Here is a 115,343-nt window from a genome sequence, read left to right on the forward strand (position 1 = left end):
AGCTGATTACCAATAATCCGGATTTAACCCGACTTATTATGAATGATTCACAGGCGGCAGCGACGCGTGTCCCGTTGGAACTATTAAGAACATTCCTGGATAAGAAGCCGGAGGTAAACCCGGAACAGTTTGATCAATGTCCCGTACTGCTGGTTCACCCCGAACTGGACCCGATGACACCACTACGGTTCAGCCAATCTTTTTTTGATCGATTGAAAGTGGAAAAGGAATGCGTAGTGTTGGAAGGAGCAGGCCACTTCCCTATAGAACAGCCAGGGCTGAATCAATTGGAGGAAGCCGTGTTACGATTTTTACATAAGATTGAAGCGCAACATTCATGAAAGTTGAATTTGAATGTTCTCTATATGAACCGCGACCCCTCCCACTTGAATCTTTGTAATTTCATTGGAAATGCCCAGGGTTAATCTGGCTCGAATCTCCGAGGGGCGGTTCATGGTGTATCCTTGTCTAATCGTATAGGTTGTATCGTGGGGATCTGAAAGTTGGTTGTATTTATGTAAATAACAGAGTAAAGCACCGTTAGATGTACCAGTTGCGCTCTCTTCAGGGATATCGTAAAGGGGAGCAAAATTCCGGCATTCTGCCAGAGTGATCTCTTCATCTGGTTCAAGTGCAAACACGTGATAACCTACGACATGGTTAGCTTTGCTAATTTCTGCGATAAGCTGAAAGTCAGGAATGATTTTTGACAGAACATCAACATGGTTAACAGCTATCAAGATATCTCGTAATCCGGTAGACACGATCTGTACAGGTAATTCGGCGTGTAAATCATGTGAAGGAATACCCAGAGAATCTGCAATGTCTTGTCGGGCAACTATCTCTCCAAACTCCGGTAGCGCTTGAGACAGATAGACTTCACCATTGTTCTGGACAACCACTTCGAGTATTCCGGCCAGTGTCTCCAGTGTGTACATACCTACCTCAACGATATGCTGTGCTTTCATTAAATAAAATAAGGCAATCGTTGCATGTCCACATAGATCAACTTCATCACTAGGGGTAAAGAAACGAACTTTGAAATCAGCCTGATCCGATGGCATAACAAACGCGGTCTCTGAGAATCCGACTTGTCTGGCAACCTCCTGCATCTGGGAGTCGGACAAGTGTCCTGCTTCTAAAACAACTCCTGCGGGATTTCCGCCTAGAGACTTATCCGAAAATGCATGTAATGTACTTACTTCAATTTCCACATCGCTACCTCGCTTGTTCAGTTATTTAGGTTCAACAGTTCTACATTATACCACGGTTCCTCGTCAGGATTGTGAACCAAATCTGCTGCGAATTCGCGAATATAGGTCAAATGAACGTCCGGATGAAACGCTGGCTAAGGAAGCAGGTGTAACAGCCAACGTGTTCATGATGGAACCCAAAGGGGACCAACTCGATCAGTTGGCTGAGCTCGCTGCTGAGGGCAAACTGAGACCCATCATTGATGAGATATATCCCTTAAGTGAACAAGGACTGCGTGAAGCACACGAAAAAAGCGAAACCCATTATACACGTGGGAAACTGGTCATTCGAGTAGAATAGATGAGAATTATCTTTAAATGTTTAAGTTTAAAAAACTTTACTGACGGAAGTTGTCAGTAAAGTTTTTTTATAATAGGGGTATCGACTAGAAGGAGAGTGCACTATGCATACAAAAAAAGCATATCTTTATGTATTTGATACGATGTCAGACTGGGAGGTCGGTTATTTAATTGCTGAACTAAACTCGGGGAGGTATTTTAAAAAAGAACTGGCGCCGATAGAGGTGGTTGCCGTTAGTGTTGATAAAAGTCCGGTGACTACCATGGGAGGATTGGAAATACTACCTCGCATTTCTGTTGATGAGTGTATGTTGGAACGTACGGATGTGTTAGTTCTTCCAGGCGGAAATACTTGGATGGAATCCATTCACGAGCCTATATTGAAAAAAGCTTCGACATTTTTGGAAAAAGGTCATGTTGTTGCGGCAATATGTGGTGCAACCGTTGGACTTGCGAGGATGGGATTGCTAGACTCCAGAAGGCATACAAGCAACGATCTGGAATATTTGAAAATGATTTGTCCTCATTATATTGGAGAGAAGTACTATGAAATGGTATCGGCCGTAACGGATGATAATTTAGTTACAGCATCGGGCATAGCTCCGTTGGAATTTGCGATGCATGTATTGAAGGTGCTAGATGTATTTACACCGGAGACTTTAGATTCATGGTTCAGTCTATATCAGACTCATGAACCAAAATACTTCTTCGAGTTAATGAATTCTATCAAATAGCTGGCATTTCGATATTTTCGCATGGAGTGGAATAAGATATAATAGTAACAATTTATTCCATTCTATGTATGAGGTGATTCGGATGTCCAATGAGCTCATTCAAGCGATTCAATTATTAAAAGAAAAGAAGTGGGTGGATCTGACCCATACGTTTGGACCGGAATCTCCACATTTCTCAGCTTTTGATGCGGCGCAATTCGATACGTTGTTTAATCACGATCAAGGTTTCTTTGCCCAGAGTTTCAGGTTTCCCGGTCAATATGGTACGCATTTGGATGCGCCCATTCACTTTGTGCGGGATACCCGGTATCTTGATGAATTGGGGTTAAAGGAGCTTGTGCTACCGCTGGTGGTTATTGATCAATCTGTGGCTGTAGAGAGCAATCCGGATTTCACGCTGGATGTCGAGCATATTCTTGAGTTTGAAAAAGAGCATGGCGTTATTGAAGCTGGCAGCTTTGTAGCATTGCGTACCGATTGGAGCAAACGCTGGCCCAGTCATGAAGCATTCGACAACAAGGACGCTGAGGGCAACAGTCATGCACCCGGATGGTCAGTTAGTGCGTTAATGTTTTTATTCGAGGAAAGAAAAATACAGGCGATTGGCCATGAAACCTTCGACACCGATTCAGCCGTAGATTATCAAAAGAACGGAGCACTTCTGGCAGAATATTATGTACTAGCCCAGGATACATATCAGGTAGAGCTATTAACGAATCTGGATCAGGTACCGGCCAAAGGTGCGGTGATCTTCAATATCGTACCCAAGGCGGAGAAGGCGTCCGGCTTTCCAGTGCGCTCATTTGCCATTTTACCGTAAAACAAAGTTGAACATAGACATATTGCAATTGACTCAGACGCAGTTCTTTCCGAATGTTTCACCAATGGGACTTGTGCAAACTGATTATATAAATAATAAAGGAGGCGTAATCCGCCTCCTTTTTATGTGGTGCGTGCCCAGAGGCACGCATGATCTCGTTGGTGAAAGTCCAACCCAAGGAGGGGCCAAGCCACCTTGGTAGCTAGGATGCTTACATATGGCGAAATCTGTGTGTAAAAGCGCATCGACCAAAGTACCTGTCAGAGACAGGGCGAGCAACAGGCCAGGCCGTAACATGAAGTGAATCCTGCCGCGTCGTCAAAAAGGCCCTGCAAGGGGGAAAAGAAGGTGCCGAGTCTCGGTCATATAGACGAAGGCCAAGGAAGCTGTGCAGAACTTGGAGCAACAGTGAAGAACCTTCCGGCGTAAGGGGAGCGGCATGGCTTGAAAGATCATGCAGTGAACTGGGGAGGCCCTCCCCCACACGGTTTTTTTTTTTTTGGAGGAACCCGTAAAGAGATGCTCTATAAGTCCAAAAGACGAAGTGAGCGGTCTGTGGGAAGGGAGTCCGAGGGGCTCATAGTACCGAGGAATCCAAGGACAACATAACCTTGGGGAGGGAAGGAGCCCTGCTTTGTTTATGCTTTTGGAGGAGGTACGAGTGAGTGAATGCCAACCGGCTAACAACACCTAAGGAAAAAGTTCAACAACTCCAAGAAAAGCTAGGTCATGCGGCCAAGGAGAACAACAAGCGTAAATTCCATGCTCTGTATGATAAAGTCTACCGCTGGGATGTGCTTTGCGAAGCTTGGAGACGAGTGAAAGCGAATAAGGGAGCGGCAGGCGTAGATGCGGTGACGCTGGCAGATATCGAGAAACAAGGAGAAAAGAACTTCCTCAAGTCGTGCGAGCAAGACCTGAAAGAAGGTAACTACCATCCGCAGCCCGTACGGAGGCACTACATTCCAAAGAAAGACGGGAAGCCAAGACCACTCGGCATCCCGAGCGTGCGTGACCGAATCATACAAATGGCAACTTCTAGAGCGATTAGCCCGGTGGTATGCAAAGAAGAGACAACGCAAAAGGTGGATGAGCTCACGGGTCGAAGTAAAATATATTGCCAGACAATATGGATTAAAAACGCTATTGTAATCTGCATGCCCATGAAGGACAAACATCGGAAAGCCGTATGAGGGAAAACCTCACGTACGGTTTGATGAGGAGGGGCTGGGTTTTGCCCAGCCTTTTACTCTAGTACTTTTGATCCGAAGAGGGATCCTGATTGAATCGTTGTGAAATTTTCTTCTCTGTCTTCTTACGCCGAATCCAGCGCTTGAATATACTTTCTTCTTTTCTTCCCTGCAGTGTTTCCTTCATACCTTGAATCATAAATTCCGATCTTCGTCTGTCATCCCGACTAATCTCGCGTAGTTCCTTGATAAATTTGTCGTCCATATCTGCCTCTCGCTCATTAAGTATATCTCTATTATACCGAACGTACGTTCTTTTATCAAGTTTTACCATAATCGAATTTTTTGAGACGATTTTAGTGAGAAAGAGCACAGGATTAAGCTTTCTCCATATGTGAAAATGAAATAGAACTTTCAGTAAAATCTGTATAACATGTCTGGAGGGTGAGGGATGAGGAATAGTGATGATGGAATGAAACGTGAATGTGTGCCTGAAAGATCGTGGGTGATCATTATGATGCAGGGGTTACTGGGCATTGGTGCGATGGTTGGAGGGGGAGTACTCATTATCGATCCATCGGGCAATCTCGTCAATATGCCAGATTCATTGTTGGAGCATTCCCCGTTTGGCAGTTTTTTGATCCCGGGAATTATACTGTTGTTGGTTCTTGGCGTTATGCCGATGATCATTGCCATTTCACTCATTCGTCGCACTCACTGGGAAATAGGTGAAAAACTGAATCTCTACTCGAATCAATATTGGGGGTGGACGTTCTCCTTATATACGGGATTTGCTCTGATCATCTGGATTATGGCACAGGTATACTGGATACAGCATGTATCTGTCATCCATCTGGTCTATTTTGCTTGGGGAGTGGGTATCCAGATCGTCACTCTGCTGCCTGGCGTACAACGAAGATATCGGGCAGACTGCTCAACATAAAACATTCTCTCTATAAAATAAAACGGCTGTCATCCGGATCTTAGAGTGATCCGGGTGACAGCCGTTTATCTTTATTGTTACTTGGAAGCCTGATAGGCGCTCAACAATTCTTTCACTTTTGCCGGATCGGACTTCAATTCATTCCCGGTCTGCACGAGTGGACTTACTGTAGAGTACGCCTTAAGTTTATTGTTTTTGTAAAACTGCAGAATGTCATCCTGATTGATGGAGTACAGTACGGCTTTTCTCAGGTCACTGCTTTTGGCAACTTCCCGATTGGCTGTGTTGAACAACAGATAGGAAACCGCATTGCTCGGAATGCTCTGCAATTGCAATTTGCTGTCATTTTTGATAATGTCATACTTCGTTTCAGATACCCCGTAGTATAAGTGGATTTCACTACTGCGAAGAGCAGATAGTGCACTGTCGGCATCCGAGATGAACCGTACATTCACCTGGGAAATCTTGGGTGCATATTCAGAGCCTTTACGGTAGCCGGGATTCTGATAGAATACACCTTCATAATCATTTTTATATGCCAAGATATATGGGCCGCTGGTATACAGGGTGTTGTTGTACGCAGCACCTTCAGTCACAGTATTCTGATCGCCGTAAGGAATGTCTTTATTTACGTCAAACGAAGCTACATCATACGTATTGATGCTCTCAACCTGCTTTTTGGACACAATGCCAGCAGATTGGTGAGCCAGATAGTTCAATACTTGCGGGAAAGGTTCGGTGGTTGTGAGTTTCACAACCTGATACTTCCCGGTAGCGTTATCTGCTTTGTTTTTGTCCGTGACGAGTTCCGTAATTCTAGTGCCAAGCCCTTGTTCTAATGCTTCTTTAACCGTACCGCTGCCACTGGATTGCTGAATGGATTCCAAGGCGCCCAGATCCGTTACCAACTCGGCTTCCTTGATATGTTCGTGAAGGCTGTATGTCCGGTGATCCGGTACGGAATCTTTGTTTTTGGCGCGATCGAGAGAGAAGATGACGTCATCTGCACCGACACGTTCTCCTGTATCTACGGCTTTTTTATTGTCAATCTTGGCAAAATTGATATCGTCTCTGAGAATGAAATAATACTCCGAGTTCCCCTCAGCAATGCTGAAATTGTGAGAGAGGGAACCCTCTGCTGTAAGTTGATCGTCATCTGTCAAGTTAACGAGACGTACATACATGTTGGTGTTCAGTTGGTTGATGGAACCGTCATTTCCTTTGATCGGGTCAAGGGAAGTTAGGACGGAGGCGGTTTGTGTCAGAATTAATGGTTCTTTTGTATTTTTGGAGCTGTCTTTGAATTCAATAGGTTCCCATGCCATGGCGCGGGATTTAGACAAGCGAACGGTGTCTGCATTCAGAATGTCTTTGTTCACAGCCTGACTTTTCAGGGAAATGTACAGCGGAGCGATATACGCTTGATCGGTTACCAAGCGGTCCTCCAATTGTTTATACGTATCCTTGTATTCGTCCGGAGTCTGAGTAGCGGCCTGGTCAATAAGTTTATCGATTTCTTCATCAGCCAGAATGCTGTAGTCTCCGCCAGTTTTGAAAAGAGAACGAACCGCATAATCCGGATTTCCGGTTACTGTTGTCCAGCTGGACAGGGCAATGTCATAATTGCCTGCATCCTGCTGGGATTTGTAGCTGCCGTAATCCGGCTGCAGGTTCAGCTTAACATTGAAGCCATTCTTGGTGAGCTGATCCCGGATAATATTCACGTCATTTTCGGAAGAGCTCTGAGCCAGTAATTCGATGTCTACCGGTTTTTGGTTTTGCGTATTTTCCGTTGTATCCGATGGTACGGTTTCTGACTGGGATTCCGTCTTGGTCTTCACATTGCAACCGGAGACCACAAGGACGAGAATGAATAGTAGTGCTATCAACGTACGTTTTTTCATGAAAATACCTCCAGATAAGTTCATAATCATTGGAATTCAAATTGAGTTGAATATTGTAGAATCGGTTAAGCCTTTTCGAGCTTCGGATCAAGCGCATCGCGCAGTCCGTCACCAAGAAAGTTGAACGAGAGCACAAGCAGAATGATTGCAAGACCTGGATAGATGGCCAGATACGAATGGGTTTCCAGATACGTACTGCCCAGCTTGAGAATGTTGCCCCACTCGGGAATATGCGGCTCCACGCCGAGTCCCAGATAACTTAAACTGCTGGTGGCAATGACAGCTCCGCCGATCGTGAGTGTAGACTTGATAATCATGGGGGCGAGCGAGTTCGGAATAATATGTTTGAAAATAATGGAGCGATTGTTGTAACCCAGTGCACGTGCAGCTTCAACAAATTCAAAAGTAGATACATAGAGCACACTGGCTCTCATAGTTCGTGCATAAGTTGGGATCGAACCCAGGCTGAGTGCCAGAATAAGATTGACCGTATTAGCCCCGAACGCCGCAATGATGGCAATAGCGAGCAGAATACCCGGAATGGCATAGAGAATATCCAGCAGTCGCATGATGATATTGTCTGTGTGTCTTCCATAGAATCCCGAGAATGCTCCGAGAATACCGCCTATCAGTACCGGAATCAGAGTTGACATGAATCCTACGATCAACGATATACGGGCACCGAATACAATCCGGGAAAATAAACATCGTCCAAAGTCATCTGTTCCCAAGGGATAGGCGAGCGATGGGGACTGAAGCAAGGCCGAGTAGTTATTTTCTACAGCCATGCTGTAATCAAAAGTAAAGAAGCTGCAAATCGATATCGAGAACAGGAAAATGATAAAAAACAAACCGGACATCGCCGTGACATTCGGAGCAAGACGCTCCCACAGATCATTCCAGAAGTTGGATTTCTGTTTACCCTGTCTGCGGATTCGTCCAATGATGGAAATACCCAGTAGCAGTGCGAATACATTCCCTGTGACCGAAGTCAGAATCAGGATCATGCTCACGCCCAGCATCCAGCGTGGGATGATCGAGGCTGAGGTATACCGGGATACGATAAATAGCACCACCAAATCAATGACAAGAACAAGTACGAGCACAGCCAAGGCTGGCAAAAACGTATCCGCAACATACGGTTTAAACATATTGAGTGCCGAGACCCCAATAACGAACAGCTGGGTCAGCAGCATATACACCGCAAATGTATACTCAATGCTCTTTGTTTTCTTGATCAGATGAAAAGCGGCCGTCACGATAAAGATATTGCCTGAAATGATACCCAACAGTTGAACCCATGCTAGTCGGCGAGTCAGCACAGAGATTGTCCCCTGCCGAATCAGGTCTCTCCGAATCCGGAGCGTCAGCACACTTTGGACCAGCGTGAAAAATAGGTAAATTGCGAGTGCAGTCAGCAGAAATGGCCTGAACACCTGAAGGCTCCAGTCATAACTGTTGAACAACAGTAACACCGACAAGAGAAGGGAAGTGACCCAGGCGAAGCTCGCCTGACTATACTCCTGTGAAGACTTAAGCCGAAAACGCATTTCTTGTGTAAGTGAACCCGATTTTGTCATAGTGCACCTGCTTTAATATTGTTTCATCTTGGAACGGACCCTGGGATCGACAAAAGCGTACAACAGATCTACCACAACATTGATGATGGAGATCGTAATTGCTGTGTATATGACCCCGCCCATAATGCTCGGAATATCAGGGATAAACTGTTTATCCACAATGTAGCTGCCAAGTCCGCTGATATTAAATACTTTCTCCGTTACAGCCGCCCCGCCAAGCATGCCTCCGAATTGAAGACCTACAACGGTTACGATTGGAATTAGCGCATTGCGCACAGCATGTTTCAGCAGAACCTGTCGTTCGCTTAATCCTTTGGCACGAGCAGTCATTACGTAATCCTCATGAATAACTTCCAGTGTGGAAGACCGGGTCATACGGGCCACCGCAGCGGTTAATCCCGTTCCCAGAACAATCGTTGGCATAATAATGGACAACCAATTCTGTGGATTGAACGTAGCGGGAAGCCACTGCAACTTGATCGAAAAATTCAGGATGAAAATAAGTCCTTGCCAGAAATTCGGAATCGATAGTCCAATCAATGCAATAAACATGAATGTGTAATCAAACAGTGAATTGGGCTTGATCGCCGAGATGATGCCGATTGGCAATGCAATGATAAGGGCAAGCAGCAAGGAGATAACGGCCAGTGTTAACGTGATTGGAAACTTTCTGGCGATCGTAGCCGTGACATCTTCATTCCCTGAAAAAGACTTGCCGAGATCGAATAGCGCTATGCCCTTGATATTGTTCCAGAGTTGGACGAGATAGGGCTGATCCAGGCCATACACATGGTTAAAAGCTGCGATCTGTTCCTGTGTCGCTGTCTCTCCGAGAATGTTGGCCGCCGGATTGAATGGAGACAGGTACAAGATGGTGAATACAAGTGTTGCTACGCCCAGAATGACGAATACCGTCATCAGAATTCTTTCGAATATGTACTTTAGATAAGGATTGCCATACAGAAACATCATGGCGTACATCAGACAGCCCGGAATAACCGATATCGCAAGGAACCAAGGTTTATCAATCATCGATTGGAATGTATCAGCCATCGTCAGGCGCTGTTTCCCCTGTTCATGAAGCTTGCTGAACGTTCGTTCCTTTAACTCCTTCTGAACTGATTCCTCCAGCCATTCCTCCGTCTGACGCTTAAATTCTGCCTCACTAACTTGCTGTCGAAAGAAACGGTGTTTACGTCTCAACTGTTCTTCCACGTCCACCCGGAGCTTATCCCGGTAAGAAGTGGAGAGCATATCGCGCTCAACAGCTTGTTGAACCACGGCCCAGCCATCCCTTTTTCGTCTAGATTGCCAGATCAGAAGCACAACCAGATTAACGGGCAGTCCGAGAATAAATAGAACATATCGATAGGAGGGATGAAGCAGCATTTTGCCATAATTAAATCCCAGGGTGTAAACAAGCTGTGACATTTTGCTGCCTTTTGCAAGATTCAAACCATGCGAGCCTCCTTTCATCTTATTTTAAATTGCATTATTCCGATTGATATAGTATATATTATTTAGAGTCTATTTAATTGTCAAGGTATGGAAGAGTATACATATGAGCACATGTGAAAATATGGATGAGGGATAGTGATCAGATGCAACCTTTATTGAAAGTAAATGAGTTGTCCGTTTCTTTTCATTCCGGAGAGAGTGAATTTCAGGCGGTGAAGGAAGTCAGTTTTGAAGTGCGGAAAGGGGAAACACTTGGCATAGTAGGGGAGTCCGGCAGTGGGAAGAGTGTTACGGCACGTTCCATTATGAGGCTGCTTGCCTCTCCTCCTTCGCAGATGAAAAAGGGTGAGATCCTGTTTAAAGGGGTAGATTTGGTTCATAAAACACAAAAAGAGATGGAGAGTATCCGTGGCCGTGACATCGGCATGATCTTTCAGGATCCTATGAGCTCTCTTAATCCGACCGTTAAAATCGGGAAACAGATCACCGAAAGTCTGATTAAACATCAGAAGCTTTCCAGAGGGGAAGCGAAGAAGCAGGCGATTGCCATGCTGGAGCTCGTTGGTATCACCCGGAGTGAAATACGTTTCAATCAGTACCCACATGAATTCTCTGGAGGTATGCGTCAGCGGGTAATGATCGCTATTGCTCTAGCTTGCCGTCCTGAATTGCTGATTGCGGATGAACCTACAACTGCGCTTGATGTTACTATTCAGGCCCAAATCCTTAATTTGATGAAAGATATGCAGGCACAACTGGGCACTTCCATTATTCTGATTACCCATGATCTCGGAGTAGTGGCAGGCATGTGTGATCGGGTTGTGGTCATGAAAGACGGGCAGATTGTGGAATCCGGGACAACCACAGAGATTTTTGCAAATCCGAAGCATCCATACACGTCCAGACTGCTGAATGCATTACCTCGACTGGATGAGAAGAAAAAGCCGAAACTCGTCTCTTTGGTTCCACGTGATCTGGAGGATGATCAGCCTTTGCTGGAAGTGAAGTCCCTCAGACAACATTTTAATCTAGGTAAAGGCAACACCTTAAAAGCCGTGAACGATATCAGTTTCGAGATTCGCCAGGGGGAGACGCTTGGGGTCGTAGGCGAATCGGGCAGTGGGAAATCGACTACAGGTCGAGCCATTCTACGACTGCATGAACCTACAGGTGGGGATGTGCTGTTTAAGGGAGTACCGCTCAATCGCCTTTCTGCGTCTGAGATGAAAACGATGAGGCGGCATATGCAGATTATTTTCCAGGATCCGTATGCCTCGCTCAATCCGAAATTTAGAATTATGGATATTATTGGGGAAGCTTTGGATATTCACCATCTTGCCGGCAGCCCCGCTGAACGGGAAAAGCGTGTGGAGGAATTGCTGGAGATGGTGGGTCTCGATCCGGCTCATGCACAGCGATACCCTCATGAATTTTCGGGTGGTCAACGGCAACGGATCGGAATCGCTCGTGCGCTGGCTGTGGAACCTGAATTTATTGTATGTGACGAGCCTTTGTCTGCGTTGGATGTGTCCATTCAGGCTCAGATCGTACAGCTGCTTGAAGAATTGCAGCAGCGACTCGGTCTGACATACCTGTTCATAGCACATGACCTGTCCATGGTTAAACATATCAGTGATCGTGTGGCTGTCATGTATAACGGAAAGATTGTGGAGTTAGCAGAAAGTGAAGAGTTATATTCGAATCCTCAGCATGCATACACAAAGGCCTTGTTATCGGCCATTCCGGTTCCGGACCCGGCTGTGGAAGCGAAGAAAAAACGTCTTGCTGTGAACGAAACGCCAAGAGAGACAGTCGAAGTGGAAGACCGCTATAATCTGGAACAGTCTCGATGGGTGGAAGTAAAAGAGGGACATTGGGTGGCAATATCAGGATAAAGTGAACCATTCATTTGTACTCAAAAATAGAACCCCGGCAATGATCTGTGGAAGATCATTGCGCGGGGTTCTATTTCATGCCCAGCAGGCACAGTGAATGTATTTTTTGAACTGAACGGATTTCTTAATGGTGTCGATCTCTGCCTTCGTTGTATCATCCAGATAAGTGAAGATGAAGTTGAATGCATAACCTTCAATAATCGTACTATAGTAATCTTGCGTAATGGTTGAACCATTGCCCGCATCCATCGTAATTTGCATCAGATCCATCGTGGTTAGCGAGCGGATTGAGCGGAAAGTTGATTTTGCAAAATAGATATGTTACGCTTACATTACAAGAGAAAAACAACAGAATACCCAATAACATCTTTTGATGGATTGTAACTGTGCAGACAGGCAAAACCTAAACTGATGGTGAAATGAAGGCTCTTTTTTTGCGAGCTATTTTACCTTGAGTTTAGGTTTTTCTTGTTTTTTGGCCTGAAATACAGCCGCTGTATTCGGGAAAAACCCAAATAAAATTCGAAAAGAGGTTGTTCGTTATGACCACGGCAAAAAAAGGATTCCCCGAAAACTTCCTGTGGGGAGGCGCTACAGCTGCCAACCAATTGGAAGGTGCATTCGATAAGGACGGCAAAGGTCTCTCTACTGCGGATATGATTGCGCATGTTCCCAAAGAGAAGCGTACAGGCGGACATGCCATGGAAATCTCCTCTACACGAATTGAAGAGATCCTCTCTGGCAAAATTGAAGAACGTTTCCCTAAACGTTTTGGTATTGATTTCTATCATCACTATAAAGAAGATATCGCGTTGTTTGCTGAAATGGGCTTCAAAGTGTTCCGTTTGTCCATTCACTGGGCACGTATTTTCCCTAACGGTTACGATCAAGAGCCGAACGAAGCTGGCTTGAAATTCTATGACGATGTCTTCGACGAATTGTTGAAATACGGCATTGAACCGTTGGTAACCTTGTCTCACTACGAAACACCGCTGGGTCTGACACAGAAATACAATGGTTGGGCAGGTCGTGAAGTGATTGGGCACTATGTGAGATATGCAGAGACTGTGTTCAACCGTTATAAAAATAAAGTGAAATACTGGTTGACGTTCAATGAAATCAACGTGATGCTGTTTAGCCCATACACAGGCGGCGGTATCCTGATCGATAAAGTGGACAACCAACTGCAAACGACATATCAAGCGCTGCATCACCAATTTGTAGCAAGTGCACTGGTAACCAAGCTTGCACATGAGATTATTCCTGGTTCCCAAGTGGGCTGTATGCTCGCTCGTATGGAAACGTACCCGGCGACTTGTAATCCGGTAGATGTTCGTCTGGCGCAACATGAGAATCAGATTAACCTGTTCTTCACGGATATGCATGCTCGTGGTCAATACCCGAACTACATGGCTCGTTATTTTGAAGAAAACAACATTGTGATTCAGAAAGAAGCAGGCGATGATGAGATCTTGCTCAACAATACCGTTGATTTCATTTCCTTCAGTTACTACATGTCCGTAACCAAATCTGCATCCGCAGACAAAGAAGAAACAACAGGTAACCTGACTGGTGGCGTCAAAAACCCTTATCTCGAAGCTTCCGACTGGGGCTGGGAGATCGATCCGATCGGTCTGCGCGTAACGTTGAATAACTTCTGGGATCGCTACCAGAAACCATTGTTCATCGTAGAAAATGGTCTGGGTGCATATGATCGCGTGGAAGAGGATGGTTCCATTCATGACTCCTACCGCGTGGATTATCTGAAAAAACACATTGAACAAATGAAAGAAGCGATCAAAGACGGTGTGGACCTTATTGGATTTACAGCTTGGGGCCCGATTGACCTCGTGAGCATGTCCACGTCTGAAATGTCCAAACGTTATGGTTTCATCTACGTGGATTTGGACGACGAAGGTAATGGAACACTCAAACGTTCGAAGAAAGATTCGTTTGACTGGTACAAAAACGTAATTGCCAGCAATGGTGAGCAACTATAACTTGGTCTGTATTTTAAACCCGGATCGCTTTAAGTAATTAGGCTATTCGAGGATTGTTACCGCATAAAGCGGGCAAAACCCAACATAAAGCAGGCCATCGGTGATTATCTGATCTGAAGCCCTTTTAGTTGCGCGTTGTCCGCTTTTTGATGTGTTCACGGGCATAGGGTCAACAGTTTTAACAAAGAATGAGTACAACGTAACCAGAGAGGAATGACAGATATGACAACACCATTTCCGAAGGATTTTCTATGGGGCGGCGCAGTCGCAGCCAATCAGCTCGAAGGAGCCTACAATACAGATGGCAAAGGCCTATCTGTTCAGGATGTAATGCCGCATGGGATTACGACGCCAAGAACAGAAGGACCGACAGAGGATAACCTGAAATTGATTGGTATCGATTTCTACAATCGTTATAAAGAAGATGTTAAGTTGTTTGCTGAAATGGGCTTCAAAGTGTTTCGTACTTCCATCGCTTGGTCCCGTATTTTCCCTAAAGGCGATGAATTGGAGCCAAACGAAAAAGGTCTGCAGTTCTATGATGAATTGTTCGACGAGTGCCACAAATACGGGATTGAGCCCCTCGTAACGATTTCTCATTATGAGACACCGCTGCATTTGTCCAAAACGTATGACGGCTGGGTTAACCGTAAAATGATTGATTTCTACGAGCGTTATGTAACCGTTCTGTTTAACCGGTTCAAAGGCAAAGTAAAATACTGGCTGACGTTTAATGAAATTAACTCCATTCTTGAAGAACCATTCATGAGTGGCGGCATCTTCACGCCAAAAGCAGAACTGTCCAAGCGGGATCTGTACCAGGCAATCCACCATGAGCTGGTAGCAAGTGCGCTGGCGGTTAAACTGGGTCATGAGATCATGCCTGAAGCCAAAATTGGCTGTATGGTACTCAGTATGCCAACCTATCCACTGACACCAAATCCGGATGATGTGGTAGCTGCAATGCATGCAGAACAGCGGAATGACATCTTTGCCGATATTCATGCACGTGGCTATTATCCGAAATACATCAATCGTTACTTCAAAGCGAATAATATCAACATCAAGTTTGAAGATGGCGATGCTGAAATTCTGAAACATACGGTGGACTTCATCTCGTTCAGTTACTATGTAAGTATTTGTGAGACAGGTGACCCACAGAAGCGTGTTGAAGGCAAAGGAAATTTGTTTGCAGGTGTACAGAACCCTTACCTCAAAGCAAGTGAATGGGGCTGGCAGATTGACCCGCAAGGCCTGCGTGTAACGCTGAATAAATACTGGGATCGTTATCAAAAACCGCTGTTTATTGTCGAAAATGGTTTGGGTGCAGTAGATGAGCTGATTACAGACGAAAATGGCAATAAAACGGTGAATGATGATTACCGGATTCAATACCTGAATGATCACTTGGTACAAGTAGGCGAAGCGATTGAAGATGGCGTTGAAGTTATGGGTTATACCTCATGGGGCTGTATCGATCTGGTGAGTGCATCAACAGCAGAGATGAAAAAACGTTACGGCTTCATTTATGTGGATCGCAACAACGATGGAACGGGTACATTGGATCGTTACAAGAAAAAATCATTCCATTGGTACAAAGAAGTTATTGGTACAAACGGCGCAAGTCTAAAATCCGACAACCATTAATTTCTGGTTCCAAAGACATATGTGGTTAGCGTCTTCTTGTGTCATATTCAAGCACATTAACCGCTTTCACAAAAACATTGTCAGATGGATAATTATATGGTAAGATGGGCCTAGGCTAATGAATACTGGATTGTTACTGTTCAATCAGGCAAAACCAGAAGCGGGGCATGTTTAATGACCTGTTTTGGTTTTGCCTTTTACTACTTTGACGGTGCAAGGTGATGTGAAGAAATGAAAATTGAGAAGGTGCTGAACAACAACGTAGTTACTGTGATTGATCCGGGAGGAAACGAACTGGTCGTCATGGGACGGGGCATAGCCTTCAAAAAGCATACTGGTGAAACGATAGACGACAGTCTGGTCGAAAAAATATTCTCATTGGAAAGCAAGGAAGTATCGCAGAAACTGAAAACGCTTCTGTCTGATATTCCAGTTGAATATGTTGAATGCTCGGATGAGATTATCCGTTACGCCGAGACCGTGTTGGGTGAGAAGCTTCATGAGAGCATCTACATTTCACTTACGGATCATATTCATTTTGCCATTGACCGGCATCGTCAAGGCTTGCAGATTCGTAACGCATTGTTCTGGGAGATTAAGCGCATGTACCGTAAGGAATATGCCATTGGGCTCAAGGCGCTTCAGATTATTGAAGAAACATTGGGTGTCCTGCTTCCTGAAGACGAATGCGCATTCATCGCTATGCATCTGGTTAATGCCCAGATGAACGGTGAGATGAGGGAAACCATCAGTATTACGAATATCGTTAAAGATATACTCAACATCGTACGACGCAGCTTCGTCATTGAGCTGGATGAGGATTCGCTGAGCTATTATCGATTCCTGACACATTTGAAATTCTTTGCTCAGCGCGTATTGCAAGGTACAGCGATTGAAGATAAGGAAGCAGATAATCCGCTTCATGACCTGGTGAGCAAACAATATCCTGAGGCACATGCTTGTGCGTGTAAGATTAACGACTATACTCGCAAGATCTATAGCCGGGTCTTATCCAAGGAAGAAATTCTTTATCTGACCATTCATATTGAACGGGTTGTCAGAACGGAACAAACAATCGAATAAATTGGGATTGTTACTGCAAAAAAGGCAAAACCTAAACGTTGAATAATGATAAGCTGAAACTGCTTTGTCATTATTCAGTGTTTAGGTTTTTTTTTAACCTTCATTACACATAAAAGGAGCAAAACACAATGGATAAACAACAATTGTCCAAGGATATTCTGAAGCTTGTTGGTGGCGAAGAGAACATCGATCAAGTCACACACTGTATGACAAGACTCCGGTTCAACCTGAATGACAACAAAAAAGCGGACAAAGCGACGCTGAAAAATACACCTGGCGTTATGGGCGTTATGGAGAATGGCGGTCAGTTCCAGGTCATTATCGGGAACGATGTGCCTGTTGTGTATAATGCACTTGTAGGCAATATGTCCAAATCGCCTGATGCCAAACCAGCTGCTTCAAGTGAAACAAGTAAAAAGAAAAATCCGCTGAGTGCTGTATTTGACTTCATCTCAGGCGTGTTTACACCAATCCTACCAGCGATCACCGGTGCGGGGATGCTCAAAGGTATTGTTGCATTGCTCCTTACCTTTGGATGGATTGATGCTACAAGTTCTACGTATATCATTTTGTCGGCGATTGGTGATGGTGCATTCTACTTCCTCCCAATCATACTGGGGATCAGTACAGCACGTAAGCTGGGCAGCAACATGTACATTGGCGCGGCGATTGGTGCATCAGTTATGCACCCGACGATTACGGCTCTGTTAGCACCAGGTGAAAATGTATCGTTCATCGGTTTGCCGGTTGTAGCAGCGACCTATGCATCCTCGGTTATCCCGATTCTGATTGCGATCTGGCTGGCTTCTTATGTAGAAAAAGCCATCGACAAGGTTACACATGCTTCACTTAAATTGATTGTTGTACCAACAGTTACATTGCTTATCATTGTTCCAGTAATGATGATTGCCGTAGGACCTCTTGGCGTTATCATCGGTAACGGTTTAACAGATGGTATTAACTGGTTGTTCAATAACGCTGGTTTGTTTGCAGGATTGCTTGTTGGTGGAACATTCTCGCTCTTAATTATTACAGGTATGCACTATGCACTGGTTCCAATCATGATCGGTTCCATTGCGACACTGGGATTCGATTACTTGATTCCACTCATGATGGTTGCAAACTTTGCGCAGGCAGGCAGTGCATTGGGTGTTTCTCTGAAATCCAAAAATAAACAAATCAAATCTATGTCAGCATCAACGGGTGTTACTGCTCTTATGGGAATTACAGAACCAGCAATGTATGGGGTAAACATGCGTTTCAAAAAACCATTTGTTGCAGCCCTGATCGGTGCCGCTATTAGTGGGGCGTTTATCAGTTTCTTCCAAACCAAAGCTTATGTAATGGGTGGACTCGCGGGTCTGTCCGGTATTCCGATGATCATCGGCCCTACATTTGTATATGCACTGATTGGAATTATCATTGCTGTTGTAGTTTCAGCAGTTCTGACGTACATTCTTGGATTTGAAGATGTTCCTGAAGCAGCAGCTGCAGCCACTCCATCGGCCGAGCCAGTAACACCGATAGCAGCTGACGTGAATAGCTCGGCTTCCGCAGTAACTGCTGTTGAAGAAACGAAAGCACTGGATCAAGACGTATTCAGCCCGATTACTGGTGAAGTTAAACCATTAAGCGAAGTTCCAGACCCTGCATTCTCCGAAGAGATTATGGGTAAAGGTTTTGCCATCCAGCCGTCGGAAGGCCGCGTGGTTTCTCCGATCAACGGAACGGTATTCTCGCTGTCGAAGAGTGGACACGCCATCGGCTTGGTAAGTGACAATGGCGCTGAGATGCTCATTCACATCGGGATTGATACCGTGAAACTGAAAGGTCAATTCTTCTCCCCTAAAGTTCAAGCAGGAGCGAAGGTTGCCGTTGGTGACGTACTGATGGAATTCGACCGGGAAGAAATTGAAAAAGCCGGTTACACCACAATTACGCCGGTTATCATTACGAACATGCATCAATACAATACAATCGAATCTGCCGGACGTACAACGATTAAAGAACAAGAATTGTTGTTCACGGCTAAAGCTTAAATAAGTCAACAAGCAGCAGTCTCTCCGGAAGGAATTCCGGTAAGGCTGCTGCTTTGTTATTGGTATAGGCGATATCTTTCATGGCTGATATCTGCTATATCTTAAACCGAGCGAGAAGGCAGCAGCTCCTGAACCAATTGTACAAAGTGCTGCGCGGGCTTGGACAGATGGCGATTCCGATGCCACACAAGCGCAGAATCTACGGTGGATTGCGCATCCTGAATACGATAAACATGGAAAGGATGCTCGTGATATAGCTGCAGAACCGTATGGGGCACGATGGAGCTTGCAAAACCGAGTCGTACAAGTTCCAACAACATGTTAATATCCGAGCATTCGCCCGCAATGGAAGGATTCACGTGATGTTCACGGAATTTCTGCAATATCAGTTCGAACATCCCGAGTCCTTCGGTACTGGGAAGCAAGAGAGGGATGTTGGCCAGCTTTTGAAAATAAATCCCGCTCCTATCCGCTGAGTTCAGCGGTGTGGAGGAAATATAGAAGAGAGCTTCCTGCGGTAGATGCAGCACTTCATATTGCTCTGTTTTGACAGGCATTCGCACACAGGCGAGCTCGATTTTGCCTTCACCCAAGAGCTGGCAGAGCTGCGCAGATTCATTTTGCTGAATTTTATAGGTCACCTGGGGATGTGTTGTTCGAAACTGCTGGAGCGCTTGCGGGATCAAACGATCTGAAATGGTATTAATGCCAAGCGACAGCTTACCCCGAATGCCATAGCGGAAGCTCTGCATCTCCATGACAGCTTCCTCCATGTATTTGGTCATCGTGACCGCATAATCATAGAAGCTTCGACCGGCCTGTGTCAGCTCCATGCTGCGTCCTTTGCGTTCAAACAAAGCTACGCCGAGCTCGTCTTCCATCAGCTTGAGCTGCTGACTTAGAGGAGGCTGAGCCATGTGTAATCTGCGCGCTGCCGCCGTGATCTGTCTCTCCTCGGCAATCGCAATGAAATAGCGACATTGTTTGATATCCAAGTGTGTTCTCCTTATTTGCAACGATATGTTTTTCATATGGGAAACCAACAAAACATGTATTTTTATTATACTTCCATCCTATGTTACCATACATAAGATTTAAACACTTCAAATCACACATGTAGATTATGATATATCAAATATATGCCGTGAGGATGACGATGAATTGGAGGGTGAAGGTGCGATGCTGAAAACAATACATGCAGCTGCTGAAGCTGGACATACAGATGACGTGCTGCGGTTTATCGCACAAGGGACTGGAGTGAATGACCGGGATGCGCGAGGACGGACGCCTCTGATGGCTGCGGTACATGGCAACAAGCCAGAGACGGCAAGTACGCTTATTGAAGCGGGAGCGGATGTGAACATCCAGGATCAACGACTGGACAACATGCTGCTGTATGCCAGTGCGGAAGGTTTGCGTAAAATGGTCGAACTGGCTATAAAATCAGGTGCCAATACCCGGCTAACGAATCGGTTTGGGGGCACAGCTTTGATTCCTGCTGCAGATCGAGGTCATGTCGATATTGTGGAAATCCTCCTGAAATGTACGGATGTGGATGTGAATCATATCAACAATCTGGGCTGGACAGCTTTGCTGGAAGCGGTCATTCTGGGGGATGGCGGCACTCGCCATCAGCAGATCGTAGCATTGCTTTTGCAATATGGTGCGGATCCTTTCATTGCTGACCGGGACGGAGTTACAGCACTTGCGCATGCCCGTAGGCATCATTATAAAGAAATGGAGCGAATGTTAACCCAATCATGAACAGACATCAAGAGCAATCTTTGCAAAATAATATAAAGGGTGCGTCATCGCTTGCATTGGCAGGCATTCAGTGGTTCTTCTTCCTGTTTACCAACACTGTGGTGGTGCCGTTATCCATCGGACATAATTTTCAGCTTTCACCGGAGGCCATTGCTGCGTCGATGCAGCATGCCTTTTTGCTTACCGGGGCTGTGTGTATATTACAAGCGTTCTTTGGACATCGTTATGCCGTGATGGATGGTCCCTCGGGGTTATGGTGGGGACTGACGCTAAGCTTAACGGCCTCGGCTTCATCGGCAGGCATGAGTTTGGAGCGTATTGGGGGAGGACTGGCTGCGGGTTTTCTGTTAGCGGGTCTGACGATGATGATCCTTGGTGGGCTTGGAGCGGCGCATGTGCTTCAGAAGCTGTTCACACCAATGGTCAAGAGTGCGATGTTATTTCTGATGACGATTCAATTGACCATGAATTTCTTCAAAGGCATGATTGGATACACCGAGTTTGGAACATTCAATCTGCCTGTAGCGGCGTTGTCTGTTGCCATTGCGTTTCTTGTGGCCTTAATCCAGCTTAAGGGAAAAGGTAAGCTCGGCAACTACTCCATCCTGATTGGCATCGTGACGGGGTGGATTGCCTACAGTTTTGTGTTCCCTGGACAGCATGCTGGAGTATCCGGTCAACAGGAGTTAAACCTTTTTTCCTGGTTTCCGTGGGGGACGCCGAAGTGGGAGCCGGGCATTGTCATCACAGCTTTTTTTGTCGGGCTGGTGAATATGACGAACTCCATCACCACGTTAAGCTCCGTCGAAAAAATATATGGAGTACAAACGACCAGCCAACAATATAAACGATCATACATGCTCACGGGATTGTTCACCATGTTATCTGCGTGTGTAGGTGTGCTGCCGTTCGGTTTATTCGCTTCTTCGATTGGTTTTCTGGAGAGCACCCGTATTCTGAGACGAGCTGCGTTTGTTGTTGGAGCAGGCATGTTATGTATGTTGGGACTTACGCCTTCCGTGACCGCCTTTTTCGCACAAATCCCTCCCAGTGTAGGGAGTGCCGTGCTATTTGTAGCCTATTTGCAAATGTTCGGAACGGCCCTAAGAACACTTGAAGGCACCACTTTTAATTCCAAAACAATCTATCGTGTGGCATTGCCGGTTCTTACAGGTGTTGCTGTAATGAATATCCCTGCTGAAGCCTTTCAGGCTCTGCCCATGTACCTTATTCCAATCATTAGCAATGGACTCGTCATTGGGGTCGTGGTGTCACTGTTGCTCGAAACCACAGTGGATTGGTCCAAGATGGACAACACAACTACTGCAACCAAAGCAGCCTGAATATCTAAAATATTGAAACAGTCCGGTTCATCGGGCTGTTTTTTTGTTAGGTTGGTGCTTCCCCGGTTACTTCACCACAATTTTGCCCTGCCCCGCGAGCATTCTCATTTCTCTGGATAAACGCTCATGATTGCCTTGCTGGATCTCCAGATGTACGCCGTAGTACCATCGGTTATTCTCTTCTTTGCCCCAGCGTAGCGTTCCTTCCAAATACAAGGGGTCTTCAAAAAGCAGCAAATTCATGCCGATTCGGATGTTATTGGACTCCACATGCAGATTTAACGGAAATGAAAGCTGACAGCCGGATCGGCTGATATCGCACAATTCAGCTTGAATGGGTTTGGGTGGTGCTGAGGCGCCGTTAATGCTGAGAATAAAGATTTCAAACGTTATCGGCTCCTTTAAAGTATAGCGAAAAGGTTCTCTTCTAAGGTTAATAGCCATGGTTTCCTCCAAAAAATCAAAAAAAGTTAGTTATGATTATATCGTCCATTTTGCTAAAAAAATGAAGAGATTAACCTTGTTTGCTAACACCTTAAATCTTCACATATATAACATGAACCTAGTTAGCTCTTGAGTGCCTTTAACCTGTGTGTCGGGCTTGATATAATGGTTGGATATGGTTCTGATATCTCACCTGGATCAGAAGGGAAAGGAGCGGATCAGGTTGCGTCAATTTTCTTCAGAATTTCAGGAAAAAATCAATCGATTGGGAACCGGAACTGTTCAACAAACGGTTGAACAACTGCGTGAAGTGGGCCATTCCGGGGCCTATGCAGCAATTCCGACCATAATACAGATGATGGATGATCGTCATTCAGCCATTAGTCAAGCAGCGGAGCAGGCGGTCGCCGCTCTGCTTGCGGTGTGTCCCCTTACGGAACTGGTTTGGTTGAATGAACATGCAAGGGAATGGCGTCCTTCTCCTCTGGAATGGAAGAAGTCTGTCGAACGAGAAATGCGTACCCTGGATCAGGCGAGTGCTACCCGACTTTCTGTGTTGACGATGCATTGGAGTGGATACATCAGAGAGGCAGCTGTTCGAAAAATGATCGAGAACGATCAGCCGTATACCTTTCCTTATTTGCTGCTTCGTTTAAATGATTGGGTGCCCGAAATCCGTGATTTGGCCAAAGTGTCACTCGAGCGCAAGCGCAAGCACGAATATGCCAAGCTATGGATGGAACATATCATATTGGTGGAACGACTTCGAATCTGTGGCCGGGATTCGTTCGGGGAATGGATTGAATCTATCCATAACTTGCTGCGTCAAAAGGAATGCAGGTATGTCATTCATTCGGCAAGGGTATCACCGGAGGCCTATATCCGTCGCCTGGCGTTTCGCATATCGGTTGAAGCAGATGGAACGGATAACGGCATAGTTATAGAGCAGGCACTGCGTGACGACGATCCTTCCATCCGTAGGTGGGCGGCGCAGCGAGTGGATGGCATGTTGTCAGGACAGAAGCTGAAAGAAGCATTTCTTCGCATGCAACAGGACAGTGTACCTTCAATCCGCCGGGAAAGTCTGGCGTCTCTGGCTGCCATGTTTCCTGCAGATTCGAAAGAGATTATAGTGGGTCGGCTGTTGGACCCAGACCTCTCGGTAAGGGATACAGCTCGAAGGCACGGGAAGCAATGGATGAAGGGGAGTTATGCTGAGTGGTATCTTGATGTGATTTGGAGTGAAGAGCGACGCCACCTCGCTGCGGCCATTGCCGGTCTTGGAGAGACAGGGGACAAGGCAGACGCCGAGGTTGTATTCGATTATGCGCAGCACTCTGCGGTTGCGGTAAGGAAGGCTGTCATACGCGGACTGGCGCGGCTAAACCCTTCCTCCTACGGGCCCTATTTTGTAAATATGCTGCAAGATCCTCAACCGGGCATTTCGCGCGAAGCCTGCCGAGCATTGATGCGTCATCCTCATCTCATCCAGCCGGATGAAGCAGCAGGTCTGTTGGCGGATAAAGCTGCCAAGCCTCATGTAATTCGAAATGTGCTGCGTACTATGTCTGTTATGGACAGATGGACTCAACTAGGTCTCCTGTTTCAGCAGCTACCAGCAGCCCAACCAGAATGGGTGAAGCGCACGCTTCTTCGTCAATTACACAACTGGGTTAAATTCCCAAACCGTAGTTTTGGGAGCAGATTGCCCGTTGCAGAGCAGGAGCGTCTTCATCAACATTTGGAATGGTGTCGACCTGAACTGGACAACGACCTGATCCATCGGCTGGAGTGGCTTATGCAATGAATGTAATTAATCTTTAGGATTTTTCCTTAATAGAGTTCAAGAATTGAACGATATCATCCAAATAGTGTGCGTCCATCAGTTTTCGTGGAGAGAACAAGGCGGCTGCATAGGTTTTGAACGTGGAACGCGCCAGTGAAGAGGGTAGCATCGAATGATCATCATCCGGCAGTTTGGTTACACTGAGCAGTGATTGTGGAATCATCTGACGATAAACGCGCTCTGTCTCTTGAACATCGACATTTATATCTTGACCTCCAAGCACGAGATGAACAGGGCTATGAAACGAAGCGAGCCCATCTGTGGCATCCGATTCCACATTGTTTACGATAAACGTCCAGCGATCCTTGGAAATGAGCTGCTCCTCATTAGCCATGTGCATATATTCATCGTAGGTGGCCTTGTTTCGAATCAGCTGCAGAACCTGGTCATTATAGAGCTGCCTTGCAGTGATCTCCTCCCCGGTATATCCTTCCTGGAGCATTTCCTGCCGGGTGTTATATCTGCCCTGTGTAATCCAGTTGATGGCGGGGGAAACCAAAATGCTAAATGCAATATCTGGGTCTTGTTTCACCACGTTTGGAATAACCCATCCAGCCTGGCTGGCACCCCACAAACCAATTCGATTCTGATCAATAAAGGGTTCTTTTCTGGCCCATTCAATAGCGGTCAATATATCCTGTGCGCGATCCTCCATGGTCTGGTCAAGCCAGTTCCCAGAGGAACTGCCAATACCGGGTTTATCCAACGAGAGGGAGGCATACCCCGCCATGGCAAGCTTTTCCCACAAAGGTCGGTAGCCACCGTTATAACTGGCATTAGTCGGGCCGTCTCCATGTACAAAAACAACAAGGCCTACCTTATCCGAATGCTGTTTGGGCAGTGTGAGTATACCCGTTAATTTTCCATGGACGGTTGGAATGGAGATGCGTGTTTCTTTCATATTGAACGTGTTCTGAATGAGTACCCATGTCACAATAGCCAGACTGATGATTGTCACACCGATCATCCATTGGAAAACTGGGGTTTTAAATAGTCTTAATCTAGGGGATTGTTGTTTGAACACTGGAATGCCTCCTGTATGTCAGAGATGGGGCTAACCATGAAAATCCATTCAGGTTCACGGAATAGGAATTTTCGAAAAGGGCTGGTATGTGATGATTCCACTCTGAAGTTCATTTGATGATAAAGATGAATGGCTTGTGTGTTGCTGCTGGATACGTGCAAAGATATATATTCACAATGCAGATGTTGGTTTGCAAACTGCTGAGCTGTAATCAGTAGCTGTCTGGCAATCCCACGCTTTCGATGACTTGAAGCTACAGCCAAATGCTCAATATAACATTCGTGTGGACTTGGCTTATATTCCAGGGCAATCATTCCGGCCATAAACATGCAGACATTACGTAGTCCGTATTGTTTGCAAAGCTTATCTACTGGAATTTGCCGGATATCCTTTTTTATCTGTAGGGGGTTATTGAGGCACCATTTCAGGTATAGAACCCCGACTACCTGGTTTCCATCTAGAGCAATGATCTGTTTGCTGGAGGGAGCGTTTCCTTGATCCATCCATATAGCACCGAGCAAATCGGCAGTTTCCGTTGGAGCGAGTCGCACAAGAGCCTCAAACTTGGCTGCAAAAGAATGAACCATTAATGTTCGGACAGCCTGTTCATATTGACTCTGATCATCATGATCCACAATTTGAATAGCAGCCGTGATGTTCATGATTGGTTCCTTGTTTTTACTTTAGGGTGAGTGGGCTCAATTCTGGCCTGAATCTCATAGTGTAATTGGTCAGTGCCCAACATGGAGAGATAGGACTTTTCAATCAAAATTATTGGGTCTACCAGCACGTAAGCGGTTTGAAAGGCATATTCGTTAAGCTGATGAATTTCCTGGGCAATATTTTCTTCGGATGTCACCGTGAAGGATCTGGTCAGATATAAGCCTCCTTCGACTAAAAAATTGCTGACAGCATCAGAAGATGGTATGCAGACAGCAACTTGGTCTGAGGTATACAGGTAATGAAGATCAGATTCAAACAATGCAGGTTGATCCGTACGATGCTGATACAAGGCACGGGCATGCAAAGATTCGTTTGGTTGGATGTTGATCCAATTGGTGAAATGCCGAACGGCAATTTCCTTCATCTCATATATGGGTACACGCTGATCCTGCTGTGATAGGCTGATCCATTCCTGCTGCTCCTGCAATATGCTCTGAATAGATTGTTTCATGTGCATCAACGAATCAATCTGTGATTGTACATCTTGAAGTGAATTGGTTAACAATCTGTGATAGTCAGCTGTGGAATAGGAGAGCATGCACTCCTTGATTTGCTGAACAGATACATTCAGCTTGCGCAATAAAAGAATATGGGAGAGTTGATAGATCTCATCCATTCCATACATTCGGTAGTGGTTGGTATCAACATATGCCGGAAAAAGCACTTCTTTTTCCTCGAAGTATCGAATTTGATGGACTGAAACATGCATTAATTTGGATAATTCGCTAATCGTAATGTAATTGTTCAAGATGTTGCTCCTTTCTTGGTGGGTGGCATAGGATCACTATAAACCTTGGGGCAGACCTAAGGTCAAGTTGTTTATTTTAAATAAAGAAGGGAGAATTAGATTGAACGGGAAATTTCAGGTGTTCACGGATACGGCAGCATTGTGCCTGTATGATCTGGCGGCGTTAAAACATCGTGTTGAAGATACACCGGACTGGTGGTCTATTGCAGAGGATGAACTGACTGAGGTAAATGCAGGCAACTGTTTGTTTCTGAACCTGGGTGAAGATGGACAGTATGAGGTGAAATGGAGTCTGGATGATGCGGGGAAGGAAGTGGAGAGTGCACTGGTATAGCATCTACGAGTCCCTTCCGGTAACGTTTATCTGGGGGCGGCGGAGGATGTCACTGGTGGTGAATTGGAGCCGGATGAGTCGTGTGGAGGTATGTTTCTCCAGAAGAAACCCGGAAATTATGCATGTATGGTAACGAAGGAAGACAATCAAATATGGATTACCATCAAACCCAGTCTGCAAAGCGAAATTAGTTTGAATAACTTGATTCGAATCTGACGTTATAGGTACGCGATGGAAGGAGGCATATAGACATGGATATGTACAAGGTACAGTTGGAACGTATACAGGAAAAGTTGAACAAGCTCCAAGCTCTGGACCCGGAACGGAAGCTGTTTGGGGCAGAGAATCATCAATATGAAATGGCTCCGGTATGGACATTGGACGAGATTAAGGCTTTTGAACAGAAATGGAAGATAGAGCTGCCTGAAGAATATCAAGCATTTTTACTTGTCATTGGAAGTGGCGGGACAGGTCCTTATTATGGGCTGGAAAAGCCTGAGAACGGTATATATCTGGTGATGGATTATGATGATGAGTTGAATGCCATTTCCGATCCGTTCCCACATGTGGAATCCTGGAATTGGGATGTGGACTGGTACGATGACAGCAAGGACGAGGACGAGTGGGCAGCGCTTGAACATGAGTATTATGATCCGAAATGGTCGGCAGGGATGCTGCGAATCAGCAATTTTGGCTGCGGCGTGTCGCTTAATCTGATCGTGAAGGGATTGTCCTATGGAGAGATCTGGACCGATGATCGAGCGAATAGTAATGGATTTTATCCGGATCATTATATGGGTAACACGGAGCGACTGAGTTTTCTGAACTGGTACGAATTGTGGCTGGACCGCACGATTAATGAATCGAATGAGCAACAGTAGTAGTTTTTAGTTAACTTTTAGATTGAAGGAGGTACCATGTGGGCTGGGAATATGGCATCAGAACAACAAATCCTGTCATTTTACCTCGGATTGTGAAGCGACTGGCGGACTCCTTAACCTTCTCCGACTTGTATAAGCTGGAGCATTATGAAGATGGTTTTGCATTGATCCAAAAGGGTTCTTCCTGGCCTGAAGCTCTACAAGTCTCGATTGAAGTGGCATCGGGAATGGATGAGATTGTGGAGGGAGAGTTGTACATCTATTGTCTGTTTCATACGGGGGGTGACTTCGCAGCAAACTGGCTAAGGCAGATGGGAGCGGCTACGAATCAGGATGACACTGAGCTGGAATGGTTTGAACTTTAAATAATGATGCGGAAATCAATACAAGAGCTTCCTCCTCAGGATTAGGCGGGGCTTTTTTGTGATGGAAAATAAATAAAAACGGTTTGGCTTGTTCATCCGTCTTAAACCACAGAAAGAGAGAGAAGGAGGGGATTGCGGGGTGGAAACCAAAGCCGAGATGAAAAAGATGCTGTTTATACAGAGCGAAGATGAGACGGCATTTGTCCAGTCCATCCTGGAGCATCAGGATACACTGATCTCTATTGCCTACAGCTACCTGCGTAATCGTCACGATGCACTCGAAGCGGTGCAGGAGATGACATGTCGGGCCTGGATCAAGCGTCGTTCTCTGAAAAATGAGAAGGCGTTCAAATCGTGGATTATTCGTATTCTGATCTATGTGTGCATTGATGAACAAAGACGTCGCAAACGGGCCACACCACTGCCGAGCGAAGGGTTGGAGGAGGCGATATCCGAGTCTGCCATTGTAAGATGCAGCGACAACAGACTTGCGATGTGGTCCATGCTTGAGAAAATCAAACCTAAATACCGCCATGTATTACTGCTGAAATACTATAACGACATGACGTCGATTGAGATTGCCTCCATTCTTGGCAAACCGGAGGGCACCATCAAGACCTGGCAGCATAAAGGGTTGGAACTGTTACGGAAACAGATGAAGAACAGGGGGGATTGGCATGACAACTAGTCCGGAGGAACAGGCACTTTTCGCAGATGCTTCCCAGGTTAAGCTGGAGAGACAGCAATTAAATCCGGCGGACACGGCCTTTGCCATTCAGCGAGGTCTGGCAAAGGCAAGAACTCGGCGAATGACAGGTCATGTGCAATTAAAGTGGATTACGGCGGTGCTCGTAACCGCTCTGGCAGCCGGTTGGCTGCTGATGGGTCCACTTGGCGGTTCTACACCACAACAGGCAATGTACAGCCAGCCCGCACAGAATTGGGGAGTTCTTGAACCTTTTCGGGAGTTGGCTGAAAGCGATATTGACGGCAACACGATTGCATCCGCAATTAACAATGGTTATGTGCAGCTCGTGGATCGTTCTGTGAGATCAGGAATATATCAGTTAACCGTCAATGCAGTGATGGCGGATGAAACCAAGATGATCGTATTGTACACTGCCCAGACGGATGCTTCCCAAGAGATATATTCAGTTCCCAAAACCAATATGGTCAATGGCATGACGAACCAATCACTTGGCAATGGCGGTATAAGCAGCCTGTACACCCCAAATGGAAAGTATACACTTTACGGACGTAGCACCGTTGAAATGGATGGTAATACACCGTTTCCTGAACAAGTGAAGTTCGATTTTCGCATTTCATCTGTAGTCCCTGATCTGCTGGCTGACACGAATAAGGTTAAAAAAGATACCAAATACCAATTTTCGAAACCGATGGAAGTGAGCTTCGATCTGGATCCTAAATTTTCTTTATCCAAGACAGAAAAGATCAAACTTAATCAGTTATTTACGATTGGTGGCCATGAGGTGATGTTATCTGAAGCAGAGGTATCGCCACTTGTGACACGGGTAAGATTTATCTATGAACCTAATCAAAAGATTGATTATAAAACCAAACTCTCCGTCAGTGATGTGGTTAACCCTACCGAGATTGTATCCACCACCAAGGACGGGCAGAAGACCAAGTTGTCCAGTGTGTCAGGTAATGGGACGGAAGATGGGATGATCTATTCCTTCAGTAGTAATCTGCTGGATGACCCACAATCTCTGGTATTAAAACTTCGCGGTGAACCCGGCAAAGTTTACGATGATTTGCAGGAAGCCGAGAAACACAAGCTGGAACTGAAAATCAAATAGGATTCAGAGGAAGGGCGATACAAAGTCATGGTTTTTGCAGATGATTTTGTGTCGTCTTTTCATTTTTCTTATACGGGGACTGCTGTTGCGAAAAAATAAAAATGATGGTTAAATTGCAATTTTTGTATTGTCACATCCGATGTTACACGATATAATCTACTTGTCTTTCAGGATAAAATTATAAAGGATGGTGAAATTTTGAAGAAATTTTCGATTCTTTTACTCGTTGTAACACTGTTATTGTTGACAGTCTCCACGGTCTCTACGGTCCCCGCTACATATGGTGCGGCTAGTTATCCCAACACAGGCACGAATGGTTTAACGGGTTTTGCCGGTAACGCCAAAAATGAGAGTGGTGTATCCAAATCAGCCACGACAGGTGGTAAGAACGGTCAGATCATCTACATCAGCAATCTGAACGATTTGCGAACACATATGGCAGGCACAACGGCTAAAATACTGGTTATTGAACAAAATATTTCTTCCTCTACGTTGCAGAAAGTCGAATTTGGATCGAACAAAACGTTGGTAGGTTCCTTTGATAAACACACGCTGACAAACATTCATTTCAGATCGACGTCCAGCTCAAGCAATGTCATTTTTCAGAATCTGACTTTTGAACACGCTTCCAATATTAATGCTAATGATGATATCCAGATGTATATTACTTCAGGCTCCAACTACTGGATCGATCACGTGACGTTCTCCGGCCACAGCTACAGCTCGAGCGGCAGTGATCTGGACAAGCTCCTGTACATTGGGGATCGCGCAGATTATATTACGATCAGCAATTCCAAATTTGCCAACCACAAATACGGAATTATTCTCGGATATCCGAATGATGGCAATAGCAGCTACAATGGTGTACCTCATGTAACGATGGCTAATAACTATTTTGAAAACCTGTATGTACGTGGTCCTGGTCTCATGAGATACGGTTATTTCCATATCAAAAACAATTACGCCAACAACTTTAACCAGGCCATTACAATTGGCGAGAAAGCACGCATTTATTCTGAAAACAATTATTTCGGTGCAGGCGCTGAAAAAGGCGGCATTCTGGATGATAAAGGAAACGGGGGATTTACGGATACAGGCAGTACACCTGCGTTAAGCAGCCCATCCTCTCCCCAAACGAGTTGGAGACCAAGCTCCAACTACAGCTATGAAGTGCAGACAGCCAGTTATGCCCGCGAGTTTGTCACCAAGTATGCAGGTTCGTCTAACAACACGCTTGTGTTCGGAAAATAAAAGGTAGCTGACCCCCTTAACATGTGAAAGCCCGTATCCCTGATACGGGTTTTTACTATGGTGAGAACCCAATAAAATATCTGAAATATTAGTATATCTTATATTCCTTCATATATTAAAAATTTATAATTAAATTCCGATATACATTAAGTGTGTTTTCATGTTTATGAAGGCCTAATATACTATAAAAAAGCCCTAGGATTTTGCGATTTAACTATAAGCAAGGACCATAGACTGATAAAGCATAGTACAGCAATGTTTCACAATCGTATTTAATTTATAAAAAGGACGGGAAATTCATGAATCGTTATGATGAAATCATCTGGAAAAGGAACAAGCTGATCTGTATCATCCTGTGGGTTATTGTTGCCATCGGTTTTGGTATGGCCTTTTTGGAACCAAAGCTGCTTGTTTCGAATGGGGTAGCTGTTTTGTTCGCTATTTGGGTAACCTATGCCAATGTCAAAAAGAAGTATATTCATGTGATCCCGTGGCTTTGTACACTCCTGATTACGGTCTGTGGAGTCTATGCTGGGTGGGGGAGTGTTAACATCACTTTAAGTCTGGTTATCACCTCAGTGCTGTTGCTCTATCCTGACAAAAAACTGTTCACAACCGGATTTCTCGTGCTGCTTGCCATTAGCATTCTTCAGGTTGTTCTGGTGGAGACACAGAGCTCTGAGGAACTTATTGGCCATATTGTTGATGTAGGATTATTTGCGCTTACCGGAGCCATTCTGATGATGGTTTCCCAGTTGAATCAAAGACTGTTTTGGGATAGCGAAGCACGTTGGCAAGAGGTGGAGCATTCCAAAATGAGAGTGGAAACGATGCTTGTAAGGGTCAAAGAATCCGTAGAGGGCCTATCTCGTTATACGGATCAACTGAAGCAAAAAGTAACCGACACCGGCTCCATTACCCATGAAGTAACGCTTGGATTCAGTGAAGTGGCCAAAGGGGTTGAATTCCAGGCCACCAGTGTGGCTGAAATCTCAGAGTCCTTGTCCTTGTCGGATCAGCATATCCGCGATGTTGCTAGCTACTCGCATCAGATGAAAGAACTGTCTGCGAGCATGGCAACGAGCACGGAAACAGGCAGCGCACAGATGGATCAACTGAATGTTCAGATGCAGGAGCTGTATGAAACGATTGATACAACGGCTGATGACATGAGCAAGTTTAACGAGGAAAGTGAGTCCATGTCGCTGATGCTGAACAGTATTTCAGATATTGCAAATCAGACGAATCTGCTTGCGCTTAATGCAGCGATCGAAGCAGCACGTGCAGGAGAGCATGGACGCGGGTTTGCAGTCGTATCGGAGGAAGTTCGCAAGCTGGCGGAACACTCGGGTCAATCCGCCAATGATATTGCAGTCATTTTGTTCCGTTTGAAAGGACAGACTCAGGCGTTGACGGATCGATTCGAACGTATTCGCCTCGCTTTGCAAGCAGGGAAAGACAGTGTGCAGATGGCAGAAGAGGTTTTCCAGACGATTAACAGCAATTCGCAGCAAGTATTGAATCAGGCGGCAGATATTGAGAGCAGTTCAGTCACCATGAGGGAATCTTCTATGAAAGTGGTTAATGAGGTTTCGGAGATTTCAAGTGTGACCCAGGAATCAAGTGCCGCTACGGAAGAAATTCTTGCCAGTATGGAAGAACAACGCAATCTGACCCAGAAGATGGTGGACAGCTTCGGAGAACTGGAGCAACTGATTGTGAACCTGAACGAGTTGGTATCGGACAAGAACGAGGTACGTTCTGCAACTGATCCGCAGTAAAATAGGCTGAAGCTGGCCTGCTGCATCGGACTCACTTGATTACACCAATTTTATATTCGAAGTTCAGCCTACTGAGCCTGTCTCCAATCATGATGTGGAGGCAGGCTTGGTTGTTTTTAGATGGGGTATCTCTCCGACCGTTTTCAACGAAACAATTGTGGATGTTCATCCAAGCCCACTATAATGGGAAGAAGAATTTTCAGAAATAATTAATAGATGGAAGCTTGGGTAATTGGGGGAACAGAACGTGAAGAATGAAGTAACAGAGCAAAGACAAGCGTGCGACCAGACAGATGAAGCGACGAATGAAAATTGCGGTAGTCGCGTTCGTTTCTTTGATCGGAACACGCTTGAAGATATGGACTGGCCTAACACGGAGGAAGGCAGATATGCAAGAGCATATTTGGAACCCATGATGTTGCAAGGGACGGAGGGCTTCGTAGTAAACGTAAGCACAACCCTGCTCATAGTTCGGATCGACGATCTTGTTCTTCCGTTGACGGTAAATGAGGCGGAGTACGATAATGCTTACGTTTGTTCGCCTTATACGCATTATGTGCGGTATGCCAAGCAGGAGTTGATGCTGCTACGGAAACCGTTGCTGGAAAAAGGGCTTTCCGCGTTGCTCAGTGTAGTGGGGTGGGGAATGCAGCAATCACAAATAAACAAGGTTGTACATATCAACAATTGGCTGTTATCAACGAACCTGTATCCGGCTATGTCCGGTGAGCAGGCGGTTTGTCTGCTTGAAGCGGTAAGAGAGCGTTATCCTGAGCATGCCGTCATATTTCGCTCCTTGTGCCCAGGGCTTCACTCTGATCTGACGGGAAAGCTGAAGCAAGCAGGCTGTCAACTGATCCCGAGCCGGCAAATCTATCTGTACAGGGCGAGTGATCCGAATTTCGGCAATGCAAAGTCGCGCTGGCTGCTGAAGCGAGATTACGAATTGTTGGCCAAACACGGATATGAATTCGTTTCCGAAGCAAATCTGACGGAGGAAGATATTCCGCGAATCGCGGAGCTGTATAGGCTGCTATACCTTGAAAAATACTCTTATGATAATCCGCAATTCAGTGAACATTTCATTGCCACAGCAAAAGCTTCGGGAGCGCTGACCCTGTATGGTCTGCGGAAGGAAGGGCGTGTAGATGCAGTTATGGGATACTTCTGCCGCAATGGGGTGATGACAACGCCGTTGTTCGGTTATGATACGGCGCTACCCCAGTCCATCGGGCTGTACCGCATGTTGTCAGCTTGTCTGATTGGACAGGCCCGTGAGAACGGCCATCTGCTGCATGAGAGTGCTGGTGCTGCGCAGTTCAAGCGCAACCGTGGCGCTGTGTCGGATTTCGAGTATTCCGCTGTGTATGAGCGCCATCTGCCAATGAGCAGACGCTGGTGCTGGCTACTGCTTGAACGGCTTTTGAATCGCGTGGGTGTACCGCTGATGCGTCGGATGAAGCTGTAAACATGCATAATCAGCTCTTACATCCGCTCCCCATCATGTTTGCGCCTTAATCATGCATGTTCGGCCAACTGCACTTCGAAGCCATCTGGGTCTGCAATGTAAATAAATCGCAGATGCGGATTGGGCTGGACGGGGCCTCGTGCAATCGGGATGCCTAATGCGGCGAGCTGCTCCATGGCTTCGTCCAGTGAACTTACCTCATAGCCGATCGAAACACCGGCCTCTGGCTTGAGAGTGGTTTCGCTGCCCTCAATCAGTTCCAGCTTCGCTTCATTTTCCGGACCCAGCATGGCAATCTGCCGTCCACGGCTTTCGAATCTGCGCTGAATCGGCAGCCCGAGCATGCCGTGGTAGAAGCGGAGCGATGCTTCCAGATCGCGAACCCGCAGTGTGATCCAGTTTAGTCTGATCAACATAGGTGAATCTCTCCTTTTTTGGTCCTATTCTTCAACGTTATGCTTATTATACGACAAGCTTACCCTTGGATGTAGAAGTTACCTTTAAAAGTGAATTCGAAAAAACTGCCCAAGAATATTCCTGGGCAGTTTGGCCAAGAGTGCCGTTTAATGAGCGGGCACTTTTTTTTTATTGAATCAGATCAATTGCATCCTGTGACACAAAAGCTTCTACGCCATTGTAGACAATAACGCCATCCAGGGTTGTCTTTTTGCCATTAACGAGCGCGATATTTTTGTAGATTTGCAGTTCAAGCTTGGTGTTTCCCTTTGTTACGAGGATTTTCGGATTTTTGGCATCCGTAAGGTCCAGCTTGTACGTTGCTCCTTTGGCAGTAAAAGCCTGTTTCGCGGGTACAAACAATTGTTTGCTTACGCTATCGAGGTCAAGGTCCAGCACACGTGCCATGTATTTTGCCACATCCGTGTTGTCGATGACACCGAAAGGTCGATCATTATTTGGAGCATACGTGTACAGCACCACATCTCCGCCCGTATGACCACCAGTGGTCCAGCCGATGCCGGAACGTTTGCTGATCATCGGTCCAACCGTATAATTGAGGCTGCCCGGGCTTGCCGCTTTAATCGCTGCGATTTCCTCGGAAGTCAGGTCGGTAATGCCATAGTATTGCTTCATCACGGCTTTGATATTAGTGCGTTTGGCATTTAGCTTGGACTCCACACCTTCGCCTGTCAGCTTGGCCTTTTTCAGAGGTCCGATAAATGTGGACAACGGCTCTTTATCGTAAGTGCCTGTAGTTGAGGCATTACCGATAGTCAATCCACCGTTCTGGTGGTCGGTGACAGCGACAACGACGGTTTCTTTATCTTTTTTGGCAAAATCCATGGCAACTTTGACGGCATCATCGAATGCCAGCACATCACTGATAATGCCGATTGGATCGTTGGCATGTGCTGCCCAGTCGACCTTGCTGCCTTCAACCATCAGGAAGAAGCCATCTTCGTCTTTGGAAAGAACCTCAATCGCTTTAGCCGTCATCTGGGCAAGACTTGGCTGTTTCGCTGGGTCACGATCCATATTGTAAGCCATGCCTGCCGGGGCAAACATGCCCCACAGCTTGCCTGAAGTAGAAGCTTTCATCGCTGCCGGAGTCGTCACATAGTCGTAGCCCAGTGCTTTGATGGATGAGACCAGATTTTCGCCATCTTTGCGTCCCGCAGGCTCCAAGTAACTGCTTCCTCCACCGAGAACAACGTCCATACCGTTATAGACCTGCTGTTTGCTCAGTGCATCATAGTTTTTGCGATCCGGATAGTGGGCCGAGAAGTCAGCCGGTGTAGCGTGCATAATTTCGGATGTCGCAATAATGCCAGTTGCTTTGCCTGCCAGTCTGGATGCTTCCAGGATAGAAGCGACCGGTTTTTTGGCATCTCCCGGGGCGATGGCTTTTTGTCCAGGCATCGTTGCTTTATCCGGCAGCACTCCGACATAGCCTGTATGTGATTTGTGACCTGTAGCAAAGGCTGTTCCCGCAGGGGCCGAGTCCGCAATCGGCGCATCCGCAGAGTGTGTACGAACCATGCCACTAGCCATGGAATCCAGTGTAAGAGAGGAACCCTTGTACCAGCGAGCCAAAGCTGTTGCGTCGTTCGCCATACCGTCCGGGATCAGGATGATTACATTTTTGATCGGTGAAGCAGATGAGGTGGTATCTTCCACAGCCCATGCTGCACTACTACCTCCCAGCGTAGCTGTAACAATGGTTGTAACCGCGAGCATCATTTTGGCAGCACGGGTATTGAATCGATTTAACATGAACACATCCTCCTAATGATATGTATAGTTTGGTATCCAAAACCAGTGTATACAATCAATGATAAATGAGCGCATGTACTCGATTAACTAAATGTAAATTTTACGATTAGAGAAGGGAAGGCGTTTCAATCAGCCAGTGCTTTTCTGCTGACAGGCAGAGGGGCAGCGATATGCAGCAAGAAGCTTTCTCTCAGTATGGGCGTGAAGCACGTGTGTGGAAGTATCGCGAAACAGGATTAGCAACCTATGGTATAGAATTCGTAGTGTAAAGGTGTATGCATAATGATGAAATAGAGAGCTTGATGAGAGAGGTGAGTGACCATGATTGATATTATTGCGCTTCGACGAGACTTTCACGAACATCCCGAGCTGGGATTCACCGAATTCCGTACGGCTACCAAAGTCGTGCAGATGTTAACGGAACTGGGTTACCATGTGACCTATGGAAAAGATGCGATTGATGACACATCGCGGCGAGGTCTGCCAAAGCCAGAAGTGTTGGAAGATGCATATCAGCGTGCCATTCATGAAGGGGCAGATCCAGCGATTGTGCAGCAGATGCGAGGTGGGTTCACGGCGGTTGTCGCTGAGTTGCAAGGGGATCAGGAGGGACCTACAACGGCGTTTCGCTTTGATATGGATGCACTTCCGATCCGTGAGAGCCAGTCGGACAAGCATATACCACAAGCGGGACAATTTCGCTCCAGTCATGAAGGCATTATGCATGCTTGCGCACACGATGGACACACAGCCATTGGGCTTGCACTTGCAGAACGTTTGAGTAACCGAAAGTTCGCCGGGAAGATCCGTCTGTTGTTCCAGCCTGCTGAGGAAGGTGTACGTGGTGCGTATGCCATGGTCGAAAAAGGCATGCTGGAACAGGTAGACCGTCTGTTCTGTATACATCTGGGTACAGGTGTGCCATCCGGTCACGTCAGAGGGGCATCTGCCGGATTCCTAGCAACGACCAAGCTGGAAGCCCATTTTACAGGTGTGTCTTCTCATGCCGGAGCCACACCGGAGGAGGGACGGAACGCGTTGCTTGGAGCCTCTACGGCACTCCTTAATATTCATGCGTTGCCTCGGTTTAGCATGGCGGATACACGCATTAATGTGGGTATCCTTGAAGGCGGAACGGGGGCCAATATTATTCCCGAGCACGCACGTATGGTGATCGAGACCCGTTCAACGAGTGAAGAAACGAATCGTGAGCTGGAGCGACGGGTGCGTCAGATCATCGAGCACAGCGCGGCGATGCATGAGTTAAGTTCCTCGGTTGAAGTCATCGGCGGTGCAGTCCCTATTCGCTGTGATATGGAGCTTGCAGAGCTTGCTGTGCAGCAAACTGAAGGCATCGCAGGATTTACCCATGCGGAGGCTATTTCGGATGGTGCTTCACTCGGAAGTGAGGATGCCAGTTACATGATTCGGCGCGTACAGGAACAAGGCGGGAAAGCGACGTATATGATCATTGGCAGCGAGCTGCCTGCTCCGCATCACCATCCGGAATTCGATATTGATGAAGCAGTGTTGGTTCCTGCGGTGGAACTGCTGGAGAGATTGGCACGAACGCTCTGAAAGATATAACTACAATCAAGATGAAGCTTCCACTTACGCATCGGTTAAGGGGGTGAACATGCTTCAAGGCAAGAGCGCGAGCGATCTTACCAATCGCCAGATGGCTGAGGCGACTGCACAAGCGTTGCAGGCAAAGATCAAAAATGGCGGCGCGACCTTGGAGCAGAGCTGGATGAAACATAGACAAGTCCAAGTATTCCAACCCCAAATGCTGCAACAGACAATATATGGACCCATTGATGGCAAAACCTATGAACAATATGGTACCCTCGGTTGGCTGGGTGTTCCTTATGCAGCTCCTCCTGTAGGAGAGCTGCGCTGGAAAGCGCCGCGTGAACCTGAATCATGGACGGAAACAAGAGATGCCAAGATGTTTGCTGCAAACAGTTTGCAGATTTCTGGCAAAAATACAGCAGGCAGCGAGGATTCGCTGTACCTCAACATATGGCGTCCGAATACAACCAGCTCGAAGCTTCCGGTTATGGTGTTTCTGCACGGCGGCGGGAATATGACCGGATCAGGCAAGGATTTTCAGGGTGAACAGCTTGCGCGTAACACGAACAGCATTATCATATCGGTGAACTATCGTTTGGGAGCTCTTGGGTTCTTTCAAAATGCTGCATTGAAAACCGGAAATCCCCTTGATGATTCGGGCAACTATGGCTTGCTTGATGCATTCCGTGCACTGCAGTGGGTACAGGATAATATCGAGGGCTTTGGCGGAGATACAGGCAATGTTACGTTGGCCGGGCAGTCGGCAGGAGCACGTAATGTTCTGGCAGCACTAATCTCTCCCTTGAGCAAAGGTTTGTTCCAGAAGGCAGTTGCGTTCAGTGGCGGTCTGACCACGGCCGCACCGGAGGATGGCGAGAAAAAATCAGAGAATGTACTGGTGAAACTGCTTATGGAAGAGGGTAAAGCGACTTCTGCGGAAGAAGCGAGAATATGGATCAGTAAACAATCTCAACCAAAGCTGGAGAGCTATCTTCGAAAGTTGCCTGCGGACAAGCTGGTCACTGCTTTTGGTTCTACGGCAATCCGTATGGAGCCATTCCCACACCTGTTCCGTGACGGTACAGTCATTCCAAAAGAAGGTTTTCACGCCATTAGTAGTGGGAATTATGCTCAAGTCCCTGTATTGCTGGGCAGTCTGGAAACCGAGTTCTCCGGTTTTGCCTTTGGTGATTCAAACTTCGTGCAATCGATTAACGATGGAACCTTGTTTACAGATGAGACCAAGGCAGAACAGTATGCCGCAGCATTGAAATATGGCAGTGAGGCATATGCAGGTTTTAATGCAGAGCGGGTAGCTGAGCGTTTGACGGGTCAAAAAGGACAACCTTCCGTATATGCTTATCGGTTTGCCTGGGGTACACAGACAGGAGTCATCTCTGAGAGACTGCAAACGTTGCTGGGCGCACCACATGGAGCAGATATGGACTTCTACACAGGGCACGCGGACGGCATTGCCGCTTATTTCCCTGAAGGCTATTTTAGCGAAACCAACAAGCCTGGCCGTGAGGAGTTATCTGCTGGGATGGCAGCTTATCTGAAGCAGTTCCTGTATACAGGAAACCCAGGTAGTGGAGGTTCGAGTGAACTGGCAGCATGGACACCTTGGACAAAAGATGCCAAAGCGCCAATCATGCGTCTGGATGCGAGTAAGAACACTGCAGAAATTGGCATGTCCACACAGTATAATGAAGGCAAAGAAGCCGTGATGGCGAAGATGAAAAAAGAATTGCCTGATGAGACGTACAAACTGTTGACGGAGAAGGTATTTGCCGGACGTTTCTTCTGGGAATAAGAATGGACTGGATATGAAGGTATCTATATATAATAGCAGTATAGTAAGGATTGAGTAATGAGAAAGGACATGAGAGAAGCATCTCTCGTGTCCTTTCTTTGGTATCAGTATTGGAGAGCAGTTCCGCAGTGCAGCGTGTCATTTCGATTGGTTTGGGTGATGCGGGAGAGAAAGGCATCTGATCTGATCTGACCTCATCACCAAGCGGTTTATGGATCATTTTTAGTATGAAGTGTAGTGATCTCATCATGGGGCTGGTCTAAAAGAAGAAATTGAGGTAGAATTATTGAGAATTATTCTCAATTAAACAAATCTCTTTTTGAGATTCATGATCAAGTTATAGACGAGGTGAGAACACATGGGTTTCGATTCGTTAGCTGTCGTATACCAGCATTACTTAACGCAGGAACCATTCAGTCAGCAAGATGAAAATACGTATCTGCTCTCGGCTAAAGCGGGCAGTGGCAATATAAAAAGAGTAACCACGTATAGTGGTATCGAAATTGTGTATTCTCAGATTAATTATAGTGAGCCATGCTCTACGTTCTTTGCGTCGAATATTCCCATCATTGAGCTGCAATTTGCATTGTCAGGTGTGCGCTATGTGGACATATCCGGTCAGGAATATACGCTGGCCACTGGACAGGGAGCACTCATTATGATGCGTGATTTTGAAGCCTGGTTCCATCCGCCTGCCCAGGAGAATTATACTTCTTTTGCCATCGGAATTCCAATCTCGTTGTTCAATTATGCGGGTGCACAGTTGGCAACCAGCCAGTCCATTCGATTTCAGGACATTTTGGGACATTGTGTCTTCAAACCCATCGTATTTCAACTGGATCAGAGAATACGAACGATGATTGACAGTCTGATTGGGGAATTAAACAACCCCTATAGGTCTTCCTTAATGATGGAAGCGACCGCATTGGAGATATTGAATCGGTTTATGATTCAGCTGTTTGATCTGACGCATATTCCTGCGGGTTTCTCCAGAGAGGATATACGAAAGTTGCATACCGCCCGGGAGATTATGGAGGCATGTATGGTGGACCCTCCATCCTTGCTGGCGTTGTCCAAACAGGTGGGTCTGAATGATTTCAAATTGAAAAAAGGCTTCAAGGCACTATTCAGCACGACCGTATTTGAATATTTACGCCAGATTCGTCTGGATAACGCCATGAAATTGCTGCGAAGCCAAGAGAACAACGTCACTGAAGCAGCGATCGCAGTTGGTTACAGCAATATCAGTGCCTTTTCCCAGCAATTTTATCGCAAATTCGGCGTAAAGCCATCGGAAATGAAAAAAATATATTAATAATCCGTCTAACCGTTAATTGTTCCGTATGGAGGCAGTCGAGATTCTCTCAGCCTTGTATACTCCAGGTACAGTGGATACTGTACTGAAATATAAAGGAGTGTATGAGCGTGAACAGAATCAGAGGAAGTATCTTTTTTAGCGTATTTGCAGCCATGTTGGGTCTTATGCTTATTGCTCCCATTATGCCGCCGCTTATTCGTGAGCTGGGAATGAAAGAAAGTCATTCCGGGTTAATTATTTCACTGGGGTCCATCGCCATGGCTGTAATGGGTCCGGTATGGGGCAGATTCAGTGATCTGAAAGGCAGAAAGCCAATCATATTGATTGGATTCATAGGCATGTCCATAAGTTGTGCGTTGTTTGCTTTGGCGATGTATAGTGGATTAAATGCGTGGATCGGAGGAGGCCTTTTGTTAACTCTTCTGATTGTAACGCGGAGCTTGATCGGTATGTTTATTCCGGCAGTGCTATCCTCTTCTCAAGCGTATATGGGCGACGTGACGGAAGGGAAAGAACGGGGAAGCGGGATGGCACTTATTAGCGCCGCCAATGGGCTGGGACTTGTATTTGGCCCTGCAATTGCAGGCGCTTTTACCATTATCGGTCTGCTGTGGCCACTTTATTTTGGTATTTTTATTGCGGTCGCGGCATTTATCATTGCATTGTTGCTCATTCCTGCTGCCAAACCGGTCATTCAGGAGAAAGCGCCCAAGGTCAACCCGCTCCAACGCGGTTTGCGTATGTATCTTGCTGCCGGGTTGGTTACAATGATTGGCATTATGACGTTACAGGTTGTGGGTGGATTTTATTTTCAGGATCAACTCGCATTATCTCCAGGGGCTACAGCGAGAATGGTCTCGTTTGGACTCATGTTCTCCGGGGCTGCGATGCTGATCATGCAGGTGATCCAGATGAAATGGCTGAAATGGCAGCCGCGGCCGATGATTTTGCTCGGGTCCCTTTTTCTGCTCGCAAGCATGGTTTTGTTTCTGATCTCCAGTCAATTGATTGTCTATTACCTCTCATTTTTCCTGTTCGGCATGGGCTCGGGTCTGATGATGCCTGGTTTCATGGCTGGAGCTTCGCTGGCTGTCAGCAAAGAACAACAGGGCGGCGCAGCCGGATTGGTTGCAGCCATTCAGGGCATATCTGCCGTGATTACCCCTTTACTGACAACAACACTCTATCAGGTGGATAAACATATTCCGTTCCTGCTTGTAGCCATTCTGGTGGTTGTCATGAGTGTCATCATGCTGGGCATGAGGAAAAATCAAGCCAGTTCCGTAACCGGGTAAGGTTAACGGCCGAGCTGCACCACAACTTTGCGGCATAGAAATGTCGCCGCGAACCCGGACACTGCGTCCAATTGCACGCAAATCTGTTCGTCCTCGTATGCGAAACTCAGCTGTAAGCAAATATTGCTTTCCTCAGCGGGAGATATGCTCTTAAGCTGGATGTCTTCGAAGTGAAAGTCGACGTTTTGTTGCAGCTTATCTGTAGACGTATGGATCATCGTCAGAGACAGGTTTTCAGGGGTGTTGTCTTGTTCCGCGTTTTCCAGATGTACATTCGTTATTTCATCATAGTGAAAGGGTGGGAAATACCCCAACGTCTTAATTACGCTCTGGGCACCTTCGATGGAAGTGAGTGGTGAGAAGGTCGTTTCAAACTGCCAGGCTTCCATCAGCCGTGTCTCATAATGGGGACTTGTGTACAGCAGGATCAAACCAGGTCCGCATTCAATTGCCGTTCCGATAAATGCGGACCAGCCTGCTGTGCCAACCTCACCAACCGTAATTAAAATTTGATCATGAGCATGCAGTTTTACTTCATGATCTGAATTGAAGTGCACCCGCAAGCCCTGTGCTTGTACTTGCCAATCCGTCTGTGAATCAACATAAAACTCCTCCCGCTCCACAGACTGTATGCTAACGTTCCACGTTCGCTCCCCACTCATCCGATCCCCTCCGATATTCATAAGTAAAGAACAGGCAGGAATTCACTTGGCCTCGATTATCTCTGTGCCGCAGCTTGCATCAGTTCGTATATTTTACGGGTCGTGTTCACGTTCCGGACCGTCATATACTTGTAAACCTTGGAGCCTATGAGCTTGCTCATACCACTTTTGGTAACAAGTTCTTTACTGACGGAATATAAAATGGCTCCGGGAACATATAGCAATGTGCCGATTTCCGGTTTGATGGGCAGCTTCTCCAGAACTGAAACGTCATTCACTTCATCCCAGAGGAACATGACATCACTTTTGGCCTTGTCATCATTCGTCCAGTCCTCCGGAAGTGCCTGAATAACAGTCCGGACTTCATCCAGATTACGTACCATCACCTTGATCTGTAAGCCAAAATCGACAGCTATGGCATGTTCAAGAATCTGGGATAAATCCGTATTCGCATCCACGCGTTCCTGATGATCGGCAAAGATAATATTGCCTGAGTTGATATATGTCACCACATCCAGCAAGCCCGCTTGTTCAAACGTTTCTTTTAACTGTTTCATATTGATTTTGTTATTCCCGCCCACATTAATGCCCCGAAGCAAAGCAACATAGATCATGATTCAACCCTCCGTATCCTGTGATCCTTTAATTTTAACGAAACGACAAATACTCGAATAAATGTGCAGTATGCTCTTCTCCAAGCAAATCATTCAATATAGGTTCTACATGCTCCAGATATTCGGGCTTGGTTTCGTAGGTTTCCTCATCCTTCAATTCCCCAACATAGGCCCGTGCAGCTTCAATCAGGACAGCCAGTGCATTAAAAAAGTCTGTTAATGAATCGGCGATAAGCTGAGGTTCTTCACCTGCAAAAGCCGCATATACCGGAGAGTCCGGTGCTGCTGTATCTACGATTAATGGATCATCATTAAAATTCGCGATGACGACATGATTTTTATGCCAAGAAGCTGATTCCTCATAAGGTTCGTTCATGCCGATCCAGCGGTGACCTAGTTGCTGACGATGGAGATGTTCAGGTGCAACAAAGGAAATCAGTGCTGCATCACCGATCTCGACGGCTGCATTTTTCATTTTGAGTGTGCCTTTGGCCAGTTCATCCATCATCTCGTAGTGGCTGTACAGATATTGGAGCTCTGGAGAGAGCGGTATTCGTTCGTCCACGTCCGGCTGGCGATGTTGTCTGCGAGGACGCAGATCATGATTTTTGAAAAGTCCATAAGCTTCATTATATAAATCTTGCTGCTCCACAAAACGGATTAGGGCGGCATTCAGCTGTTCCATCGGTGTCTGATCCCTCCTAGGTGTTATCCATATTTTCAAGCAGTTACATTCACTCATAATCATAAGAATTATCATATATCAAAATGGTAAAATCGACACCCTGTGGTTATATAAATTGAACTAAACATTTACACGAGAACGGAGAGGACAGAAATAACCTGAAGAAGCGGCGGAGCGTTCGCCTTTATCCCCGGATTTTCACCTATGAAAAAGGAAATCAAAAAATCTGGGGATAACAGCGATCGGAAGGTTGTTCTGTCATCGGAGTGGCAAGTGTAAATATTCTTTAGTTCAATTTATATAGTTAATATTGAATACGTTTACATTAAACTAAGATCATGCTATACTTTTCTCAAATGAGGATTGTTACTGCTTTGGCAGGCAAAACCTGAATGTCGATATGCGTGGACTCTGTCCATCTCATATTGATGTTTGGGTTTTTTTGCATTTTATGGTCCATATTAAGTAGCAGGTCAACATCGCAGACATTCCCAAAACACATCGCGTGGAACACAGAAAGGGGAGCATCACGAACATGAGTACAGGAAAATGGTTAAACGTTTTGGCGGCTGGCTGCCTCAGTATGATTCTGATTGTCAGTGGATGCGCATCCAAAACACCGAAAACGGCCACTGAAACGCCGAACAAGACGGCAGAACAGGTACAAAATGATCCTACAGGAACGGCAGATCATTCAGCAACCAAAGCCAGAACGGTCATTACAACCGATGGTGAAGTGGATGATATGAACTCGGTCATTCGTTTTCTGTTATATTCCAATGAAATGGATCTGGCGGGCATTGTGCTGACTAGTTCAGTGTATCATTATGCGGGCGATGAGGAAGCAGGAATCAAACCTTTCCGCTGGACAGGTACACAGTGGGTGTACGATATGATTGATGCTTATGGGGAGATCTATCCCAACTTGTCCAAACATGCAGAGGGGTATCCGGAGCCGGAACAGCTTCGCAAGATGACTAAAATCGGTAATATCTCCGACAAAGGGGAGATGGAGAAAGAAACGGAAGGTTCCGAATTTCTCCAAACGCTTTTCCTCGACGATGATTCCAGAGATCTGATTGTGCAGACCTGGGGCGGTACGAATACAACAGCCAGAGCACTGAAATCGATTGAAGAACAGTACAAGGACACGGCTGAGTGGGAAACGATTCGCAAAAACGTTAGTGATAAACTGGTGCTATACATCATCCTCGATCAGGATGACAGCTATAACGACTATATTGCAAAAAATTGGCCGGACATTCGTATTCTGAACGACCAATCGAACTTCTGGCATTTTGCCTATGCGTGGAAATTCCATACAGAGGAAGTCAACAGCAAGCTGCATGGCGACTGGATGGTCAAAAACATTTTGGATGGTCATGGCAAGTTAATGGATATGTATGCATCCATGGGTGATGGCAAAATGATTGAAGGCGAGCTGAAAGAAGAGCAGCGCGGTAGTGCTGAATATCTGAAGAACAATCCGCAATATGACAAATACGATTTTATATCCGAGGGTGATTCTCCATCCTTCTTCTATCTGATTGACAATGGACTGCGTAGTATGGAAGACCCTTCCTACGGTGGTTGGGGTGGACGCTTCGGTGTGGTAAATGACAAGCTGTTCAGGAACAACGTTCTTGACTACGATCTGTATACCAAACAATATGAGGCTGAATACTCTCTGATGAGATGGTTCGACGATATCCAAAATGATTTTGCGGCTCGTGCCGATTGGGCCGTCGCAGATACCTTTGAAGGGGCCAACCATAATCCAACGCTCACTATTAAGGAAGGATTGGACCTGTCCGTCAGCCAGGGTGAGAAAGTAACCCTTCATGCAGAAGGCCAAGACCCGGATGGGGATCAACTGACCTACAAATGGTGGAGATATTTTGAAGCAGATACGTACAAAGATTCCAACGTCCAGGAGGAGAAAGTCCAGCCTGAGATGGCTGGAGATCTGCAACTTGGGTTGCATCGTGAACTGGCGAAGGGCGAGAAGCTGGATACGATTCAATTAGAGGGAAGTGACACCGATGCTGTAACGTTCACCGTGCCTGACGATGCCAAATCGGGCGATACCATTCATATCGTAGCCGAAGTACAGGATGATGGGGAGCATCAGTTGAAGCATTATCAACGTGTGATTCTCACTGTAAAATAGCTAAGAATAAAAAATAAGAACAAAGAGCCCTTTCGTGATGAGAGGGCCTTTTGGCATACGAAGTGGATTGTTCTTTATGTATCCAAAGTAATGAAAATTAATATTTCTTATCCATAACCCAACAATTTCCGATATAATAACCAGATAGGTCAAAGCAAAAGGATACTACGACGGAATCGGGTAACCCATGCGAATGAAGCAGCGAGCAGTGGTAGTAAGCCTTCATAATTGATTGATAACTGTCGATATAATATTCAGCACTATTATCTCTATTAGAGGAAGTGAATATATCATTATGAATCAGGTTGAGGCTGTTTTGGCAGCAATGCCATTTATTCGCGAAGCTACACGTCAGGATGTTTCCATATCGGTCATGGACCGAGAAAAGTTCCTCTTTTTCGAATCCGGCAAAGCCTTGAAATATGATTTTAAGGCAGGAGACCCAATTGCAGATATACACAGAGATTTTAAGATGTTAAAAAATGAATCCAAGACAAGGGAACATTATCCGGCTGAGGTTTTTGGTATCGCTGCGGATTCCTATTTCCATCCGATTAAGAATGAACAGAACGAGATAGAAGCAGTCCTGTGCATTACATATAGTATGGATACCCAGGATCAATTGAAAAAACTGATGAATCAGGCAGGCGAAGTTACAGGCAGACTGATTGAGGGTATCCAGCATGTAGCTGCTCATTCGGAAGAGTTGAGTGCAACCTCGGAAGAAATTTTGAGCAATACGAAACGTGCGGTCGAAGATTCCAGTAATGTGAATGAAGTGGTTAGCTACATAAAAGAAATCTCAGAGCAGACCAATCTGCTGGGATTGAATGCCGCCATTGAAGCGGCGCGGGTTGGTGAGGCTGGGGCAGGGTTCGGGGTTGTTGCCACGGAAATTCGTAAAATGTCCACAGGGACCAAAGAAGCCACGGGACGAATTGAGCAGTCTCTTGACGCTGTCAAAAAATCCGTGTTGAACATGGAGCAGGAGATTGCCCAAATTTCAGTTTCTTCACAAGAGCAGGCCAAACTGGTCACAGAGTTTATGAATGTGATCGATCAATTGAACGAAACCAATCATGGATTGCGGCAACTGGTCGAAAAAATAACGGACGACGCTGAATATTAAATTGCGTCGTTAAGCCTTCAGACCAAAGCCTGAAGCTCAAAAAACGCTCAACCACAATTGTGGCTGAGCGTTTTTTTCGGCTTGCTTAGAGCTTTACCGAAATGAAGCATATCAATTTTAAATCTCTGTTTGTTAGGAGTACTGTTTATTTAGCAAAGCGGTATCGTAGTATTCTTCAAACGATTTAATCTTGTTATGTTCGAATTTGAAGATTTGCACATAGATGCCGTTATACTTGATTTTTTTATCCTTACCCCATGGGCCGTTGGCGGTGATATCAATGTTGCTTCGTGTTTTGGTGATGATCGTATTCGGATTTTCACCGACCATGAACTCATCGATAGTCCAATCAAACGTACCTTTCATATCATTGAAGATCGGGTTAAAGAAGCTTTTTACTGCATCCCAGCCTTCCTGCACAGAGTCGTGCAGAACAGCTACATCTTCTGTGGTGAATGGCGTGATAACTGCCGGATTGTCTTCAACCCACAGTGAGTAAAATTGGTCTGTATCTCCCAGATATAACGAGAAAAATTCTATAATGACATCCATGTTTTTGCGGGCGTCTTCATTGGCGGTGTCCATTGAGGCATTAACGGTTACATTTTTGATTGTTTTGGAATCCATATATTCCACTCCCCTTTCACATCAAAGTATAAATTAAAGAATCTTAAATCATAATAGACTGTTTTGATAGAGTGTAAAAAAACTGGACATATGCGTCGATATGTAAAGAATATAGCCAAGCTGACCATGGCAGCGTTAGTACCTCAGGAGGAGGATACATATGCTTAGAAGAATCACACCCAAAGAACTTTTGGCAGAGTCCCTGATTGATTTGGCCAAACGGAATCCGATTCAATCCATCACCGTCACGAACATAACGGATCATTGTCAGGTAAGCAGACAGATGTTCTATTATCATTTTTCCAGTAAGTACGACCTGATTGCCTGGATCTATAGTGACAAAGCCGATAAAATCATTAATCAATACATTGAGAAGGAGCCCTGGGGACGAGTAGCCGGAAGAATCGTGGCGTTTATCCAAGAGGATTATCTCTATTTCAAAAAAGTATTTGACGATGATACACATTTATCATTTTATAATATTATTTTTCAATATACGGTAGAGTGTCACACCAAGTATATTCAGAAAAAAATGGGTCTCGCCTCGTTGCCTCTAGATATAGTTTTTGCGATCCAGTTCAATGCTTACGGAGGAGTCAATGTCACCAAAGACTGGCTTGAAAATGGCATGAGGGAAACACCCGCCGAACTGGGCGAATTAATTTTCTCCGCCATGCCTCAGCCTATTCGAACGTATTTTGACAACGAATCGTAGAATCACTTCACCGGCATATCCGGTTACTCATGGCTCATAAATCCACTTCCCTTGGCAGGTGAATTGGCTTGGAGAGTGAAGTCTTCGTTGGCCTCATCCACAAATTGAGGGTTCACATACAATGAATGTGCGTCATTTCCGGATCCCTCCATATAGGAGGTAAAGCCGGAATACTCCGTGTTTTTCCAGACCCACAGCGCATCTTCTTGTGGCGCAGAGGAGTAGTACACATTATGATCAAACACATTCCCCGAATTACTGGTGTATTCATTGTAAATGAGCACGTCAGAGCTGCCCGATACGAGAATGTTCCGCTTGAACGTATTGTTCTTCGTCCGGGCTTGCAGGAATAGCTGCCCATTGCCTGCATCCAGCAGGTCGTTATCCACTAACGTATTGTACATAATCGTACTGTCCTCGGTAGAACCGCGTTCCTCATCATAGCCGCCCATGGCGATGCCTGTAAGCCTGTTATGAAAAATCAGGTTATCCTGCAACGTAATGTGGCTGGTCGAACGCCCGGCATGCTCCGAAGCAATCTCGATCCCGATATCGTTACGGTATACCCGATTGTGGTCGATGATATGATTTTTGCCTCCATCTACGTAGATTCCCCCGGCAGAATTGCTGTCATTGGGGAGATCCGCTCCATAAGACGGATTAAGATTGGAAGAGATATTATAGACCTCGTTTCCCCGTATAATCCCGTTTCGCGCCTGATCGTAAGTGTCGTCCTCCGAAGTTCCTTCATATCCAATCAGATCAATGCCGATGTTGTCGGTATCATGGATCGTATTGTCCAGTATGGCAAACGTATCCACATTCCCGTTGACTGCGAGTGACTCACTTGAGCCTAGCACGAGATCATACAATTCATTATCCTTGATGATGATATCCCGCAATGCTTGGGGATGCTCCGTACCATAAATCGCGATTCCATGGGCATCTCTGCCCTGTAAATCCGGTCCTGAAGGTTTAGCTTCATTTTCAATGGAATGGACAGTATTGCCCAGGAGTTGAATGTGTTCTCCTGCCCCGTGAACATATATTCCAGTAGGCACTTGTCCCCGAAGTGAGGTTGTAAAGTTGCGGATTTCGAGATTTTGAATCGTAATATAGCTGGCATTTTCGACTTCAATCAAACCCTCTATGCCGCGTACCGACAGACCTTCACCATCAATGATGACCTTCTCCTGTGGATAGCTGGAAAATAGGGTCGGATTGCCGGAGGAATTACCGTTTCGAGTGATTTTGACCTTTTGATGATAGACACCTTTCCGCAAATAAACGGTGCTTCCCGGGGTAGCATGGTCGGCAGCGTGCTGCAACGTTTTCCAGGGAGATTGAATGGTTCCTTTGTTCAAATCGTTTCCTTGTGGTGATATGTAATAAATCTCCTGGGTATCCGGCACTTGCACAGCATCGGGAGAATGGACGGATGAAGCCTCATCCTTCTGACAACCCGTTGCGAACAGGATCAGGGCCAGGAGTGCAATTGCAGCTATACGATACAAGATGATTCCTCCTTAGAATTAGCTATGAAGTTCGATTATAGCAGATTTGAATGGTGAAATAGGGCGTGAGATGCCATAGAATTTCAGAATGGGGAGAGGTACTCAGAAACAACGAAACAGGTGACGAGTGTGATCTCGCCACCTGTTTGTATATGCTGATGGTTATTTTCGGTGCCAGAGCACACTGTAGCGGCAGCAGATAAAAATGATGACATTGGCTGCTGCGGCTATACCGAACACCAACGCAGGATTGGACAACTCGGAGATCCAGCCGCTCCCCCAAATAGCCAAGGGCATGCCGAGCTTGAACAGAGATCCGGTAATCCCACTGATCCGGCCAATCATGTGATGTGGTGTGGACTCCTGGCGGAATGTCCAGATACAGATCGTGCTGATGGTCAGGAAATGATTGAAGTCACGATGGATCAGGTTACTGAACTGCTGGACTTTCTGTATCACAGTCTTCAGAGAGCCCAGCATCACCCCATGCTTGAAGGCATTGCCCTAAATGCATGGGGGAAAATCGATTATAAATATATCTGGGTGAAGCTATAAACATAAAGGGAAGAGTGTGAACGTATGGAGCAACTACGGCTTTTTTGGATTTAAAGTAGATCGAAGGGAGCAATGATCATGCAAAAATTATCCGCAAACGAATTAGTGGATCGGGAACATCACGCTTGGGAGGAGCTCAAGGAACTGTTGGACCATGGACAAAATAAATACACCTATGTTCCTGCACAGCGAGAGGTCGGAGAAGATGCGCTCTATCATCTTCAGATCAGCACCAAATCCTATTTGGGAGCCGTTGCCTATGAGACAGCGGGAATCGTGTTGGATGATGGCTGGATTACGTTGCTTGGATCGGGTGGTGACCGCATCTTCGGGAGTCTGACCAGTTGGAATGGTGTGGCTGACAAGCCTAGTGTACAAGCACTGGAAGGCATGATGGTCGTCGCCTACGATGCGGCGGGTGGATTTTTCGGAATGGATATGGGCAAGTATGGCCGTACAGGACATGTATACTATTTTGCCCCTGACACGCTGGAATGGGAATCGACAGAACTGGCTTATTCGGGCTTCATCAACTGGTTGGCTAATGGTGATCTGGAGCAGTACTATCAGACCTTTCGCTGGAAGGGTTGGCAGAACGACATGGTACAGCTTCAGAGGGGACAAGTATTTGCGTATTATCCACCTCTTTGGACGGAAGAGGGCGATGGCGAGAGCAGCAGCAAAGCTCCTATAGCGGTGGAGGAAGCCTGGAAGGCAGCATTGAATGGGAAATAACCTGCTATGACAGAACTGTTTGGGAGGGAGCGCATGAGTAATATGCAAATCGAGAACATTCAGAGACATTACGGCATGGTGTATCCGCACAAATATCTGGAGTTTCAACGGGAGGCTGGCGGTAAAGCATTTGATGTGATTGAAAATGGTGAGGTCATCGATTGGGAAATTCGTTTCTCTGCTCTCGATGATCAGTTCATTGTGAATAACATCAATCTGGTAGACGATGTGAATCCCGATCCACGCCGGATTATTCCATTTGCTTGGAGTGTCAGCAGCGGCACCAATTACTTATTGGATTACCGAAAGAATTCGGAATCTCCTGCCGTACTGGTTATGGATCATGAAGAGGCGATGGTGCGCGAAGATGCCGAGAGTGAATCGGAGACGCTGGAGGAAGCCCAACAACTGCTTGAGGAAAATGTACGAGAGATCGCTGCTAATTTCAATGCCTTCATAGCCTGTTTGAAAGCCAGATCGAGTGATCCAGTAGAGTGATTCACCATTTGAACAACGGGATGAACAACAAAAGGCTCGCGCCAAGCGCGGGCCTTTTACTCAAACGAATACATAAGTGCTTTATTTGACGATGTAGCTTACATTCTAACTTGCAACCTATCTAATCCCGGTCATCGTAACCGTAGAAGTCGAGCGTGCAGTTTTGTTATGCCAGACCACAATTACAAGCGATGCCAGACAAACTAAGAGCAGACATCCGTATACATAATGATAGGCTTCCTCTACCCGAACGCCCGGAATGCCGTGCAGCAGCAGACCGCAGACAGCCACGGATACCGAACCGCCAAAAAACTGGATCAGCTGTAACAAGCCCATACCGGAACCGATCTGCGCTTTGGGCAGCACCCGAGATGCTTCGTTATTCAGCGAAGCTATCGAGGCAGAGAGTGCAGGGGAGAAAAAGAGATATCCTCCGGTGATGATCAGTGCAGACTGATTCAGTCCCAGCATAAACAGAGCAAGCACTGCGGCAAGCAAAATGTGCCCGATCATCAGAAAACGCATATTGCCATAACGGTCGATCCAGCGACCTACGAAACGGGTACAGAATGCCGAGACGATGGCTCCAGGAGCAATCAGCAAACCGATAGCCAGTGACGAGCGTCCAAACAGATCAGCGAGTACTAGCGGCATCAGGAACAGATTGCCCAGATTTACAACCAGAACACAGAAGCCGATGATCATTAGCCGGGTAAACCCAGTTGTTCGAAATACATGTGGATTCACAAAGGGAAGGCTCGCCTTGCGAATATACACGATGTGCACAACAAGTGTAATGACACCGATGGCCAGCCATAACCATGACTGCTGGGTGATGGCAACCAGAAGGGTAGTTGCATTAATCACGGTTAGTGCTGCACCGATCATATCAAAAGGATTCTCCGGCTTGGCCGTCTCGCGCGGGAGAAAATAGAGCAGTACGGGCAGTGCAAGCAGAACAAGCACCGTAATAGCGAAAAGTCCATTCCAGCCCCAGTACTCACTAATGAGTCCACCCACAATGGGGCCAAGCCCAAATGCCATGGCACTGCCTGATGAGATCAGTGCGATGGCAGCTCCGCGACGCTCCAGCGGGATGTAACGGCTCGCGATGACAAGCCCAAGCCCGGCCATGACTCCTGCACCCGCAGATTGCAAAATGCGTGTCAGCAAAAGGATCGCAAAGCTGTGCGCAAATAATCCGAGCAATGAAGATAAGCCCAGAATAAGCAATCCCACCGTCAGCAGTTTGCGTACCGGAATACGGTCAGACAACCGACTGTAAATCACAGTCGACAAGGCATAACCAATGGAGTAGCTTGAAATGACCCAGGACCCCAGGTCCGATGTAATCTGAAGATCATGAATAATAACGGGTAAAGAGACGTTAAACATGGTGGTATTCATCACAACGATGAACAGGCAGCAAGTCCAGAGAGGCATTACAATTTTATCTTTCACGTAACCATTCCTGTCTATGAATTCAATAAACCATTTTACGCTCAATCTATGTATATGGCAATAATGTCATACGGATTCGTATGGTAATCTAACAAAAACGACGTCCTGACCCAGGACGCCGTTTTTGTATATGAGCATTTTCATTTTTAGGACGCCGCAGTAGCTTGTGTGCCACGATTGCGAATCCACTTGATGACATCCATTAGAATGACCGCTGCGAGAGCGAGTCCCCCTGCGGTGAGGAATTCATTCCAGCCAAAGGCTGCCGGGATGGCGAAGATGCTGCGAACCCCTGGAATCAGCGTGATTCCATAGAGGCAGAGACACACTAGAATGGATCCGAGAACATATTTGTTGGTAGTGAAGCCGACCTGGAGAATCGTCTGTGTGTTGGAGCGAGCTGCAAAAGTTTGCAGACTCCGTGCCAGAATCAGGGTCGTGAAGGCCATCGCCACGCTCATTTCCTCCGAGATCCCAAGTCCAATATATTGGGACACGATAACAGCCACCCCGATCAGTACACCACGCGTAATGACAGCTTGTAACGTTCCGCCGGCAAAGATGCCTTCGTTAATATCCCGCGGTTTGCGTCGCATGACATCCGGCTCAGCTTTTTCGGTACCCAGTGCAATGGCAGGCAGGGAGTCATTCACCAGATTGATGAAGAGCAGCTGGAGGGCCGTAAATGGGTTCACCCAACCGACCACGAGTGCAAACAAAATGGCGATAATCGCCCCAAGGTTTCCTGCAAACAGATACGCGATGGCTTTTTTGATATTATCAAATACCATACGCCCGACACTGACTGCATTCACGATGGAGACAAAGTTATCATCCGTCAAAATCATGGCTGCCGCATCTTTCGCGACATCCGTCCCGCTGCCCATCGCTACGCCGATGTCGGCCTGTTTCAGTGCAGGTGCGTCGTTGACACCATCTCCGGTCATCGCTGCAATCTTGCCTTTGCGCTGCCACGCACGTACGATGCGGATTTTATTTTCAGGAGATACACGTGCATACACCGAGATATGTTCCAGCTGCTGATCGAGTTCTTCATCTGACAGTTTGTCCAGCTCTGCTCCGGTAAGGGCCAGGTCGTCAGGACCTGCAAGTCCGATATCAATACCGATGGCCTGGGCTGTTGTTTTGTGGTCTCCGGTGATCATGATGGTGCGAATGCCCGCCTTCTTGGACTCTTCGATGGAACCATATACCGCTTCACGCGGCGGATCAATCATAGCCGTCAGACCAACAAGCGTTAGATCATGTTCGTCCTCGATCGTGAGCTGATCTTTGTCATCAAACTTTTTGTAGGCGTAAGCCAGCACACGGAAGGCGCGTTTGGAGAACGCTTCGTTTTTCTCTTCAAACTGCGTGCGAATCTCAGGCGTCAATGGCTGAACTTCTCCGTTCATAAATACATGACTACAGCGGCTGAACAGCACATCCGGGCCGCCTTTGGTCAGCAAAGCCGTCTGCCCCTCAAACGTATGCACTGTACTCATCAGTTTCCGATCCGAGTCAAAAGGAAGCTCAGCTTCACGCGGAAACTGGTCACGAATTTCATTGTAATCCTTGTTCACCCGGTTGCTGAAGGCAATGAGCGCCACCTCGGTTGGGTCTCCGAGTTCCTTGCCTTCCTGGTTAATATTTGAATCATTGCAGAGTACTGCAATATGTAATAAGCGCCGTTCCTCTGCAGACCACTGTTTGGGATCATCGGGGAATTGGTCTTTCGTGCCGTGGGGAATGTAATAGTCCACCACAGTCATCTTGTTTTGAGTAAGCGTTCCTGTTTTGTCCGTACAGATGATGCTGGCAGAACCCAAGGCTTCCACGGCAGGAAGACGTCTGATGATAGCGTGCTGCTTGGCCATTTTATTCGTTCCCAGAGACAATACAATCGTCACAATGGAGGAAAGGGCTTCAGGGATGGCGGCGACAGCGACGGCAACTGCGAACATGAGGGCATTCACAATGGATGGCCCGATATTTTCCGTCCCTTCAGTTAACCAGACACGTCCTGCTTCGATGGCGAAAATAAGAATCGACAAGCCCAGGATAAAGAAGCCTAGCTTCTTACTAAACGATTCCAATTTGCGTTGTAACGGGGTTTCCTTCGCTTCTGCATTTTCAATTAATTCAGCAATCTTGCCAATTTCTGTTTTCAGTGCTGTACCCGTAATGACGAGCGTACCCCGACCATACACCACCAGTGATCCACTGAATGCCATGTTACGACGATCACCGATCGGAGCTTCTTCCGGGATGGCATCTGCGTGTTTCTCCGCTGCTTCGGATTCTCCGGTCAGCATGCCTTCGTTGATTCGCAAGCTGCCTGATTCCAGAATGCGGCCGTCTGCCGGGACATAATCTCCGGCATCCAGCAAGACAATATCGCCGGGAACGAGTTCCCGCGCAGGAATCGTTTTTCTCTGCCCGTCACGAATGACTTTGGCTTCGGGAGCAGACATTTGCCGGAGTGCATCCAGAGAACTTTCGGCCTTTTTGGTCTGCACTACGCTGATTACTGCATTTAACAGAATGACGAGAAAAATGATTAGCGATTCGATCAGGTGTCCAAGGACGATCTGAACAGCGGCTGCGATAAGCAGCACGATAACCATCGGATCTTTAAAATTTTCAATAAACAGTTTCCAGATGGGGGTGGCAGCTTTTCCTTTTAACTCGTTATGGCCTTCCGTCTCCAGTCTCTTCGCAGCCTCTGAGGTTGTGAGCCCATCCATGGAACTCTGAACGTCCTGAAGCGTCTCCTCTGCACTGTGTCTGTAATATTGCAAATGACCAACTCCCTGGTTCATAGATTTCAATGTGCTTCACTTGTATTACCCTTACGGCCAAAATATAGAATCGTTGCATTTCATTATTTTTATGTACACAGTATTTTTCATAAGGAGTCCAGATATGCCTGTTTTTAATTTTTTTATTTTCAGTGATGCACATACAAGACATGCATCACTGAAATGTTGAATGAAATAACGTCGGTGAATCTAAAATTAGATTAATCGGTAGCCGGGAGGAAGCTCGCCGGTTCTTCTAATTTCGCGAATCTGTGCCAGTGTTAATCGCTGATTGGAAGCAATGAGAGACTCCACATCACCTCTGCGCAAGAAGTCATCCAGTTCGCGAATGATTCGATTTCCCCGCAATACAACGAAATTGTCACGAAAACGTGAACGATCAAATAACACGAGTGTGGCGTTTGGATTGGTTGAGAAAAATTTCAGACTTCGATCCCTGTCAAAACAGCATCAAGATCGGCGATTCCGAGGTTGCCCTCCTTTGATTTTACACAAATTGTCTATGACAGAATGCGCTATGCGACAGGATATGCTGAGGATCATGTGATGGCTTGGATGATAGTTTTGGAGAGATAAATTACAAGGTTAATATAATTGTGAAACTCATATACAGGTCATCTAAAAGGGACCTGATCATAAACTGTGTGCGTCATCACACCTGATCATTTGTGGGTCTGCTACGCTATTCAATAATGAACGTCGTTTAATCCATAAGTGGAGGGATATACTATGTTTTGTTATCAGTGTGAACAGACGCCCAGCGGCGGGTGTACCGTGGTTGGCGTATGCGGCAAAGATGAAACGATCGCCAGTTTGCAGGATACGATGATTTTTGCGTTGAAAGGCATCGCTGCCTATGCAACACACGCGCGGCAGCTCGGCTATCACGATCCAGAGGTTGATCGCATTACACATGAGGCTTTGTATATGACGTTAACCAATTCCAACTTTAATGTGCAGGAACATCTGGATATGGCCATGAAGGTAGGGAACGCTGCGATTCGTATTATGGATGTATTGGATCGTGCGCATACAGACCGTTTTGGTATTCCGCAGCCGATTACGGTTAGCCAGAACCAGATTGAAGGACAGTGCATCGTGGTAACCGGACATAATCTCTATGCACTAGAGGAACTATTACGCCAAACGGAAGGAAAGGGCATCAACATCTATACGCATTCGGAAATGTTGCCCGCTCATGGATATCCAGCCCTGAAGAAATATGCTCATTTGAAGGGGAATATCGGTAAAGCCTGGTATGATCAACGCAGACTGTTTGAGCAGTTTCCAGGTGCCATTCTTGCGACGACCAATTGTGTCATGCCGATTAAGGGAACCTATGCGGACCGCTTTTTCTCGTATGAAGTGGCTGGTTTGGAGGGGGTCGCCAAGATTATGGACGATGACTTCTCTCCCCTGATTGAACGCGCGTTGTCATTGCCTGCGGCGGATGTACAATCCGAGCAAGTGTTAACGACAGGATACCATCATGAGACGGTGATTGGACTTGCTCCTGAGATTATTCAGGCGGTAAAGGATGGACATATCCGTCGCTTCTTTGTCATTGCAGGCTGCGATGCACCGGGCAAAGGTGGCAACTACTATCGTGAATTGGCTACATCGTTGCCGAACGATACGGTAATTCTGACCACATCCTGCGGCAAATTCCGCTTTAATGATGTGGATTACGGTACAGTTGGGGATACGGGCATTCCGCGTTATATCGATCTGGGGCAATGCAACAACTCTGGTTCTACGGTGAAAATTGCGATGGCCTTAGCTGATGCTTTTGGCTGTACCGTGAACGAATTGCCTGTCAGCATTGTCCTGTCCTGGTTTGAGCAAAAAGCAGTTGCCATCCTGCTCGGCCTGTTCAGTCTCGGCATTCAGGATATCCGGATTGGACCCAAACCGCCAGAGTTTATTTCGGACGGTGTGTTGGATGTACTTGTGGATATGTTCGGCCTGAAGCTGATCACAACAGCAGAGGAAGACATGAATGCCATGTTGGCGTTGTCTTAAGACGAACGGATCAATGTTAGAATGAAACCCGCCAAATGGTGGGTTTTTTACATTGTTAAGAGAAAGGTGTATATGTGATATGTCTTGCGGAGATTACGTTTAACGTGATAGGATGTATGGGTTAAAAAACCAAAATAGGAGTTGTGAAATGCAATATACTCAACTTGAAGAGATCAACACGATCATCTATCAACATATTGAAGCTATTTTGAAAAGGTTAAACCATCGGATTCATTTTCGGTTATACTCGATTGCCATAGATGAAAATAACAAAGCTGATGAAATTCGCAGAGTCAAAAAAACGATATCTACTCAAGCTAAAAACGACAAGAACTCAACGGAATGTACTACCAGATATGAGTATGTAAATGATCCTTTGCAAGAGATTAAGCAAGTATACAGTGAGCTTGAATTACTTGTGCAGCAGGAAGACACATTAACGAAGGGAAATCTACATGAACTCATCATTGCAAGCAAGCAAAGCTATGTTCAGCAATATACTGAGCAGTTTCATTCGGTACCAATCTCATCTAGGTCCATAGAATCTGCTTCAAAGGACGAATCTGCCCAGCTCACAAAGGAATACATAGAAGATCATCGGTTACTTTACGCAGGAACGTTTGAAGTTAGCCAACAGACAGAAAGTCCGTATACTGTTATCTATTTGTTGGGAATCAGAAATCTGGAGCCAAATGTGCAGCATACTTATTACAGCAAGCCAGATGTTTCGTTTATACGAATGGTGTTGGACTATTTCTTTTTGGATTTTTTTACAGAAGGTAAACTTGAGCTAAAGCTTCTATCTGAAAGTATTAGTAAGTATGAACTTATAAGGAAATATCAAGAGAACGAAGTCCAATTCTTGAGGAGAATTAACCGTTTATTTTTTGGGAAAATGCAAATGATCCTCCATCAAAGCAGTAGTAATATTGTAAGCGAGTATTCAAATACAGTAAAAAGTGAATATTATATCAACAATTTATTAGAGAACATTGACGACATTTCCACACAAACTTATGAAGGAGCTAGTCCATTTGGTTCCATGCTGTTTTTGAGGAATTCCGATATCAAAGTAAAGCAAGGACCTGTTAAATTTGCAATCGAATTCAAAACAGATGATTTAATTAGTATAGAAGATGCTAAAAGAATTCGAAAATTGCTCGAAATGACCAATGTGAAGAAACATCTATATCTGATTTCCGATGGAAACTGGGTGTATGGTGTGGGAGAAATCCAGTGGGACAAACTCAAGGAAACAACTAGTTTCCGCATTGATTTCAAAGGGATCTCAAAGTATAATCTTGTCTCGATCAATTTTGATCAATCTCCAAATGTTGTTGGGGAACTTATTCTTGAAGGTGAAAAGACGATATATCGTTCCAATACAGACTATGAACTCACTTACCAAACTCTGGTCTCGGTTATGTTTAAAAATCCTAAAATTGGAGAGGAAGGGTATACTTCTGAGCGTATGGTTGCCATTTTGAGAGAGACTTTTCAAGGTGAAGATGCTGCCTTAGCCTCTGACAAAATTTCTGATTTGGATGAGATTATACGAAAAGCACGTGAGCAACACCATGGAACAATGGTAGTAATCACTGATTCTGATACCGCGGAGGAAGAGCTTGATATTCTGAGAAAACAATCTACTCTGATTGAACCGTGTGAAGTACATCCTGATCATATCAAGTTCCTCACCGCTATTGACGGCGCAATCTATTTTGACACGGAGGCGAAGTGTCATGCGATTGGAGTCATTCTTGATGGGATTGCACAGCCGGAACTCGGAGATGCAAGTCGAGGGGCAAGATTCAATTCTGCCTATAGATATTATTCCAAATTGGAGTCAGAAGGAAAGAAATGTGTGATTGTAATTATATCGGAGGATGGCATGATAGATGTGATTCCATCGTTTGATGATGAAGAGAAGGTGCTGGATCTTGTGGAGGAGATCATTGATGTATTGGACCAACGTGAGGAACCTGAGCGTGATTTATTGCTTCAGAGAAAAGAAGGACAGTTGTTGAAACTCAAAAAAACAGACTTTCAGCCGCTTATGAGTCTGGCACAAAAATTTGGATCGAAGCAAAAATACGATAAAGCCAGATTGTATTATGATGAAGCATTTGGTATAGCCGGGAATACGTTTATTCCGGCTAAATATCATAATTGGAGGGGAGCCTGTTATTATCATTTAGGGCTATTTTTAGATTCTGCCGTTATGATTGAGACTGCGATTGAGATTGATCAAAGGAATGACTTTGTGTATATAGGTAACGCTGGAAGAGCATATCTAGAGGAAGCTAAAAAATCGAAAGGCAGTAAAGAAGAAAATCATCGTTGGTTACTTAAAAGCCTTTCCCTATTAGAAGAATCAATAGACAGAAAAATGTTTATTCAAGGTAAAGATAGTAATATGGCAGGATTATATAATAGTAAGGGTATTTGTTACTATCAACTTACGAAAAATACGACGAACGAAACAGAAGATTTGAAGTATTTTGAAGAAAGTGTGGTAGCATTTTCGATGGCTCTTGAATGGGAACCTTCAGCTAGAATTATCCTCAATAATCGCGCAGGTGTGTTGCAAGAAACGGATAAACCCTTGGATGCAGTAAAAGATTATATCGAAGGATACTTCGTTTCCAGCGAAGATGAAGAAAGGACTTATAACTTTGGGGAAATTAAAAGTTTAATGGAGTCCAATTCAGATATCACTCTCGATGTTGTTAAATTTTATCGTGAACTTGTACAGAAAGATCACAATCAAATTTACGAGGAATTGGAGAATTTGTTTAGTACTTTGGAGTCCAAGGCGCAACCTGGTTTAGATACTCAGGAAGCGGCATTCAGTAGTGAACAAAACAAGGAAGTATAACTTCTGAGAGGTAAGATGAAGAGGCCCGCAGAACGGGCTCTTTGTTGTACCATGAGGAATTTAGGTCATTATACCTTGCGCAAAAATCATGAAATAAAAGGGGAAATAGTTTTTTTATCCTATTGAAGTTTTTTCATGGAAATGTGTATATAGATAGGGGCACATCATAACCGCAGCATAAGGAGAAGGTACATATGAATGACAAGCAAATCGAAGCACTATTGAAACTCGCAGGGGGAAAGGAAAATATTCGTCATGTGCAGCGTGACATGGATACCACTACGTTGATATTGCGTGACCGTAATCGAATGGATATATCAGTATCTGATGTATTGGATCTTGGCGCCAATATTCGTATAACAAGTGACTATTGCTCCATAACACATGAGGACGAATTCTCCCAACTATACAATAGGCTACAGGGCATGGGAGTGGGGAAAGAAGAAGGTGACACACTGCAAGAAACAAGGCGTACAAGTAAAAAATCATTATTATATTTTATTTCTGATGTGTTTAAGCCTCTGATGCCCGCCATTCTGGGAGCGGCAGTGCTCAAGATTGTGCTAGCCATCATTACGTTATTTAACGTTTACAGTTCTACAGATTCCTCCTCGCTGATGGACGGTCAGACATTCCTGATATTTAAATCCATTGGAGATAGTGTGTATTATCTGTTGCCAATCCTGGTAGCCGTCAGTACAGCCTATCGGTTAAAAAGCAATGTTTATGTTGCCGCAGCGATTGGCGGACTAATGCTTTACCCGCAAATGACCGCTTTATTGTCAGGTGAAGAGGATGTTCATTTTATAGGTGTGCCTATCGTGTCGCAAGCGGTCTTTTTTTCAGCTGCAATTTGGGTGATTTTGACGATATGCGCGGCGTCCTATCTGGAAAAAGTCGTTGAGCGAATAAGTCCAAGTGTCTTTAAAGGAATTCTTGCTCCATTGTTGACGTTTCTGATTCTCGTTTCACTGGTTCTGATGGTACTTGGTCCACTTGGTACTTGGATTGATCAGCAGTTACCGGATGTTGTGGATTCACTACTGAATGATGCCCCGATTGTAGCAATTATGCTGCTGGGAGCGGTTTATACCCTAATGATGATCGCTGGATTACATTACTGGCTTGTACCTGTCATGATTAATGAATTGGTGACGAATGGGTTTTCCCTCATTATCCCTGTCATGCTAGTTGCCTTCGTTGCACAAGCAGGAGCTTCACTGGCTACTGGGCTGAGAAGCAAACAGCGGGAATTCAGGAATCTGACTTTTTGGGCAACAGGAACTGCTTTATTAGGTGTTCTAGAGCCTGCGATGTATGCGGTCAATATGAGAAAGAGGGCTTCTTTTTACTCGGCATTGCTGGGCGGTGCTGCAGGAGGACTGTATTTCGGGCTGTTGTCCGTCAAAGCATTTGCAGTGGGTGGATCCGGAAGTCTGCTGGAGATTCCGCTATTTATAGAAGAAGGGAGCCTGAATCTGTTACATGCCTGCGTTGGTTTGATTATTTCCTTCTCTGTGTCAGGTGTGTTCACCTATTGGATGATAGGAAAGGAACAGAAACACGCATAAACTAAGATAAGCCCGTACCTGATGGTGCGGGCTTTCATGCTTTCCGTTTTAATAATACAACTTAAATGTAATATACTTTTGATGTAGTAACACTTAGAATTATGGATTCTTCAGGCCACAGAAAGGATAACAAAATGCCCAATAACATAGAGTGGATGGCTCAATGGAAGTCAACCAAACCACTGACAGACCCATGGATGACTGCGGGCAAGCTGCATCACTTTTCAAGTCATGCCTTACTACTTATCCTCGACGGGAAAGCGATCTGGAATATTAATAATCATAGGGTCCAGGTATCTTATGGAGAGTTAATTGCTGTGCAAGAAAACTCTGTGATTGAAGTGATTGAGGGTGGCAATCTGGATCTGGCCGGATGGCATGTTCAGTTCGATACATACGCGATGTTCCCTGACCGAGGTGAACTGGGGAAATATGAATGGCAAGTATCGTCAGGAGACACGTATCAAAAAGTGAAATTAACCGGTGGCACATTGGCGAGTCTCAGCCAACATTGGAGTGAAGGAGGTTCTCCTGAGCCCAACGCCATCCGGGTTAGAAATCAGCATCTGGTGTATGAGCTGCTACAACATGTATACCGGGAGCTGTTGGAAGAGGAGCCAACCGTGGAACAAGGCATTCTCCGCTCTGTGGATTACATGCAGCAGCACTATGAACAGGTCATTACACGAAAGCAACTGGCTGAGGTCGCAGGCATCAGTCCCTGGCATTATTCCCGCAAATTCAGTGAGCGTTATGGTAAGCCACCTCTGGATTACCTTGCCCATTACCGGATCTTTCGTGCTCAAGAGGAGCTGTTGCTAACAACGGCCACATCTCAGGACATTGCCAAGAAGACCGGATTTGAGGATGCTCACTATTTCAGCCGTCGCTTTAAACAGTTAACAGGCGTTTCTCCGAGAAATTATGCACAAACGTTGCCCCGGCGTAAAATCGTATGTCTTTCCCCGCTTTGTTCGGAAGTGTTGATCCACTTGGGAATTATTCCACATGCCGTTGTGGTAACTCCCTTGCTTTTGCCTAAACATCAACATGAACTATTTGAAGCGCATCAGGTGCAGATGCTGGAAGTCTCGCAATATGAGATGGATGTGGAACTGATTCGGCAAGTTCAGCCCGAATGGATTATGGGAACCTTTTGGACGGAAGAGATCAAGCAGAGGCTGCGCACAATTGCACCCATCTTAACCGGTTTGAATAATGATGTGGAGGCTCTGCTCCATCAACTGAGTGGTTTGTTTCACCTAGAAGATACTGCCCATAAACTTCATATGCAGATGAAAATGGAAGTAAACGCAGCACAGCAGCAGCTGCAGCATCTTGTTCAATCCGCCTCCACCGTGATGGTACTGAGGGTAGAACCGTTTGGTTATCGATATTTGGGTGGCTATTCAAATGGGGTCTCCTATTTACTATATGAACAACTCCGATTAACTCTGCCACAACCGCTTCAAGCAGGGGAGGCGTGGTTTAATCCTTGCTCACTCGACTTATTGGCCAAAGCCAATCCCGATTACCTGTTTGTGGAGAAACGAGTTATGCAGCATTTTAGTGCTGAAGAGAATATGAAGAAGTTAGTAGAGAGCTCACAATGGAATGACTTGAAGGCTGTAAAAAACAACAGGGTATTTCTCGTGGATACCCGCCTGTGGGTGGATGGCAGCGGAATTATCGGGCACCAAATGATTTTGAATGAAATTGTGAATAGCCTGGTCACCAATGTCTAATAGAGCACAATAATCCAACTGAATACGCACCATCTCCTATGGAAGGATCTCTTCCTATTTGCTAGTATTTGATAATAATTATCATTATCAATATATTACATAAGGGGCGAGTAGATCATGTCACGAAGGTTTAAGGGTTTTGGAATAGTGCTGTTGGCGCTAAGTTTGGTGCTTTCCGCCTGTTCCGGTACTTCTGATAAAGAAGTGGAAGCTTCAGTAAAAACGGCAGAGACCAATGAAACGAAGGTTGTTCGGGATCAGTTTGGAGAGGTCACAATCCCTACCAATCCTCAAAATATGCTTGTACTGGATTCCATCTATGCCGAGTACTTGATCGAGATGGGCGTGACACCGCAGATGGTAGTATTCGTTCCGGAGATTGAACCGGACTATCGTGCGTCATATTTTGAAGAACACGGGGTTCAAATGATTGAAGCGGAACAATATCAATATAATTATGAACAATTGCTGACGTTGTCACCAGATATGATTGTTAGCGCGGGCGTAGGTATGGAGCAAGGCGTATATGATGAACTATCCAAGATTGCTCCAACGGTGGCTCTGGATTCCAACAGTGAAATGCAGATTGCCATGCCGAAGCTGGCTGTCGTCTTTGATAAGACAGAGGAATCAGCCAAAGTGCTGGCGGAATTTGATGAGAAGGCGAAGCAGGCACAGGAGAAAATCGCTCAGGCCATCGGCGACAAAACCGTGCTGGTTCTTCGAGTGGAGCACAATCGTTACCGTTTCATGGGTCCCAAAGGAGGAAGCAGCAGCGTCTTTTTCTATGAAACTTTGGGTTTGAACAGCCCTGAAGTTATCAAAGACTCTACAGACTGGTTTAGCCAGTTTTCCCTGGAATTTCTGCCGGAAATGAACCCGGATTATATTTTCCTAGAAGACAGGACATTGAAAGGTTATGACACGAAGGAGTCCATGGATAATCTGAAAGAAAGCAAAGTATGGGCAAGTCTGAATGCAGTGAAAGACAATCATGTCTTTCCGCTGAAAACGAGTGATTTTGTAACAGGTGTGGGCCCTATTGGGTCAGCGAAGTTATTGGATTATGTCGTTGGAAAGTTGGTGCCCTAAATGAATACTGGAGCGGAGCAGCAATTGGACATTTACGATATAACGATTGTTGGTGGCGGACCTGCAGGAATGTATGCTGCATTTTACAGCGGGATGAGAGCAATGCGTACCAAAATCATTGAAGCCAAAGAGGAATTGGGCGGATTTATGCGCACGTACCCGGAGAAGCTGGTCTGGGATGTAGGTGGAGTTGATCCGATTCGTTGTGAGAAATTGATCGATTCCCTGGAAAGGCAGGCAAGAACCTTCGATCCAACCATTGTGTTTGGCCAGGAGATTGCTCATATGGAACGACGTGAAGATCAAGTGTTTGTACTCACGTCAAAGACAGGGGAACGTCACTACACGCGTACGATCTTGTTATGTGCAGGCAGAGGCATGACGCAGGTTCAAAAGCTGGATATTGAAGGCGCAAATCGGTATGAGCTGACGAATCTGCACTATACCATTACGGATCTGTCCAGATTCAAGGATAAACGTGTGCTGATCTCGGGAGGCGGGGATTCCGCAATAGATTGGGCGAATGAAATGGAGGGATTGGCACGAGAGGTCATCGTAGTGCACAGACGACAGGAATTTAGGGCTCATGAGCTGCCTGTTGCCCAGATGAAAGCTTTTGCCCAAGTCTTGACTCCTTACAGCATCTCTCGCTTATATGGTACAGGACACAAAACAGGTCGTGTTGAACTTGCCCATGTAGATAATGGGGAAATCCTGCCGATTGAAGTGGATGAAGTGGTTGTAAGTCATGGATACGATCGTGATTTCGGTAACCTGGTCCATTGGGGACTGGAACGTGAAGATTACGGTATCTCGGTTGATCCGCGAATGTGCACAAGTCAGCCGGGAATATTCGGGGCAGGTGATTTCATTACCTATGGAAGCAAAGTCCGTCTCATTGCTGGAGCATTTACTGATGCTGTACTCGCAGTAAACAGTGCGAAGCTCTATCTGGAGCCGACCGCTTCCGATATGGCAGGGGTATCGTCCCATAATGCAAGGTTCTTTGAGAAAAACAAAGCCATTTCTACCTTGTAAATTAACATGTGTAGAACGTGAAGTAATAGTAAGAAGCCCGACCAGCGCCGAAATTTTCTTGTGCGCTCGTCGGGCTTTTTGGTGGCAATCTTAGCCCCTATGTTTTCTCGTAATAATAATACTAAGGTCAATATCAACCGGAATTAAATTGCTATGATAAGCGAAATTAATACGTTATTTCAGGTCATACTTTGGAAAGGAGTTAAGATACAATCGAGGCCTTTCTTTTTTTAGGAAGATTGTAAATTAAATGAGTAATAGATAGGAGATTTTGTCATAAAAACCACGTTGCTGTTGAAAAGTTAGAACCTTTGACGAATGAAAGATTTCCGTCAACTATTAAATTATAATTGTAGAAATGATGATATCTGGAGAGGAGGACTTGCATTTGAATCAGCCTCAATCCACAGAGATAACAATAGAAGAAGTCATAGATAAACATACTAAAGACGTAAAAAGAACAGCAAGAAGATGTTTCTACTCAAGAATGTTATATGACAAGTGGCTATTGGATGATCTTACACAACAAGGCTATTTAGGACTTATAGAGGCGTACTCGAAATTTGATTTTAAAAAAGGAAAAGAGTTTTTCTGGCGTTATGCTTATAAATTTGTAAAGGGAAGAATGATAGAGTTTACAATACAACATTACAATATTGTACGACCTAGCCAAAAAATAAACAGCATAATCCTTAAAATAATGAGTCGAAACCTATCAGGAATGTCACCAGATATTATTTCACAAGAACTCGGATGTTCTTACAATATGGCCGTTCAAGCTTTGCATTTTTATGTAATTAGACGTCAACTATACTTATATGAATCAATTAATTCAAACCAAGAAAACCAGGATGAAAGACAGCTGATAGATGTGATTGCGGTCGAAGAAAATCAGGATCAAATATTTCAAATCGAAAGTGTAGGAAGCTTTTCTACAATAGAACAGAAAGTTGCTGACAAGCTAATAGAAGGCTATAGCAGAGAGAATATAATAGAACATTTTACGATCTCTGCAGCTCAATTAAGAATAAATATTGATGGAATATTAAGAAAATGCGATTTCGACTGCCAAAAAATTATCAATAGAAACGAGGCGTTACTTATGCAAATTTCAGAACTCAATCTAAATGGTCAACCACAGCAGAATAGTGATGATAATCTTAAGTGGGTGCAAATTGAATATATTTTTGCTAATCCTAGTAACCCCAGAAGAGATCTGGCTATCGACACAAAGCAACTACAACAAATAATAGAAACTAAAGGCTATGAAGAGCCAGTAACATGTTATAAGAAAGGAGAGTACTACATCTTACTGTCTGGACACCGTAGATGGTATGCGGCAAAACAATTAGGCCATGACAAGATGCCTGTATTTGTAGTGGACGCGCCTTCTACATCTGCTGAGGAGAAAGATCGTTTAGGCTCATTACAAAGTGTGCAAGTGGAATGGACGCCATACGAAATAGCGAAAAATATATACGATCGTTGGATATTCAGTGGGGGTATCGCATATGAAGAATTTTCGAAAAAAATAGGCGTGCCCAAAACGAAAATAGCTGCAAAAATCCGCGTTTACAAATATTATTTACGTGTTGAAATTGAAGACAAACTGAAAAATGGTATGTATTCGATCTCTATGCTTGACTATATCATTACCTGGATTAAGCGGTTGTGTGAATTTCATCCTAACTTGGTGAAATCGCTAGATGAGGATTTTATAAGAAAACAAATGTTGAAAAAATACGAAAACAAATGTTTTAATAGCAACATTTTTAATGATAGAAATTTCGTGTGTAATGCTAGTGAAAAAGAGATTATATCTTTTCTTTCAGACACTACCAAAACGTTGAAACAATCAGAGATTGAGATGGCGATCAATCGTTCGGGAGAAGATGATAATTACAACGGAATATATAAAACAATGGATGATTCGATAGCAACTGTTCAAAAAATCGAATGTAAGGATCGTAAAGAAGCACAAATATTAATAGACGAGTTAAACGATTTAATGGAAATGTTAAAGAGTAAGAGCCTTGAATTACAAGGAGGGAGTTTGACTTGAATAACTATTCCAACTTGATAAGGGCAGATATAAAGGATGTTGTACCAAATCCGTTGAATCCACGAATGGATAACACAATTAAAACTGAAGAATTACAACGAGTAATTAAAGACAAAGGATGGGAGGTTCCTATAACATGCTATGAAAAAGATCATAAGTATGTAATTCTATCAGGTCATCGAAGATGGCATGCAGCAAAAAAGTTAATGCAAAGAACAATTCCAGTGTACCTAGTTGAGCCGCCACAAAGTATCCAAGAAGAACAAGAAAGATTAGGATCAGTCCAAGGTGGTAAATCAGATTGGAGTGTATATGAATGGGCTAAACACACTTACGATATGTGGATTTATTGGGAAAAGTGTTCGTTTAGTGAGCTCGCACGCAAGATGAACAAAAGTGTTGCTTTTGTATCAGCAAGAGTAAAGGTATTTAGCTATTATCCGCATTCTGAAATTGAACAAACTTTAGCCAATAATAAAATATCAATCTCCGCACTAGCATATTTAATACAATGGTTGAATAATTTAAATAGATTAAAACCTGAAATAGTAGAAGATAACAAATTGGATACAGTGAGGGCAACAATGTTGTCCAAAATTGAGAGGGGATTAGTTGGAATATTGGATCTTAAAACGGACTCATTTATCCATAAAGCCAACGTAGAACAATTAAAAAGTTTTTTAGTAGATCCTGATAAGAAGTTGTCTGACGCACTTCTTGAGATAGATGGGGATAGTATGAGATATCGAGGGAAAAGTAAAATTAATACCTATGTCCAAGATATAAATAACGCAAAAGATATTTTTAAAAGAATATGTTTTACTGGTAATGAACATGAACGTATAAGATTGCAAGAAAGAATAGAACAATATTCAAACGCAATCTTACGTCTGAAAACTGATTTGAAATTATATATCGATAATTAGAAAACTAAAAAAATAACCGTGATCCCTTTTGGGAATCACGGTTATTTTTTTATATCTGAGAATTTAGACGGATGAAATATAATCTGTTTCAAGAAATGATATAATGTTGTCGAATAATATCAAAATCTGTTAGTTAATAAAAAATGATGGAGGAAGCATATGGGGAATATGAACAAAATTATTGCACCTCCTCTTGAGTTTGAGGTTTTGGAGCATGATCGAGTCATTGCTACAGTTAAACTGAATTATAGTAATCAGACGGTTGACGTATGGCAAGATAAAAGTGTATCGCCTGTTTTTCTTCCTTTTCCAAACAAGTCCAAGGTGACCGTAGGGGATGTATTAGATTACTTTGAATCCAGATGTTTCCCTCGGACCAGACACCATGCCGATAAAATTTTGCAATCATTGGGTCTGAGTGATTATGTAGCTTCGGAGATTGTAAAACAAACACATGGCGTCTTATATGATGATTATGTGTGGATTCGATTTTCTAATGAGGAGTTGACCTGTGCCGATGTCCATCCCCGTTTTGCAGGTGAACAAGAATTTTCGTCAGACTTTTGTGAGTAGTAGCAAAGGTGACCAACTAAAATGGAAAATTGATGATAAGTGGGCGAAAGCTAATAAGTTTGGGTATGAGGGATTGGCAGAATGGGTAGCATTTGAGTTGATTCATCGTTCCAACATCCCTTCACAACTTAAGGTTCCCTACAAACGATGTGTCTTAATAGAGGACAACATCAAGTATGAGGGCTGCTACTCTGAAGATTTCCTGCATCCAGGAGAGAGTATCATTACTTTGCATCGCATTTTGGAGAGCTATGGTGTTAAATTTGATGATTTACAGCAGGGACAGAGCACACGAGATTTAGTGTTATCAGTTGTTGAGTTTCTCAACGATGTGTTGAAATTAGATACGCTAGAGTACTTCTCACTGATGTTACCTTTGGATGCTATTTTGCTAAATGAAGACAGACATCTGAATAATATTGCTTTTATACACGGTCCTAACGGATATAGACTTTGTCCGCTGTTTGATCACGGTTTAAGCTTTCTGTCAGATACAACGGACTATCCCGTTAGTATGCCAACAAGTGTTGCATTACGTAAAATCAAAGCGAAGCCATTTAGCAGTGATTTTTCAAAACAAGCACGTGCATTGAAAACAAGCCTTCAATTTAATCATTCTTCAATTACACAATTCATAGAAGAGCATGATCAAGAGCTTGGTCGGGTTTCACAAATTTTAAAATTGCAGATTCGAAAATATGAACACTTATTTGTGTGATTTCATAATGCATATTGTAAGTTGGCGTACACGTACACTTATAGATAACACTGTCGACATAGTTATACAAAATACAAACAGCGTGCACCGTCTTGGTGTACGCTGTTTGCATAGTCTTTTTTAATTTTTGCTCTGTTGAACAGCCAAAGCGTATGATGGTAGATTGGAATTTGGAAGGAGCATTGATGAGAGACGTTACCCCTTTGGTTCCTGATGTAACTCAATATATGTCATAAGTTCCTTCACTCCTGCAAATTGCAGGGTCAGTTTGCTGTTAAGCTTTTGCAGGGCCAGCTGGAAGCCTTTATTAATCTGTCTGTAATCCTGCGTGCCGACGGTGTTCAGAAGTTCTTTTATATGTTCAATGTAGTAGATGGATTTTCTTAAACTGCTAATGACCAATATCTTTCTTAATTCGGCTCGGGTATACATTCGATAACCGTTGTTAGGGTCTCTTTCCGAGCAAATCAAGCCTTCGGTTTCCCAATGTCTGATAGCAGAAGTGTTGACCCCCGCTGCTTCGGCGGCTTTTCCAATCGTCATGGCCTCCATCGTTCCCACCTTTGGATCGTTAGCGAAATCCACCTGTTGTACCATCTTCCATATGTCTTCCACTCGTTGCTTCTCCAGTTGGCTGTTGTACAGCTGGTGGTTCATAAGCCAGAGGGCATCAATTGTATCGCCCTGTTTTACTTTTCTCATGACCTCATATACAACGGGAATCTCATACCCTTTCAATAACGAACGAATCGTAATAAACGCCTGAAGATGAATAGGGGTATAGTACCTGTGATTGCTGGAAGTCCGCGGAACGTCGGGGATCAGCTCTTCCTTTTCATACCGTCGCAGTGTAGTCGTACTCACATCCAGCCTTGTGGCAATCTGCCCGGGTGTATAAGCTTGGTTCATGTAGCTACTCTCCTCATACTTCAAGTAAAACCTTCAAGTGCTACACTAACATACAACGCGCCAAAGTCCATATTTTATCCACATTTTATAATGAAAACCGAAAGATTGCATCCATGTTATACACTGAGGATATCAACAGTAAAGGACTGGTTCAATTGCAGAAAATAATTACTTTGTTAAATGGCTCACAGCTTGAAGTGGGTCTGACAGGAGCACAAGATCGTAGCGTCATTATGCTGCCCATAGCCAAAAAGTCCGTAACCGGACAAGAAGCCGAAACCCTAAAGTTGTGGGGTGTTGATCCTGAATTGGGTGCAAAGTTTATCGACGGACTTTCGGATGAATTTCAGATCCTGCATTTTGATTATGAAGGCCACTACATGGCACATCCCCATCCGGAACATTTTACGCCTGAATATATAGCTCAGGATTTGTTGCGAATTTCAGATCAGATGAATGTAGATCGATTTAGTTATTATGGATATTCCTGGCTGGCTCTTGTCGGGCTGCAGCTCGCCCTTCGGACCGACCGCATGGAAAGTCTCATTATGGGAGGATTTCCGCCCTACGAGGGGCCGTACGAGGAAATGCGAATAGTGACCACAAAGACATATGAGGGAGCATTGAAGCAGCATGAAGAATCGGGAGAAATACACTCAGCAGAAGCTCTAATGAAAGCAGAAGAATTGAGTCCGGATCAATTAGATTGGGACAACATAGAGTTAAAGATCGATCCGGCTCAAACGAAACAATTTGCGACCTTGTATCAAGGTTTGATTGATTTCGAAGACCAACATATTCAAACGCAGTTGAATATCCCCAGATTGGCTTTTGCAGGAGAGAAAGATACGATTGTATATGGTGAGAAATTTGGCAGTGTGACGGTGGATATCGCTGGACGATTGCAAAAGAACAAACCAATTCTTGAAAACTTCAGCTGGACTGTCGAAATACTCAAGGGAGCGGATATGGATCACACCAAAGCGATGCAGCCCAGCACCGTTCTCCCTATTATCCATCCCTGGTTAAAAGCTCATTTAAGCTGAGGATCTACAGAAACAAAGTTGCTATTACTGTGTTACATCGTCTAATGCCCTTTGCTTGCGCTGCTGATAATCCAGAATGGATTCATATAACAATTGTTCGTTGAAATCCGGCCACATCACATCCGTAAACCAGAGCTCGGAATAAGCGGCTTGCCATAATAGGTTTACAATGTCACCAAGATGCAGAAGGAGCGCCTCGATGTTAAAACAACAAATAACCCTTCATCTGTGGGATATCTTACAGGGAATGAACAGAGCCGTACTCAAATATCGGTTATCCCACAAAAGCCTGCTCGTTTGCTGATTGAAAGGGTTTTCATTTCATCCGTATACTAAAGGTGTCAACAAGGTCGGATGTGTCTTTATGGGGCATCCATCTTCATTTGGAAAGGATGATTGGACATGGGCAGATTAACTGGAAAAGTTGCAATTATAACTGGAGCGGCAAGCGGTATGGGATTGGCTGGGGCTCAATTGTTTGCCAGAGAAGGAGCGAAGGTAGTTGCTACCGATGTAGCGATTGACGCTTTGCAGGAACAGGTGAAACAGATCGTAGCTGACGGCGGCGAAGCGATTGCATTAAAGCTGGATGTATCCAGTCCGGAATCATGGAATGCAGTTGTGGAAGAAATTATCGCAAACTATGGCAAAATTGAAATTCTGGTCAACAATGCCGGCATTCACATCGCCAAAGGCATTCTGGAAGCAGAATTGGAAGATTGGGACAAGGTCATGTCGATTAACGGTACAGGTGTATGGCTGGGAATGAAGGCGGTTATCCCTTATATGCAGCAAAACGGACAAGGCTCTATCGTAAATACGTCCTCCATCGCTGCCATCATTGGCGGAATTGCCGATGCTCAGGGTGCAGCATACAGTGCTTCCAAGGGATCTGTGCGTTCACTGACCAAACATGGTGCACAGTGGTTCGCCAAAGATAACATCCGTGTGAACTCTGTACATCCAGGGGCTGTGTTTACCGGCATGGTGGAAAAAGCGGGCATCAAATCCCAAGTGGAGATGGGAGAGCATTACAAAAATCTCGCCCCACTGCCTCCGCATGCCGGAGAGTCCATGGATATCGCTTATGCCTACTTGTTCTTAGCTTCTGATGAATCCAAATTCATCACGGGTGTGGAGCTGCCAGTGGATGGTGGCTGGATCAGCAACTAAGAGCAGCGTGATCGAAACATTCAAAGAGGTACTGGTTTCTCAGTTGTCATGAGAGACGGTGCCTCTTTCCGTTTCATCCATTGATGGATTCAGATTCGAACGGTAAACTTCATTGGACCGATTCATGCGTGTGAATTCCAACAGCTGCTCTGCCATATAGGAGGCACTGTATTTGAAGTTGCTTTGCACCCACCCTGTAATTAAACCAAGAACAGCATTGGCCTGATAACAGGCAAGAAGCTCCTTGTTCACGCGGGGGTCTGGCGACATATCGGTTACATCCTCCAGATACAGAGTTTTGAGCGTCTCATAGAGTGTATCCCGAAAACCCGAAAGCATGTTTGTCTTAACCAGCAAGGCATAGAAGGTGGCATGGCCAAGAACATGGTCGAAAATTTTGATAGCCGAAGCGCTCAGGTCCATGATTCCGAAATCCCGGTAGTGCTGGTAAGGGGCACGGTAGGCGAAGATCAGATCTGCCATCACGTCTTTCAAAATTTCATTGAGCAAGTCTTCTCTATATACATAATGTTTGTAAAAGGTACTGCGGTTCACATCGGCCAATTTCACGATATCGGTGATGGTAATACTCTCGAACGGCTTGCGAGACATCCATTCTAACAATGAGGCTTTCAGGGCCTGTTTGGATCTGTGGACTCTACGGTCCGTGTCGGGTATAGATAGGGATTTATGCAATATACACATCCTCCTTTGCTGATCAATGATACATATAACATGATGCGATTTGCGCATACAAATATGTGAATAAATGGTGAATTACATGCGCTTTCAGTCCATGATGGTTCGTTCTCCATTATAATAAACCAAAACGGACGAGGAGATGAACTCCAGATGAAAAAACAAATGTGGATCATTGCCGGCTTTGTGGTTGTAATTGTACTGGGCGCCTATCTGATTGCAAACAATGTGGGGACAGAAGAAGCAGGTAACACTGAAGCACCCAATATTAAAAAGATGGTAGAAAATATCAGTACAGGCAAGGAGACACCCGAATCGGCCTCCATTAATGCCACCCAGTTAATCGTTACGGATAAAGGCAATCAAACGACAACCTACGATTTGCCTGAAAATGAGTTCTTCCTTTCCGTTGCACCCTACGTGGAACAGACTCATCCCTGTGCAATACATAGCCTGACCGGATGTCAGGGCGAAATGAAAAATAAGAAGTTCATTGTGACGATCCATGACTCCGAAGGGAATACGCTCATGAAGGATGCTGAGATGAAGGCCGGCTCCAACGGTTTTATGGATTTCTGGTTAGACCGAGATAAGTCATACCTCATTCGTGTGGTGCATGATGGAAAGGTTGCAGAGACACAGCTATCTACATATGAAGAAGATAATACATGCATCACAACGATGCAGTTGAGTTAAATCGTCGTACGGAGAAAAATGCTTTATCGTCGAATCTCCGGTTTGACAAACCGTATAAATTCATTTACGATTTAGATACATTTAAATGAATGTATGTGGGGAGTTCGTATGGCGAGAAACAAATACCCGGAAATTACAAGAAGGCGCATTATGGAATCGGCAGTGAGATTGTTTACCTTGAATGGGTATAACAATGTATCCATTCAGGATATTGTGAATGATGTAGGAGACATTACTCGAGGTGCATTCTATCATCATTTCAAAACACTCGCAGATGTGATCCAGGCGGTCACCAAAGAAACCATGGCCGAAAAAAATGTATTTCACGAAGCTACTGATCTGGCCAGCTTAAATGCACTGGAACGTCTAAGACAGGGCATATCCTTTTCCATTTTGCAAAGCATCAAGGAAGGTGACCTGTCGAATGTTTCGTCCAACATGCATTCAGCTGAATTTGTATTTAGCCGGATTACAGAAGGGGCAAGAGTGGTAGCTCCTGGCATCAAAAGAATCATTGAGGATGGAAACAGGGACGGTTCCATGCAAGTCGCCTACCCCAAACAAGCGGCGGAAACCTTTACGATGCTGTTTGACATCTGGATGAATCCAGGCATATTCGAAGTCAGTCGAGAGGAATTTTTGCAGAAAATAGAGCATATCAGTTTGCTGTTTGAAGGTGTTGGCATAGCACTTGTGAATGAGGATTTGAAAGGCGTATTTATTCAGTTGTTTGATGCGGTAGAAAAATAGGCTACATGTTGTAGCTTATTATTTTGCTTGTATACATTCATTTGAATGTATAACGACCTAAGGAGATTACAACATGAAATTAACCGAGATATTATTTGTAGCTGTACTTATTCTATCGAGCCTTTTATTTACGTTTAGACAACGAGGTGTAACGAGAAACAACGTCATCATTCTGGGTGTAGACTACCTTGCTTTACTGACAACCTTGATTGCAGTGGGGGCGAACTGGCGCATGATTCCGGCTTATATGATGCTGATCGCTGTTACATTGCAGGTATTTATAAAGCCAAAAGCTGTGGAGGGATCCCGCAAAAAAGCAGTGGAGCTGCTAAAGGGAACGGGCATTATCCTTGCCACCATCCTCATGTTTGCCTTACCGATGCTCTTTCCAATTCTGACTTTTGCTGCGCCAACAGGACCTTATGCAGTGGGAACGCAGTCTTTTCATCTGACAGATACAAGTCGAAAAGAGCTGGTTGTCCCCAACCACCAGGTGCACCGGGAGTTGATGGCACAGGTCTATTATCCGGCGGAAAAGAATACAGGTGAACCGGCTCCATATCATGCAGATATAAAAGCGCTGAGTAAGCAATTATCGGTAACTCAAGGATTTCCGTATATTGCAACCACGCATCTTGGATTGACCCAAACCCATTCATTTACTCAAGCAGTGCCTGTGCAAACGGACAGTAAATTCCCCTTGCTTCTGTTCGCACAGGGAATGAGTCTCTATGGGCAACAAAATACATTCCAATTGGAGGAACTGGCCAGTCACGGCTACGTTATCGTGGTGCTCAACTTTACGGGTGATGCCGCAACAACCGTTTTCCCTGATGGGGATCAGGTAGATTTTACGCCCATTCAGAACACAATTACCTTTTTAAATGAACGTATCCATATTTGGGAACAGGATGTATCCTTTGTTCTGGATGAAGTGATCGGCGGCGATTTTGACGATGCATTCAAACCCATTGCAGCAATGATCAACCCGGATCAGATTGGCATGCTGGGTCATTCCTTTGGCGGTGCGACATCGGCCCAAATGCTAGTTAAGGATGAAAGGATCAGGGCAGCGATCGATATGGATGGCGGATTATACGGTGACCCCATGCCGACAGACGGTCCAGGAAAGCCGTTTCTGCTCTTGAATTCCGCGGCTTCCATCCGATTCATGGAAGAGGCCAGTAAGGGAGAGCCTGGGAATAGGGACGAGCTGTTTGCCGAGGCTTATCTTCGCAATCAAACGATTCATAAACCGGGTGCATACACGGCTACCATTCCCAAAACCAATCACGGGAGTTATACCGATCTGGCTGGCGTATCTCCAATCATTAATGAAGCAGGAGCCGATGTATCAGCCAATTTCCAGCTTATTAATGAATTGTCGCTGAGCTTCTTTGATCAGCATCTCAAAGGAATAACCGATCATACTTTGGATGACATTCGGACCGCGCATCCTGAAATTAACTTGATCAAGTATTAGATTAATAACAGTTAAGAGAACCCGCCTTGAATGCGGGTTCTTTCATTTTTTTTCTGTTTATGCTGTGAGAGGGAAGATATTGAAAATGAAAATAATAACTCTTTTGAATTGACAAAATCGCAATCCTACGGGATAATCCATTAGTGATAATGATAATTGTTATCATATAAATACATATAAATAGGGGAGAAGTAGGATATGAAAAAAAGCTTAAACGGATTTTTACTGCTGACGGTTTTGGCGCTTGCTCTGACAGGTTGCGGTAAGGCCAGCAGCACAACAGATACAAATGAAAATGCCTCTTCCGGCAGCACACCGACTGAAGAGACAGCAGGTCCTGTTACAGTTAAGCATAGTGGTGGAGAGCTCAAACTGGATAAACCAGCTAAGAGAGTTGTTACACTGGAATGGACATATACGGAAGATGTAGTTGCACTGGGTGTTCAGCCAGTAGGTAGTGCAGACAACGCCAACTATAAAGTCTATGTGACTCCCGAAGCAGCTCTGGATGACACTGTAACGGATGTGGGAACACGTGACGAGCCAAATCTGGAGGCGATTGCAGCTTTGAAGCCGGATCTGATTATCGCCAATTCAGATTCGAATATCTATGATCAACTCAATGCCATTGCACCAACGCTTGAATATGATCTGTATACGGGTGATGGCTATACTTATGACAAAATGACGGAAACGTTCAACAATATCGCCGTTGCTCTAGGAAAAGAAGACCAAGCGAAGAAGGTACTCGATGAACTCGACCAGCATTATGCAGAAGCTAAAGATAAACTTGCTGCTGCGGACAAATCGGAATTCCATTATGTACTGACACAAGCATTTACGTATCAAAATGCAGCAAGTCTTCGCATGTTTACCGATAACGCTGTCGTAATTGGCACGTTGGCGAAGGTTGGATTGGTTAACGACTGGCAGCCGGACAAAATTGAAGGATATGGCTTCTCAACGGTGGGTATTGAATCCCTGCCTGCTGTTCAGGACAGTAACTTCATCTACATCACACAACCGGATGATGACGTTTTTGGCACAGCAATGAAAGACAATTCAGTATGGAAAGGCCTGAATTTTGTCAAAGATAAACGCACCTATCAACTGGATAGTACAACATGGACGTTCGGTGGACCTATCTCGTCCAAAGCTCTGGTTGACGGGGTTGTCGGAGCGATTACCCAATGAGTTCGGTCCAACATTCCCGACCAGTGTTTAACTGGCGCACAATAAGCATTTATGGGGGCGGTCTAACCGCTCTCATCGTGCTTTTTTTTGTAAGCCTGTGTTATGGAGAGGCTTCAATTCCACTCCATACGGTTGTAGATTCACTTATGGGCAGGCAGGACACACTGGAACATAATATGATCTGGGATCTGCGCATGCCGCGAACGGTAATCGGTATACTCGCCGGAGGGGCGCTTGCTGTTGCCGGTTCGTTGTTACAAACTATTACACGCAATCCGCTGGCGGCGTCGGACACACTTGGCATCAATGCGGGGGCCTATTTTGTTGTGGTGTTGGGAACAATTTTTTTCCCAGGCTTGATGCAGCAATCGCCTTTCCTTTTCGCCGTACTCGGTGGATTACTTGCAGCTGCCGCAGCGTACTTCATGGGCGGGGGAAGAACGTCAAGTCCGGTGCGACTTGCGCTGTCCGGCATGATTGTATCGATGGTGCTTGGTTCTTTTACAAGCGCGCTGCATATTTTCTTCTCTCAGGAGACTCAGGCATTATTTCTATGGGGCTCCGGAACACTCGTTCAGAATGACTGGAGCGGTGTAGTTTACGCATGGCCTTGGGTCATCGGAATTGCGATCGTTGCCCTGGTTTTATCCCGGCAGTGGGATATGTTGGAACTGGATGAATCAACTGCTTCCTCACTCGGGCAGAAAGTAGGCATGGCCCGTGCCACTGGGTTGATTATTGCTGTGTTGCTGGCTGCGGTCATTGTCAGTGTAATTGGGCCAATTGGCTTTGTGGGTTTGGTGGCACCTCATCTGGTTCGATTGAGTGGAATTCGTTCCAATCGATTGCTATTGCCTGGTGTTTTCTTGTGGGGCGCAGCACTGCTGGTTGGTGCAGACGTACTTGCCAAGATGGTTCATAACTCCAGTCTGGAGTTGCCGACAGGGGCCGTGATGGCAATCATTGGTGCACCATGGCTGATCTGGCTTGTACTTACACGCATGAAGGCAGCAAATGGATCAGGTATGTCTACCTCAATGAGCACAGGAGCACGCTCGCGTCGCTGGGCTTTCGGCCCTATTGCTATTATCTTTACGGTACTAACGTTAGCATTGGTTCTCCTTAGTACGATGTTTGGCGGGATGCGCATTCCAATGGGCGATCTTCTGCCAAGCCTGTTTCAATCGGATGGGCTATACTCGGCTATTGTTCAGCTTCGCATTCCGCGTACTCTTGTCGCCGCAGGTGCAGGTGCTGCACTGGCGATCAGCGGTGTGCTTATTCAGATGGCCGTTCGCAACCCGCTGGCTGACGCGTCCATCGTGGGCGTGTCGTCAGGCGCAGGCTTGGGTGCCATGATGGTCATCATCCTGTGGCCTGGTCTTCCGGTGTTCTTGCTGCCTATAGCAGCGATTGTTGGCGCAGGGATCGCTGCAGCAATCGTATTCTCCTTGTCGTGGAAGAAGGGTCTCAATCCTTCAGCGGTTGTATTGCTGGGGATCGCTATGTCTGCAATTGCAGGCGCAGGCATTCAGGTTCTCATCGTTCGCGGCGCTGTATATGGCAGTAGCGGCTTTATCTGGCTGACAGGCAGTACCTATGCACGCACGTGGGATCAAGTGAAGATCATTGGGGTGTTCCTGTTGATTTTGATCCCGCTTGCGTGGTGGTTGGCGCGAAGGTTCGAACTGTTGGTATTCGACGATAATAGTGCTTCAGGTCTTGGCTTGAGTGTTCGTAGGACGCGACTGTTGGCTATGACCGTTGGTGTTCTGCTTGCCGCGGGTGCAGTGGCCTGTGTGGGAACGGTTGGTTTTATCGGGCTAATTGCCCCACATATGGTCCGTCTGTTGACAGGAAACAAGTTAAGACGGTCGATGTTTCTGTCGGCATTGGTCGGTGCAGTGATGCTGGTGCTAGCGGATACGATCGGAAGGACCGTTATGGCACCAACCGAGATTCCATCCGGGTTGTTGATTGCGATCATTGGAACGCCGTATTTCCTCTATTTAATGTACCGCTCCAACTGGCACAGGCCGATGAAGTGAATAAATTATAATTAGTCGTGTTATTGGACCTGCAAATATGAACTGACATGAGAAAAGCCCGCTTTTTCTAGCGGGCTTTTCTGCGTTAATTCATAGATTTGAATGAATATGGCGTCTGCCCGCTGTTCAGTCTGCGCATCCTCGCCAAACATTTCTGAAGATCATTCTTTTGTTTTGCTAATCCCTATTTAGAATACCGCTGTCTTCGACAGCCTTGACCGCTTGGTGGAGCATCTCATTATCCTGCACCAGTGCCAGTCGAACATATCCTTCACCCGAAGGTCCAAAGGCACTTCCAGGGGTCACAATGACTCCTGCTTGGGTTACCAGATCCATGGAAAATTGTTCGGAAGTCTCGTAATGAGCGGGGATACGCGTCCAGATGAACATCGTAGCTTCGGGTTTCGTAATCTTCCATCCCAATCGGTTGAAGCCTTCGCACAGAATGTTTCTGCGCGCCTCGTAGATGGCCCTGACCCGACCAACTTCCGTCTGATCCCCGGTGATTGCAGCAATGGCAGCCTTTTGGATCGGCAGGAACATGCCGTAGTCCATATTGGATTTTAATTTCTTCAGCATGGATACAATGTCCGGGTTTCCCACACAAAAGCCGATCCGTGCTCCTGCCAATCCATAGGTTTTGGACAAGGAATTGAATTCAACCCCAACATCCATCGCGCCGGGATACGAAAGAAAGCTTCCACACGCTATTCCATCGAACACAAGCTCGCTATATGCATTGTCATGGAGAACGATAATATCATATTTCTTGGCAAATTCAATCAAATCCAGATAGAACCGCTCCGGTGCCAACGCCGTAGTCGGATTGTTGGGATAGGATACAAGCATGAATTTCGCTTTGCGCGCAATATCCTCCGGAATGTCCTGAAGTTGAATGACATATCCGTGTTCTTCTTTTTGCGGCATATAATACAGCTCCGCTCCTGCCAGTAGAGGTCCATCAGCAAAGACCGGATAACAAGGATCGGGTACAAGGACCAGATCTCCTTCATCAACGATCGCTAAAGAAATATGGGCAAGCCCTTCCTGCGATCCAAGCAAGGAGCAAATTTGGGTTTTCGGGTTCAGTTCAACATGGTAACGGCGCTTGTACCATTCACTGACCGCTTGCAGCAATTCGCTCTGATCATTTACAGCATATGTATAGTTTGAAGCATCTGCTGCTGCCTCGCATAAAGCCGTCATGATATGTTGGGCAGGGGGAATATTGGGTGTGCCTACACTTAGATCGATGACAGGTTCTCCATTCTCCAGTCGTTGCCTCTTGATTTCCAGCAAACGTGTGAATATCCCCTCACTGAAATGTTCCATACGTTTAGCAAACTTCATGATGATTATCCTCCATCCTGATCTCCCCTTGGGGAATAACACTTGGAGGTATTATAGCAGAGTTTTCAACTGATAAGTAACCACGAAATGAGCTTTCAAGCTTCTAACAGGTATTAGATAATTCCGATCGCAGCTAGACCAATCAGAATCAAACCGAACCCTGCGACGCGATTCGCCCGTATTGATGTTCTGCGAGCTTTATCTTCGTAGCCTGGTTTAAAGCCGTGTTTGTAGATGAAGCTGTTTTCTATCCGCTTTTCGTTTTTGGAAGTAGCAATCATCATTACACCCGCAGCAATGGCAATAAGTCCTGTTCCAGGACCTATTAATGAACTATTCATCAGATTTCACCCCTCTTTCAAATAGATATCTCTTTATATCGGATAAATGCTCTTTATATGTAATATTATGGATTTTGAAAGATTATCTCTTTCCCATTTTATGAATACATCAGTTGTTACCGAGTACAGAATACAGAATACAGTATTGCAATCGAATATCCGACTTCTCAATGCACTCTTCCTGATTTACAATTAAAGGAAAGCTGGACGGATAAGTATCAGAGAAAAGGAGGGTGGCCAATAATGAACGAACCGTGGGCAGCTTCGATGAGTGGTGTTCCCTGGAACGAGGATAAAATGGACAAGGCTATCGTACAACTACGGAACAGGGCTACGATTAGTTTTGTTGTCGGGTTGGACGAGGTGCATGATCTGCGAAAGCTGGATGAGCATGTATTTGCCGAACGACCAGATTTGAATTTGAATGTATCCAACAACGATGCGAAGGGGCGGTATTCCGAAGAGTTTCTGGAGACACTGGCGGGTTTAAAGCATGTCACCGCTTTGCAGCTGGATCTCAAGCAGCCACAGGATTTGAATGTACTGAGTGCATTGCAAAAGATGGAGTTTCTGAACATTCGCTCACCCAAAAAGCAAAATCTGGATTTTATCCGGGTTTATAAATACTTAAATTACCTTGCCCTTAGCGGGAAATTTCCCGATCTCTCGCCCATTGAGGACTGCATTCGTCTGAGTACCCTCGTCCTGAACTGTGACATTGATCAGCTTGATTTTGTTGTGGACCTGCCATTTATCGAGTATTTGGCTATCGATCATTGTACATTGGCTGGTTCACTCGAAGTACTGGCTGCATCAAATATCCGCATGCTGAGGTTGTCATCCGTAAAGAATCTGACTGAGATCGATGCAGTGGGGGCATTACATCATCTGGTCTTTCTGCACCTGTCACTGCCCAAACTTGAGCGGCTGTGTGACTTCTCACACATGAAGAATCTACGGCAGCTTGAACTGGATTTCATGAAATCAATACAGGAGATAGACAACCTGTGGACAGCGGTTCAATTAGAGGTGCTGGAATTGAAAGAAGTAAATAAGGGGATAAAGGCGGAGGCTTTTAAGTATTTGACTGGAATGCAAAGTTTGCGACAGGTGGATTTTCGTTTTATCGATCATAGCAAAGGTCGTATTGCTGCCATGCGCAAACAAATGATTGAAGCGGGGAAAGGGCACCTGCTCTATGAGGAAATTCCTGAAGAGCAGCGAATTCCCTCGATGGCTCTCGCTCATCTGTCCAAAATTCTAATGTAAACAATACACCAATGCCCGCTTCCGAGCGGGCATTGGTGTATTCAAAATCTACGACCCTTGCCCGCTCACACCTAGTTAGCCATGGCTGGAGGAGATGAACGGGTCATCACCGGCATGGCGCTTGCGGTATTCTCCGGGGGTTAGCCCGTATCGACGCTTGAACATGCGGATGAACGAGTTCACATTTTGATAGCCGACCTGTGTCGCAATGTCCTGAATTCGCAGATCCACATTCACAAGCAGTTCTTTGGCCCGCTCAACCCGCAGATTGTTCAGATATTCGCTGAAGTTGATGTTAGTCTTTTCCTTGAAAATACTGGAGAGATACCCCGATGTTAAATTCAACTTGTCGGCGACAATATTCAAATTAATATCCTCCCCATAATGATGATCCAGGTAGTCCAGCACAAAGCTGATAACCGGATCACGCGTTTCCAGCTGGTTGCGTACTGCCGCAAGTACCGGTTGAGCCAGCGCCTGAAGCCATTCCCTGTACTGCTGCATGGAATGGAAGCCAGCAAATGCCTCTCCCGGAGGAGAAGAGCGAAGCTCAGATTCGATGTGCGTCAAATTCAGCTTCATCACCGTCTTGCCAATTTGTTCTACTGCGCCGATTGCAAAAGTGCGGAAGTCTTCTGCGGCTGCATCCTTGTGCTGCAGTTGTTCCAGCTGGCGATCCAGCCAAGCGAATACAGCCTCTTCATTGCCGGATTGCAGCAAGTTGTGCAGCTCCTCCCCGTAGGTTACCTTCACATGGAAGGCATTTGACGAAGAAGCGCGCGGCTCCACAATAACCTGTGTTTCCCCATTCAGCCTTCGCTCTTTCAACAACATAGACAGATTGCTGTACGCATCGGTAAACGGAATCTCTCCGGAATACACCGGACTTACCGCGATGGTCAGATAGAGGGTTTCTTCGACAGCCAGCAACTCCTTCAGTGTATCCAGCGCCTGCAGAATACCACTCTGCGGACCCGGATCGAACAGCAGCAGGAGCAGCTGGTCCTGCTCAGGTTGAATGGCAACGCTATTGGTTTTGCTGCTGGTGAACAGGCTCTGAATCAGCTTCCACAATAATAGGGTATGCTGCCCGAATTCATCCGGCTGGGATTTGAAACCCACCTTGAACAAAATGGAGACATAGGGCTGCTCGGTTTGCTGGGCATCCTCAAGCTCCGCCAGATAGGAACTGAGCGGGATATTCTTTACTTTATGGATATAAGCGTACTGACGTACGAGGGAGTTCTTCTGCGCAAGGTCGCTTTGAATGTAACGGTTATTTTCCAGAATGGAGCTCAGGCGGTCGCCGATCATGGCGAATTCTTTTACACTGCTCCATTTGTCTGGTCCGCTGTCCGGATTTCGATCCAGAGCGGCAATAAGGCGCTGGAGCGGCTGGTTTAATCGTAAGCTGAAAAACAGGGAGGAGAGCACGCTAATCAGCACAGCAGCGCCAAGCAGGACAGCCAGCAGCAGCTGCATGCCTCGCATTTCCGCGGCGATTACCGCGGCCTGGGTGACCCGGACATAGGTAAATCCGGTTTGTTTACCTTTTTCATAGAAGTAATACTGATCCCCAATGCGTTCATGTTTGCTTCCATCTGCAGGTAGCTGCGGATTCTGCATATTTCTCTCCATCGTGGTGAACAGCAGGCGTCCCTCGTTGTCCAGAATGTAGAACGGATTATTGCCAGCATCGCCATATGTGTCCTGCATACGTTGTGGATCCAGCATAACAATGCCGTACACATCTTCGTAAGGAATGGCTTTTATCATGACCGGCATCAATTGACCGAGGGAGCGGGATGAATGAAGGGTATTTTCCGTAAAAGCTGCGGCAGGCATTACTTTCAGGAACTGGTTGTTCATCGTTTGAGTTTTCCAATAGTCCGGAGGATATTCTTTACTATAATAATATTTACCGAACATATCGCTGGCACTGCTAAGACCTTCCTTCTCCAGTACATAGTCTTCTTGCTTGAAATAGAGAATGAAATTGTCGATATGCAGAAAAGGATTGGCATACAGCGTGGAGAGGTCCGACTTCACCTCTGCGGGAATATCGTAACGGCGGTTCTCCTTAATGTGGTTCAAAATGCCAAGATTGGCTGTCCAGGTATCCGATTGGGTGAGGGCCAGAATCATGTTCTGGGTCAGTCGGAAGTGATTCTCGTATCCTTCGACGGTCTGTGTAAGGCCCAGTTCATTTTGTCTGACCATCTCCTGGTAAACTTTGTTGCTCAAGTACAGATGGGAGAACAGGTTAAATGAAGCCAAAATAAGGATGACACTGAGGAAGCTCAGCATTAGCTTGACAAACAGTCCATTTAACGCAAATTTGCTTGTAAGCAGTCCCTTCATTATGACATTCCCCCTTGAGTACAGCCCCGGATCGAGTGGTTTAATCCTATCATAGCGGCATAAAGTTGACACAAACAATATACACTTTTAATGAATTATACGCGGATATCTGGAAAAAAGGAGTAAAGGCGAAAAGTTATATAACATGAAGATAGCGCTTTCTAAAGAATTATCGCTATAATTCGGAGACGAACCCCAGATTTCCAGGGTAAGTTAGCTAACATACAAGTCAATTGCAATCATCTAAGCAAGAGGGGCATGCCGATGGCTGATGCTGGCGTAATGCAAAGCAAACCCTAAAAAGAAGCGCACCGGCCGCCTCGGCGGAAGTCGCGTTTGATCAGAACCCAGGAACAAGGCGCTATGGCTGCTATTCCTGCCCTGCCTCCTGTATTATTTGATCTTCCGCTATGCACCGATGTTTGGTCTGGTCATCTCTTTTAAGGATTACAATCTGTTTTAAGGACATCAGTCAGATTTACGGCCAGCTTGCTCAGTTGCCGATTTCTTTCTGGCCCAAGGGCTTCAATCTGGGCATATACAAACTGGTAGTGTGAGATTGAATTTGGAATAAACAATGGATTAATTACATTTATTGGTTCTTTAGTATCATTGCCAGATGTTATAAAAATCATATATATTAGGAATTGTTAAGTTAAATTGGAAAGTATTTACTTACAAGGGAGATCGTCATAAACGCTGATTGAAACACTGGTAGGCTTTCACTTAATAAATCGTTCTAGGAGGTGTACAATTCTAAAACTTTAACGCGTTAGGAAGTGCGTTGAAGTCGTTTGCGAAATTCATGTTTGTACTGGTGGTTTAATACAAAACAAATGAAATGAAGGGATTGAATTGAATTGAAAAAAATACTAAGTAATACAATTTTATCTGCACTTGTTTTTTCCATGGGTATTCCTGTTGCTCAAGCTCAAAGCAACCCAACTGCAATCGCCGCCCAAGATATTTTTTTACCTGTTCATACGTTTAGCGGTTTGAATGTTGAGCCGAATAGTTCATCGGACGTTGATACTCAAGATAAAACAGTCAGTTTATCAGCCATCGCAACTAGTTTTTCTCTTGCGAAAGATGTTTTGAAGAATTACTATGAAAATATCGATATTGGCACAGATCAACTAGATGTGAAATCAATTGTAAATACAGAACTGTTTGATTCAAAGCTGTCTGGTTACTTGGAAAAGAAAATAAATACAAAGCAATTTGTGGTAGAAGCCTCAAATGCTCAAAAAGAAAACTATGTCTTGAAATTTAACTTACTGTCCTCCGAAGTGACCAAAGAAGGTATCCTCTTGACTATCGGTACAGAAGCGTCATTCAATTACGTCGGCATGAAAGTGCAGTCCGGATTTGGAGAAGTTTCAAAAATGCTATTTCAAAATACAGATACAGGATTTACCTTGTCAGATTGGTACATGCCATACGACTATTACGATGAATATGTTAGAGGTGAAGAGAGTCAACTAAGTAATCTTGTTGACATCAACTCTAAGTTAGAAGGTTCTGATACTACCAAAAGACAAGAGGAGTTAAATGATAAAATCACCGAATATTTTTCTGTAGATCGGGAATCTCCAGTACAAATAAATTCTATAGAGGATAGCAGATCATCTGATCAAGCTATAACACCTTTTGCCACGTTAACTTCGTTAAATAAGACATCCATAGCAACTTACGCTAAAAATAATAAAGCTAAAGATCAGCCTGCAAGTGGCGGATCTAGTGTTTCTTATTATGATTTCTCACAAATATCTGGAAATTGGGATTGTACAAACTTCGTATCTCATGCATTACTTGCTGGTGGCGCAATTACATATGACACAAATGGAACAGGTATTTCTTCTACAGGCTGGTACTATAGAAGTTTGAGTAATCGTGCTTCATCCTGGTCCGGTGTTCCAAATCTTTATAATTTTCTGGTAAATAACACTACGAAGGGTCCGGCTGGTACTGGTACTACATACTCAACGTTTAAATATAATGCCAGTGCAGGTTATCCTTATCAAATTGGAGACGTGTTGCAATTTTATTTAAGTGGATCTTACAACAATTGGCGTCATTCAACTATTATTACTGAATACTACGAGACTAACACGAATTTAGTTCTTGGAGCATTGGTTACCGGGCGTTCTGGTAAAAACAGCTATAACGATAACCAAAAAGCGGAAGAAATTTATCCTGGAGATAGCAAAAGAGTTATAAAATTGACTGGTTATTATAAGTGATATTTTGAGAGAATTGATGCACACCACTCAAATTGTTAGTTGAGTTGGTGTGCATTAAACATAATTCCCTACGTTAATTTGTGGAGTTGAACAATATTTTCACTGGAGGAAATGCAATGAAACGTGTTTACATGTTATTACTGATTTTATTTACCCTAAGCGCATGCGAACAGGCTAATACTAGTACCAACGAAAATAACACTGATGTTGTTGTGGGAGATATGAATGCGAAAGATTCTAAAAGCACAGAAATTTCGCCAAGCAAAGGGGATTTATCAAAAGATTCCACAGATTTTTTAGCTGAAGACGAAAGTGATCTATCTGCTTGGGATTTTGAAACGGCTTATAAAATGTGTACAGAAGCTCTGTCTGAATATTATAAGGCGATTTGGAACGGCTCGGACATTGATTTGGATACTTATATCGATAACGAAAACCTTAAACAATATACGCAAAAAAAAGTTTCATCTCAATATGATTTATTCCTTAAGAACAAGCTCACTTATAATCAAGTGACAAGTGTTGATATTGGTGCTAGACAAGTAGAGTATGTTGGAGGGGATAAGAGTTTTTTCTATTTGAAATTAGATGCACGTGTTCATAAGGATGTAGGTAACTTTGCTGAACCTACTGAATTTCTTGTACAAAGTTTGAATGGAAAGTTAGTTATTGTTGATTGGTATACTAGTGGTAAGGATAGCTATGATTCCACTGTACGTGGAGAAAATCAGACTATTAACAATCCTGATATCTGGAATAATAGTGAATGGGTAAAAAAATTAACTGATTGAATTTTACATGCACGAAACTCTTGCGGTCTTGTAGTACTGTTTTTTGCCTCAACACACAGGCAGAACCGACGAGCGTGTTGAGGCTTATTTAAAGCCGAAAGAGGGCTGTAATACCCCTCCAACCGCTTCTTACAGGTTCGGGTCGGTTCGAATGTTTAGTTATGCTGCATGGTGTATAAAGTTCTTAATATAGAAGATGTTGGTGGATGGCTCAACAAAATTCGTAATGTACAAATTATAAGAATATTCTATGCGGAATAGGACAATGATCGATGTATAAGAAGCGAAAAGAAGCGCGAGTTAGAGGGTTGTTTCACCTCTGTGACTCGCGCTTTTCGGTCCATTCGCGTCCGTCTTGAGCCGGATTGTGGGCAAGGGAAATTTCGAACTCTAAGCTCATTTTGAGCTAGCTTCGAAGCAAAAAGCATCTACACCCACAATTGTTTTCAATTGCCCAAGTTCACTCTCCAGTCCTATCATCCTGCGAATGGCAATGCTTATAGTTTTCCTCACTCTTCAAATAGATCTACGTTCCAGTTTCTGTTGGTGATAGGTCAGACTCAACTGGATTCCCCAGTTTCCTTTTGTCTTCTTACACCGCCTTTTCAGCAGATAAACCGTGCAGTCTGGGTTTTTGTAGGACAAAGTTTCGTTTCATAACCGCTTCCGGTGGTTGGTTTGCTTTCATATCGGAACGTAAGTAGCCTGCTTTATTGCAGCGTATTTTCACGTATCGCAATCTTCCTCATAGTTCCATTGTCGATCTTGTTGAGGTCACGCCTTCACCTTCTCAAAATGGGGAAAAGAGAGCATCCCCCGGACGTTGGTGTACATAATGCCCAGGTTGGCTGTCCAGTATCCGATTGAGTGAGGTTAGAATCGTGTTTTGAGACAGTCCCTTCATTATGACATTCCCCCTTGAGTACAGCCCCGGATCGAGTGGTTAACCCTATCATAGCGGCATAAAGCTGACACAAACAATATACACTTTTACTGAATTATACGCGGATATCTGGAAAAAAGGAGTGAAGGCGAAAAGTTATATAACATGTAGATAGCGCTTTCTAAAGAATTGTCGCTATAATTCGGAGACGAACCCCGGATTTCCAGGGTAAGTTAGCTGACATACAAGTCGATTACAATCATCTAAGCAAGAGGGGGCATGCCGATGGCTGATGCTGGCGTAATGCAAAGCAAACTGCAAAAAGAAGCGCACCGGCCGCCTCGGCGGAAGTCGCGTTTGATCAGAACCTGGAACAGGAACAAGGCGCTATGGCTGCTATTCCTGCCATGCCTCCTGTATTATTTGATCTTCCGCTATGCGCCGATGTTTGGTCTGGTCATCACGTTCAAGGATTACAATCTGTTTAAAGGGATTTGGGCCAGCGATTGGGTGGGATTCAAATATTACCGGATGTTTCTGGAGAATCCCGATTTTTGGCCGCTGATGAAGAATACGTTTCTGCTGGGACTGTATAAGCTGGTATTCGGCTTCCCGGCCCCAATCTTGCTGGCCATTCTGCTTAATGAGGTACGAAGGGCGGCATTCAAGCGTTTTGTACAGACGGTCAGCTATCTGCCGCATTTCATCTCGAATGTAATCGTGGCGAGTATGGTGATTATGTTCCTGTCCCCGACTGGAGGACTGATTAACAATTTGTTGGCAGGGATCGGCATTGGACCGATCAATTTCATGAATGAGCCCGGGCTGTTCCGGGGCATCTATGTCCTGTCGGAAATCTGGCAGCATATCGGCTGGGAGACCATTATTTATTTGGCCGCGCTGACGGCTATCGATCCGCAGTTGTATGAAGCCGCGGATATGGACGGAGCAAGCCGGTTGCGCAAAATCTGGCATGTCACACTGCCCGGTATATCTCCCGCCATCGTCATAACGCTGATACTGAATATCGGCAAAGTGCTGGAGATCGGCTTCGAGAAAGTCTTCCTGATGCAGAATCCGGCGATCTACGATACGGCGGATATCATCAGCACGTATGTCTACAGGGTAGGCATGGTACAGGGGAATTTCAGCTATGGTGCGTCCATTGATTTGTTTATGGGAGTCATCAGTCTGATTTTCATCTATACGGCCAACTGGCTCAGCCGCCGATTAAGTGAGACCAGTCTATGGTAGAAAGAGGTGTGGCGTGAAATCACCCCGATTTTCCTGGTTTAACGTTGTGGCATCGCTGATCCTGCTGTTCGTTGTTGTGGTCACACTTTATCCGTTCCTTCATATGCTGGCGATTTCCCTCAGCAGCAACGTGAACGTCATCCAAAACAATATTTCCTTCTGGCCCAAGGGTTTTAATCTGAGCATGTACAAATTGGTGCTGGGTGATCCGCAAATCTGGACGGCTTACCGAAATACAATCATTTATACCGTACTTGGCACACTGATCTCGCTAGTGGTCACCTCCACTGGAGCCTACGCATTGTCCAGAAAGGACATGGCACTGCGCAATAGCTTCACGGTCTTAATCGTAATTACAATGTTTTTCAGCGGCGGGATGATTCCGACCTTCCTGGTGGTCCGTTCCCTGAATCTGGTGGACACTGTCTGGGGCATGGTTCTCCCGGGGGCAGTCAGCACCTGGAACCTCATTCTGATGCGCACGTTCTTCTCGGGCATCCCCAAAGAGCTGGAGGAATCGGGTCGCATGGACGGTCTGAACGATATTGGCATTTTCATACGTATTATTGTGCCGCTGTCCAAGGCATCCTTTGCCACGATTGCCCTGTTCTATGCCGTGGGTATGTGGAACAACTTTATCTTCCCGCTGCTCTATCTAAGGTCTCCCGATTTGTTTCCGCTTCAGGTGCTGCTTCGTAATCTGGTGCTGGCCGGTAGTGCAAGCTCAGGCGACGTAACATCCATTGGGGGAGATAATCTGGTGGTGGAGGAATCGCTTAAGTATGCGACCATCATGGTCTCAACGCTGCCGATTCTGGTCATCTATCCGTTTGTACAGAAGTATTTCGTCAAGGGAGCCATGGTTGGTGCGGTCAAAGGCTAAATTCTATAGGCAAACAAGGAATGCACCGCAAATTTAGCTTAAGGGAGAGAAGCTTATGGACAAATGGAAATTGGTAATACTTCCCCTGTTGATCGCATTAACGATGGTGGCAGGGTGCAGCGGTGGCAATGGTACCGACCCTCAAACGGATACCAAGGGGAACAGAACTGGAATCACGGATAACTCCACCGGGGCGGAAAAGACCTTCACGGCGCTGCTGGACAACAATGCCACATTCCCTTATTCCAAGAGCTGGCCCATCTGGAGCTGGCTGAAGGAAAAGACAGGCGTCACGCTGGAAGTGCAGACACCTTCCGGCAAGCTGGATGAGAGCCTGAACCTGGCGATTGCCTCCAAAGCGCTACCTGATCTGATGTATATGCCTAATCGCAAGGATTCAAACAAGTTTGGGCAGCAGGGCGCGCTGGTGGACCTGATGGAGTATATGGACAATATGCCGAACCTGAAGGCGTGGATGAAGGAGTATCCCGAGGAGGCGAAGGCTGCCCTGTCTGCCGACGGTAAAATGTATATGTTCCCCAATCAGGGATTCGGCGAGACGAATCGTATGATCTGGATGTACCGCAAGGATGTTTTTGACAAGGAAGGCATTCAGGTTCCAACAACTTATGAAGAGTTGCATGCGGCGCTGAAGACGCTGAAGGAGAAATACCCGGACAGTTATCCGCTATCTATTCGCTACGGTCAGATCCCGGATGAGATGAATGCCAATATGACGGTGAACTACGGAACGGGTGAGGGTGCCTACTATGATTTTGACCAGAAGGAATGGCGTTATGGGCCGACTGAAGACAACTACAAGGCCATGGTAGGGATGTGGAAAAGTTTTTACGATGAAGGGTTGGTCCCACCCGATTTCTTATCACTGCAAACCAAGCAGTGGCAGGATATGGTCTCTACCGGTAAATCATTCGTGACCATTGATTATATCAGCCGGATTGATTTTTTCAATAATGCCATGCAGCAGGAGAATCCAGAGTTCAACATGCAGTTTTTGGCCCCTCCAGCAGGCATTTCAGGCGGCAAACAGCTAAATCCGTATTTTCATTATATGGAAGGCGGATTGACGGTGGCATCCACCTCCAAGAACATTGATGATGTGATGAAGTACATGGACTTTTTCTATTCCGAGGAAGGACGTACGCTGAGCAGCTGGGGTGTAGAGGGCGAGACCTTTATAAAGGAAGGCGATACGATCAAGTTCAAGCCCGAGTATAACGATGTCATTGAAATGCGCAAGCAGACAGGGCTTCAGACCAGCGGAACCTATACCTGGATTGATTTCAACGCGCATTTGTCGCTGTTCTCGGACGATCTGAAGCATGCCTATGAAGAAGCGATCAAATATGATCCTCCCGCAATGCAGCCAAGACCTGCTTTTACAGAAGTGGAAAATGAGGTCATATCCATTACCGGTCAGGCGATCAAGAAGCACCGCGACGAGAGCTTTGCCAAATTTGTTACGGGTTCCCGGAGTCTGGCGGATTGGGAGAAGTATGTAGAGGAAATCAACAATCTTGGGGTAGATAAGCTGCTGAACACCTATAAGGAAGCGTATGACCGTGTTCAGAATGTTCAGCTGAGCGCGAAGTGAGCGAATGTAAGACACAGGAATCCTAGACCATTACAGAATGGCAAAAGGAGGCTTCGCTTATGAAAAAGCAGCATCTGCGTGTGTACTCCGGATTCAAACTGGGATTGTTTCTGTTGATCTGTATGGTGACGATTGGAATAGCTGTCCCTGGCAAGACAGAAGCGGCGAGTTCAATTTCACTGGACGCGCCTGCGGGTGGATATGTATCGGATGGAGGGCTGGTGGAAATTGGAGGCAGTTATACCGACCTGTATGACATTCGGCTGTTTGTGGACGGAACGGCTCAATTCGAAGTGGTATTAAATGATCCGGATGGGGATGACAGCGGCACCTGGTCTTATATGCTGGATACCTCAGCCTTTAACGGGACTGTGGAACTGGTGGTTCGTGGACTGGATACGTCCACCCGTTACGGGGTATGGGGCGCGCCCGCCATCCTTACCGTTAATAACCCTGTGGGTGCTGTTCCCGAAGTAACCATCACGGGGCCATCTGAGGGTGTGTCTCTTAGTGGTCAGGTGGAGATCTCTGTCGAGACCAGCTCGCCTCTGCCGATCTTACAGGTAGAGGTTCGGGTGAACCGTGGGCCTTGGGAGGAGGCTGTTCAGCAAGGCTCTGAGTATATATATACCTGGGACACGGCGGGACTTGGCGATCGCACGGTCAGTCTGGAGTCCAGAGCGGCCAGTGCGCCGGAGCGCTATGGTTATAGTCCAACGGTGTATGCTCAGGTTGGAACCGGGACGCATGAGACTGCCGTTCCCCTTCCTGTACAGGAGCGTGCCATGTGGATCTGGGAACCGGAGAGCTATAAGCTGCTGCTGAACCCTGGATCGCGTCAGGTGCTGGAGTCATTCATCACCGATACGCAGACATTCGGCCAAACACCGGTCCAGACGCTTTACCTCGCAGTGGGCGGTTATGCCGGATACGATGCACTGGAAGCGCAGGAAGTGGAGTTGCGTTCTTTCGTGAGTTGGGCGCACAGCAAAAATTTGCAGGTGCATGCGTTAATTGCAGGCGGCACTACGCCGGCCTATATGGGCGCTTACGCGAAATATCACCATCATGCCGTGCAGGAAATGGAGCAGGTGATCAATTACAACCTTGCAGCGGGGGATACGGAGAAATTTGACGGAATCAATGTGGATATTGAGCCTTATATCTCTCCCGACTTTAAAGACCCAAGTCATTTCCTGCAGAAGGAATATCTGGATGGCCTGCAAAAGATGATTGGTCGCCGGGATACCGCGGGTATTCGGCTTCCGTTCGGTCCTGCCGTGCCCAAGTGGTATGACACATCGGATCAAGCAGCGAATATCGTATGGAACGGCTCCAGCAAATGGCTGTCCGAGCACGTTCAGGATATCTCCGACTATATCTCCATTATGGATTATCGGGATACGGCGGATGGCTCCGCTGGCATTATTGCCGGGGCTGCTGGAGAGCTGGCTTATGCGGATCAGATCGGCAAGCCGAATTCCGTGGTGATTGGTGTGGAAACGCTGGATATCGCCAATAGCGGCGACCCTGAGACCATTACCTTCTGGGAGGAGGGCCGCATCCACATGGAAGCCGAGCTGGATAAGGTATATGCAGCTTACGGGCAAAGCAGCGCCTTTGGCGGTATTGCCGTCCATCACTATGATTCCTATCGGGCACTCCCTTCTTATTGGGGGCCAGGCGGAGTAGTTTGGACAGCACCGGATGACCAGGAAGCCCCCTCGGCACTTTCAGGGATTCCTTCCATCGAGGCCACAGATTATCAGACTGTACATCTGAATTATGGAATGGCTTCGGATAACATGGAAGTGGAACGCTATGTGATATACCGAAGTACCGTGCAGGGGTTCACACCTGTCGCTGCGGATATCGTTGGACTCGCCCGCGCCCTGAATTACCAGGACAAGGGACTGCTGCCGGATACGACATATTACTACCGTATTGTAGCTAGTGATATGCGCGGTAATATCGGGCCACTCACCGATGAAGTGTCGGCGACCACCGGTAGCACCACATTGACGCCACTGATTGTAACGGACATGAATCTGGTCTATGGCGGATCAGGAGTATCCGTCACTCTGAAGGTCAGAGATTATGATACAGGCGGGGTACTTGCGGGGGCGAAAGTCGAGGGGAGATTTACTTATGCGGCGGGGCGTTACACCAGTGGGACAACCGGAGTGGATGGAAGCGTGACGCTTGTCTCGGAAGCGGTGGGACCGGGCAGACAGGTTGGCTTTGAACCACGTAGAATCCGTTACAACGGCTATTACTACGCAGCAGGTCATGATTCGCCGCATACAACACTGCTGATGCTGAATGCCGGCAATTGAACAAGCAGGCGAGAAATGGCTTGAAGGAGGAGGAATCACATGAATGTGAATGACTTGGTGGAACCGCTCAAGACTCATATCGTTGAGCATATGCCTGTGCAGGTTTATGCCAATCGGGATCAGATGGGGGCAGCGGCTGCGGCTGCGGTTGGGGCCCGATTAAGACAGCTGCTTCAGGATTCGGAGCGACAGGTACGCATGGTGTTCGCTGCTGCTCCTTCGCAAAACGAATTGTATGAATGTCTGGTACGGGAGCAAGGCATCGATTGGTCAAGGGTCTGTGCCTTTCATATGGATGAATATATGGGTCTGGCGGATACGGCTCCCCAGCGATTTGGCCGGTATTTAACGGATCGGCTGTTCAGTCGGGTGCAGCCTGGGCGGGTGGAGCTGTTGGAAGGGCTACATGATGTGGAACAGGAGTGTCAGAGATATGGGGACCTGCTGCGTGCGGCTCCTATTGATATCGTCTGCCTCGGGATCGGAGAGAATGGGCATATCGCCTTCAATGATCCGCCTGTTGCCGATTTTGAAGATTCGAGGATCGTCAAAGCGGTGAAACTGGACGAAGCCTGTCGCCGTCAGCAGGTGAACGATGGGTGCTTTGCCCGACTGGATGATGTACCTGCGGAGGCGTTGACCCTGACTGTGCCAACGCTGATGGCTGGTAGGGAGCTGTTCGCGATTGTGCCAGGGGCATCCAAGCGGCGTGCACTTGCGGCAGCTTTACATGATCCGATCAGCACGGCATGTCCTGCTACCATCCTGCGTACCCATCCCGGAATCACGATGTTCACAGACCGGGAAGCCTACGGCCTGTGAGCGTGCCAATGATCGGGAAGCACTACAGAACAGGGCTGCCCATTGAAGTGGAGGTCGGAGAGGGACGTATCACTGCTGTTACTGAACTTGAAATGTCGCCTTCCGTAGATTGCCTGCCCTGGCTTGCGCCTGGACTTGTGGATTTACAGGTGAACGGCGGATGGGGGCTGGATCTGAACACAGCCCCGCTATGTCCAGATACGGTATTGCAGCTGACCCGGAGGCTGCAAAGCCAAGGTGTTACAAGCTATTGCCCGACGTTGATTACGAACAGTTCCGAACGGATGACTGAGGCGGCTTCCGCCATTGTAAAAGCCGTTCGGCTGAACCGGGATGCGGCCGAGGGAATTGTGGGCATTCATTTGGAAGGCCCATTCCTCTCGCCGGAGGATGGCCCACGCGGCGCCCACCCAAGGCAGCATATTGTTCCGCCTGATTGGGAGGCGCTCAGCCGTTGGCAGGATGCCGCCAATGGGTTGATTCGCATCATTACAATTTCCCCGGAGTGGCCTGGTGCAGCTTCATTTATTGCCCGGTGCTGCGAATCCGGCATTCTTGTCTCGATTGGACATACGGCAGCAACGCCAGAGCAGATCAGGGAAGCGGTCTCCGCAGGAGCAGTGATGTCTACACATCTTGGTAATGGTGCACACCTGATGCTTCCGCGTCATCCGAACTACCTGTGGGAACAGCTGGCGGCCGATGAGCTGTATGGGTGCATGATAGCGGATGGTCATCATCTTCCGCTGTCCGTGCTGGCCGTAATTCTCCGGATGAAACGGAATCGCGCCATTCTGGTCAGCGATGCCGTCTCGCTGAGCGGTATGCCGCCAGGTTCCTACCACCTGCATATCGGCGGAGATGTGGTATTGACGGCGGAAGGTCGGTTGCACCTTGCCGGCCAGCCGGAGCTGTTGGCTGGCTCGGCGATGATGCTGCCGGATCAGGTGGGGTATCTTGTGGAAACGGGGTTGTGCGGGCTTCCCGATGCCTGGGACTGTGCATCGGTGCATCCGGCCCGGCTGCTTGGGCTTGAACAGGCTGCAGGACTTGAGGTCGGTGCGCCCGCGGATATCGTTAGCTTCAACATGGATGGTGGAAAGTTAAGTGTTTTGCAGTGCTGGAAGAATGGCCAGATCAGTCCACAGAGCCGAGAATAGGGGGAGAGCGATGCAGAGCTTGATACCGCAACCGAAGCAGATTGCAGCGACCGAGGGAGAAGCCTTGCGACTGAATGGCGAGGAAAGATTGAGTCTTTTCATGGAACAGGATGAACTCAGATTAGAAATTCATTGCCGCCGGGTATTTCCGGGGATGGAATATACATGCTCCAGAATAGAAAAGGGTTATTTACTAGTAATCGGACGTCTCTCAGAGCAGGAAGCGCAGCAGGTAGTTGATGAGGAGCATGAAGCCGATGCAGTGCATAAAGTCCTGGGAGCACAACAGAAGAGCCCGGTCAACCCAGGTCCCAGTTCGTTCATTCAACAAGACAGAACGGATCTGACTGGGCTGGACGGACGTCCACAAGGGTATAAGCTGGAGGTGTCGGCCGGAAGGGTTGAAGTCTACGCACAGGATGCGGCGGGTCTTTTTTATGGATTGCAGACATTGGTACAACTGCTTGGAGGGGATGGTGTCATCCCGGCGGTGTCCATCACCGACTGGCCGGATACACCTTTGCGGGCAATGAACTTGGACCTGCGTCAGACGTTCTCGAAGCCGGAACTGCTGACGGGGTATTTGGCTGAATTCGCCCGTTATAAGACAAACGCGATTTTGATTGAATACGAGGATAAGTTCCCATTTCAGTCGCATCCCGAGTTCGCACATCCACAGCATGCGTTAAGTCGTTCACAACTGGAAGAACTGAAGCGGAACGCCCACGAGCACTTTATAGAGATTGTTCCGCTCCAGCAGAGCTTTGGACATCTGGAATATGTATTACGCCACGAAGGTTGGCGGCATCTTCGCGAGACAGAGCAGTCCACCGGGGAGATCTGCCCATCGCATCCGGAAACCTTTGGGTTGATAACCACTTTACTCGAGGAGATGATCGACGCCCACCCGGATTCGCGTTATATCCACCTCGGCTGTGACGAGGTCTATAGCCTATGCGAATGCGAACGCTGCAAAATCGAGTTTGGAGGCGTGCGGGAACGAGCTTTTATCGCCTTTTTAAACCGTCTGATTGCATTTACGGCAGAACTGGGGAAACAGCCAATTTTCTGGCATGACATGCTGGAGAAATGTCCACCAGAGGAACTCGCTAAGCTGGATAAGCGAAGTGCCGCCATGATCTGGATTTACAACGGTCGCAATATCGAAGCGGAGGTTACTTCGCATGCGGATAAATTCAGGTCGCTCGGCATTGAAGTAATGGGAGCGCCAGCAGTCCGCAGCTTTGACTGGGCTGAGCATCAGAATTATCCTGTGCTGCTGAACCGGACAGACAACTTGCTTCAGTGGGCAGAGACGGCCGACAAGCTGAATCTTGGCTGTGTGGTTGCGACCAACTGGACGGGGCCTTTCAGCCTCGGTGTTCCGTATGGTATTTTTGAAACCACCTGGTACCCCATGCTGCTGCATGCGGATTTGGCCTGGAACCGCAAGGCGGATACCACAACCTTCATCGACCGGTTTCTGGAACGGTTTCATGGTATTGATCCTGTTACCGGACATAACCTTCTCGGCAATTACAGGGTAGAGGATTATTATGATGTAATCTGGAAGCTGATGGACGAAGTGCGCGAGCATAAGGAAGAAGCGGAGCTGATCACGATCATGCATGATTTTGAGGTGGCGACAGACCGTTCGCGGGCGATCCATAAGTATGCCTACCGCTGGGAGCTGTATCCCGGAGACGATGCGGAGTGGCGCTCACTCAATAACAATTATACGAGAAACCGTCGCGGGCGTGAGGGTGTCCTCCCTCGGATGAAGGCTGCGCTGGAGCGTTACCAGCCCTCTGATATGGCAGAGCATTTTGTGAAATCCAGGTTCTATCTGCACGATTATCTGGAGCGAACGCTTTATCAAGAACTGGGTCTGAATGCAATTCAGCCACAAGCCGATCTGACGGCAATGAGTCTGGACGACAAAATAGCCATGATGTGCGTAGTAGGCACCCCATCGACTTGGGCCGAGCCGGAGTTTCGCGGCAGAATGGCACAGCACCGATTCGGGGGCATCGGCATCTTTCCCCATAATATTGAGAGCGAGCAACAGATACATGCGCTGCTTGCAGAAGTGAGGAACATAGCCGGAGATAACGGCAGCCCTATGCCTTATTATGTTTCGGTAGATGAAGAGGGTGGCACCTTGTCCAAGTTTAAGTCCTTTTTTCCCTATGTCCCTGGCAACCGGGCCGTCGGATTAAGTGAAGATCCGGAAGCCGCTCATTTGCTCGGTAAAATCATTGGCAGTGAGCTGCACTCCCTTGACATTCCCATAAACTGGGCACCTGTGCTGGATGTGAACACGAATATAGATAATCCGGTTGTGGGTGTTCGCTCCTTTGGAGAGGACCCGCAGCTGGTGGCCCGGTTCGGCCGAGCCTATATTCAGGGGATGCATGAAGCAGGTGTGGCCGTGACGGCAAAGCATTTTCCCGGACACGGGCAAGTGAGTGGGGACTCGCATATTGTTCTGCCTGAATGTGAACTAACGCTTGAACAGCTGATGGAGGGGCCGTTGCTTCCTTTTGTTGAGGCGATTGAAGCCGGGGCGGATTCAATCATGATGGGGCATCTGGTATTTCCCAACATTCCGGAATCCGGCGGACTTCCGGCCTCACTCAGTCCATTTTTTGCCACGGAAATGCTTCGGAAGCAGTTGGGCTTTGCGGGGGTGATCTGCACCGATGATATCGAAATGGGGGCAATTCGTAAAAATTTCAGCCCAGAAGATGTGGGGGTTCTGGCCGTTCAGGCGGGGAACGATATGATCCTGATGTGCCATACGCCGGAGTTTCAGAGTCGGGTCATCGCGGGTATTCAGGCTGCTGTACGGGATGGGCGCATCAACGAGGCGCGAATCGACGAGTCGGTTCTTCGTATTCGGCAGTTGTATGACCAATTCCAGCAGTATCGAGCGGCTGCACAGCCGATTCCCAGAGAGCAATGGGCGGATGCGGCACTGAAGCTGGCTCGGATGACCGTGAAAGTCAGCCGGGACCCGCGGGGCCTGCTGCCACTCAAGGATTCGTTGAAATATTTGCTGATTCTGCCGCAGCAGGAGCAGCTGACCCAGGCCGATAATAGTGGCTCTGCCGAGATCAGGCTGGCCTCCCTGCTGAAGGATGAAGGTTTAGCTGTGGAGACGCGCTACTGCGCAATGAAGCCGGATGCCAAGCAGATAGAGTCCTTGGTACAGCAAGCTGTTGATGCGGATGTCGTTATCCAGGGCACCCTTAATGCCCATCTGTTCAAAGGTCAGCTGGCACTGGCTGAGGCCTTGGCTGCGGTTAAGCCACTGCTGAATCTGGTGCTGCGCAATCCCTATGATGATGCCGCACTGCCGCAGACAGCCGGAAGCATATTGCTGTGCTCAACCTCCGATTATTCACTGCGGGCACTGGTGGAGTGCATGGCAGACTCAAAGTGACTTGTCAGTGATGAGCTGGTCAACAGGGCAATGAAATTATCCAAAAACTCAAAAGCTCAAAAGAAAGCTCGCATGCACTTGTCAAACTTCAATCTCACAACAACCCCCGCTACTGTGTTAGGGTTGGTGCTAAAATTTGTTCTCATTGTAATAGCTCCTTTAAGTAAAATATGTATGTCGCTTTGCAGTATAACAGTGGATCTATCCTGATCAGAACAAACTCCAGCCCAGTTTTTGTCCAAGACTCTAGCCCAGTAGGAACAAGACTAAAGTATAGTCACGAGGTTGAAAAAAGAAGTGAATGAAAGCCATCCCTATGCTGTTTATAGAACGTTCACCGCCATAGGGGCAGCACAAAGAGCACGTTATGAACGCGCTCTTTGTGTTTGTTTTTCTCTGGTTGACTTGGAGGTTCTTTAGTAATCCCGTTGTAATTTTGATTATGCGTTTATATCCGTGATCGCCGGAATATTGATCTCTTTTACACAGGATGCTTTGGACAGGCTGACGATGCATTTTACGATAGAAACCATGTCCTGAAGAGGGATGCGTGTACCATTATATTCGGAAAGAGCGCGGTCAATGCCATCTTTATATGGAACTTCGGCTGCAAGCTCACCCGGGTTAATACACGTAACCGCGATCCTGTCGTGTCTTGTATGTTCTCTCAAGGCCTCCGTAATGCCTCGAATTGCAAATTTGGAGGCTACAAAAGAAACCTGGCTACTGTTTGCATTGCTTAGACCTGCAGTTGAGCCGATAAGAATTATTTTGCCAGCTGTGGACTGTCTGAGATGGGGCAATAATGCCTGAATGCATACAATAGCGGATGTTACATTCACATGAATCAGATTACTGATGTCGGCAGGGTTGTCCTTATCGAACGTATAGTGGTCCTCAAACCCCTCTTTTTCCCAAATGCCTACATTGTAAATGAGAACATCCAGTGCCTCGTTCTGGAGTTTATCGATTACAAGTGTGGCTGCATTGAGATCAGACAGATCTGCCTGTATCCATATTCGTTCTACACCATCGTTAAGCTTCAAATTATCAGGTTCCGTTCGAGACACTACCCATACTTTATCGCCTTGCTCGGGCACGCCCCTCACAAATGCATCTCCTAATCCTTTGCTGGCGCCGAATACGAGATAGGTTTTCAATTGAAATGCTCCTTCTTTTTTAAAGTGTCAGTTTATGGGTACCAGCTCAAAAAGCAGGCTCTTTATTTTCCAATAGTATAATTTCTTCTCCTCGTTGTTGCCTTAATGATATATTTTCCCGTCCCCATGTACACATTACATCCACAATCTTATTGGCGGTAACTCCATACTCCGTAAGACTGTATTCAACTTTAGGCGGCATCTGTTGGTACACATGTCTTCTGACAAGGCCATCCCTCTCAAGCTCGCGTAATTGCTGGATCAGGACCTTTTGCGAGATACCGTCTATACTGCGCTGCAACTCGCCTGTCCTTTTCGCACCAGATATTAATAAACATATGATTAGCGCTTTCCATTTGCCGCCAATAATTTCGAGTGTCGCTTCGATTCCCAGGTTATATTGCTTCATGACATATCACCTCGTTCATGTTACATCTTGTTGATGTGGTATAACTATTCATTTTCTCACAATATGGCTGATGAAGTCCATACACACTTTGAAGTAACCATCTTACTTTCGGGTGTGTATTTTCTTTTTTTCAGGCTTATATGATAATGGCCATATTCGAAAAAAAGCCTATAGCTGAACCCTATAAATTGAACAAAACATTTACACGAGAACGGAGAGGACAGAAATAACCTGAAGAAGCGGAGCTAAAAGCTTTCTGAAAGAAAGCTGCATCGGAAGCATACGCTTCGCCTTTATCCCCAGATTTTTTTGATTCCCTTTGAAAAGGGAATCAAAAAAATCTGGGGATAACAGCGATCGGAAGGTTGTTCTGTCATCGGAGTGGCAAGTGTAAATATTCTTTAGTTTCAATTTATATAGAAAGGAATGTTAATCATGAAAACACTTGTCATTTTGGCACATCCGAATATTGAAGTTTCAAGAGTGAATCAACGCTGGAAAGAGGAGTTGCTGCAACACTCAAGCGATATTACAATTCATGAGATTTATAAAGCCTATCCTGACTGGAACATCGATGTTTCCAGAGAACAGAAATTGATGGAGGCATTTGACCATATTATTTTGCAGTTTCCATTGTATTGGTACAGCTATCCGCCTTTGTTGAAAAAGTGGTTAGATGATGTGTTTACTTACGGATGGGCGTATGGATCAACAGGTAATAAGCTGCATGGGAAAAAGATAGGCTTGGCTATGTCGATTGGTGATAAGAAGGAAAATTACACGCGGGGCGGCTCAGTGTCCTTTACCGTAGATGAGGTGGTTACGCCTTTCAAAGCCAGCATAAATCATGTTGGCGCCGTAGCGTTACCGTATTTTGCAGTCTTTGGTGCCTCATTTCAAGCTACCGATGAAGAAATTAACCAAAGTGCACATGATTATATCCGTTATATCTATGAATATCAGAAGGCAGTTGGGAATCTATCAATTTAAGAAATCTACTTTCAATAACTACTGGGGTATGATAAATAGGTATGTCCAAAAGCCCGCTTGGTACGCGGGCTTTTGGTGTATATTGTGGTTAATTCGAGTAATTCCGTTTTATAATTATGGGGTACCGTTCGTTCCAGCGGGCCCTTGAGGTCCGGTAGGGCCAGTGGCTCCAGTAACTCCCTGAATTCCTTGAACGCCCTGAGGTCCGGTTGGACCAGTGGCTCCAGTAGCACCCGTTGCCCCAGTAACTCCCTGAATGCCCTGTGCTCCCGTCACACCTGTAGCACCAGTCGCTCCAGTAGCACCTGCAGCACCTGCAATACCTGCAGCACCTGCAATACCAGCAGCACCTGCAATACCAGCAGCACCCGAAGATCCGTCGGCTCCCCTTGCGCCGATATCACCCTTAGCGCCTTTTGCACCAGCGGCCGCCAGAATCATATAATCCGTTGAATTGTCAGGCAGACCTTTAGGTGAAGTAGTCAGCGCGACATAAGTACTGCCTTCGTATGTGAGTACCTGATATTTTTTATAGGTTGGGGCTTGTGCTGTATCGAATTTCACGATGTTTTGGAAAATGGACTGCAGCCAGCTTTCCTGGGCCTGCTGATTCTGCTTGTCGATGAATGACAGGCTCGCGCTTGGTTCCAGATAGAAAGCGGAATTTCCATTGTGGACAACAGCGAGTAACTGTCCCGGGTTCAAATATTCTCCATTGATCACGGCATTGGCGTCCAAAGTGAAATGGATGCTTTCCCCTTCATCAGACAATAAGGTGATGTCATTGGAAGAGAGTCGAACGAGCATGCCGCGGAAAACCTTATCCGTTTGAGTGGAGTAGAGCTCAGCCCGCGCGATCATCACGGCCAATTCCTGACGAGTAACGGTCAACGTTGGTCTGAATGTTCCATCATCATAGCCACTCACGATCCCTAGCTCGGTGGCTGCATTTACATAACCAGTATTGGAGGGAGACACTTTTGAAATGTCCGTAAACCAGGATGCAGTCGTAGCGGATTGGATGACCTCGGCGTTCATGCCTACGGCGCGAACAATCAATTTCATCAACCATTCCCGGGTAGCTGGGGATTGCCCCCAATTTTCGGAACCGATCTGCTCTTCTTCGGGCAGGATCAGACTGCGTTCTACCGCGAGTGCAATCCAATCTTCTGCCCAACTGCTGGATGAAAATGTCGACGGGCTAAGATTGGTTGGAGGAGCATCCAAGCCAAGCAGCCTCAACGCGATGATGGTCGCTTCCTCCTTGGTAGAGTTCCGGTCCGGATAGAACAATCCGTCTTTACCGCCACTGACGATTCCCATTGCATTTAGCTTCATAATGGACGGATAGGCCCAGGAGGTTGGAGGGACGTCCAGAAAACGAGGCGATGCTTCTTCGGCAGCAAGCGCCTTCTGTACACCCAATCCCATAAACGGACTGCCAATAGAAGAAACAGCCCCTACGGCTAATAGCGTTTTGGAGATTTTTTGATTCATTGTGATATATTGACGAGTATTCCGCTTTTCTTTCCGAATCTCCTTGCGGAGGACCTTTTCATTCATTTACAAGAACCCTACCTTCATTTATTTTTTGTTCAAACCAAAGTTTGTTGTTTAACACACTTGGATGGTTGGGAACGAAGTCTGCGGCCTTTTCATTATGCAAGCAGGCCAAATCATCCATTTGGAGGTGGCTATAACAGACGCATAGCTGTAGATGTGGTACCCAGGTTCGGCACCCGGAAATTTGCAATCCCGATGTTTTCATGAAAGGAGGAATGTGCAGCGCCTGTTGGTACCAGCTAATAGCACCTGTATAATCACCTTCTTCGATGTGGTAAAAACCCAGTCTGCAGCAATCTTCGGCTCTTGGGGAAGCATACATGAACGATTGGAGCACCATTTTTTTCGCATCCTGAATTCTCCCCAAGGCATGGTGGCCATCTGCCGAACGGCCGCAAGCAGCGATCCGATCCTCTATCCAACCATCTTCTCTTTCGAGGAATCGATCATATTGCTCTATGGCCCTTTCCCATAAGTTGTGGTCGCTAAGCTCACTACCGTAATAAAAAAGGTCTCTTGCCGAAAACGGCTCAAGGCGTTTTTCACGCTCCTCATAGATAAGCAGGTTTCTGTCAGTTTCCGAATGCTCGCGGATGTGCGTAACGGCGGGAAGCCATTCGAGGGTCGTTCCGGACACATCCAGATATTCATGAACCTGCCCAACCCATGAAAAGGATCTTTCCCGTTTGACAATCCGGTTTCTGCGAAGACTGCTGTTAACATTACCTTCTTCGTCACGCGACAAATGATAAGGCAGGGATATTCCATCAATGTCATGTGTGAGCTTCAATAATTCTTTCTGCAGCAAGGCAGCGTCATCAGGCAGAAGCACGTCATCGGCATCCAGCCAAAACACATAATCCATGGTAGCCAGGCTAAACGAGTAATTTCGAGCTTTGGCAAAATCATCCACCCACTCAAAATTATGAACATTGTTGGTGAATGTGGCGGCGATCTTTTTGGTCAAGTCGGTCGATCCGGTGTCAACAATGATAATCTCGTCAACTAGATGCGCCACGCTGGCTAAACATCGGGCAAGTGTCTTTTCCTCGTTCTTAACAATCATGCACAGACTGATGGTGGGCTGACGATCCATTAACGAAGTGAGCTTTGCATCCTGAAAGCTTGGTTGGTCTATGTATGGAAGAAGGTTGATGACCATGGAATCTTGGGCAATAGCAAGTCGATGCCCTTTCGGCAATTCATTCGCATGAAAGACAGCATGCCTCTCCCTGGTGTCCCGGCGATGCTGATTTCCTGTGGGAACGTTCAATGAACGGCCTTTTTTTTACTACCAGAAGTGGTCCTTCAAGCTCGTCCACCCATTGCACCCCATGTGATTGGACAGCACGCCTACCTCTTGCGAGCTTATAAAGCGAATCCAATTGAAGATTGGCCTGGTCCAATGGATGTGTAATATCAACGTCAGTAATGATGGGGCTAACGATCGACAGTTTGGTATCGTGCTCCAAAATTCCAACCAAGTCATTCAGCCAGTGACTGGTTACGGCAACATAATCATGCATCAATACCAGTATGTCTCCCGATGCGACAGATGCACCGATCTGAAAGGCTTCCTCAGTATGGAGTCCAGTAGGCCAAGTCAAACTACGAAATTCCGGCATTCCCTGAAAAGGTTCCAGGACTGTCTCATCATCAAGTTCATTGATTACGATGAGTTCATAAGGATAGGGAGTGTGAAGCTGGATGCTTTTCACACAATACTGGAGAAGGTGAGCGTTACGAGCGTAGAGAATAATTGAAGCGTTCATTGCAACCCCCGATGTTTGCATGTAAGGTAGGACTCCAATCTGGAACGAAGGTTAGTAACCTATGAAAGTCTCTTTGTGTATAAAATAGTATAGTATACTAGAGAAAACGTGAGGTCTCATTTTAGTCTCAACTTTAAGAGAAAGAGGTATAAGCGCAGCATGTACCCGCTATCGGTTAACCAAAATGATTATGCAGCTCGAATCATCGGATTCGCCCGGGAAAAGCAGGATTTCGCCAGCTGGTTAAACTTGTCGAAGGCCGAATCGCGGGTCTTTTCCGTCTCCGGGATCGGAGGCATTGGAAAAACGACGCTTCTCACCGAGCTTGCCCATGTGGCAAGAACGGCTGGTGTGCGGACAATCTGGATGGATGGAAGAATCTCCATGCAGACGCCAGGGGCGTTTTTGACGCATCTGGAAATGAGCCTGGAGGTGGAGTATGGCCGAGTGCGCGGCGCAGACGTGCCCCAGCTTGCACATGTCTTAGAGGAATTGACGGGACAACGAACGGTGCTCCTGATGGATAACTGTGAAAATCCGGAACGGATCGAAAGCTGGCTGCTGTCCAGCTTCCTTCCAAGACTGGCTGGAGCACAGTGTCTGTTCGTATTTGCTTCACGGATCGGTCTGCCCGTTACGTGGCAGGCGAATCCGATATGGGGACACCGAATCGATAGTTTCCCGTTGGAGTTGTTCTCCCGCAAAGAGGTGTTTGATTACGTGCAGGCAAGTGGATTGCCTGTTTCCGTGCAACGGGAGCTTGAGTACCGGACAAGCGGTCATCCACTGCTGCTTGCACTGACAGTCGACATGCTTCGGCGACAAGACGGGGAACCGCGGTTGTCACAGCTTCCGGGCATACTGAGCGCGGAGTTTTTGAAGGAAGCGGCTTTGCCTTGGATGGTAGAGGCTTTGCAGGTGCTGTCCTTGCTCCCTTCCGCTGATCAGACGATCCTCAATCAGCTGCTGGAAAAGCCGCTGACAGCCTCGGAGTATATGGATCTAGGCAGACTATCCTGTGTCCGAAGGGAAGTGGACGGCTTGAGTCTCCATCAGTTGGTCTCCTGTATACTTCGCGAGGATTATGAAAAGCGCGACCCCGGACAGTATCAATCCATGCGTTCCAGGATATTGGAACTGCTGGCTGAGAAATATCCAGAAGCAAGCAAGCTGCGGCAGATGCAGATCGCAACGCATGTGCTGGAGCTGTACCGGGAACAGCTGCCTGCCGTGCACGCCTATGCTGATTTTTCTGGCATGCGTCAGCAGCATTATGAGCAGCAAGCCTCCTTGAATTCGGACGAACTGCCCCTGCTGCACCGCTATCTGGAGTCCTCACTGGCAAGATCCGATTGGCAATCAGAGCTGGTGGAGAGTGGGCAGCATCATGCATTGCTGGACGATATTGCACGCGTTGCCCCCGAGGGCCTGCGCTTAATTCGAAACAACGACGGCGTACCGTTGGCGTTCTGCGCGGGATTGTCGCTAAACGAACGGACATGGCCGTTGCTCAAACGTTATGCGTCTGAACTGGCTGAACTGTTGTCCAAAGGAGTTGATGTTGATAATACGGGGTATGATGCGCGACGTGATGGAGATACGGTATGTGTATTGCTGGCCGCGGTGGATGTGGAGCAGCCGTATTATCGCCCGGAGGAGCTGGGGGCCATGCTGTTCCAGAACTGGCTCGTTGATACGGCAAACGGCCTGCGTGCGATCATCCCTGCGGCAGACCCGCAACTTGGCACACTCCTCTCGCAATTGGGCTTCGAGAGAGAAGGCCATATTCCGGATGAGCGAGTACCATCTAGACGCAGCGGGGGAGAGCAGATAACGTTATGGGAGCTGGATTTTCGCCAAATCACGTTCGAGATATGGGTCAAACGATTGTTGAAACAGAGCATGCACGATAGCGGACGAGTGGAGGCGGGGGCGCTGCGTGCCGTTCCCTGGAGTGAGATGAAGCAAATGGTCCGGCATATGTACGATGACTCGGTTTTGGAAGCAATCCCCTCTCTGCAGGCGGCAGGGTGTAGGCCAACGTCGGCAAGGGAGCTGATTCTGCGCTTGCTCACGGAAGAGAAGCCGCGATATCCACTTACAGAATTAGAACAGCGCATCCTTAGGGAAAGCTACCTTCAGAAGAACCTCCGCCAATCGCAGTTGATCGAAGCCTTCCATATGAGTCGTGCGACCTTCTACCGCCATATACGGCAGGGATTCCAGCATATGGGCTATGCCTTCACACAGGCTTGGACAGATTCGAAAGAGTAAGGTCTGCACTGCGATGGAACAGGTGTCTATCCAGTTGGATGTTGGATAATATCTCTCCGACATCCTTGAAGCTTAACAGTAGTGATAGAGAAACAGGGACCTCTTGCCAATCATGGCGAGTGGTTCCTGTCTATGTGTGAGCACACCAGGAGAACATAGCGCTATTCAGTTCGGATCGCAGGCTTCGTCTGGTATACAGTGCACATCTTGTCCGTTCTACTTCACATTGCAGTCAATTGGATTGAAACGACAGTGGCTGAAATTGCGGCATTGTTGGCTAGAGTACTTGATTTCACGTTAGTCCTCTTTAGCATCAACCGGATTCTCCGTACAACTATTCGAGTCGCTCCAGCTCCCCTCATATGTTATAACATCTGATTATCACAACGTTTATGTTAGAATAGGCTGAAAAGGAGGAGTCATTATTGAATAAACAAAAAATTGTGATTATTGGCGCTGGGATTGTCGGGGCGTCCATGGCCTATCATCTGGCCAAACGAAATCAAGTTGTAACCCTTATTGAACGACACCCCGCCGCGGCGTGTGAAGTCACGGATAAATCTTTTGCCTGGATACATACTTCTCATGAAGTGGCTCCCGAATACTGGCATTTGTACGATGCAGCTTTGGATGAATATCATGCGCTTCAACAGGAGATCCCCGAATTGAAAATTCATTGGCATGGAGCGCTGACTTGGGACATTCCGCCCCTAAGGGAGCAACTCCACTTTCAAAAATTAAACCGGGAGCAGCTTGAGGCATTGGAGCCGAATCTGAAGGAATATCCGGATGAAGCGATGTATGTAAGCGAAGAAGGTGCAGTAGATCCTATAGTGTTAACGGAGCTGTTGTTGAACAAAGCGCAGGAGTACGGAGCAAAGGTTCAATTCGGTACCAACGTTATACAGCTGCAGCAAGAAGACTCCCGCCTGGTCGGAGTCCATACGTCCAAAGGTTTTCTGGAGTCGGATGTCGTGATAATGGCCGCAGGCACAAGTATACCTGAACTTTGCAACCCGTTAGGTTGTTCTGTGCCGGTAACGATGTCGCCTTCCATTCTGATTCGGATGAAAACGGCGGATAAACTGATCCATACATTGATCTCAAATGCGCAATTCGAAGCGCGTCAACTGACAGATTATACGCTGCTGGCTGCGGAAGATTATATCGACGAGTCGGAGGAAAACGGACCAGAGGCTGTGGGTAAGCGAGCATTCGACACGTTACGTCGCAGTCTGAAGGGCGGAACTCAACTGGAACTGGAAAGCATAAAGGTCGGGCAGAGACCTATGCCTGAAGACGGCTATCCAATCGTGGGCTTCCAGGATCACATAAAGGGACTTTATCTGACGGTGATGCATTCTGCAATTACGCTGGCTCCGCTGATTGCACGTTTGGCTGCAAGTGAAATTATCGATCAAGAATTAAGAAGTGAATTAGACCCTTGTCGACTCTCCCGATTTTAGGACCACACGAAAAAGAAAAAGAGTACATCGCCACATGACCGATGTACTCATATATTACCTACTGTATATCTGCTTAATTCTTCTACTCTTCCCCCGTTGCAATAGAATTCTCACTGTAAGAAATCCAGTCGCTTCAGCTTCCGGAATACAGCTTTACATTCTTATATCCGGCCTCTTCCAGTGCAATCACATTCGGGCAGGCGGAGACGCCGGAGCCACAATACACGATGATTGCACCATCTTTGTCCAGCTTGCTGAAACGTTCTTCTAACGCTCCAACTCCCGTCCAGCGTCCTTCTGCATCCAGCACATCTTTCCAAAAAATAGTTTCATCGCCCCCCGGAATATGTCCGGCCTATTGTTATCTTCCTATTTTACCGATAAATATATAAAATGGGGAGTTACATGAAGTTTAAACATTATAGTGCAGGTAGTTACTTGTTGAAAGTACATGGTGCAACAGGCAGTTTTTTTAGAGGTCTTTGAGCAATTAGTTTGAATACTTCACTTCAACTAAAAAGAAAGATTAAAGAGACACATCCTGACTTGGTTGAATTGGGTGTGATTAAGAGTGGAATTAATGCTCAAGCTGAGACAGCCAAGCAAATTAACCTTGTTTGGGTTATCGTCACTTTTGTGTTATCAGCTATCTTGTCGCCTACCGTTTTTTATTTAGGACAAAGTTTAAAGGCCTCAGATTGGGAACACGAGTCAAGAATATATATATAAAGAAGTGTTAGAACCGATTGAAAGTGTAGATGAAAAGGCAAAGTATTTATAAAAAGCAATCTCAGAAGATGCATTGAAATTCACCAAGGAATTAACGATGCTCCAAGAAGCGCAAGGGAAAGTGTTACTAATAATTATAGGAATGTTATTAACGGGATTCGTAGTTTTTTTTCTAAGATATCAGTGGATTATAAGCTTAAAAGAATGCATAGATATTGCCTATGCTGAGCACGAGAAGTTGCTTGCAGAAAAGAAAGAAGCGGATGTTAAAAATCGCCGCACATAATAAAGATATCCAAATAGTCGTTTAATGAAAAAGTAGTGGCCGATAATTGACCGAATTATGGCTATATGATGGCTCTTCATTGGACTTTAGACATGATATATTTGTATTGTGGAATTCGGGCGAGAATGAAACGCACAGCGGCATATGACTGGGGTGTTTCTCTTTTGTTCGTATTTCGTATCAAATTTTGGAGGGAATATAGTGGAGTGGATTAGAAACCTAAATTCATCTGAGTGGATTTCAGTGGTAAATGCTTTGGCAACTTTGATATTGTCTTTTTTTGTTTATAAGTCAACTAACAAAGCTTCCGAAGCCGCGGTTAAAACTGTAGATTTAACAGAGCAAACCTTTCTATTAAACCAATCAATATCTGATAACAAAGAAGAAGAGAAAAAAATGTACAGGAATTCGCTAAAATATCAATATATAAAAGTATTAATGAAAAGAAGCGATAATATTTTAAAGGCAATTACATACTCCGATGGTATGGAAATTCACAAAAATTTGAGCACTCTTGAATATAAGCATTATATTTCTTCTGAGAATTTAGCCTTGTGTTTTAACGAGTATGAAGTTAAGCAAATAACAGACGCATGGTTTGTCTTTGAAATATATTTAGATAAATACTTTAAAGAGACGTATTCTCAAGATGAAATAAACATTTTAGCAAGGCACGCTGGGACATCAATAGATAACTTTACCTTAATATATGATTTAATGATCGTATTACAGAAAGAAATTAATCACTAGCTCTTAATACTGAACATGGATGTGAATCAGCGAGTTGAAGAGTTAGTGGAGGAATGATCGTTGAAATCATCAAGTATTGGTATTATTCTATTTGACGTGGTCTTGGTTCGCTAACGTCCCAGAAAGTAGCTGGAGAAATGCAAAGGTTATTTATGGGGCAGGTGGTATGGAGTGAAGCAATTCTGTGTAGACCCACTTGTCTGAAAAAGGAGTATTCCCCTTGGTGTCGAACTCTTGTTTTACTTTTAGGAGGTTTGAAGATGAATGCATTGGATCTATATAGCAAAGAGGATGTACACCATTGGTTAAAATATTCTCCGAAGGATCCGCAGTACCTAAAGTTTTCACCAAATATTTTAGCTGCAGGTTTTAAAATTGTTGACGTTTATCACTCGTTCTGTTATGGAAGACAATCGTTGCTTTTTATTGAATCTAAAGATTATGGAGAATTGGTGTTCCCAAAAGATGACAATATCAGTACGCTTTCTTTACGAGCAAACTTCTTACTTAATGCCCTGGCTTTTTATAACTACTGTATTGATATATCTTGGCAAGTATCTTGGTTTTTTTATGGAGACTATGGAAGGGATATTATTGAGGATAACAGTAAATTTGCTAAAGCTTCTACTAAATGTACCTTTGATGAGTTAAATTACATACTTACTTTAGCGAGAGACATAAAATCAAGAAATATTTATCGGGAGTTTTTTAATCACAAGCTTACAGTTGACTTGAGAGAGAAATACAATCTTGTCAAACACAGAGGTTCGTTGCATTTTAAGGGACTGGGCATTCAATATGAGAACATAGGCATACGAATTAATGGCGAAACTCCTAAAATGTTAACAAATGAAGTTGTAGAAGTTGATTTATTAAAAGATCAATTAATAAAATTTGATATTATGTTCAAACGGTATTTCGATAGTTTGATAAGAGGAATTATGCCAAGTGATTATCTCGATAATAACTATACTTTGGATGATATATTAAATTTTCGCAACAGTATTCGCTGAGCATATCAATAGCTTCCATAAAGACGTTCCTGCTGAATGTCTATATTAGTTATATGTGAACCTTAACGCAACTTAGTGAGTGTACGCACGAGTTTGAGCCACAAACACAGGTGAAACCAACGTTATAATCGAACAGGTGGAAACTGAGATATGAGGGTGGGTATGAACATGGATGAGGATTTCACTAAGATTGATAAACAAATGGATTTAGCAACGGCTAATTTTAGTCAAGACATTACTAAAATAATTGAGCAAAATGCCAGAATAGTGAAAAAGTTAGGGCCGACATTTGAGGCTATAAGGAGAGCTTTAGAAGAATACGCTCCCTTAATCAGTGCTCTTCAGGATTTAAGGGAGAGGATTCGAGAAGAGTATTCAGGCTTTGAACAAACTGAACGTATACCGTTATATGAACATATTCATCAGGCATGTTTAATAAATACTAATTATGGTTGGTGCATGTCTTCAAATGTCTCCATTGGTGCCTATAGAAGAATAGC

At 45.9% G+C, this 115,343-nt stretch carries 96 protein-coding genes and 3 pseudogenes (2 of these 99 cut by a window edge); 67 read left to right on the forward strand and 32 right to left on the reverse strand.

Annotation, left to right across the window (positions count from 1 at the left end; all coding sequences use genetic code 11):
- A protein-coding gene (locus ACFVQB_RS20425) for an alpha/beta hydrolase (RefSeq protein WP_379443091.1) crosses the window boundary here: on the forward strand, positions 1 to 341 show its 3' portion. The gene continues 616 nt to the left of window position 1, outside the view; only the last 341 of its 957 coding nucleotides appear in the window; its start codon lies beyond the left edge, outside the window; its stop codon occupies positions 339 to 341.
- On the opposite strand, the gene ACFVQB_RS20430 is transcribed toward ACFVQB_RS20425, so the two are convergent.
- On the reverse strand, positions 336 to 1,214 hold the full coding sequence (locus tag ACFVQB_RS20430; protein WP_379443095.1) for a PhzF family phenazine biosynthesis protein: 879 nt from the start codon (positions 1,212 to 1,214) through the stop codon (positions 336 to 338). The two genes, ACFVQB_RS20425 and ACFVQB_RS20430, sit on opposite strands and share 6 nt — an antisense overlap.
- Before the next feature lie 13 nt (positions 1,215 to 1,227).
- Between ACFVQB_RS20430 and ACFVQB_RS20435 the strand changes: the two genes are divergently transcribed.
- From ACFVQB_RS20435 to ACFVQB_RS20450, 4 genes are all read left to right on the forward strand, one after another.
- A complete protein-coding gene (locus tag ACFVQB_RS20435; protein ID WP_379443099.1) occupies positions 1,228 to 1,554 on the forward strand; it encodes a zinc-binding dehydrogenase in 327 nt (108 codons plus the stop codon).
- A 103-nt stretch (positions 1,555 to 1,657) separates the two neighbouring features.
- Entirely contained in the window at positions 1,658 to 2,287 is a 630-nt protein-coding gene (locus ACFVQB_RS20440) for a type 1 glutamine amidotransferase family protein (protein ID WP_379443103.1), read from the forward strand.
- An 82-nt stretch (positions 2,288 to 2,369) separates the two neighbouring features.
- Positions 2,370 to 3,107, forward strand: a complete 738-nt coding sequence (locus ACFVQB_RS20445; protein WP_379443107.1) for a cyclase family protein — start codon at positions 2,370 to 2,372, stop codon at positions 3,105 to 3,107.
- A 665-nt stretch (positions 3,108 to 3,772) separates the two neighbouring features.
- Positions 3,773 to 4,300 carry a hypothetical protein gene (locus ACFVQB_RS20450; protein WP_379443110.1) on the forward strand — a complete coding sequence of 176 codons (528 nt, stop codon included), beginning with the start codon at positions 3,773 to 3,775 and terminating at the stop codon, positions 4,298 to 4,300.
- Positions 4,301 to 4,358: 58 nt separating this feature from the next.
- On the opposite strand, the gene ACFVQB_RS20455 is transcribed toward ACFVQB_RS20450, so the two are convergent.
- On the reverse strand, positions 4,359 to 4,562 hold the full coding sequence (locus ACFVQB_RS20455; protein WP_379443113.1) for a hypothetical protein: 204 nt from the start codon (positions 4,560 to 4,562) through the stop codon (positions 4,359 to 4,361).
- Between the two features lie 186 nt (positions 4,563 to 4,748).
- On the opposite strand from ACFVQB_RS20455, the gene ACFVQB_RS20460 reads away from it, so the two are divergent.
- A complete protein-coding gene (locus ACFVQB_RS20460) occupies positions 4,749 to 5,240 on the forward strand; it encodes a hypothetical protein (RefSeq protein WP_379443116.1) in 492 nt (163 codons plus the stop codon).
- Positions 5,241 to 5,317: 77 nt separating this feature from the next.
- Here the strand turns inward: ACFVQB_RS20460 and ACFVQB_RS20465 are convergent, their stop codons facing one another.
- The 3 genes from ACFVQB_RS20465 to ACFVQB_RS20475 all read right to left on the reverse strand — a co-directional run bounded on the left by ACFVQB_RS20465 (position 5,318) and on the right by ACFVQB_RS20475 (position 10,179).
- On the reverse strand, positions 5,318 to 7,144 hold the full coding sequence (locus ACFVQB_RS20465) for an ABC transporter substrate-binding protein (RefSeq protein ID WP_379443119.1): 1,827 nt from the start codon (positions 7,142 to 7,144) through the stop codon (positions 5,318 to 5,320).
- 65 nt (positions 7,145 to 7,209) lie between these two features.
- A complete protein-coding gene (locus tag ACFVQB_RS20470) occupies positions 7,210 to 8,724 on the reverse strand; it encodes an ABC transporter permease (RefSeq protein ID WP_379443123.1) in 1,515 nt (504 codons plus the stop codon).
- A 12-nt stretch (positions 8,725 to 8,736) separates the two neighbouring features.
- Positions 8,737 to 10,179 (reverse strand): ABC transporter permease, encoded by a 1,443-nt coding sequence (locus ACFVQB_RS20475; protein WP_379443127.1) that lies wholly within the window; start codon positions 10,177 to 10,179, stop codon positions 8,737 to 8,739.
- A 146-nt stretch (positions 10,180 to 10,325) separates the two neighbouring features.
- Here ACFVQB_RS20475 and ACFVQB_RS20480 point away from each other — a divergent pair, with 146 nt between their 5' ends.
- Positions 10,326 to 12,077 carry an ABC transporter ATP-binding protein gene (locus ACFVQB_RS20480; RefSeq protein ID WP_379443131.1) on the forward strand — a complete coding sequence of 584 codons (1,752 nt, stop codon included), beginning with the start codon at positions 10,326 to 10,328 and terminating at the stop codon, positions 12,075 to 12,077.
- A gap of 75 nt (positions 12,078 to 12,152) precedes the next feature.
- On the opposite strand, the gene ACFVQB_RS20485 is transcribed toward ACFVQB_RS20480, so the two are convergent.
- The gene (locus ACFVQB_RS20485; RefSeq protein WP_379443135.1) at positions 12,153 to 12,338 is read right to left on the reverse strand and encodes a hypothetical protein; all 186 of its coding nucleotides are present in this window, start codon (positions 12,336 to 12,338) and stop codon (positions 12,153 to 12,155) included.
- A 281-nt stretch (positions 12,339 to 12,619) separates the two neighbouring features.
- On the opposite strand from ACFVQB_RS20485, the gene ACFVQB_RS20490 reads away from it, so the two are divergent.
- The 4 genes from ACFVQB_RS20490 to ACFVQB_RS20505 all read left to right on the forward strand — a co-directional run bounded on the left by ACFVQB_RS20490 (position 12,620) and on the right by ACFVQB_RS20505 (position 18,846).
- Positions 12,620 to 14,077: a glycoside hydrolase family 1 protein gene (locus ACFVQB_RS20490; protein ID WP_062325655.1), complete on the forward strand. Its 1,458-nt coding sequence runs from the start codon at positions 12,620 to 12,622 to the stop codon at positions 14,075 to 14,077.
- A 222-nt stretch (positions 14,078 to 14,299) separates the two neighbouring features.
- Positions 14,300 to 15,724: a glycoside hydrolase family 1 protein gene (locus ACFVQB_RS20495; protein ID WP_379443140.1), complete on the forward strand. Its 1,425-nt coding sequence runs from the start codon at positions 14,300 to 14,302 to the stop codon at positions 15,722 to 15,724.
- A gap of 231 nt (positions 15,725 to 15,955) precedes the next feature.
- Positions 15,956 to 16,807 (forward strand): BglG family transcription antiterminator LicT, encoded by an 852-nt coding sequence (gene licT, locus ACFVQB_RS20500; RefSeq protein ID WP_247898820.1) that lies wholly within the window; start codon positions 15,956 to 15,958, stop codon positions 16,805 to 16,807.
- Between the two features lie 128 nt (positions 16,808 to 16,935).
- Positions 16,936 to 18,846, forward strand: a complete 1,911-nt coding sequence (locus ACFVQB_RS20505; RefSeq protein ID WP_379443146.1) for a beta-glucoside-specific PTS transporter subunit IIABC — start codon at positions 16,936 to 16,938, stop codon at positions 18,844 to 18,846.
- Between the two features lie 101 nt (positions 18,847 to 18,947).
- On the opposite strand, the gene ACFVQB_RS20510 is transcribed toward ACFVQB_RS20505, so the two are convergent.
- Positions 18,948 to 19,841 carry a LysR family transcriptional regulator gene (locus ACFVQB_RS20510; protein ID WP_379443150.1) on the reverse strand — a complete coding sequence of 298 codons (894 nt, stop codon included), beginning with the start codon at positions 19,839 to 19,841 and terminating at the stop codon, positions 18,948 to 18,950.
- Between the two features lie 184 nt (positions 19,842 to 20,025).
- Here ACFVQB_RS20510 and ACFVQB_RS20515 point away from each other — a divergent pair, with 184 nt between their 5' ends.
- Both ACFVQB_RS20515 and ACFVQB_RS20520 read left to right on the forward strand, forming a co-directional pair.
- The gene (locus tag ACFVQB_RS20515; protein WP_379443154.1) at positions 20,026 to 20,610 is read left to right on the forward strand and encodes an ankyrin repeat domain-containing protein; all 585 of its coding nucleotides are present in this window, start codon (positions 20,026 to 20,028) and stop codon (positions 20,608 to 20,610) included.
- Positions 20,607 to 21,953 (forward strand): uracil/xanthine transporter, encoded by a 1,347-nt coding sequence (locus tag ACFVQB_RS20520; RefSeq protein WP_379443158.1) that lies wholly within the window; start codon positions 20,607 to 20,609, stop codon positions 21,951 to 21,953. The genes ACFVQB_RS20515 and ACFVQB_RS20520 overlap by 4 nt, the downstream gene beginning before the upstream one ends.
- Before the next feature lie 66 nt (positions 21,954 to 22,019).
- Here ACFVQB_RS20520 and ACFVQB_RS20525 read toward each other — a convergent pair whose 3' ends face one another.
- Complete coding sequence (locus tag ACFVQB_RS20525) at positions 22,020 to 22,397, reverse strand: PilZ domain-containing protein (RefSeq protein ID WP_379443162.1); 378 nt, start codon at positions 22,395 to 22,397, stop codon at positions 22,020 to 22,022.
- 223 nt (positions 22,398 to 22,620) lie between these two features.
- On the opposite strand from ACFVQB_RS20525, the gene ACFVQB_RS20530 reads away from it, so the two are divergent.
- Positions 22,621 to 24,204, forward strand: coding sequence for a HEAT repeat domain-containing protein (locus tag ACFVQB_RS20530; protein ID WP_379443166.1), 1,584 nt, complete (start codon positions 22,621 to 22,623; stop codon positions 24,202 to 24,204).
- A 13-nt stretch (positions 24,205 to 24,217) separates the two neighbouring features.
- Here ACFVQB_RS20530 and ACFVQB_RS20535 read toward each other — a convergent pair whose 3' ends face one another.
- Genes ACFVQB_RS20535 through ACFVQB_RS20545 form a run of 3 tightly spaced genes read right to left on the reverse strand, consistent with a single transcriptional unit; the run spans position 24,218 to position 26,738 of the window.
- Positions 24,218 to 25,267 carry an alpha/beta hydrolase family protein gene (locus tag ACFVQB_RS20535; protein ID WP_379443170.1) on the reverse strand — a complete coding sequence of 350 codons (1,050 nt, stop codon included), beginning with the start codon at positions 25,265 to 25,267 and terminating at the stop codon, positions 24,218 to 24,220.
- Positions 25,240 to 25,929, reverse strand: coding sequence for a GNAT family N-acetyltransferase (locus tag ACFVQB_RS20540; RefSeq protein WP_379443174.1), 690 nt, complete (start codon positions 25,927 to 25,929; stop codon positions 25,240 to 25,242). The genes ACFVQB_RS20535 and ACFVQB_RS20540 overlap by 28 nt, the downstream gene beginning before the upstream one ends.
- Positions 25,926 to 26,738 carry a MerR family transcriptional regulator gene (locus tag ACFVQB_RS20545; protein ID WP_379443177.1) on the reverse strand — a complete coding sequence of 271 codons (813 nt, stop codon included), beginning with the start codon at positions 26,736 to 26,738 and terminating at the stop codon, positions 25,926 to 25,928. The genes ACFVQB_RS20540 and ACFVQB_RS20545 overlap by 4 nt, the downstream gene beginning before the upstream one ends.
- Before the next feature lie 118 nt (positions 26,739 to 26,856).
- Between ACFVQB_RS20545 and ACFVQB_RS20550 the strand changes: the two are divergent.
- The 8 genes and pseudogenes from ACFVQB_RS20550 to ACFVQB_RS20585 all read left to right on the forward strand — a co-directional run bounded on the left by ACFVQB_RS20550 (position 26,857) and on the right by ACFVQB_RS20585 (position 34,638).
- Positions 26,857 to 27,288: pseudogene (locus tag ACFVQB_RS20550) on the forward strand (DUF6386 family protein).
- A gap of 35 nt (positions 27,289 to 27,323) precedes the next feature.
- Entirely contained in the window at positions 27,324 to 27,953 is a 630-nt protein-coding gene (locus tag ACFVQB_RS20555; protein WP_379443181.1) for an SMI1/KNR4 family protein, read from the forward strand.
- Positions 27,954 to 27,991: 38 nt separating this feature from the next.
- Positions 27,992 to 28,318 (forward strand): hypothetical protein, encoded by a 327-nt coding sequence (locus tag ACFVQB_RS20560; protein ID WP_379443185.1) that lies wholly within the window; start codon positions 27,992 to 27,994, stop codon positions 28,316 to 28,318.
- A 139-nt stretch (positions 28,319 to 28,457) separates the two neighbouring features.
- On the forward strand, positions 28,458 to 29,006 hold the full coding sequence (locus tag ACFVQB_RS20565) for an RNA polymerase sigma factor (RefSeq protein ID WP_379443189.1): 549 nt from the start codon (positions 28,458 to 28,460) through the stop codon (positions 29,004 to 29,006).
- Positions 28,996 to 30,138 (forward strand): DUF4179 domain-containing protein, encoded by a 1,143-nt coding sequence (locus tag ACFVQB_RS20570; RefSeq protein ID WP_379443193.1) that lies wholly within the window; start codon positions 28,996 to 28,998, stop codon positions 30,136 to 30,138. Before ACFVQB_RS20565 ends, ACFVQB_RS20570 begins: the two co-directional genes overlap by 11 nt.
- A gap of 198 nt (positions 30,139 to 30,336) precedes the next feature.
- Positions 30,337 to 31,389 (forward strand): pectate lyase family protein, encoded by a 1,053-nt coding sequence (locus ACFVQB_RS20575; RefSeq protein WP_379443197.1) that lies wholly within the window; start codon positions 30,337 to 30,339, stop codon positions 31,387 to 31,389.
- 299 nt (positions 31,390 to 31,688) lie between these two features.
- Positions 31,689 to 33,170, forward strand: a complete 1,482-nt coding sequence (locus tag ACFVQB_RS20580; protein ID WP_379443200.1) for a methyl-accepting chemotaxis protein — start codon at positions 31,689 to 31,691, stop codon at positions 33,168 to 33,170.
- A gap of 247 nt (positions 33,171 to 33,417) precedes the next feature.
- Positions 33,418 to 34,638, forward strand: a complete 1,221-nt coding sequence (locus ACFVQB_RS20585) for a GNAT family N-acetyltransferase (protein WP_379443205.1) — start codon at positions 33,418 to 33,420, stop codon at positions 34,636 to 34,638.
- 50 nt (positions 34,639 to 34,688) lie between these two features.
- Here ACFVQB_RS20585 and ACFVQB_RS20590 read toward each other — a convergent pair whose 3' ends face one another.
- Together ACFVQB_RS20590 and ACFVQB_RS20595 are read right to left on the reverse strand one after the other, a co-directional pair.
- Positions 34,689 to 35,054, reverse strand: coding sequence for a VOC family protein (locus ACFVQB_RS20590; RefSeq protein ID WP_379443208.1), 366 nt, complete (start codon positions 35,052 to 35,054; stop codon positions 34,689 to 34,691).
- A 169-nt stretch (positions 35,055 to 35,223) separates the two neighbouring features.
- On the reverse strand, positions 35,224 to 36,870 hold the full coding sequence (locus tag ACFVQB_RS20595; protein WP_379443212.1) for an alkaline phosphatase: 1,647 nt from the start codon (positions 36,868 to 36,870) through the stop codon (positions 35,224 to 35,226).
- Positions 36,871 to 37,191: 321 nt separating this feature from the next.
- Between ACFVQB_RS20595 and ACFVQB_RS20600 the strand changes: the two genes are divergently transcribed.
- The 5 genes from ACFVQB_RS20600 (at position 37,192) to ACFVQB_RS20620 (ending at position 42,868) form a co-directional block, all read left to right on the forward strand.
- Positions 37,192 to 38,448: an amidohydrolase gene (locus ACFVQB_RS20600; protein WP_379443215.1), complete on the forward strand. Its 1,257-nt coding sequence runs from the start codon at positions 37,192 to 37,194 to the stop codon at positions 38,446 to 38,448.
- A gap of 58 nt (positions 38,449 to 38,506) precedes the next feature.
- On the forward strand, positions 38,507 to 40,255 hold the full coding sequence (locus tag ACFVQB_RS20605; protein ID WP_379443219.1) for a carboxylesterase/lipase family protein: 1,749 nt from the start codon (positions 38,507 to 38,509) through the stop codon (positions 40,253 to 40,255).
- A gap of 50 nt (positions 40,256 to 40,305) precedes the next feature.
- Positions 40,306 to 40,437 carry a hypothetical protein gene (locus tag ACFVQB_RS20610; RefSeq protein WP_379443222.1) on the forward strand — a complete coding sequence of 44 codons (132 nt, stop codon included), beginning with the start codon at positions 40,306 to 40,308 and terminating at the stop codon, positions 40,435 to 40,437.
- 176 nt (positions 40,438 to 40,613) lie between these two features.
- A complete protein-coding gene (locus ACFVQB_RS20615) occupies positions 40,614 to 41,570 on the forward strand; it encodes a helix-turn-helix transcriptional regulator (protein ID WP_379443226.1) in 957 nt (318 codons plus the stop codon).
- Between the two features lie 110 nt (positions 41,571 to 41,680).
- Positions 41,681 to 42,868: an MFS transporter gene (locus ACFVQB_RS20620; protein ID WP_379443229.1), complete on the forward strand. Its 1,188-nt coding sequence runs from the start codon at positions 41,681 to 41,683 to the stop codon at positions 42,866 to 42,868.
- A gap of 2 nt (positions 42,869 to 42,870) precedes the next feature.
- Here ACFVQB_RS20620 and ACFVQB_RS20625 read toward each other — a convergent pair whose 3' ends face one another.
- The 3 genes from ACFVQB_RS20625 to ACFVQB_RS20635 are packed head-to-tail and all read right to left on the reverse strand — an operon-like array spanning position 42,871 to position 44,829.
- Entirely contained in the window at positions 42,871 to 43,530 is a 660-nt protein-coding gene (locus ACFVQB_RS20625) for an Imm50 family immunity protein (RefSeq protein ID WP_379443232.1), read from the reverse strand.
- A 56-nt stretch (positions 43,531 to 43,586) separates the two neighbouring features.
- Entirely contained in the window at positions 43,587 to 44,144 is a 558-nt protein-coding gene (locus tag ACFVQB_RS20630) for a DUF1697 domain-containing protein (protein ID WP_379443236.1), read from the reverse strand.
- Between the two features lie 34 nt (positions 44,145 to 44,178).
- On the reverse strand, positions 44,179 to 44,829 hold the full coding sequence (locus ACFVQB_RS20635) for a hypothetical protein (protein WP_379443240.1): 651 nt from the start codon (positions 44,827 to 44,829) through the stop codon (positions 44,179 to 44,181).
- A gap of 535 nt (positions 44,830 to 45,364) precedes the next feature.
- Here ACFVQB_RS20635 and ACFVQB_RS20640 point away from each other — a divergent pair.
- Positions 45,365 to 46,999: a DUF1593 domain-containing protein gene (locus ACFVQB_RS20640; protein WP_379443244.1), complete on the forward strand. Its 1,635-nt coding sequence runs from the start codon at positions 45,365 to 45,367 to the stop codon at positions 46,997 to 46,999.
- Positions 47,000 to 47,294: 295 nt separating this feature from the next.
- A complete protein-coding gene (locus ACFVQB_RS20645; RefSeq protein ID WP_379443248.1) occupies positions 47,295 to 48,128 on the forward strand; it encodes a methyl-accepting chemotaxis protein in 834 nt (277 codons plus the stop codon).
- Between the two features lie 132 nt (positions 48,129 to 48,260).
- Here ACFVQB_RS20645 and ACFVQB_RS20650 read toward each other — a convergent pair whose 3' ends face one another.
- A complete protein-coding gene (locus ACFVQB_RS20650; protein WP_379443253.1) occupies positions 48,261 to 48,755 on the reverse strand; it encodes a nuclear transport factor 2 family protein in 495 nt (164 codons plus the stop codon).
- 160 nt (positions 48,756 to 48,915) lie between these two features.
- Here ACFVQB_RS20650 and ACFVQB_RS20655 point away from each other — a divergent pair, with 160 nt between their 5' ends.
- Positions 48,916 to 49,470 (forward strand): TetR/AcrR family transcriptional regulator C-terminal domain-containing protein, encoded by a 555-nt coding sequence (locus ACFVQB_RS20655; protein WP_379443257.1) that lies wholly within the window; start codon positions 48,916 to 48,918, stop codon positions 49,468 to 49,470.
- 23 nt (positions 49,471 to 49,493) lie between these two features.
- Here the strand turns inward: ACFVQB_RS20655 and ACFVQB_RS20660 are convergent, their stop codons facing one another.
- The gene (locus tag ACFVQB_RS20660; RefSeq protein ID WP_379443260.1) at positions 49,494 to 50,984 is read right to left on the reverse strand and encodes a DUF5123 domain-containing protein; all 1,491 of its coding nucleotides are present in this window, start codon (positions 50,982 to 50,984) and stop codon (positions 49,494 to 49,496) included.
- 171 nt (positions 50,985 to 51,155) lie between these two features.
- Between ACFVQB_RS20660 and ACFVQB_RS20665 the strand changes: the two genes are divergently transcribed.
- The 3 genes from ACFVQB_RS20665 to ACFVQB_RS20675 all read left to right on the forward strand — a co-directional run bounded on the left by ACFVQB_RS20665 (position 51,156) and on the right by ACFVQB_RS20675 (position 52,772).
- Positions 51,156 to 51,539 (forward strand): hypothetical protein, encoded by a 384-nt coding sequence (locus ACFVQB_RS20665; RefSeq protein ID WP_379443264.1) that lies wholly within the window; start codon positions 51,156 to 51,158, stop codon positions 51,537 to 51,539.
- A gap of 78 nt (positions 51,540 to 51,617) precedes the next feature.
- Positions 51,618 to 52,274 carry a DUF2625 domain-containing protein gene (locus ACFVQB_RS20670; RefSeq protein ID WP_379443268.1) on the forward strand — a complete coding sequence of 219 codons (657 nt, stop codon included), beginning with the start codon at positions 51,618 to 51,620 and terminating at the stop codon, positions 52,272 to 52,274.
- A gap of 33 nt (positions 52,275 to 52,307) precedes the next feature.
- Positions 52,308 to 52,772: an SMI1/KNR4 family protein gene (locus ACFVQB_RS20675; RefSeq protein WP_379443273.1), complete on the forward strand. Its 465-nt coding sequence runs from the start codon at positions 52,308 to 52,310 to the stop codon at positions 52,770 to 52,772.
- A 117-nt stretch (positions 52,773 to 52,889) separates the two neighbouring features.
- On the opposite strand, the gene ACFVQB_RS20680 is transcribed toward ACFVQB_RS20675, so the two are convergent.
- Positions 52,890 to 54,233 (reverse strand): MFS transporter, encoded by a 1,344-nt coding sequence (locus ACFVQB_RS20680; protein ID WP_379443277.1) that lies wholly within the window; start codon positions 54,231 to 54,233, stop codon positions 52,890 to 52,892.
- Between the two features lie 146 nt (positions 54,234 to 54,379).
- Entirely contained in the window at positions 54,380 to 57,034 is a 2,655-nt protein-coding gene (locus ACFVQB_RS20685; protein ID WP_379443281.1) for a cation-translocating P-type ATPase, read from the reverse strand.
- Positions 57,035 to 57,784: 750 nt separating this feature from the next.
- Between ACFVQB_RS20685 and hcp the strand changes: the two genes are divergently transcribed.
- The 10 genes from hcp to ACFVQB_RS20735 all read left to right on the forward strand — a co-directional run bounded on the left by hcp (position 57,785) and on the right by ACFVQB_RS20735 (position 71,680).
- Positions 57,785 to 59,077 (forward strand): hydroxylamine reductase, encoded by a 1,293-nt coding sequence (gene hcp, locus ACFVQB_RS20690; protein ID WP_379443285.1) that lies wholly within the window; start codon positions 57,785 to 57,787, stop codon positions 59,075 to 59,077.
- Positions 59,078 to 59,225: 148 nt separating this feature from the next.
- Positions 59,226 to 61,955 carry a diadenylate cyclase gene (locus ACFVQB_RS20695; protein ID WP_379443289.1) on the forward strand — a complete coding sequence of 910 codons (2,730 nt, stop codon included), beginning with the start codon at positions 59,226 to 59,228 and terminating at the stop codon, positions 61,953 to 61,955.
- 194 nt (positions 61,956 to 62,149) lie between these two features.
- On the forward strand, positions 62,150 to 63,526 hold the full coding sequence (locus ACFVQB_RS20700; protein ID WP_379443293.1) for a PTS sugar transporter subunit IIC: 1,377 nt from the start codon (positions 62,150 to 62,152) through the stop codon (positions 63,524 to 63,526).
- A 134-nt stretch (positions 63,527 to 63,660) separates the two neighbouring features.
- Positions 63,661 to 65,271, forward strand: a complete 1,611-nt coding sequence (locus ACFVQB_RS20705; RefSeq protein WP_379443294.1) for a helix-turn-helix domain-containing protein — start codon at positions 63,661 to 63,663, stop codon at positions 65,269 to 65,271.
- A 117-nt stretch (positions 65,272 to 65,388) separates the two neighbouring features.
- The gene (locus ACFVQB_RS20710; protein WP_379443297.1) at positions 65,389 to 66,363 is read left to right on the forward strand and encodes an ABC transporter substrate-binding protein; all 975 of its coding nucleotides are present in this window, start codon (positions 65,389 to 65,391) and stop codon (positions 66,361 to 66,363) included.
- Entirely contained in the window at positions 66,364 to 67,401 is a 1,038-nt protein-coding gene (locus tag ACFVQB_RS20715; protein WP_379443301.1) for an NAD(P)/FAD-dependent oxidoreductase, read from the forward strand. It abuts the gene before it with no gap.
- Between the two features lie 388 nt (positions 67,402 to 67,789).
- Positions 67,790 to 69,463, forward strand: coding sequence for a ParB N-terminal domain-containing protein (locus ACFVQB_RS20720; RefSeq protein WP_379443305.1), 1,674 nt, complete (start codon positions 67,790 to 67,792; stop codon positions 69,461 to 69,463).
- Positions 69,460 to 70,389 (forward strand): ParB/RepB/Spo0J family partition protein, encoded by a 930-nt coding sequence (locus ACFVQB_RS20725; protein WP_379443309.1) that lies wholly within the window; start codon positions 69,460 to 69,462, stop codon positions 70,387 to 70,389. The genes ACFVQB_RS20720 and ACFVQB_RS20725 overlap by 4 nt, the downstream gene beginning before the upstream one ends.
- Before the next feature lie 168 nt (positions 70,390 to 70,557).
- Positions 70,558 to 70,962 (forward strand): hypothetical protein, encoded by a 405-nt coding sequence (locus ACFVQB_RS20730; protein ID WP_379443312.1) that lies wholly within the window; start codon positions 70,558 to 70,560, stop codon positions 70,960 to 70,962.
- Positions 70,901 to 71,680, forward strand: coding sequence for a hypothetical protein (locus tag ACFVQB_RS20735; protein ID WP_379443316.1), 780 nt, complete (start codon positions 70,901 to 70,903; stop codon positions 71,678 to 71,680). Before ACFVQB_RS20730 ends, ACFVQB_RS20735 begins: the two co-directional genes overlap by 62 nt.
- Before the next feature lie 195 nt (positions 71,681 to 71,875).
- Here ACFVQB_RS20735 and ACFVQB_RS20740 read toward each other — a convergent pair whose 3' ends face one another.
- Complete coding sequence (locus ACFVQB_RS20740; protein WP_379443318.1) at positions 71,876 to 72,589, reverse strand: MerR family transcriptional regulator; 714 nt, start codon at positions 72,587 to 72,589, stop codon at positions 71,876 to 71,878.
- Between the two features lie 113 nt (positions 72,590 to 72,702).
- Here ACFVQB_RS20740 and ACFVQB_RS20745 point away from each other — a divergent pair, with 113 nt between their 5' ends.
- Positions 72,703 to 73,635 (forward strand): alpha/beta hydrolase, encoded by a 933-nt coding sequence (locus ACFVQB_RS20745; protein ID WP_379443320.1) that lies wholly within the window; start codon positions 72,703 to 72,705, stop codon positions 73,633 to 73,635.
- A 24-nt stretch (positions 73,636 to 73,659) separates the two neighbouring features.
- Here the strand turns inward: ACFVQB_RS20745 and ACFVQB_RS20750 are convergent.
- A pseudogene (locus tag ACFVQB_RS20750) lies at positions 73,660 to 73,797 on the reverse strand (undecaprenyl diphosphate synthase family protein); the annotation flags it as partial.
- Positions 73,798 to 74,037: 240 nt separating this feature from the next.
- On the opposite strand from ACFVQB_RS20750, the gene ACFVQB_RS20755 reads away from it, so the two are divergent.
- Complete coding sequence (locus ACFVQB_RS20755) at positions 74,038 to 74,808, forward strand: SDR family NAD(P)-dependent oxidoreductase (protein ID WP_379443323.1); 771 nt, start codon at positions 74,038 to 74,040, stop codon at positions 74,806 to 74,808.
- A gap of 39 nt (positions 74,809 to 74,847) precedes the next feature.
- Here the strand turns inward: ACFVQB_RS20755 and ACFVQB_RS20760 are convergent, their stop codons facing one another.
- On the reverse strand, positions 74,848 to 75,504 hold the full coding sequence (locus ACFVQB_RS20760) for a TetR/AcrR family transcriptional regulator (protein WP_379443326.1): 657 nt from the start codon (positions 75,502 to 75,504) through the stop codon (positions 74,848 to 74,850).
- 156 nt (positions 75,505 to 75,660) lie between these two features.
- On the opposite strand from ACFVQB_RS20760, the gene ACFVQB_RS20765 reads away from it, so the two are divergent.
- The 5 genes from ACFVQB_RS20765 (at position 75,661) to ACFVQB_RS20785 (ending at position 81,678) form a co-directional block, all read left to right on the forward strand.
- Positions 75,661 to 76,203 carry a CueP family metal-binding protein gene (locus tag ACFVQB_RS20765; protein WP_379443328.1) on the forward strand — a complete coding sequence of 181 codons (543 nt, stop codon included), beginning with the start codon at positions 75,661 to 75,663 and terminating at the stop codon, positions 76,201 to 76,203.
- A gap of 108 nt (positions 76,204 to 76,311) precedes the next feature.
- Positions 76,312 to 76,953, forward strand: a complete 642-nt coding sequence (locus ACFVQB_RS20770; protein WP_379443330.1) for a TetR/AcrR family transcriptional regulator — start codon at positions 76,312 to 76,314, stop codon at positions 76,951 to 76,953.
- Between the two features lie 73 nt (positions 76,954 to 77,026).
- Complete coding sequence (locus ACFVQB_RS20775; RefSeq protein ID WP_379443332.1) at positions 77,027 to 78,436, forward strand: alpha/beta hydrolase family protein; 1,410 nt, start codon at positions 77,027 to 77,029, stop codon at positions 78,434 to 78,436.
- A gap of 198 nt (positions 78,437 to 78,634) precedes the next feature.
- A complete protein-coding gene (locus tag ACFVQB_RS20780; RefSeq protein ID WP_379443335.1) occupies positions 78,635 to 79,630 on the forward strand; it encodes an ABC transporter substrate-binding protein in 996 nt (331 codons plus the stop codon).
- Entirely contained in the window at positions 79,627 to 81,678 is a 2,052-nt protein-coding gene (locus tag ACFVQB_RS20785) for an iron ABC transporter permease (protein ID WP_379443337.1), read from the forward strand. Before ACFVQB_RS20780 ends, ACFVQB_RS20785 begins: the two co-directional genes overlap by 4 nt.
- A gap of 177 nt (positions 81,679 to 81,855) precedes the next feature.
- Here ACFVQB_RS20785 and ACFVQB_RS20790 read toward each other — a convergent pair whose 3' ends face one another.
- Both ACFVQB_RS20790 and ACFVQB_RS20795 read right to left on the reverse strand, forming a co-directional pair.
- Positions 81,856 to 83,028 (reverse strand): aminotransferase class I/II-fold pyridoxal phosphate-dependent enzyme, encoded by a 1,173-nt coding sequence (locus ACFVQB_RS20790; RefSeq protein WP_379443339.1) that lies wholly within the window; start codon positions 83,026 to 83,028, stop codon positions 81,856 to 81,858.
- A gap of 113 nt (positions 83,029 to 83,141) precedes the next feature.
- Positions 83,142 to 83,369, reverse strand: coding sequence for a hypothetical protein (locus tag ACFVQB_RS20795; RefSeq protein ID WP_076287985.1), 228 nt, complete (start codon positions 83,367 to 83,369; stop codon positions 83,142 to 83,144).
- A 243-nt stretch (positions 83,370 to 83,612) separates the two neighbouring features.
- Between ACFVQB_RS20795 and ACFVQB_RS20800 the strand changes: the two genes are divergently transcribed.
- The gene (locus ACFVQB_RS20800) at positions 83,613 to 84,638 is read left to right on the forward strand and encodes a leucine-rich repeat domain-containing protein (RefSeq protein ID WP_379443342.1); all 1,026 of its coding nucleotides are present in this window, start codon (positions 83,613 to 83,615) and stop codon (positions 84,636 to 84,638) included.
- Between the two features lie 75 nt (positions 84,639 to 84,713).
- On the opposite strand, the gene ACFVQB_RS20805 is transcribed toward ACFVQB_RS20800, so the two are convergent.
- Positions 84,714 to 86,999: a helix-turn-helix domain-containing protein gene (locus ACFVQB_RS20805; protein ID WP_379443344.1), complete on the reverse strand. Its 2,286-nt coding sequence runs from the start codon at positions 86,997 to 86,999 to the stop codon at positions 84,714 to 84,716.
- A 367-nt stretch (positions 87,000 to 87,366) separates the two neighbouring features.
- On the opposite strand from ACFVQB_RS20805, the pseudogene ACFVQB_RS20810 reads away from it, so the two are divergent.
- The 10 genes and pseudogenes from ACFVQB_RS20810 to nagZ all read left to right on the forward strand — a co-directional run.
- A pseudogene (locus ACFVQB_RS20810) lies at positions 87,367 to 87,459 on the forward strand (sugar ABC transporter permease); the annotation flags it as partial.
- Between the two features lie 400 nt (positions 87,460 to 87,859).
- Complete coding sequence (locus ACFVQB_RS20815; protein WP_379443346.1) at positions 87,860 to 89,242, forward strand: amidase domain-containing protein; 1,383 nt, start codon at positions 87,860 to 87,862, stop codon at positions 89,240 to 89,242.
- A 116-nt stretch (positions 89,243 to 89,358) separates the two neighbouring features.
- Positions 89,359 to 90,033 carry a hypothetical protein gene (locus ACFVQB_RS20820; RefSeq protein WP_379443348.1) on the forward strand — a complete coding sequence of 225 codons (675 nt, stop codon included), beginning with the start codon at positions 89,359 to 89,361 and terminating at the stop codon, positions 90,031 to 90,033.
- Positions 90,034 to 91,201: 1,168 nt separating this feature from the next.
- Positions 91,202 to 92,170 carry an ABC transporter permease gene (locus tag ACFVQB_RS20825; protein WP_379443350.1) on the forward strand — a complete coding sequence of 323 codons (969 nt, stop codon included), beginning with the start codon at positions 91,202 to 91,204 and terminating at the stop codon, positions 92,168 to 92,170.
- Positions 92,171 to 92,183: 13 nt separating this feature from the next.
- Positions 92,184 to 93,053: a carbohydrate ABC transporter permease gene (locus ACFVQB_RS20830; RefSeq protein WP_379443352.1), complete on the forward strand. Its 870-nt coding sequence runs from the start codon at positions 92,184 to 92,186 to the stop codon at positions 93,051 to 93,053.
- A 55-nt stretch (positions 93,054 to 93,108) separates the two neighbouring features.
- A complete protein-coding gene (locus tag ACFVQB_RS20835; protein WP_379443354.1) occupies positions 93,109 to 94,668 on the forward strand; it encodes an extracellular solute-binding protein in 1,560 nt (519 codons plus the stop codon).
- Between the two features lie 59 nt (positions 94,669 to 94,727).
- Positions 94,728 to 97,004, forward strand: a complete 2,277-nt coding sequence (locus ACFVQB_RS20840; RefSeq protein ID WP_379443357.1) for an Ig-like domain-containing protein — start codon at positions 94,728 to 94,730, stop codon at positions 97,002 to 97,004.
- 39 nt (positions 97,005 to 97,043) lie between these two features.
- Positions 97,044 to 97,826 carry a glucosamine-6-phosphate deaminase gene (locus ACFVQB_RS20845; protein WP_379443360.1) on the forward strand — a complete coding sequence of 261 codons (783 nt, stop codon included), beginning with the start codon at positions 97,044 to 97,046 and terminating at the stop codon, positions 97,824 to 97,826.
- Positions 97,823 to 98,986, forward strand: a complete 1,164-nt coding sequence (locus tag ACFVQB_RS20850) for an N-acetylglucosamine-6-phosphate deacetylase (protein WP_379443362.1) — start codon at positions 97,823 to 97,825, stop codon at positions 98,984 to 98,986. The genes ACFVQB_RS20845 and ACFVQB_RS20850 overlap by 4 nt, the downstream gene beginning before the upstream one ends.
- A 10-nt stretch (positions 98,987 to 98,996) precedes the next feature.
- Positions 98,997 to 102,431, forward strand: coding sequence for a beta-N-acetylhexosaminidase (nagZ, locus tag ACFVQB_RS20855; protein ID WP_379443364.1), 3,435 nt, complete (start codon positions 98,997 to 98,999; stop codon positions 102,429 to 102,431).
- A gap of 440 nt (positions 102,432 to 102,871) precedes the next feature.
- On the opposite strand, the gene ACFVQB_RS20860 is transcribed toward nagZ, so the two are convergent.
- Together ACFVQB_RS20860 and ACFVQB_RS20865 are read right to left on the reverse strand one after the other, a co-directional pair.
- Positions 102,872 to 103,591 carry an SDR family NAD(P)-dependent oxidoreductase gene (locus ACFVQB_RS20860; protein WP_379443367.1) on the reverse strand — a complete coding sequence of 240 codons (720 nt, stop codon included), beginning with the start codon at positions 103,589 to 103,591 and terminating at the stop codon, positions 102,872 to 102,874.
- A gap of 46 nt (positions 103,592 to 103,637) precedes the next feature.
- Positions 103,638 to 104,000: a winged helix-turn-helix transcriptional regulator gene (locus ACFVQB_RS20865; RefSeq protein ID WP_379443369.1), complete on the reverse strand. Its 363-nt coding sequence runs from the start codon at positions 103,998 to 104,000 to the stop codon at positions 103,638 to 103,640.
- A 435-nt stretch (positions 104,001 to 104,435) separates the two neighbouring features.
- On the opposite strand from ACFVQB_RS20865, the gene ACFVQB_RS20870 reads away from it, so the two are divergent.
- Positions 104,436 to 104,990, forward strand: coding sequence for an NAD(P)H-dependent oxidoreductase (locus ACFVQB_RS20870; protein ID WP_379443372.1), 555 nt, complete (start codon positions 104,436 to 104,438; stop codon positions 104,988 to 104,990).
- Positions 104,991 to 105,104: 114 nt separating this feature from the next.
- On the opposite strand, the gene ACFVQB_RS20875 is transcribed toward ACFVQB_RS20870, so the two are convergent.
- From ACFVQB_RS20875 to ACFVQB_RS20885, 3 genes are read right to left on the reverse strand one after another with little or no spacing between them, the layout of a single operon-like run.
- Positions 105,105 to 106,553 carry an S-layer homology domain-containing protein gene (locus ACFVQB_RS20875; RefSeq protein ID WP_379443374.1) on the reverse strand — a complete coding sequence of 483 codons (1,449 nt, stop codon included), beginning with the start codon at positions 106,551 to 106,553 and terminating at the stop codon, positions 105,105 to 105,107.
- On the reverse strand, positions 106,546 to 107,826 hold the full coding sequence (locus tag ACFVQB_RS20880) for a glycosyltransferase (RefSeq protein WP_379443376.1): 1,281 nt from the start codon (positions 107,824 to 107,826) through the stop codon (positions 106,546 to 106,548). The genes ACFVQB_RS20875 and ACFVQB_RS20880 overlap by 8 nt, the downstream gene beginning before the upstream one ends.
- Entirely contained in the window at positions 107,756 to 108,346 is a 591-nt protein-coding gene (locus ACFVQB_RS20885) for a glycosyltransferase family 2 protein (RefSeq protein WP_379443379.1), read from the reverse strand. The genes ACFVQB_RS20880 and ACFVQB_RS20885 overlap by 71 nt, the downstream gene beginning before the upstream one ends.
- A 138-nt stretch (positions 108,347 to 108,484) precedes the next feature.
- Here ACFVQB_RS20885 and ACFVQB_RS20890 point away from each other — a divergent pair, with 138 nt between their 5' ends.
- Complete coding sequence (locus ACFVQB_RS20890; protein ID WP_379443382.1) at positions 108,485 to 110,599, forward strand: bacterio-opsin activator; 2,115 nt, start codon at positions 108,485 to 108,487, stop codon at positions 110,597 to 110,599.
- Positions 110,600 to 111,024: 425 nt separating this feature from the next.
- Complete coding sequence (locus ACFVQB_RS20895; RefSeq protein ID WP_379443384.1) at positions 111,025 to 112,065, forward strand: NAD(P)/FAD-dependent oxidoreductase; 1,041 nt, start codon at positions 111,025 to 111,027, stop codon at positions 112,063 to 112,065.
- A gap of 133 nt (positions 112,066 to 112,198) precedes the next feature.
- On the opposite strand, the gene ACFVQB_RS20900 is transcribed toward ACFVQB_RS20895, so the two are convergent.
- Positions 112,199 to 112,411, reverse strand: a complete 213-nt coding sequence (locus tag ACFVQB_RS20900; protein ID WP_379444437.1) for a sulfurtransferase — start codon at positions 112,409 to 112,411, stop codon at positions 112,199 to 112,201.
- A gap of 870 nt (positions 112,412 to 113,281) precedes the next feature.
- On the opposite strand from ACFVQB_RS20900, the gene ACFVQB_RS20905 reads away from it, so the two are divergent.
- The 3 genes from ACFVQB_RS20905 to ACFVQB_RS20915 all read left to right on the forward strand — a co-directional run.
- Positions 113,282 to 113,830, forward strand: coding sequence for a hypothetical protein (locus tag ACFVQB_RS20905; RefSeq protein ID WP_379443386.1), 549 nt, complete (start codon positions 113,282 to 113,284; stop codon positions 113,828 to 113,830).
- A gap of 260 nt (positions 113,831 to 114,090) precedes the next feature.
- The gene (locus tag ACFVQB_RS20910) at positions 114,091 to 114,843 is read left to right on the forward strand and encodes a hypothetical protein (protein WP_379443388.1); all 753 of its coding nucleotides are present in this window, start codon (positions 114,091 to 114,093) and stop codon (positions 114,841 to 114,843) included.
- Between the two features lie 168 nt (positions 114,844 to 115,011).
- Positions 115,012 to 115,343 carry the start of a hypothetical protein gene (locus ACFVQB_RS20915; RefSeq protein WP_379443391.1) on the forward strand. The gene runs 508 nt beyond the window's last position, so 332 of the gene's 840 nt are visible here — the first part of the coding sequence; the start codon lies at positions 115,012 to 115,014; its stop codon lies off the right edge, out of view.

The sequence above is a fragment of the Paenibacillus sp. NPDC057886 genome, assembly GCF_042796655.1.
Taxonomy (GTDB): domain Bacteria; phylum Bacillota; class Bacilli; order Paenibacillales; family Paenibacillaceae; genus Paenibacillus.

What these genes read in the sequence shown, in the direction of transcription:
- ACFVQB_RS20440 (WP_379443103.1), top strand. Translation starts at nt 1,658, where the DNA reads ATGCATACAAAAAAAGCATATCTTTATGTATTTGATACGATGTCAGAC.
- ACFVQB_RS20445 (WP_379443107.1), top strand. Translation starts at nt 2,370, where the DNA reads ATGTCCAATGAGCTCATTCAAGCGATTCAATTATTAAAAGAAAAGAAG.
- ACFVQB_RS20455 (WP_379443113.1), bottom strand. Translation starts at nt 4,562, where the DNA reads ATGGACGACAAATTTATCAAGGAACTACGCGAGATTAGTCGGGATGAC.
- ACFVQB_RS20460 (WP_379443116.1), top strand. Translation starts at nt 4,749, where the DNA reads ATGAGGAATAGTGATGATGGAATGAAACGTGAATGTGTGCCTGAAAGA.
- ACFVQB_RS20465 (WP_379443119.1), bottom strand. Translation starts at nt 7,144, where the DNA reads ATGAAAAAACGTACGTTGATAGCACTACTATTCATTCTCGTCCTTGTG.
- ACFVQB_RS20470 (WP_379443123.1), bottom strand. Translation starts at nt 8,724, where the DNA reads ATGACAAAATCGGGTTCACTTACACAAGAAATGCGTTTTCGGCTTAAG.
- ACFVQB_RS20480 (WP_379443131.1), top strand. Translation starts at nt 10,326, where the DNA reads ATGCAACCTTTATTGAAAGTAAATGAGTTGTCCGTTTCTTTTCATTCC.
- ACFVQB_RS20485 (WP_379443135.1), bottom strand. Translation starts at nt 12,338, where the DNA reads ATGCAAATTACGATGGATGCGGGCAATGGTTCAACCATTACGCAAGAT.
- ACFVQB_RS20490 (WP_062325655.1), top strand. Translation starts at nt 12,620, where the DNA reads ATGACCACGGCAAAAAAAGGATTCCCCGAAAACTTCCTGTGGGGAGGC.
- ACFVQB_RS20495 (WP_379443140.1), top strand. Translation starts at nt 14,300, where the DNA reads ATGACAACACCATTTCCGAAGGATTTTCTATGGGGCGGCGCAGTCGCA.
- licT (WP_247898820.1), top strand. Translation starts at nt 15,956, where the DNA reads ATGAAAATTGAGAAGGTGCTGAACAACAACGTAGTTACTGTGATTGAT.
- ACFVQB_RS20505 (WP_379443146.1), top strand. Translation starts at nt 16,936, where the DNA reads ATGGATAAACAACAATTGTCCAAGGATATTCTGAAGCTTGTTGGTGGC.
- ACFVQB_RS20515 (WP_379443154.1), top strand. Translation starts at nt 20,026, where the DNA reads ATGCTGAAAACAATACATGCAGCTGCTGAAGCTGGACATACAGATGAC.
- ACFVQB_RS20520 (WP_379443158.1), top strand. Translation starts at nt 20,607, where the DNA reads ATGAACAGACATCAAGAGCAATCTTTGCAAAATAATATAAAGGGTGCG.
- ACFVQB_RS20525 (WP_379443162.1), bottom strand. Translation starts at nt 22,397, where the DNA reads ATGGCTATTAACCTTAGAAGAGAACCTTTTCGCTATACTTTAAAGGAG.
- ACFVQB_RS20540 (WP_379443174.1), bottom strand. Translation starts at nt 25,929, where the DNA reads ATGAACATCACGGCTGCTATTCAAATTGTGGATCATGATGATCAGAGT.
- ACFVQB_RS20555 (WP_379443181.1), top strand. Translation starts at nt 27,324, where the DNA reads ATGGATATGTACAAGGTACAGTTGGAACGTATACAGGAAAAGTTGAAC.
- ACFVQB_RS20570 (WP_379443193.1), top strand. Translation starts at nt 28,996, where the DNA reads ATGACAACTAGTCCGGAGGAACAGGCACTTTTCGCAGATGCTTCCCAG.
- ACFVQB_RS20580 (WP_379443200.1), top strand. Translation starts at nt 31,689, where the DNA reads ATGAATCGTTATGATGAAATCATCTGGAAAAGGAACAAGCTGATCTGT.
- ACFVQB_RS20590 (WP_379443208.1), bottom strand. Translation starts at nt 35,054, where the DNA reads ATGTTGATCAGACTAAACTGGATCACACTGCGGGTTCGCGATCTGGAA.
- ACFVQB_RS20595 (WP_379443212.1), bottom strand. Translation starts at nt 36,870, where the DNA reads ATGTTAAATCGATTCAATACCCGTGCTGCCAAAATGATGCTCGCGGTT.
- ACFVQB_RS20600 (WP_379443215.1), top strand. Translation starts at nt 37,192, where the DNA reads ATGATTGATATTATTGCGCTTCGACGAGACTTTCACGAACATCCCGAG.
- ACFVQB_RS20605 (WP_379443219.1), top strand. Translation starts at nt 38,507, where the DNA reads ATGCTTCAAGGCAAGAGCGCGAGCGATCTTACCAATCGCCAGATGGCT.
- ACFVQB_RS20615 (WP_379443226.1), top strand. Translation starts at nt 40,614, where the DNA reads ATGGGTTTCGATTCGTTAGCTGTCGTATACCAGCATTACTTAACGCAG.
- ACFVQB_RS20625 (WP_379443232.1), bottom strand. Translation starts at nt 43,530, where the DNA reads ATGAGTGGGGAGCGAACGTGGAACGTTAGCATACAGTCTGTGGAGCGG.
- ACFVQB_RS20630 (WP_379443236.1), bottom strand. Translation starts at nt 44,144, where the DNA reads ATGATCTATGTTGCTTTGCTTCGGGGCATTAATGTGGGCGGGAATAAC.
- ACFVQB_RS20635 (WP_379443240.1), bottom strand. Translation starts at nt 44,829, where the DNA reads ATGGAACAGCTGAATGCCGCCCTAATCCGTTTTGTGGAGCAGCAAGAT.
- ACFVQB_RS20640 (WP_379443244.1), top strand. Translation starts at nt 45,365, where the DNA reads ATGAGTACAGGAAAATGGTTAAACGTTTTGGCGGCTGGCTGCCTCAGT.
- ACFVQB_RS20645 (WP_379443248.1), top strand. Translation starts at nt 47,295, where the DNA reads ATGAATCAGGTTGAGGCTGTTTTGGCAGCAATGCCATTTATTCGCGAA.
- ACFVQB_RS20650 (WP_379443253.1), bottom strand. Translation starts at nt 48,755, where the DNA reads ATGGATTCCAAAACAATCAAAAATGTAACCGTTAATGCCTCAATGGAC.
- ACFVQB_RS20655 (WP_379443257.1), top strand. Translation starts at nt 48,916, where the DNA reads ATGCTTAGAAGAATCACACCCAAAGAACTTTTGGCAGAGTCCCTGATT.
- ACFVQB_RS20670 (WP_379443268.1), top strand. Translation starts at nt 51,618, where the DNA reads ATGCAAAAATTATCCGCAAACGAATTAGTGGATCGGGAACATCACGCT.
- ACFVQB_RS20675 (WP_379443273.1), top strand. Translation starts at nt 52,308, where the DNA reads ATGAGTAATATGCAAATCGAGAACATTCAGAGACATTACGGCATGGTG.
- hcp (WP_379443285.1), top strand. Translation starts at nt 57,785, where the DNA reads ATGTTTTGTTATCAGTGTGAACAGACGCCCAGCGGCGGGTGTACCGTG.
- ACFVQB_RS20695 (WP_379443289.1), top strand. Translation starts at nt 59,226, where the DNA reads ATGCAATATACTCAACTTGAAGAGATCAACACGATCATCTATCAACAT.
- ACFVQB_RS20700 (WP_379443293.1), top strand. Translation starts at nt 62,150, where the DNA reads ATGAATGACAAGCAAATCGAAGCACTATTGAAACTCGCAGGGGGAAAG.
- ACFVQB_RS20705 (WP_379443294.1), top strand. Translation starts at nt 63,661, where the DNA reads ATGCCCAATAACATAGAGTGGATGGCTCAATGGAAGTCAACCAAACCA.
- ACFVQB_RS20710 (WP_379443297.1), top strand. Translation starts at nt 65,389, where the DNA reads ATGTCACGAAGGTTTAAGGGTTTTGGAATAGTGCTGTTGGCGCTAAGT.
- ACFVQB_RS20715 (WP_379443301.1), top strand. Translation starts at nt 66,364, where the DNA reads ATGAATACTGGAGCGGAGCAGCAATTGGACATTTACGATATAACGATT.
- ACFVQB_RS20730 (WP_379443312.1), top strand. Translation starts at nt 70,558, where the DNA reads ATGAACAAAATTATTGCACCTCCTCTTGAGTTTGAGGTTTTGGAGCAT.
- ACFVQB_RS20740 (WP_379443318.1), bottom strand. Translation starts at nt 72,589, where the DNA reads ATGAACCAAGCTTATACACCCGGGCAGATTGCCACAAGGCTGGATGTG.
- ACFVQB_RS20745 (WP_379443320.1), top strand. Translation starts at nt 72,703, where the DNA reads ATGTTATACACTGAGGATATCAACAGTAAAGGACTGGTTCAATTGCAG.
- ACFVQB_RS20755 (WP_379443323.1), top strand. Translation starts at nt 74,038, where the DNA reads ATGGGCAGATTAACTGGAAAAGTTGCAATTATAACTGGAGCGGCAAGC.
- ACFVQB_RS20765 (WP_379443328.1), top strand. Translation starts at nt 75,661, where the DNA reads ATGAAAAAACAAATGTGGATCATTGCCGGCTTTGTGGTTGTAATTGTA.
- ACFVQB_RS20770 (WP_379443330.1), top strand. Translation starts at nt 76,312, where the DNA reads ATGGCGAGAAACAAATACCCGGAAATTACAAGAAGGCGCATTATGGAA.
- ACFVQB_RS20775 (WP_379443332.1), top strand. Translation starts at nt 77,027, where the DNA reads ATGAAATTAACCGAGATATTATTTGTAGCTGTACTTATTCTATCGAGC.
- ACFVQB_RS20780 (WP_379443335.1), top strand. Translation starts at nt 78,635, where the DNA reads ATGAAAAAAAGCTTAAACGGATTTTTACTGCTGACGGTTTTGGCGCTT.
- ACFVQB_RS20785 (WP_379443337.1), top strand. Translation starts at nt 79,627, where the DNA reads ATGAGTTCGGTCCAACATTCCCGACCAGTGTTTAACTGGCGCACAATA.
- ACFVQB_RS20790 (WP_379443339.1), bottom strand. Translation starts at nt 83,028, where the DNA reads ATGAAGTTTGCTAAACGTATGGAACATTTCAGTGAGGGGATATTCACA.
- ACFVQB_RS20795 (WP_076287985.1), bottom strand. Translation starts at nt 83,369, where the DNA reads ATGAATAGTTCATTAATAGGTCCTGGAACAGGACTTATTGCCATTGCT.
- ACFVQB_RS20800 (WP_379443342.1), top strand. Translation starts at nt 83,613, where the DNA reads ATGAACGAACCGTGGGCAGCTTCGATGAGTGGTGTTCCCTGGAACGAG.
- ACFVQB_RS20805 (WP_379443344.1), bottom strand. Translation starts at nt 86,999, where the DNA reads ATGAAGGGACTGCTTACAAGCAAATTTGCGTTAAATGGACTGTTTGTC.
- ACFVQB_RS20820 (WP_379443348.1), top strand. Translation starts at nt 89,359, where the DNA reads ATGAAACGTGTTTACATGTTATTACTGATTTTATTTACCCTAAGCGCA.
- ACFVQB_RS20825 (WP_379443350.1), top strand. Translation starts at nt 91,202, where the DNA reads ATGGCTGATGCTGGCGTAATGCAAAGCAAACTGCAAAAAGAAGCGCAC.
- ACFVQB_RS20835 (WP_379443354.1), top strand. Translation starts at nt 93,109, where the DNA reads ATGGACAAATGGAAATTGGTAATACTTCCCCTGTTGATCGCATTAACG.
- ACFVQB_RS20840 (WP_379443357.1), top strand. Translation starts at nt 94,728, where the DNA reads ATGAAAAAGCAGCATCTGCGTGTGTACTCCGGATTCAAACTGGGATTG.
- ACFVQB_RS20845 (WP_379443360.1), top strand. Translation starts at nt 97,044, where the DNA reads ATGAATGTGAATGACTTGGTGGAACCGCTCAAGACTCATATCGTTGAG.
- nagZ (WP_379443364.1), top strand. Translation starts at nt 98,997, where the DNA reads ATGCAGAGCTTGATACCGCAACCGAAGCAGATTGCAGCGACCGAGGGA.
- ACFVQB_RS20865 (WP_379443369.1), bottom strand. Translation starts at nt 104,000, where the DNA reads ATGAAGCAATATAACCTGGGAATCGAAGCGACACTCGAAATTATTGGC.
- ACFVQB_RS20870 (WP_379443372.1), top strand. Translation starts at nt 104,436, where the DNA reads ATGAAAACACTTGTCATTTTGGCACATCCGAATATTGAAGTTTCAAGA.
- ACFVQB_RS20875 (WP_379443374.1), bottom strand. Translation starts at nt 106,553, where the DNA reads ATGAATGAAAAGGTCCTCCGCAAGGAGATTCGGAAAGAAAAGCGGAAT.
- ACFVQB_RS20885 (WP_379443379.1), bottom strand. Translation starts at nt 108,346, where the DNA reads ATGCAAACATCGGGGGTTGCAATGAACGCTTCAATTATTCTCTACGCT.
- ACFVQB_RS20890 (WP_379443382.1), top strand. Translation starts at nt 108,485, where the DNA reads ATGTACCCGCTATCGGTTAACCAAAATGATTATGCAGCTCGAATCATC.
- ACFVQB_RS20910 (WP_379443388.1), top strand. Translation starts at nt 114,091, where the DNA reads ATGAATGCATTGGATCTATATAGCAAAGAGGATGTACACCATTGGTTA.